Here is a 113,175-nt window from a genome sequence, read left to right as displayed (position 1 = left end):
CACGCCGGGGAATCGCATAGCGGCCTTTCGCCAGGACCATGCTCGACAGAAAATCCGCCGCGCACTTGTAGAGTATCATCTGGCCCTTGACCGGCTCGACCGGCAGCGCCAGCCCCAAGCTGCCCAAGAGTTCGCCGCTCCAGGCCCCCGCCGAGAGCACGACCTGATCGGCACGCAGCTCACCCGTGGCCGTGCGTACGCCGACCACGCGCTCGCCTTCACGGAGAAACCCGGCGACTTCGCACTGCTCGCGAATCGTCACATTGGGCAAGGCCTGCAAGGCTACCTTGAGGGATTTCACCAGGCGCGGGTTACGCACATTGGCAACATTGGCCATATAGATGGCTCGGGAATACCCCCCCCCCATCACCGGCACCGCGTCGTGAACCGTCGAGATATCCACCGCACTCAGGGGACGCTGCTCACGTTCGGCCCAGGCCAGGGCCTCGGTTTCGTCGTCCAGATCGAGCCAGTACAGGCCGGTGGTGTGAACCTCGGGATCGACACCGGTGGCGGCAAACAAGCGCTCGCCCAGTTGTGGATAGAAGTCCTGGGACCAATGGGCCAGGGCCGTGACCGCCGGGCTGTAGCGCCAAGGGTACAGCGGAGAAACGATACCACCGCCGGCCCAGGAGGATTCTTGGCCCAACCCGGAACGGTCGAGCAATGTCACCTGCCCGACCTCGGCGGCCAGATTGAAGGCAGTCAACAGGCCAATCACGCCGCCGCCGATGATTACCACGTGTTGTTGCGTTGTCATCACGTCATCCAACAGAAAAAGAAACCGGTGCGGGCCGGACCCAGAAACCCAGCGATCACCGCCCCCAGCAGACCTGGAGGGTCGCACCCGCAGCAGCACCAGGATTGCTGCGCTGACCGGTGTTGGTGATGGTGAAGCCACCGCACTTGTCACCGACCATCATCGACCCGGCCACCGCCGTCGCTGCCAGGGTGAAATCCTGGGCATTCAAGGTCGCGGCAATTGTGTAATAGGCATTGCCGGCACTGACCGTCGGCACAGTCGGCGCCGTCCCCGAGTAGGTACCGTTCTTCGAGTAGAACCGTTCGAGATTCTGGGTCTGCTCGGACAACAGCCCGGCAATCTCCGAACGGTGCGTGCGCTTCACATATTCGCTGTAACTGGGATAAGCCACCGCCGCCAGGATAGCGACAATGGCGACGACGATCATGAGCTCGATCAAGGTGAAGCCCTTGGAGATTTTTTGCATACACCGCCTTCCCTATTGAATTTGTCGCCACATGATCCGCCGACTGCCACCGCCACCCTTTTCCGCCATGGAGGTCGTGCCGCCACTGGAGTCGCTGAAAATCTTGGCGGTGGATTGGTTGAGGATACTCGTCAGATTCGGAATACCGACAGAAAAGATAAAGCCGCTGGATTGCAGATCGTTGGCATCAACCACACCACTGCCGTTGGTATCGAGCACTGGATAGCTGAGCATCTTGCCGGTAAACGCATCCAATTCCACCACCTTGCCGGTACCGAAACTGACGCAAGGGTCGGTGGTATCCACCGCTGCGGTGGTGAAAATGATCCGACCGAGGGTGATCTGTGCCGGGTAGATCACCCGCTCGCCGGCCGCGACGTTGTTGTAGATCAGCGGCAGGTACCAACCCTTTTGCGTCGGATAGGTCACGGCGTTGGTGCTGGTGGTGAAGAACTGGATGCCGTTGGAGGTGAACAGCCCGGTAATCGACTGGGCTTGCAGGTTACTGACAGTCCATTGCCCGGTGCTGCCGCCGGCATCCCAGACGGCATAGAAGCCTTGTACGGCCTTGCTCAGCTTGTCCGCGGTCTCGTTGAACTTGCCGGTACCAAAAAACACCATGGTGCCACCAGCCGGGTTGGCCGCCAGCAGCGGCTGTGCGGTGATCGGCTGGGTGGTGGTGCCCGGCGCCGTGAACAGCGGACTGCCGGCAAAGGCCAGGCCCCAGCCGGAGGGCGATGTGGCACTCAAGTCGAATTTCCACATGTTTCCCTTGAGATCCCCGCCGTAGGCGGCCTGCACCACGTTTTGCGCGTTCACTGTCAACTTCACCGAGGACAGGCCATTGGTGGTGTCGCTGGTGTTGACCACTATTTTGCTGATCAGCGAACCGTCGCGAATATCCACGACATACAAGGCCGCCACCCCGGAGTTGCTGCCATAGCCATTGGCGATGAACGCCGCCCAGCGGCCATCGGAGAGCTTCGCCACTTCGGGTTTGGCATAGGCGTACCCCAGGTCATTGAAGGCGTTGCCAGTGTTAGGTGTATCCGGGGCACGCATCTCCCAAAGGGCGTTGTACACGTTGCCGGCCGACGCATCGTACAGCTGGACCGCGTAGAAGGCCTTGCCGCCGGCCCCGACGCCGCCCAGGGCCACGGTCTTCCAGGCACTGTTGCTGAACTGGGCATCGTAGACCCCTACCTGACCGTCGTTGAGAAATTTGTGCCCGGTGCCGCCGGCATAAGCCGGGTCCGAAATGAAGTGCAGTGAAGGCAACACGCTGGAAGGCATATAGGCATAGAGCCGGGTACCCTTGGTCGCGTCGATGACACTGAAGAAGCCGTCGTTGGCATTGACCACCAGACTGCTGTTCATCCCCGTGGCCTTGGTGGCCAGGTAGCTGGTATAGCTGCTGTCGCCCACCAGATCGGAGGCCGTCTGCGCGGTTGGCAACGCCACCACCACCGGCGAATTGATGATATCGCCGAGCAAAACGGTACGCACCTTCAAACCCGTCTTGTTGGTGCCTTTGCTCCACTCCACCAGATCGGTGCCGAGGATACCCGTGGGCAGGTTCTGGTTGAGGGTGGTCTGCTGCGTTAAGGAAAAACCCGTGAAGGCCAGGCTGATCGCAGCGTTGCTGGTGGTATTCCAGGATTGATACAGCGGTGGGGTAGCCCCCGGAAGGATAGTGCTGTCGGTCGTCCAGTTGACCGCCGCGAGATTGACCGTGCCGTTGGTATTGAGGCCATAGGACTTGATCGTGCCGCGCCAGTCCTTGGGGTCGTAGGCGCTCTGGAAATAACTCGTCGCGGTCCCCGCGCTCGCCGAATTGGACGCCCCGCCGCCACCGGAACCGGCCTTGGAGGTGATATCGCTGAAGGCGGACGACAGCGCCGTGCTCAAGCCGGCCTGGTCGATGGCCAGGTAGTATTTGCCGTGACCGTAGTTGGCCGAGTTGGCGAGCATCTGGTTGCTGGCCGTCAGCCCCACGGTGTAGGTAAACATGTTCTGCTTGGGAAAGTCGGGGCTGTCCCAGCTCTTCCCGGCTGCGTCGTTACCCGCGGAACGCATATCGATGTCGTAGGCGAACTTGGCGAGATCGTCGAGGTACAGGGTATCCCCTTCATTGTCGCCGTTGGGGTTATTGCCATCGACGACGCCATCCCAGTTTGGCAGTGAGGGGGGGCCGCCCTGGGCCTGGGGATCGTTCGTCGGGAAGGTACGGTCGTAGGTTGGCAAACCATCGGTGACCACCACGCCGTAGTTTTTCTGGCAACGATACTGAATCGGGCTGGTATAGGTGCTGGGCGATGAGTTGTAGTACGGCGTCATGCCGCGAAAATAGCGGGTGATCTCATAGTAGGTCTCGGCCAGCGGGGTGTTGGCGATCGAACGCAGCGTGCCGATCGAGGACAGCAGGTTGTTGTAGTTCGTATCGGCCTGGGCCTGCGTCACCGTGCCACTGACCGGAGACAGGTCGCTGATCGAGCGAACGATATAACCGCCGGGCCCCGGGTCGTAGTAACTCGGCGGGTTGAAGGTTGCCAGGCCGATACGCAGGTTGCGGTTGTTGGTTACCAGCGACGAGGCCACGTTACGCGCGACGTTGATCCGGTAATCGGTGGGAATCGTTCCGTCGGTGTAGTCCTTTTGCAGGGACGTCATCTGGGTGATCAGATAGTAAAGATACTTGTTGGAGATCCGCGTGTTGCCGCCCCCCAACGGGTCCGGCAACTTCAGGCAGTAAACGCTCGCGTTTTTGCTGGTCGACAAGGTGAAACCGCTGTAACCGGACGGGCAACTACCCGGATACAGATTGCCGATGAACTGGTTGTCACTGGTCATGTCCAGTGTCTGCAGGCTGCCGCAATTGGAATAGGAATAGCAGTTGTAGACCTGCAGGGGGACCTTCGTCTGATCGAAACCCGTGGCCCAGATCAGGTTGTCCATGCTGCCGGAGTCGTCCACCAGCAGCATCACGTTCGGCGCCACCGCCGCCGCGCTCAACAGCGGTGAGTCCGAAGGCGTGAACGCATACACCGGCGCCGCCAGATAAAGCCCCAGCAAGGCGCCGACAAGCCGCCGCGACCAAGCTGAAAAACGGCTTTCGCGGGCCTTAATACTTGGCATAGACACTCTCCACAATTGACCGCGAATTGCCGTTGATGGCCACTGCCGTCACGCGGTACAGGGTCGCCGAGGTATTGCTTGGCACATTGACCGCCGCCATCGTGGTACCTAGGTTCTGTACCCCGTAGAAGCCGCTGCCGGCGGCGATCCAGGTCACCCCCGAGGTGCCATTGGTCCCGGCGGCCGATACCGTGGCGGACTCCGCCGGCGGCGCACAGGTGACGTTGGTGGTGCACACCGCCAGGACGTAGGTACTTTGCTGAACCGCGCTTTCACCGGTGCGCAGCGCCGCCTCGGCAGTCTGGAACGAGGTATTGCGGAAGGTCACGCTCCCGGCCATCTTTTCCTGCAACGTCGCGTTGCGCATGGAGGAAATGCCGATCAGGGTCAACAGCAACAGGAATATCAGGCTGATCAACAGCGCCATGCCACGCTGCGGACCAGACCTCAAGCCTGGGTGCTTTCGGGGCGAGCACATCATACGAAGTCCACCTACTGGAGCCGGTTGCGCAGAGCCGCAACCACGCTGTACTGCTGATCGGCGACCTGGCCAAGCGGATCGTACAGGGTCATTTGCAGGCGCACGCTGCGGATGGTTGCCGGGTCTGCGGGATTGCTGCTGTAAGAGCTGACAGCAATATCGGTCGCGGATATCGCGACACCAAAGGAGACGGTGAAGCTCCTGACATTGCTCACCAGCCCGGCCGCCTGGCCGGCTCCGGTGGCGACGGTAATCTGGTTGTTGCTGAAGGCATAGATCTGCTTGCGCAAGGGGAAGGCCATTTGCCCGGCGGCCGGAGTAGCTGCCCCCTGGGTGGCCGTCGCCGTATTGCGACAATCGGAAACGATCGTCCAGGTCGGCGCCCCGCCATTGCCGCCGATATCGGCGGTCACCAGCGTCAGGGTATTGCTGGCGCTGTTCCAAGTGATCGGCGTGGGGGCAATCGCCAGGAAATCCGCCGCCGCCGTGGTATTGATGGCGCTGGTGGCCAGGCAGCCGAACATGCCGACCATACGAATTTCCTGCACCATCTTGCTGAGGATAAAGCGCGCATCCTCCTGCATGCCGGCGGCCTTGTTCTGGCTGATATAGGTACTCTTGGCCGCGACGAATATCTGGGTAATCCCCAAGACGACGATCAGTCCCAGGGTGATGGCGATCATCAACTCGATCAGGCCGAAGCCTCTGCTATGACGGATCATGGCCCGGCTACCGGATCGACTGCAACGCGGCTATTGAGCGTGAAACTGGTACCCGGCGTTTTGTCGCTGGTCATGTTGGCGGCCCGCAGGTCACTCCAGTTGATGCTGATAGTGACCGCCCTGCCATTCACGACAATGCTCCCGTCCCACCCGGTAGCCCCGGCAAAATTATTGATGTTGGTCTTGAAATCATAGAAATCGGCATCCCGGGCCACCGTCGAACCCGCCGTAGCGGTGACAGCATTAGCATGGGCCAGGGTATAGTCCGCATCCGGATTGGCACGGATACGATCCATCATGTCATAGGCAATGAAACTGGCCTGACTTCTCATCTTCGAGCTGTCCGTGTAGATCAGCGCATCAAGCTGAATCGCCGCCGCCCCCAGCAGGCCGACAGCAAGGATCAACACCGAAATCAGCACCTCCACTAGGGTCATCCCTGATTGCCTCGCGCTCCTCGTCCGTCGCATCAACAACCTCCGCCCAATGAAACCCGGCCATTGAGGCACACATTGATCACGCGGCTTTGTGTGCCCAGCGTATAGGTGAAAACCACCGCGGAACCGGGGACGGACAAGCCACCCAGGTTATTGAAATCGAGGGTGGTTACTCCGGAGGTCACCACCAGGGTCGCGCCGCTGGTCATGGCCGGTACGATCCTAATGTATTGGGGGTTGGCGCCATCGCTCGACACCTGCAAAACCCCCAGGTCTGTAGTCCAGGCCGCGTTGGCCGTGGTCGGCCGGACACGTACGGAAACACCTCGGTTCATGGCCTCGAGCCGCGCGAAATTCAGACCACGGACCAGGTCGCTGGCCTCGGTATCAGCCTCGGAACCCTGGATCGAACTGGTGAACGACGGCAAGGCAATCGCCACCAGGATCGCGAAGACCGCAAGGGTGACCATCAACTCGACCAAGGTAAAGCCGTGAGTACTGCGGCGCATGAGAAATCCCTCGATGCCATCGACTATAACTAGCGGTACAACCTAAAACATTCTTCATCAGGACGTACGGTTGTTTTCCCAGGATCAGCGCCCGGATCGCGCCGAAACACTCAGTCTCCAGGAGGGAGCCCAGATGGATCAGAAAGGATTCAGCCTTGTTCAGTTACTGATTGGTCTTGCCGTCATCGGCATTCTTGCCCAACTCGCCAGCCCGGCATTCAGCGAACTGATCGCCTCACAGCGGCGCCAGATAAGCGCCGACGAACTGGCCAATGGCCTGCAAATGGCGAGAACCGAGGCGATTCTACGCCAGCAGGCGGTCGTCATGTATGCCCTGGAAGAAGATTGGAGTCGAGGCTGGCGGATCATTGTCGACCGCAGTGGGCAAGGCCACCTGGATCCGGACAACCCGGTGCTGGTTGAACGACATGGCGACGGACTGACACCGATCAGAGGCAACCGGTGGCTCACGCAGTTTGTCCGCTTCACCTCTGTCGGATGGCTCAACCCGAACAACAGCACCTCAATGGGCGGCACACTGCATATCTGCGCCAGGGACCAGCCGGTCAGCCACCATCAGGTGATCCTGGCAGCAACCGGTCGGATCAGGCTCGAAAAAAGAGCAATACCCGAGGCACTCTGCGCCTCCCCGGGCTTACAGCAAGGAGCGAACGCGTAGTTCCTTGGGCATGGAGAAGGTCACATTCTCCTCACGCCCGGCCAACTCGTCGGCACCGGTCGCGCCCCAGGCCTGGAGCTGCTGGATCACGCCACGCACCAGCACTTCCGGTGCCGAAGCCCCGGCGGTGATGCCGATCCGCTCGACACCGTCGAACCAGCTGCGCTGCAGGTCTTCGGCACCGTCGATCAGGTAGGCAGGCGTCGACATGCGCTCGGCCAGCTCGCGCAGGCGATTGGAGTTGGAGCTGTTCGGGCTGCCCACCACCAACACCACATCGCATTCGTCCGCCAGTTGCTTGACCGCGTCCTGGCGGTTCTGCGTGGCGTAGCAAATATCGTCCTTGCGCGGCCCGCCAATGGCCGGGAAGCGCGCCCGCAGGGCATCGATCACACGGCTGGTGTCGTCCATGGACAAGGTGGTCTGGGTCACGAACGCCAGTTTTTCCGGGTTGCGCACCTGCAAGGCGGCGACGTCTTTCTCGTCCTCCACCAGGTAGATCGAACCGCCATTGGCGTCGTCGTACTGGCCCATGGTGCCTTCGACTTCCGGGTGGCCGGCGTGGCCGATCAGGATGCATTCACGACCGTCGCGGCTGTAGCGCGCCACTTCGATATGCACCTTGGTCACCAACGGACAGGTTGCGTCGAACACCTTCAGGCCACGACCCGAGGCTTCCGTGCGCACGGCCTGGGAAACGCCGTGGGCACTGAAGATCACGATCACGTCATCCGGGACCTGCTCCAACTCTTCGACGAAGATGGCGCCACGGGCGCGCAGGTCTTCGACGACAAATTTGTTGTGGACCACTTCATGGCGCACGTAGATCGGCGGGCCGAAGACTTCCAGGGCCCGGTTGACGATTTCGATCGCCCGGTCCACGCCGGCGCAGAAGCCACGGGGGTTGGCGAGTTTGATATGCATGCTGTGCCTCGTGTCTTGCGCGCAAGGGGAAATATTAAAGCGCCTTGACCTCGATGATCTCGACATCGAAGGTCAGGGTCTTGCCCGCCAGCGGGTGGTTGAAGTCGACGGTCACCTGGGCGTCGTCGAACGCCTTCACCACACCCGGCAGCTCGGTATTGGCCGCATCGTTGAAGATCACCAGCAAACCTTCCGACAGTTCCATGTCCTGGAACTGCGAACGCGGGATGACCTGCACATTCTGCGGGTTCGGCTGGCCGAAGGCATTTTCCGGGGCCACGGTCAGGTTACGCTTGTCACCGGCCTTGAAGCCGAACAACGCCACCTCGAAGCCCGGCAGCAGGTTGCCGTCGCCGACCTTGAAGGTCGCCGGGGCCTTGTCGAACGTGCTGTCGACAGTGTCGCCGTTTTCCAGGCGCAAGGCGAAATGCAAGGTGACCTGGGTGTTCTGACCGATGCGTTGCTCAGCCACTGCGTGTTCAGTCATGAACGGGTTCTCCGGACTTTTTACTCTTGAACATATCCAGCGCCAGCATCACCGCGCCGACGCTGATGGCGCTGTCGGCAAAGTTGAACGCCGGGAAGTACCAGCGGTTCTGCCAGTGCACCAGGACGAAATCGATCACGTGACCCAGGGCCATGCGGTCATACAGGTTGCCCAGGGCACCGCCGAGCACCAGCGCCAGCGCAATCGCCAGCCAGGTTTCGTTGCGTCCCAGGCGCTTGAGCCAGACCACCAGTACCGCGCTGACCACCAGCGCGATCAGCGCGAACAACCAGCGCTGCCAACCGGAGCTTTCAGCCAGGAAGCTGAAGGCCGCGCCGGTGTTGTAGGCCAGGGTCCAGCTGAAGTAATCGGGGATGATCACGATCTGCTGGTACAGGGACAGCGAGCTTGCGAAGTGAAGCTTGCTGACCTGGTCGATGACCAGGACCAGCACGCTCAACCACAGCCAGCCCAGGCGGCCGAAACGGCCGGCACTGGTATTAGGCATAGTGGCGCACCTCGCCTTCGCCGCTGATATTGTCCACGCAACGACCGCAGATTTCCGGATGCTCCGGGTTGACCCCGACATCCTCGCGGTGATGCCAGCAACGGGCGCACTTGGCATGGGCGGACTTGACCACCTTGAGCTTGAGCCCGGCGACTTCAGTGACCACCGCATCCGCCGGAGCCAGCGCCAATGGCGCAACGGTCGCGGTGGAAGTGATCAGGACAAAACGCAGTTCGTTGCTCAGCTTGCCCAGGTCGGCCACCAGGGCCTCTTCTGCGAACAGGGTCACTTCGGCCTGCAGGTTGCCGCCGATGGCCTTGGCCGCCCGCAGGTTTTCCATCTCCTTGTTGACCGCGACCTTGACCGCCATGATCCGCTCCCAGTAGGCGCGGTCCAGCTCGAAGCCTTCCGGCAGCTCGCTGAGGCCTTCATACCAGGTATTCAGCATGACCGACTCGTTGCGCTCGCCCGGCAGGTACTGCCACAGCTCGTCGGCGGTGAAAGCCAGGATCGGCGCGATCCAGCGCACCAGCGCCTCGCTGATGTGGTACAGCGCGGTCTGGCAGGAACGCCGGGCCTTGCTGTTGGCGCCGGTGGTGTACTGGCGATCCTTGATGATGTCGAGGTAGAAACCGCCCAGCTCCTGCACGCAGAAGTTGTGTACCTTGGAGTAGACGTTCCAGAAACGGTATTCGCCGTAGTGCAGTTCCAGCTCCCGTTGCAGCAACAACGCGCGGTCCACGGCCCAACGGTCCAGGGCGAGCATCTCGTCGGCCGGCAACAGGTCGGTGGCCGGGTTGAAGCCGCTCAGGTTGGAGAGCAGGAAACGGGCGGTGTTGCGGATACGCCGGTAGGCGTCGGCGCTGCGTTGCAGGATCTGGTCGGAGACCGCCATCTCGCCCGAGTAATCGGTCGAGGCAACCCACAGACGCATGATGTCGGCACCCAGGGTGTCGTTGACTTTCTGCGGCGCGATCACATTGCCCAACGACTTGGACATCTTGCGACCCGCCTCGTCGACGGTGAAACCGTGGGTCAGCAGTTCGCGGTAAGGCGCGTGGTTGTCGATGGCGCAACCGGTCAGCAAGGACGAGTGGAACCAGCCGCGATGCTGGTCCGATCCTTCCAGGTAGAGGTCGGCCCGTGGACCGCTCTCATGGCCCATCGGGTGCGAACCGCGCAGCACGTGCCAGTGGGTGGTGCCGGAATCGAACCAGACGTCGAGGGTGTCGCTGATCTTGTCGTACAGCGGCGCTTCGTCGCCCAGCAACTCGGCGGCGTCCATCTTGAACCAGGCTTCGATGCCTTCGACTTCGACACGCTGGGCCACCTGCTCCATCAGCTCGGCGGTACGCGGGTGCAGCTCGCCGCTTTCCTTGTTGAGGAAGAACGGGATCGGCACACCCCAGTTGCGCTGGCGGGAGATGCACCAGTCCGGACGGTTGGCGATCATCGAGTGCAGGCGCGCCTGGCCCCAGGCCGGGACGAACTGGGTCTCTTCGATGGCCTTGAGCGCGCGCTCACGCAGGGTATCGCCGGCCACCGGGGCCTTGTCCATGCCGATAAACCACTGTGCGGTGGCGCGGTAGATCAGCGGGGTCTTGTGGCGCCAGCAATGCATGTAGCTGTGGCTGATGGTTTCGGTATGCAACAGCGAGCCGACTTCGCTCAGCTTGTCGACGATGCCCGCGTTGGCCTTGAAGATAAACTGGCCGCCGAAGAACTCCAGGGACTCGGCATACACGCCGTTGCTCTGCACCGGGTTGAGGATCTCATCGTTGACCATGCCGTACTGCTTGCAGATCTTGAAGTCGTCCTCGCCGTAGGCCGGGGAGCAGTGAACGATACCGGTACCGGCACTCAGTTCGACGTAGTCGGCCAGGTACACCGGCGACAGACGGTCATAGAACGGGTGACGGAAGTTGATCAGTTCCAGGGCTTCGCCCTTGGCAATGGCCAGTACCGAGCCTTCGAGTTTGTAGCGCGCCAGGCACGATTCGACCAGCTCTTCAGCCAGTACCAGCAGGCGGTCACCGACATCCACCAGGGCGTAGTTGAATTCCGGGTGGACGTTCAGCGCCTGGTTGGCCGGGATGGTCCACGGGGTGGTGGTCCAGATCACGATCGCCGCCGGCTTGGCCAGGGACGGCAGGCCGAATGCGGCGGCCAGCTTGTCCTGGTCGGCAATCGGGAAGGCCACGTCGATGGTCGAGGACTTCTTGTCCTGGTATTCGACTTCGGCTTCGGCCAGGGCCGAACCGCAATCGAAGCACCAGTTCACCGGCTTCAGGCCCTTGAACACGAAACCGCCCTTGACGATTTCGGCGAGTGCGCGGATTTCACCGGCCTCGTTCTTGAAGTCCATGGTCTTGTAGGGGTTGGCGAAGTCGCCGAGCACACCCAGGCGGATAAATTCGGACTTCTGCCCTTCGATCTGCTCGGTGGCGTAGGCACGGCACAGTTCGCGGGTCTTGTCCGCGCCCAGGTTCTTGCCATGGGTCACTTCGACCTTGTGCTCGATCGGCAGGCCATGACAGTCCCAACCCGGCACATAAGGGGCATCGAAGCCGGCCAGGGTCTTGGACCGGATGATCATGTCCTTGAGAATCTTGTTCAGCGCATGACCGATGTGGATCGTGCCGTTGGCATACGGAGGACCGTCGTGAAGAACGAACTTCGGACGATCCTTGCCAATCTCGCGCAACTTCCCGTACAGGCCAATGCTGTCCCAGCGCTGCAGAATCTGCGGTTCGCGCTGTGGCAGGCCGGCCTTCATTGGGAAGGCGGTGTCCGGAAGGTTAAGCGTGGCTTTGTAGTCGGTCATTTCAGGCTCTTTTTAAGCGGTGAACCCTGCCAGTGGGCACGGGCGGCGGCGACGTCCGCATTGATCGCCGTCTTGAGCGCCTCCAGGGAGGCGAATCGCTGCTCATCGCGCAGCTTGTGGTGGAAAACCACGGTCAAACGCCGGTCATACAGATCACCGGTAAAATCCAGCAGGTGCACTTCCAGGTGAGCGCTGCCATCCCCTGAAACCGTGGGCCGCACGCCGATATTGGCGACGCCCGGCCACGGCTGGCCGTCGATCTCGACGCTGACCAGGTAAACCCCGGTCAACGGCACGCGACGGCGCTTGAGCTGCACGTTGGCGGTCGGCGTGCCCAGTTGGCGCGCCAGCTTCTGGCCATGCAGCACCCGTCCGGCAATCCGGAACGGGCGACCGAGCAAGCGCTCGGCCAAGGCGAAGTCAGCCGCCGCCAGGGCATTACGTACCTGGGTGCTGCTGACCCGCAGGCCATCGAGCTCGACGGTCTGCGCCGCCTCGACGGTGAAACCCCGGGCGCTGCCCGCCTGTTGCAGGAACTCGAAATCGCCGACGCGATCACAGCCGAAGCGGAAATCGTCGCCGACCTCCAGATGCTGCACGCCGAGACCGCCCACCAGGATGGTATCGACGAACTCGGCGGCGCTGAGTTTGCTCAGGCGCTGGTTGAAGGCCAGGCACAGAACCCGGTCGACGCCCTCGGCGGCCAGCAGTTTCAGCTTGTCGCGCAAGCGCGCCAGACGTGCCGGCGCGGTGTCCGGAGCAAAGAATTCACGGGGCTGCGGCTCGAAAATCACCACGCAGCTGGGTACACCCAACTCCAGCGCACGCTCACGCAGTCGGGCCAGGATAGCCTGGTGACCACGGTGAACACCGTCAAAGTTGCCAATGGTGGCGACGCAGCCCCGATGCCGGGGGCGCAGGTTGTGAAGGCCTCGAACCAGCTGCATAACGCGCTTCTTGCTCATAAAGTGGTCGATTATAACCACACCCGACGGCCGACGACAGGCAACAGCAGCACCCAAATCGATCGAACCGACAAAACTCTCTTGCGTGACACCCTCTCGGGGGTACCCCGAGCTACGTCAATGATTTGCGATTGAAATGCCGCAGGCGCAGCCCCATCGCCGCCAACATGCCGAAATAGGCCAGCACACCGGCCACCACCAACCCACCCAAACGCAGGAAACGCTCGAACATGTGCCCCTGGTCCCAGGCCGGCATGATGTGCATCAACCCCAGCAATACCGCCGACATCACCGCCACCGCCAGCACCAGCTTCAGCAGATAGACGCCCCAGCCCGGCTGCGGCACAAAGAGTTGTTGCTTGCGCAATTGCCAGAACAGCAGCCCGGCATTGATACAAGCCCCGGCGCTGATCGCCAGCGCCAGCCCGGCATGGGCCAATGGCCCGATAAAGACCAGGTTGAGCAGTTGCGTGACCGTCAGGGTGAAAATCGCGATTTTCACCGGCGTGCGAATGTTCTGCTGCGCGTAGAAGCCCGGCGCCAGCACCTTGATCATGATGATGCCCAGCAAGCCCAGGGAGTAGGCCACCAGCGCACGCTGGGTCATGGAGGCATCAAAGGCACTGAACTGGCCGTACTGGAACAGCGCCACCGTCAGCGGCTCGGAGAGAATCGCCAGCGCCAGGGAGCACGGCAACACCAGCACGAAGCACAGGCGCAGGCCCCAGTCGAGAATCCGCGAATACTCGTGGCGGTCCTTGCTGGCATAGGTTTTCGACAGGATCGGCAACAGGATGGTGCCCAGGGCCACACCGAGCACCCCGGACGGCAACTCCATCAAGCGGTCGGCGTAGTACATCCAGGACACCGAGCCCGCCACCAGGAAAGAGGCGAAGATGGTGTTGATGATCAGTGAGATCTGGCTCACCGAGACCCCGAGAATCGCCGGCAGCATCTGCTTCATTACCCGCCAGACGCCGGCGTCACGCAGACTCAGCCGTGGCAGCACCAGCATGCCGACCTTTTTCAGGCTCGGCAGTTGGTAGAGCAGTTGGGCCAGGCCACCGGCCAGCACCGCCCAACCCAGGGCCATGACCGGCGGGTCAAAGTACGGCGTCAGGAACAGGGCAAAAATGATCATGCTCACGTTCAGCAGCGTCGGCACGAAGGCCGGCACTGAAAAACGGTTCCAGGTATTGAGGATCGCCCCCGCCAGGGAGGACAGCGAGATCAGCAATATATAAGGGAACGTCACCCGCAGCAGGTCGGAGGTCAGCTTGAACTTCTCCGGCGTGTCGGTGAACCCCGGGGCCGTGGCCCAGATCACCCAGGGCGCGGCGACCATGCCCAGCACAGTCACCAACGCCAGCACCAGGGTCAGCAGGCCGCTGACATAGGCGATAAAGGTTCGGGTCGCCTCCTCACCCTGCTGACTCTTGTATTCCGCCAGGATCGGCACGAAAGCTTGGGAAAACGCGCCCTCGGCAAAGATCCGCCGCAGCAGGTTGGGCAGCTTGAAGGCAATAAAGAAGGCATCGGTGGCCATTCCGGCCCCGAAGATACGCGCGATAATCGTATCGCGAACGAAGCCCAGAACCCGGGAAATCATCGTGATAGAGCTGACGGCAGCCAACGATTTGAGCAGATTCATTAAAAGAGTGTGCGCCTTTGGAGAAAGAGCAGGCGAACAAAGCGCCCAGTTGTGCGATACTCCGCGCCGCAACAGCACAGAGCCAAAGCTCGCGAGTTTACAGGTCAGGCGCCGGAAATAAATCACCCGTCACTTCAAGATCGACCACTCAGCGGAACGTATCACCCGCCCTTGACAAGACCTCAACTCATCGGCATGATTCGCGGCCTATTTTGTTTGCTATTTCCTAAAAAGTCTTTCGAGGAGCTCGACGGTGGCCAACACACCTTCCGCCAAAAAACGTGCAAAACAGGCTGAGAAGCGTCGCAGCCACAACGCCAGCCTGCGTTCCATGGTTCGTACCTACATCAAGAATGTAGTTAAAGCCATCGACGCAAAAGACGCTGCCAAAGCTCAAGCCGCTTATGTTCTGGCTGTTCCTGTTATCGACCGTATGGCCGATAAAGGCATCATCCACAAGAACAAGGCCGCTCGTCACAAGGGTCGTTTGAACGGCCACATCAAGGCCCTGAACCTTGCTGTTGCAGCCTAAGCGACACGCTTGTTAAAAAACCGACCCCAGGGTCGGTTTTTTATTGCCTGCAATTCCGACACTCCTTACAGAAAATCACACCAATCTGTAGGAGCAGGGCTTGCCCGCGAAGAGGCCCTCAAGATCGCCAAAAGCTTCGCGGCGGTGCGGCGTCCCGACAAGCCCTGCTCCTACAGGTTCGCGTTCGACGCCAGAACCAGACAACACAACTACCGCCCCAATACCTTACTGATGCGGCCAAGGCAGGATCGGAATCGCCGTCACCGCATTCTGCGGACTACCTTCGATCAAGCGGTCGCTATAGACCAGATACACCAGGGTATTGCGCTTCTTGTCGAGGAACCGCACCACCTGCATGGTCTTGAACACCAGCGAGGTGCGCTCCTTGAACACCTCCTCGCCATCCTTCAACTCACCACTGAAACGAATCGGCCCGACCTGACGACAGGCCAGCGATGCCTCGGCACGATCCTCGGCCAACCCCAGACCACCTTTCAAGCCGCCGGTCTTGGCCCGGGACAGGTAGCAGGTCACGCCCTCGACCTTGGGATCATCAAACGCCTCGACCACGATACGATCGTTCGGCCCGACAAACTTGAAGACCGTCGACACCTGACCAATCTCTTCCGCCGACGCCAGCAATGGCATCGCCAGCAGCAATCCCAAGAATCCCTTTGCGATACCCATAGCCCTCTCCCTCAATCCATCACACCAGAATCAGGTTATCGCGGTGAACCAGTTCAGGCTCCGCCATATACCCCAGCACACCGACAATCGCATCCGACGGCTGCCCGATAATCTTCTGCGCCTCAAGCGCACTGTAGTTCGCCAGCCCACGGGCGATCTCACGACCGTCCGACGCCACGCACACCACCATCTCACCACGCCGGAAGCTGCCCTGGACCAGCTTCACGCCCACCGGCAGCAAACTCTTGTGATCCCGCGCCAGCGCATTCACCGCGCCGTCATCGAGCACCAGCGTGCCACGGGTCTGCAGATGCCCGGCCAGCCACTGCTTGCGCGCCGCCAGCATGCCACGCTCAGGCGACAGCAAGGTGCCAATACGCTCGCCCGCCTTCAGGCGATCCAGCACCCGCTCCAGGCGCCCGCCGACAATGATCGTGTGCGCCCCGGAGCGCGCCGCCAGCCGCGCCGCGCGCAACTTGGTCTGCATACCGCCACGCCCCAGCGCACCACCGGTACCGCCCGCCACCGCATCCAAGGCCGGATCATCGGCTCGGGCCTCATAAATCAGCTGGGCATCGGGGTTGTTGCGCGGATCGGCGTCGAACATGCCATCGCGATCCGTGAGAATCACCAGTAGGTCCGCCTCCACCAGGTTGGCCACCAGCGCCGCCAGGGTGTCGTTGTCGCCGAAACGGATTTCATCGGTGACCACGGTGTCGTTCTCGTTGATCACCGGGATGACCTTGAGCTCCACCAGCGCCCGCAAGGTGCTGCGCGCATTAAGGTAGCGCTTGCGGTCGGACAGATCGTCATGGGTCAGCAGGATCTGCGCGGTATGCCGGCCATGCTCGGCAAAGCTCGATTCCCAGGCCTGCACCAAACCCATCTGACCAATGGCCGCGGCGGCCTGCAACTCGTGCATGGCCGTCGGTCGCACCGTCCAACCCAGACGACTCATACCCGCCGCCACCGCACCAGAAGACACCAGCACCAGCTCGACGCCCGCCTCATGCAACGCCACCATCTGCTCGACCCAGACCCCCATTGCGGCGCGATCCAGACCCTTGCCGTCCGCCGTCAGCAGTGCGCTGCCGATCTTCACGACCCAACGCTGCGCACCTGTCACCTTGCTCCGCATCATCTTTCAACCTTGGCTTGCGGGCAGCACGACCGAGCACTGCCCATGCGATTGTTCAGGGTAGCCGGTTCCCAGAAACCAGAACGCCGCTCGAATGAGCGGCGCCAGGTGGAACAGGCTGATGACGATGATAACACCGCCACCCGTCAGATAGACCGCCCGCTCACCCTCGAGCAGCGGCCAATCCGCACAACATGCGGCAACATCAGTCGCGCACGTAGATGATTTCCGGGCCATCTTCGTCATCGACATCTTCTTCATCCCAGTCATCGTCGCCGATGTCGTGGACGCTCTTGACGCCGCTGCGGCGCAGGGCACGCTGGTCATCCAGGGCCTGCAACTGGGCACGCGCCTCATCTTCGATGCGCTGATCGAGATCACGCAGCTCGTCGGCATAGGCAGGGTCATTGGCCAGACGATCGAGACGATCTTCCAGGTAGCGCATGATGTCGCGGGTCAGGCGCTCGGTCCCTTCCTTGGCAATCGCCGAGATCACATAGACCGGACCGGTCCACTGCAGGCGCTCGACCACTTCCTTGACCCGCTCCTCGTGCTCTTCCTCGAGGATCTGGTCGCACTTGTTCAGCACCAGCCAGCGATCACGCTCAGCCAGGGACGGGCTGAACTTGGTCAGCTCATTGACGATCACTTCGGCGGCATCCGGCGCACTGCTGTCATCCAGCGGCGCCATGTCGACGAGGTGCAGCAGCAAACGCGTGCGCGCCAAGTGCTTGAGGAAGCGAATCCCCAGACCGGCACCACCGGAAGCACCCTCGATCAAACCCGGGATGTCGGCGATGACAAAGCTCTTCCAGCGGTCGACGCTGACCACGCCCAGGTTCGGCACCAGGGTGGTGAACGGATAATCCGCCACCTTCGGCTTGGCGGCCGAGACCGAACGGATAAAGGTACTTTTACCGGCGTTCGGCAAGCCCAGCAGGCCGACGTCCGCCAACACCTTCATTTCCAGCTTGAGGTCGCGCTGCTCGCCCGGCTTGCCCGGCGTAGTCTGGCGCGGCGCACGGTTGGTGCTGGATTTGAAACGGCTGTTGCCCAGGCCGTGCCAGCCGCCATGGACCACCAGCAGGCGCTGACCAGCCTTGACCAGGTCACCGATGACTTCCTGGGTGGCGGAATCGATCACCGTGGTGCCGACCGGCACGCGCAGCTCCAGATCCTCACCCTTCTTGCCGGTGCAGTCGGTGCTGCCGCCATTGGAACCGCGCTCGGCATCGAAGTGCCGGGTATAGCGATAATCCACCAGGGTATTGAGGTTTTCGTCGGCGACCATATAGATCGAGCCGCCGTCACCACCGTCACCGCCGTTGGGACCGCCGTTTTCGATGAATTTTTCCCGACGGAAACTCATGCAACCGTTGCCGCCGTCGCCAGCTTTTACGCGAATCGATACTTCATCAACGAACTTCATAACACACGCCTCTCGCCACCAGGACGAGCTGAAAAATCACAAGTATAAGACTCTTGCAAAGATGAGCGCGGCGACCTCAATCAACGACCGAAAAATCCAGCGCCGACAGCCCATACAAACAGCTTTGCAAGAGACTCACCCCACAAACGAAAAAGCCCCGTCGCAAGACGGGGCTTCTCCAGCATCCTCGCGATTAAGCCGCGATGATGCTCACGTAACGGCGGTTGAACGCGCCTTTTACTTCAAACTTGATCACGCCTTCGACTTTAGCGAAGAGAGTGTGATCTTTACCCATGCCAACGCCGTAACCGGCGTGGAATTGGGTGCCGCGCTGACGCACGATGATGTTGCCCGCTTTGATAGCCTGGCCGCCATACATCTTCACGCCAAGGCGTTTGGCTTCTGAGTCGCGACCGTTACGGGTACTACCACCAGCTTTTTTGTGTGCCATGAGTTCAATTCTCCAAAAAGGGGATTAGGCTGAAATTAAGCCTGAATACCGGTGATTTTGATCTCGGTGTACCACTGACGGTGGCCCATACGCTTCATGTGGTGCTTACGACGACGGAACTTGATGATGCGGACTTTATCGTGACGACCTTGGGAGATCACTTCAGCCACAACGGTAGCGCCCGCAACAACTGGAGCGCCGATGTTCACGTCATCGCCATTGGCGACCAACAGAACGCGATCAAAGGTAACGGATTCGCCGGTGGCGATTTCCAGTTTCTCGATCTTCAGGTATTCACCTGGAGCGACTTTGTACTGCTTGCCGCCGGTAACGATTACTGCGTAAGACATGGTATTTCTCCGATAATCCTGCTCACCCAGCGCTTTATAGGTAAAGGTATTGGCTGGCATGGCTGCATGGGGCTGGAACGGCCCAGATGCAATTGCGTAAGGCAGGTGCTGCCCAGGAAGTTCAGGGTGCGCGATTGTACGCAAGCCATCTGGCCATTGCAAGCCCGTAGACCGCGTACCTTGACAGCACAGACCCCCCGCCCTAGCATGCCGCGCAACCCTTCTGGAGCGACTCCCGCTGATGCAACCCCAAGCTTTCTACCGCGCGGTGGCGGACGATTTTAGCGCCGTCGACGGCATCATCAAGAAGCAGTTGACTTCCCGGGTGCCGCTGGTCTCGAAAATCGGCGATTACATCACCTCGGCCGGGGGCAAACGCCTGCGTCCTTTATTGGTGTTGCTGTGTGGCAAGGCCCTGGGCCGCGAAGGCGACGACCTGCGCCTGCTCGCCGCGACCATCGAGTTCCTGCACACCGCCACCCTGCTGCACGACGACGTGGTCGACATGTCCGGCATGCGCCGTGGTCGCTCCACCGCCAACGCCATGTGGGGCAACGCCCCGAGTGTGCTGGTGGGCGACTTCCTGTACTCGCGCTCCTTCGAAATGATGGTCGAGCTGGGCTCGATGCCGGTGATGAAGATTCTTTCACAGGCCACCCGCATCATCGCCGAAGGCGAAGTGTTGCAGTTGTCCAAGGTCCGCGACGCCAGCACCACTGAAGAAACCTATATGGAAGTCATCCGCGGCAAGACCGCGATGCTCTTCGAAGCCTCGACCCACAGCGCCGCGGCCCTGTGCCAGGCCACGCCGGAGCAGACCGAAGCGCTGCGCACCTTTGGCGACCACCTGGGTGTTGCGTTCCAGTTGGTGGACGACCTGCTGGACTACAAAGGCGATGCCGAGACCCTGGGCAAGAACGTCGGCGACGACCTGGCCGAAGGCAAGCCGACCCTGCCGCTGATCTACACCATGCGCGAAGGCACGCCGGAACAGGCGGCCCTGGTGCGCCAGGCGATCCAGAAAGGCGGTATCGAAGACCTGGAAAGCATTCGCGAAGCCGTACAGGCCTCCGGGTCCCTGGACTACACCGCGCAACTGGCCCGCGACTACGTGGCACGGGCGATTGCCTGCCTGGAAGCGCTGCCGGCGAGCGAATACCGCGATGCCCTGGTGGAACTGAGCGAGTTTGCGGTCGCCCGTACTCACTGATTGCCTACTTTCCTGAAAACAACCCGAACCTGTAGGAGCAGGGCTTGCCCGCGAAAGGGCCCTTGAGGCCGCCAAAAGCTTCGCGGGCAAGCCCTGCTCCTACAAGGTTCTGCGTCAACCTGCCCTCCCCCTCCCGCGGCTAAAACCCTATATAATGTGCGCTTTTCGCCTTCCCGAAACCGAGGAGCCTTAGTGAGCACGTTGCCACCCTGCCCGAAATGCAATTCCGAATTCACCTACGAAGACGGCACCCAACTGGTCTGCCCCGAATGCGCCCATGAGTGGTCTGCCGGCGGCGAAGCCGAAGCCACCAGCGACGACACCGTGAAAAAGGACTCCGTGGGCAACGTCCTGCAAGACGGCGACACCATCACCGTGATCAAGGACCTGAAGGTCAAGGGCACCTCCCTGGTGGTCAAGGTCGGCACCAAGGTCAAGAACATCCGTCTGTGCGATGGCGACCACGACATCGACTGCAAGATCGACGGCATCGGCCCGATGAAACTCAAGTCCGAGTTCGTCCGGAAGGTCTGAAGCCCCCCCTCCCCTGTAGGAGCCGGCTTGCCGGCGATAGCGGCCGACCAGGCGATGCAAGGCTTGCGGCCCCATCGCCGGCAAGCCGGCTCCTATAAAGGTCCGCGCCAGCCCTGGTTGCAGGGACCAGGATTACGTCAGCTTTCATCCCCCGCCTTCCTTGACCTCAGACAAATCCCCCTACAGAAAACTCCCCTATCGGCCAATAGGCACTTGCTATTCTTTGAATAAGAATTATTCTCATTGAAACCCATCAAGGAGATGAGACCATGACTTATTTGATCGATGCCTGGCTGGACCGCCCACACCCTTACCTGCGCATCCTGCATCGGGAAACGGGAGAGGTCTGTGCGGTACTGGAGGAAGAAGCCTTGAACGAGCTGCAGGACCAGGGCGACCTGGACGTCAGCGGCTTGAGTTCCAGCGAACCGCTGGTGCTCAAGGAACTGGTGCGTAACCTGTTTCTGTTCTGCTATGCGCGGGCGTTGCGCCCGAGTGGGGAGCCGGATGCCAAGATCCAGTTATGACGCGCCTATTCCTGCCGACACCGTACTGTAGGAGCGTGGCTTGCCTGCGAAGCTTTTGGCAATATTGACGGCCTCTTCGCGGGCAAGCCCTGCTCCTACAGTACAGCGGTGACAGCAGTCGCGCGGTACTTACAGAACGTCGAGCAGCTCGACGTCGAACACCAGTACGCTGTGCGGCGGAATGCCACCGACGCCCTGGGCGCCATAAGCCAGCTCGCTCGGCACGTACAGACGCCATTTGCTACCGGCATTCATCAGTTGCAGTGCCTCGGTCCAGCCGGCGATCACGCCACCGACCGGGAATTCGGCTGGCTGGCCGCGCTCGTAGGAGCTGTCGAACACGGTGCCGTCGATCAGGGTGCCGTGGTAGTGAGTACGCACGGTGTCCTCACGGGATGGCTTGGCGCCCTCGCCCTGGGTCAGCACTTCGAACTGCAGGCCGGAAGCCAGGGTGGTGATGCCTTCGCGCTTGGCGTTTTCCGCCAGGAATTCCAGACCGGCGCCCGCCGCGGCTTCAGCCTTGGCAGCGGCTTCGGCCTGCATGACTTCACGGATCACCTTGAAGCTGGCGGACAGCTCTTCCTGGCCCACGCGGCTTGGCTGGCCGTGGAAAGCGTCGGTCAGGCCGGTCAGGATCGCATCGAGACTTACGCCCGGCGGCGGATTATCACGCAGTTGGTCACCCAACTGACGGCCGATACCGTAGCTGACGCGGGTTTCGTCGGTGGACAGATTTACTTCGGACATAACACTGCTCCGCTGTGGGCTGCGGCGGGAAACACCTGTCGAACAAGGTATTGCCCCACGCACCCGGAACCAAAAAGGGCCAGCAGACTAGCACACAAGCACAGCGGGGTCAGTGCTTGGTCAGCTTGTCTAGATAGCCCATGGCAAAGGCCGACACGACAAAGGTCATGTGGATGATCACATACCATTGCAGGTGCACCGGATCGACGTTCTTGGCATCCATGAACACCCGCAGCAGGTGAATCGAGGAAATCGCCACGATCGACGCCGCCACCTTCATCTTCAACGACGTGGAGTCCATCTTGCCCAACCAACTGAGCTTTTCCTTGCCCTCATCGATGTCCATCTGCGACACGAAGTTCTCGTAGCCGGAAATCATCACCATCACCAGCAGGCCACCCACCAGCGCCATGTCGATCAGCGACAGCAGCACCAGGATCAGGTCGGCCTCGGCCATGGCAAAGACGTTGGGGATGACGTGAAACACTTCCTGGAAGAACTTCAGCGCCAAGGCCAGCAGGCCCAGGGACAGTCCGAGGTAAATCGGTGCCAGCAGCCAGCGCGAGGCATACATCGTATTTTCGATAAAACGTTCCATGGATCTCATACCAACTGAAAATGGCCGCGAGTATACCAGCGCCAAAACCCGAGGGAAAAAGCCCTCCACAGGCGCTCGTTCAACATAGGGACAGCTGCGCCAGGGCGATTTTCTGCTAGTGTCGGCATCAACGACATCGCGTGTGCACTGTGTACAGGAAAACTGAACAATGGATTTGCGACTTCCCCTGGGTTGCCTCGGGCTATCGGTGGCTCTGCTGATGAGCGGCTGCTCCCCCAAAGACAAGCCACACCAAGCCAGCCTCGAGGAAAGGACCGCACAGTTCGAAAAAACCCTCGACACCCTGCAAGACCCCAAGCTCAAGGATGCCGTGGCCGACCTCGGCGGCTCCCTGCTGTTGCTCGAACGGGCCCGCCTGCGCCTGCGGGACAAGCCCATCGAAACCGAATACAGCGACGATGCCCTGGCGTTGCTCAAGCACTACCCCAGCCCGCAGGCCCTGGCCGACACCTATATCAACGGCCTTTTCGTGCTGCGCAAAACCGCCAGTTCCGACTACCTGACCGACCTGCAGCCGATCTTTCCGTTCAGCTTCAACTACCCCACCGAATTCCCGTTTCCCCATGCACTGGAATGGCAGTCGGTGACCCTGAGCAACAAACAGGTGATCCCCTTCCAGCCTGAATGGTCGGAAACCGATCCCGGGATACAGCTGAGCCCCTCCAGCTCGAACATGACCAACCCCGACGACCTGACGATCACCTATCCGTATGTCGAAGGCCAGGAAGTCGATCCGAAAAAACAGCCGCAACCCCTGACCCTGCACGGCAAGGTCGAAGTGATCGCCCCAAGCAAGGTAGTGACCTTCAACCTGACCCGCCAGGACGTCGGCAAACTGCAAAGCCGCGACAACGTCAGCCTCACCCTGGTATCGCTGGACAAGAACAATGCCGAAATCGAACTGAGCGGTAACGCCGTACAGGCGCCCCAGGTCAGCGACACCCCGCTCAACCCACTGATCGTCCAGGCCATGGACAGCACCGGGCAATTTCTCTCCCGTGCCGGCGCCATCAACGAAAACACCGCGCAGATTGCCTTCTACCAGCAGCAACTGGACGAAATGCTCAAACAGAAGAGCTGGAGCGACACCTTCGAGAAAAAACTCGACAGCGAGCAAAAGGCCTTCGAGGCGAAGCAGACCAGCCACTACACCCGGGTCTACTTCAACGGCATGATCGACAAGCTGGAAATCAGCGTGATGGACTTTTCCGGGGCCACGGTCGACCGCAAGGAGCTGGACCTGCCGGTACGCCAGTTCGACAACACCACCAGCAAGGATATCCAGCCGTTGCCCATGCCGGTGGTGGTCTACGACGACAAGGCGTCGAGCTATCTCAAGGACGCCAACCTGGACGCCGAGAAGCTGAAAAAAAGCGTGATCATCAGTCAGTCGGTGGACGATGCCAGCGCGGCAAACATCGAGTTCGACCACCCCAAGACCTTCAACGACGAGTTGCTTGGCACGCCCACCGCCCCCGGCGGCAGTCCGGTGACCTTCTTCACCGAAGACGAACAAGGTAAGCGCGGCGAGCCTCTGGAGTTGCCTAACGAGGCCTTCGAGGTCAATCCGCTGGACGGTACCATCACCTACGACCTGAACCTGTTCCCGGAAACGCCGGCCTATGCCGTCGGCTCGATGCCGCTGTTCCTGGCCGATATCCAGAAAAACACCCTCGACGCCCACCAGTTGCCCGCCGGCCTGGAGCTCAAGGGCAACGCCCTGATCGTCGACCAGAAGCGCTTCCCTGCCGAGTCCTGGCGCTTCTACGCCAAGGACGACAGCGGCAACTACCTCAAGGAAATCCTCGCCACCAGCCATAGCGACAAGGCTGATTCGCCGCCGGTCTATGACGTCCACTACTTCTACGGGCAGCCGACCCAGCTGGAAAGCTACCAGCGCACGGCCTTGAACACCGTCGAGTACGGTTTCGAGGTCAAGCTCGACAAGGCCCAGGTTTCAGGCCCCGCCGAATGATCGTGGGCTGGCGCCTAGTGTTCCAGGCCCCGGCCTCGCGTGCCGTTGATCTCCCGTAGCTGGGCCTGCAAATGCAGGCTCCAGATCTGCGGATCCTCGGCCAGCTGATAGCCATGCAAGGTCAGGCTTTCGACAATCGACTCAAGGATGGATTCGGCCACGACCGGGCCATGGAACGGACCCTGGGCCTTGATGGCCGAGGGTTGTTCGCCGGCCATTCCGGCGGCGAACAGGAGGGTCCACATTCCGTTATCGCCGGCAATCGGGCGAATACTGCATTCGATACGGGTCACGAGACCCAGGCATTGGCGGGTGAGACAAAGGTTGCGCGGCATGGCGGCGACCCTCGGTAGATCCTGTCTTCAGCCTCCGGGGGGAGGTTGCATCGGTCCAGTGACTACAGTGGAGGTCCTTGCCCAGAGAATAGAATAAAACTACAGGCAGCAAGGATTTGCAGGACCAACGGGCGTCAGGTTGGCATGCGCCAAAGCCTTGACTCCTTTCCCGCACACACTTAATTGCACGCTGCTTAATTCTTGAGAACACAACGGAACCTGTGGGAGCAGAGCTTGCTCGCGAAGCTTTTGGCGGCCTCAAGGACGCCTTCGCCGGCAAGCCCTGCTCCTGCAGGGCCGTAATCAGGACGCCTTGACCTCCGCCAATGCCTGCTCGGCGGCTTCCTTCTCGGCCTCCTTGAGGTCCTCTTCGCTGATCATCTCGGCGATCACCCGCAGACGCTCCACCACCCGCGCATTGACGCTGCCTTCCGGGAACTGGCCATCGGCATCCGGCTCACCGGCCGGCTCGCCCACCAGCAGGCTCAGGGCCTCATCGGCCTGGCGCACGGCATACACGTGGAACTGCCCGGCCCGCACCGCCTGCAATACGCGCTCATCGAGCATCAAGGTGGCAACGTTCGCATGGGGAATGATTGCCCCCTGCTCACCGGTCAGGCCACGGGCCTCGCAGAGCCGGAAGAAGCCTTCGATCTTCTCGTTGACCCCGCCCACCGCCTGCACTTCACCGAACTGGTTGATCGACCCAGTGATAGCAAAACACTGTTTGAGTGGGGTTTTCGACAAGGCCGAAATCAACGTGCAGGCTTCGCCCAGGGACGCGCTGTCGCCATCGACATAACCGTAGGACTGCTCCAGGGCAATACTCGCGGAAATCGCCAGCGGGAATTCCTGGGCATAACGGCTGCCCAGGTAACCGGTGAGGATCATCACGCCCTTGGAGTGGATCGGCTGGCCGAGGTTGACCTCACGCTCGATGTCGACGATTCCGCTACCGCCCGGATACACCGTGGCGGAAATCCGCGCCGGCACGCCGAAGGCCGAGTCACCGACTTCCAGCACCGTCAGCCCGTTGCACTTGCCCACGGCCGCGCCCGCGGTGTCGATCAGGATGATCCCCGCCAGCATATCGTCGAGGATCCGCGCCGAGACCCGCCCGGTGCGGGTGGCCTTGGCCTTGAGCGCCCGCTCGATGTGGCCGGCGTCGGTCATCTCGTCATTGGCCAGGTGGCGAATGAAATCCGCCTCGCTGACCAGTTGGAACAGATCGCCGATCCGCGCCGACAAACGCCCCTGGTGCTCGGCCAGACGCGCGCTGTAGGTCGCCAGGCGCGCCACCGCGTCAGCGGTCAGCGGGGCCATGCCCTCTTCCGAAGTGCGGGTCTTGAGCAACTGGGCGAACTGCTCCAGGCTCTCGTCGACCATGGGAATGTCTTCGTCGAAGTCCACCAGCACGCGGAACATCTCCTGGAAATCCGGATCCAGGTCCTGCAGCGTGTAGTACAACTGGCGGGCACCGATGATGATGACCTTGACCTGCAACGGAATCACCTGTGGCGTCAGCGTCACGGTGGCCAGGCGCCCCAGTTCACCGAGCGGCGACTCCATCTTCAACTTGCGCGACTGCAGGGCGCGCTTGAGCGCGTCCCAGACAAAGGGCTCGCTGAGCATCTTCTCGGCTTCGAGAATCAGGAAGCCGCCGTTGGCCCGATGCAAGGCACCCGGACGCAACTGCCGATAGGTGGTGTAGAGCGCGCCCTGATCGGTGCTGTATTCGATACGACCGAACAGGTTGTCGTAGGTCGGGTGCGGTTCGAACACCACCGGCGCACCGCCATTGAAGGGTTGCCCCACCACCAGGCTCGGCGCGTACTGTTCCTCAAGCAGCTTGCGGGCCACGGCATCGGTCTTGCTGTCGTCGACCAACTGCTCGACCACGGTTTTCAACAGGTAAACCTGCATGGCTTGCAGGTAACCGCAAACCGCCGCGTTCTCCGCGTATTTTTCCGACAACGGCGCCAGCAAAGGCTGCAGGGCCAGGGTGATGGTTTCTTCGTTCAACTGGCGCAGCTGATTGCTCGATTCGCGCTTCCATTGCGGCAGGCTGGCGAGCTCCTCGTTGAGGCGCTCCTCAAGATCCGCGATATCAGTATGGAAACGTTCACGCTCGGCTTCCGGCAACTGGGCGAATTCCGCCTCGTCCAGGGCCTTGCCTTCGCTCATGGGGGTAAAGGCGATATTGGTGCTGTCGCGATACAGCGCAACTTCCTTCTCCAGCGCCAGGCGCTCGATCACATCCAGGGCGCGGTCGTAACGCTGGTTGAAGGCGCGGTCGATGGCGCTCTTCTTCTGCTGGTAGGACGGGTGCTCGAACACCGCAGGAAAGGTCGCCAGCAGGTTGTCGATCAGGCCGTTGATATCGGCGATGAACGCGCCCGCCTCGCCCGCTGGCAGCTCCAGCGCCCGTGGCTCGCGAGGTTCGTCGAAATTATTGACATAGACCCAGTCGGACGGGGTCTGTAGGCGTTTTCCTTCAGCTTTCAGATAGCGTTTGACGAACGAAAAACGCCCGGTACCGGGTTCGCCCATGACAAACACGTTGTAACCGGGGCGTGGCATCGCCACGCCGAACTGCAAGGCTTCAACGGCACGTTCCTGGCCAAGCACACCGCGAAAAGGCTCCAGATCATTGGTGGTAGAGAAGCTGAACTGTTCAGCGGAAAAAGGACGGGTCAGCGCTTCAGGCGCTAGTCGCAAGCTGGCAGCAACAGAATCAGGCATCGGGCTTCCTTACATCAGGCGGGGCAGATGAAAGCATTCTGGCGCTCGCCATGCCTGACTGGCAAGGCGAGCGATGGCTGAATCGCTACGGCGTGGCAAAAGTCCTCAGACAGGGACTACAAACTCTTTCCCGCATTCACATCAGGAAAAAACAATGGAACCCTTGGAACCTGCCTAAACTCCAACGTGCGAGGCTGGATTGATAACCAGCCTACTGGCCCTGAACCAGGCCAGATCCCCTCGTCATTGGCACGCACATAAAGAGAACAAAGCTATGAAACGGATTCTTCTGGGTACTCTCTTCACGGTTGTCTCCCTCAATGCCATGGCCCAGGCGCCAGGTGGGCCGGATTGCGGCTGGGGTAACATGCTGTTCAAGGGCCAGCGCGGCACTCCCGCCCACATTCTGGCGTCCACCACCAACGGCACCTCCGGCAACGCCACCTTCGGCATGACCTCCGGCACCAATGGCTGCTCCACCCGTGACTCACTGACCTATGGCGGCCGCTCCTGGATCGCCATGAACGGCATGATGAACGAACTTTCCGAAGACATGGCCAAGGGCCAGGGCGAAGCCCTGACCACCTACGCCGTGGTCCTTGGCGTGGCCCCGGAAGACCGTGAGCATTTCGCGGCCGTCACCCACGAGCACTTCCAGCAGATCTTCAGCAAGGCTGACGTGACCGCCGACGATGTGCACACCAACACCCTCGCGGTCCTCAAAGGCGATCCGCGCCTGGCCAAGTACGCGACCCAGGCTTAAGCTCGACCCGCCCGCTCCTTTCGGAGCGGGTTTTTGTGTGCGTTGCCTCTTTTCGTCTGACAACAGTTGCCCACCATGCTCAAACGCCTTGCCTACCTGGCGCTCTGTGCCTGCGCCCCGCTGTACGCCGCACCGCACCTCGACACCCAGCGTTTGCAGCAGTTGGCCCATGACCCGTTCTGGATTTCCCTCGGCCATTACGAGACGGCCAAGCTCGGCGGCTGGCGCAGTTATGTCAGCGACAAAAAATATTTCCTCGCGGCCGACGGTGCTCATCACCCGGACGCGGAACTGCAAGCCACCCTCGACGCCCTCTATGCCCCGGCCAGCCTCGGCAACCAGCATCCCCAGTGTGTCTATCCGGCCCGCACGCGCTGGCTCAAGGCGCAACTGCAGCTGACCGACCTGCCCGCCCCCGATTGCACGGAATTCAACCAGTGGTTCAAGGATGTCGCGCCCCACAGTACGGTGATGATCTTCCCGGCGGCCTACCTGAACAGCCCTTCGTCGATGTTCGGCCACACTTTGCTGCGCATCGACCCGGCCGGTGTGCAGCGCGACCAGACCGCCCTGCTCAGCTACGCGATCAACTTCGGCGCCTATATCGAAGGTTCCGACAACAGCATCCTCTATGCCTGGAAAGGCCTGGCGGGGGGTTATCCGGGCCTGTTCGCCATGGTGCCCTACCAGGAAAAGCTCTCCGAATACCGCAGCCTGGAGAACCGCGACCTGTGGGAATACCGGCTGAACCTGACGCCCGAAGAGACCCAGCGCATGGTCGAGCATGTCTGGGAGTTGAAGCAGATCCAGTTCGACTACTTCTTCTTCGATGAAAACTGCTCTTACCGCCTGCTGGAACTATTGCAGGTGGCGCGTCCGAGCCTGCACCTGACCGAACAGTTTCCGCTGACCGCGATTCCCACCGACACCGTCAAGGCGGTCAAGGACGCGGGACTGGTGGACAGGATCGACTACCGGCCATCCCGCGAGCGCGAACTGCTGGAGCGGGCCAAACCGCTGGATCCCGAGGAACAGCAGTGGGTGCTGAAAGTCAGTGCCGACGCGCAGCAAGTGCAATCGGCCGGCTTCAAGCAATTGGCCAAGGCTCGTCAGGCGCTGATCATCGACGCCGCCTATAGACTCGAACGCTACCGGGCCAATGGCCAGGAACGTGATCCGGTACAAGCCCAGCGCAGCTTCGAGCTGCTGCGGGCGATCAACCAGAACCCGCCGCCGGAGCTGCAGATCGAGCGTCCGGGCCTGCCGGAAAACGGCCATGAGTCCCGCACCTGGCAGGCCGGGGTCGGCACCCGGGGCAGCCGGACATTCGGCGAATATGGCTTGCGCATGGCCTATCACGACCTCAACGACAATGCCGAGAGTTTTCCCCTCGGCGCACAGATAGAAATCCTGCAGATGAAACTGCGCCAGTACGAAGGCAATCACTGGCAGTTGCAGCAACTGGACCTGGCGACCATTCGCTCGCTGACGCCGCGCAATGCGCTGTTGCAACCGTGGTCGTGGCAAGTCACCGGCGGCCTGGAACGGGTGCCGGGGCGGCACGACGACCAGACCCTGGTCAGCCATGTGAACGGCGGCGCGGGCGGCACCTGGCAATTGGGCGACGATGTGCTGGGGTTTGCCCTGGGCACTGTGAGGGTCGAACACAACGCGGACTTCGCGGCGGTTGTTTCGCCGGCGGCGGGGTTCGACACCGGCCTGTTGTGGAAAAACCCGCTGGGCAACCTGAGCCTGGAGGCCAAGGGCGACTACTTCATCAATGGCGAAGTGCGTCGCAGCCTGAGCCTCAACCAACAATGGGCGCTGTCGCGCAACCTGGGCCTGCGCTTAAGCGCCCAGCGCGAGTTCAGCAAGCTGGCCACGCCGGAGAACGAGGTGATGCTGGAGGTGAAGTGGTATCACTATTGAGCGGCGCCTGCCACTGTACGTTCGGCAACCCGGACTTACGACGATCCAGCAACTCTCCCTGCAAACGCAGACAACGCTCATAATCGCGCCTGGCCATATTGTCGATCGTGATATTACCCACCTCCTCCGGCGCCGTTCGCTCGCCGAAGCGGATATCCACCACCGGTGCCTCGGGCTTCAACTGAAACAGGCTGGGTGACTTCTCGTCAGGCTTCTCCACCTGAGTGGCCGCAGGCAACTGGTCCGGCGTCACGCCGTAGCGGTCCAACAGGGAGCTCTCGGGCAATGGCTCACCCATGGCGACACAGGCGGACAAGGTCAGGCCGACACCCACGCCATGGGTTTTGAAACAACTCATACACAACACTCACGTTCTTTGGCTGCAATCGCCCCACGCCTCCACGCGGGGCCGAAACACCTGACGCAGAGCGCCCGGCACCGTATTACCCTACAATCAAAAAGAACGACCGGCGTCGTAAAAATTTACCACCCAGCCTCACAAACCGCTCATTGCGCCTGTTTCAGGCCTGAATCTGCGGACGTCGAGCTCTGCTCGGAAAGCCGACACGGTGCAGATCCAACCACCACAGGTCGCTTACGGATATACCGGCAAACCCAAACCCTGCGAGCATGGTCGGATACCCATGAACGGGAGATTGCCATGAGCCGCGCCTTCGTCAACGAAGACAACGCCGCCGCCCAGGCCGAGCAGCCGGTGGAGCGCCAGGTCAGTACCCAGCCCAATTACGTCACCCCACAGGGCCTGGCGCAATTGCACGCCCGCGTGGCGGCGCTGCAAGCCGAATACAGCCAGCAAAGCGCCCTGGACGAGGCCGCCGACAAACAGCGCCAGGCCGATATCGAGCGCGACCTGCGTTACTTCAACCAACGCCTCTCCAGTGCCCAGCTCGCCACGCCGGCGACCTCCACCGAGGTGGTGCAGATCGGCAGTCGCGTGACCTTCGCCAATGAACAGGACGAAGAGCAGCAGGTGCAACTGGTCGGCGAGGACGAGGCGGATGCCGCTCGCGGTTTGATCAATTGGGGCTCGCCCCTGGGTCGGGCGTTGCTGGGTGCGCGCCTGGGGGATGAAGTGCTATGGAAACGACCGGCGGGGGATCAGTCGATCGAGATCGTGAGGATCGAACCGGCTTAGCGGCGCGCAATAAAAAAAAACGGAGCCCCGAGGGGCTCCGCTTTTCAACCACCGACCCGATCAGGCCAGTTTCTTGTGCCGTACACGGTGCGGCTGGGCCGCCGCATCGCCGAGGCGCTTCTTGCGATCGGCTTCGTACTCGGTGTAGTTGCCTTCGAAGAACACCGCCTGCGAATCGTCTTCATAGGCCAGGATGTGCGTCGCCACCCGGTCCAGGAACCACCGATCGTGGGAGATCACAATCGCCGCGCCCGGGAAGTCCAGCAGGGCTTCTTCCAGGGAACGCAGGGTTTCCACGTCGAGGTCGTTGGACGGTTCGTCGAGCAGCAGGACGTTGCCGCCCTCTTTCAAGGTCAGCGCCAGGTGCAGGCGACCCCGCTCACCACCGGACAGGTCCTTGACGAACTTCTGCTGGTCGCCACCCTTGAAGTTGAAGCGCCCCACATAAGTGCGCGATGGAATCTCGTAGTTGCCGATACGGATCTGGTCGGAACCGTCGGAAATCTGCTGGAACACCGTCTTGCTGCCGTCGAGGTCGTCGCGGCTCTGGTCCACACAAGCAAGCTGCACGGTTTCACCGATCTCGATGCTGCCCGAGTCCGGGGTTTCCTTGCCCATCAGCATGCGGAACAAGGTCGACTTACCGGCACCGTTACCACCGATCACGCCGACAATCGCGCCCTTGGGCATGCTGAACGACAGGTTGTCGATCAGTACGCGGTCGCCATAACCCTTGCTGACGTTCTTGAATTCGATGACCTTGTCGCCCAGGCGCGGACCGGCCGGGATATAGATCTCGTTGGTCTCGCTGCGCTTCTGGAATTCCTGCGACTGCATTTCTTCGAAACGCTGCAGACGGGCCTTGGATTTCGACTGGCGAGCCTTGGCGCCTTTGCGCACCCACTCCAGTTCTTCCTTCATGGCCTTTTCATGGGCCGACTGCTGCTTGGATTCAGCGGCCAGACGATCGGACTTGGCTTCCAGCCAGCCCGAGTAGTTGCCTTCGTACGGGATACCGGCGCCGCGGTCGAGTTCGAGAATCCAGCCGGCGACGTTGTCCAGGAAGTAACGGTCGTGGGTGATCGCAACCACGGTGCCCGGGAAGTCGTGCAGGAAGTGCTCCAGCCAGGCCACGGAATCGGCATCCAGGTGGTTGGTCGGTTCGTCGAGCAGCAGCATGTCCGGGGCCGAGAGCAGCAGGCGGCACAAGGCCACACGGCGCTTTTCACCGCCGGACAGGTGTTCGACCTTGGCGTCCCAGGCCGGCAGGCGCAGCGCATCGGCGGCGACTTCCAACTGGCGTTCCAGGTTGTGGCCGTCGCTGGCCTGCAGGATCGCCTCGAGCTTGGCCTGTTCGGCGGCCAGCTTGTCGAAATCGGCATCAGGATCGGCGTAGGCGGCGTAGACTTCATCCAGGCGGGCCTGGGCGTCCTTGATCACGCTGACCGCTTCCTCGACCACCTCACGGACCGTCTTGCTCGGATCGAGTTGCGGCTCCTGGGGCAGATAGCCGATATTCAGCTCGGGCATCGGCCGGGCTTCACCGTCGAATTCGGTGTCGACACCCGCCATGATTTTCAGCAGAGTGGATTTACCCGAACCGTTCAAGCCGAGCACACCGATCTTGGCGCCCGGGAAAAACGACAGGGAGATGTTTTTCAGGATTTCCCGCTTCGGCGGAACAACTTTGCTCAGCCGATGCATGGTGAAGACGTATTGAGCCATGGAGAACCTAGCGTCAGTGACAGATGAATAAGGGCGCGAGCGGTACCCGCAGTGAACAGGCCCCGTGTGCCAGCCAAGAGTTCAATCCATGGCCGCACCGGTCGATACCCTTGCATAGGGAGCGTGAATTGCTGGCGCGTAACCGGTAAAACTACCTGAATGCGGCAGACAGGGCAAACCGCTCGGTCGAACAGGACTGGCACTTTGCCACAACTCAAGGCATGCTAGCCGCCCTTCGGGCGTCCGGCTTATAGTGCATGTCGCGCCAATCCAGCCCAACCGCAGGATCACAGTTTGACCAACGCCAATCCGCCATCGTCCGCGCGCGCAGCCAACCCGGCCTCGACTCCACCCCTGCGCGGGACACTCAAAGGCATACTGGCCACGCTGGTGCTGTTCCTGCTCGTCCTGCTGTTTTGGCAACTGATCGATCAATTCCAGCAAACCCGCCAACTGCAACGCCAGAACAGCATCGACTCGAGCGCCGACCTGGCCGAGCGCGTCAGCCTGAACATGGCGCTCAATGCGCAGATCGCCCTCAATCTACTACCGATCGTCGACAAACCCAACAACCGCGAAGAACTCCTGGCCTTGCTCGACCGGGTACGGGTGTCGATGCCGGACCTGCAAAGCATCGCCCTGCTCGACGCCAAGGGCGCCCTGATCAGCGACAGCGCTACCGACAGCCATGACGCCGCCTTCCTCGTCGAACAGGTCAAGCACAGCAACCGCAAGCAGACCTACTACTTCACCAATGACGATCACGGCTCGGCCGTTCACCTGTTGTTGCAGCAGGCCAGCGGCGAGAGCAACGGCTATTGGGTCCTGCGCCTGTCGCCCCGGCTGTTCCAGGACCTCACCCGCCCGGGCAATCAGGAATCGGGGGCCAGTTGGCTGATCGAAAACCGCAACAATCACCTGGTGATCAGCCGGGACGACGATATCGCCCCCACGCCGGTGCCGCTGAGCGCCGACGAAGAGGCCAACAGCGTGCTGGTCACGCCGCTGTCCAACAGCGACTGGCAACTGCGCGGCCTGTTCGACCCGCGCAAGGTGATCGAGGACCTGCTGCCGGCCCTGATCGGCAAATGCCTGCTGGGGCTGGGGTTGTCGCTGCTGCCGGTGCTGGCGTTGCTCAACATGCGGCGGCGCCAGTTGCAGGTCACTGAAGGACGCCGGCGCTACCAGGATATTTTCGAGGGTACCGGCGTTGCCTTGTGCGTCCTCGACCTTTCCGGGCTGCCGGTTTTCCTCGAACAGCATCGCCTGCTGGACAGCGAGTCGCTCAAGCACTGGATCGCCCACGACCCCGAGCACCGCCGGCTGTTGATGCAGGAACTGCGGATCACCGAGGTCAACCTGGTGGCCCTGCGCCTGCTCAATGTCGATTCCCGTGAAAGCGCCTGGCAATGCCTGATCGACGGCTGCCCGAGCAATGCCGCCGGTATCGGCTACTCGCTGGTCGAAGCGCTGCTCAACCGCCAGAACCAGCTGGAACTGGAGATCAAGCTGAGCGCCGGCCAAGGCCAGGACCAGCACCTGTGGCTGGTCATGCGCCTGCCGGAGGACGCCAGCGACTATTCCTCGGTGATCCTCAGCATCACCGATATCACCAGCCGCAAGCTGATCGAACTGTCGTTGCTGGAACGCGAGGGCTTCTGGTCGGATGTGGTGCGTACCGTGCCGGATCACCTGTATGTGCAGGATGTGATCAGCCAGCGGATGATCTTCAGCAACCATCACCTGGGCCAGACCCTCGGCTACAACAAGACCGAGCTGCACCAGATGGGCGAATACTTCTGGGAAATCCTGCTGCACCCCGAAGACGCCGAGCACTATCATCGCCTGCGCCAGCAGCAGCGCCATGCCGGTTACAGCCAGTTGCTCCAGTGCCAGCTGCGTTTCCGCCATCGCAACGAGCATTGGCGGCACTTCGAGGTCCGCGAGCAGGCCCTGGCCCGGGACAAGTATGACCAGGTCACGCGCATCATCGGCGTGGCCAAGGACGTCACCGACCAGATCGAGGCCAGCGAGTCCCTGCGCGACAGCGAGAAACGCTACCGGATGCTCGCCGAAAGCATCAGCGACGTGATTTTCTCCACCGACAGCCGACTGAGCCTGAACTACGTCAGCCCGTCGGTCCATGCGGTGCTCGGCTATGAAGTCGACTGGGTGTTCCAGCATGGCTGGCAGTCGACCATTGCCAACCCACAGCAACTCAATGGCATCTACCTGTTGATGGAGCGGGTCAGCAAGGCCCTGGACAAACCCGAGGAACTGACCGAACTGCGCGAACAAGTGCAGACCCAGTTGTTCCTGTTCGACTGCCTGAAAGCCGACGGCCGCAAGATTCCCATCGAATTGCGCCTGGTGCTGGTGTGGGACGAACACGGCGCCTTCGAGGGCATCCTCGGCGTCGGCCGCGACATCAGCCAGCAACGCCGGGCGGAAAAAGACCTGCGCATGGCCGCGACGGTTTTCGAGCACTCGACCTCGGCGATCCTGATCACCGACCCGGCCGGCTACATTGTCCAGGCCAACGAAGCGTTCAGCCGGGTCAGCGGTTACGCCGTGGCCGACGTGCTGGACCAGTTGCCGAACCTGCTCACCGTCGACGACCAGCAGGAAGCCCACCTGCGTTATGTGCTCAAGCAACTGGAGCAGCACAACACCTGGGAAGGCGAAGTCTGGCTCAAACGCCGTAACGGCGAGCACTACCCGGCCTGGGTCGGCATCACCGCGGTGCTCGACGATGAAGGCGACCTGGCCAGCTACGTGTGTTTCTTCACCGATATCAGCGAGCGCAAGGCCAGCGAACAACGGATTCACCGCCTGGCCTACTACGACGCCCTGACCCACCTGCCCAACCGCACGCTGTTCCAGGACCGCCTGCACACCGCCCTGCAACAGGCCGAGCGGCAGAAGTCCTGGGTAGTGCTGATGTTCCTCGACCTGGACCGTTTCAAGCCGATCAACGACTCCCTGGGCCACGCCGCCGGCGACCGCATGCTCAAGGAAATGGCCACCCGCCTGCTGGCCTGCGTGGCCGACGACGACACCGTGGCGCGCATGGGCGGCGACGAGTTCACCCTCCTGCTGCAACCGCGGGCCACTCGGGAAATGGCCTTGAACCGGGCCATCAATGTCGCCGAGCAGATTCTCACCAGCCTGGTGACGCCGTTCGTGCTCGAAGGCCGCGAGTTCTTCGTCACCGCCAGTATCGGCATCGCCCTGAGCCCGCAGGATGGCAGCGAACTCAGCCAGTTGATGAAAAACGCCGACACCGCGATGTACCACGCCAAGGAACGCGGCAAGAACAACTTCCAGTTCTACCAGGCCGATATGAACGCCAGCGCCCTGGAACGCCTGGAGCTGGAAAGCGACCTGCGCCACGCCCTGGAGCAGAACGAATTCGTGCTGTATTACCAGCCGCAGTTCAGCGGCGACGGCAAGCGCCTGACCGGTGCCGAAGCCCTGCTGCGCTGGCGCCACCCACGGCGTGGCCTGGTGCCACCAGGGGATTTCATTCCGGTACTGGAAGAGCTGGGGCTGGTGGTGGATGTCGGTGACTGGGTCCTGACCGAAGCCTGCCGCCAGCTCAAGGCCTGGCACCTGGCCAAGGTGCGGGTGCCCAAGGTCTCGGTGAACATCTCGGCGCGGCAGTTCTCCGACGGCCAGTTGGGCAAGCGGATCGCCAATATTCTCAAGGAGACCGGTGTCTCGCCGGCCTGTCTGGAGCTGGAACTGACGGAAAGTATCCTGATGCGCGAAGTCAGCGAGGCCATGCTGATTCTCGCAGGGCTCAAGAACCTCGGGCTGAGCATCGCGGTGGACGACTTCGGCACCGGCTACTCGTCGCTGAACTACCTCAAGCAGTTCCCGATCGACGTGCTGAAGATCGACCGCACCTTCGTCGACGGCCTGCCGTCGGGCGAACAGGATGCGCAGATCGCCCGGGCGATCATCGCCATGGCCCACAGCCTGAACCTGGCGGTGATCGCCGAAGGCGTGGAAACCCACGAGCAGCTCGACTTCCTGCGCGAGCACGGTTGCGACGAAGTACAGGGTTATCTGTTCGGCCGGCCGATGGCGCCCAATCGCTTTGAAGCGCAGTTCAGCAATGATGCGCTGTTCATGTTCGATTGAGCGCCGCTTATCTGCGACATGATGCCCTTTCATATGCCAGATAAAAGCCATTGGGTTAGAATGCCTTCTTTTCTGCCCCCGATCCTTGAGGACCGCCATGTTCAGCCGTGATTTGACTATTGCCAAGTACGACGCCGATCTCTTTGCCGCCATGGAGCAAGAAGCTCAGCGCCAGGAAGAGCACATCGAGCTGATCGCCTCGGAAAACTACACCAGCCCCGCGGTGATGGAAGCCCAGGGCTCGGTCCTGACCAACAAGTACGCCGAAGGCTATCCGGGCAAGCGTTACTACGGCGGCTGCGAATACGTCGACGTGGTTGAGCAGTTGGCCATCGACCGTGCCAAGGAACTGTTCGGCGCCGATTACGCCAACGTCCAGCCACACGCCGGCTCCCAGGCCAACTCGGCCGTTTACCTGGCCCTGCTGCAAGGCGGCGACACCATCCTGGGCATGAGCCTGGCCCACGGCGGTCACCTGACCCACGGCGCCAGCGTTTCTTCCTCCGGCAAGCTGTACAACGCCGTTCAATACGGTATCGATGCCAATGGCCTGATCGACTACGACGAAGTCGAGCGCCTGGCGGTCGAGCACAAGCCGAAAATGATCGTGGCCGGTTTCTCCGCCTACTCGCAGATCCTCGACTTCCCACGTTTCCGCGCCATCGCCGACAAAGTCGGTGCCTACCTGTTCGTCGACATGGCCCACGTGGCCGGTCTGGTCGCCGCTGGCGTCTACCCGAACCCGGTGCCGTTCGCCGACGTGGTCACCACCACCACCCACAAGACCCTGCGCGGTCCACGTGGCGGCCTGATCCTCGCTCGCGCCAACGCCGAGATCGAGAAGAAGCTGAACTCCGCCGTATTCCCGGGCGCCCAGGGCGGCCCGCTGGAGCACGTGATCGCGGCCAAGGCGATCTGCTTCAAGGAAGCGCTGCAGCCTGAGTTCAAGGCCTATCAGCAACAAGTGGTGAAAAACGCCCAGGCCATGGCCGAAGTGTTTATCGAACGCGGTTTCGACGTGGTTTCCGGCGGTACCAAGAACCACCTGTTCCTGCTCTCGCTGATCAAGCAGGACATCTCCGGTAAAGACGCCGACGCCGCACTGGGCAAAGCCTTCATCACCGTGAACAAGAACTCGGTGCCGAACGACCCACGCTCCCCGTTCGTCACTTCCGGCCTGCGTTTCGGTACCCCGGCTGTCACCACCCGTGGCTTCAAGGAAACCGACTGCCGCGAACTGGCCGGCTGGATCTGCGACATCCTGGCCGACCTGAACAACGAAGCGGTGATCGACGCCGTTCGCGAGAAGGTCAAGGCCATCTGCAAGAAGCTGCCGGTTTACGGCGCTTGATAGCGGTTCGCTGAAAGCCCACCTGGCCGACAGGCCGGTGGACTGAAACCAATGCCCCGACTTGTCGGGGCATTGGTGTTTTTGTCGCCTGTAAAAGCAAAGCCTTTACACCTTGCCATCAGCTTTCACATTCACAGACGGAAACGCCTGTCGGTCAGTGACGACTTTCGCCAATACGTCTGGCGATGCGTAAAGGACATGCTGATACCTCATTCAAAACGAGGTTTCAGCCATGATAAAACCCATTATCCGAGGCGCCACACTGGCCGTATTCAGCATCGCGTTCACCACGGCCGTACACGCAGACACCACCACGGATAACGAGTACAACTGCTTTGCACTCACGCCTTCACCCCAAGCACCACAAGGCGTCGACGTCGCCCACGAAAGAATGCTCGCGACCACTGCGCAAGGTGCGGAAGTCAAAATGGCCCGCAAGTATCTCCAGGCTGAAACTGTTCGCTGCTTCTAGAACCGAAGACGTGCCGTCAACCCGCGGCCACTCGGTCCCCCTCCAAGAGCCCGGCCAGCGATGACCGGGCTTTTTTTCGCCTGGAGGAAACTCGCCGTCCGTCGCCCCTTCGCCGCAAAGCAGCACCTTGCGGCGGAGCACCATTTTGTGGGAGCCGGCTTACTGGCGATGGCGATCTTGAGGCTTGCATCGCATTTGCAGGCCTCATCGCCGGCAAACCAGCGCCTACAGGAGCGGCACTACTGGTCAGACCGGTCCAACCAATTTTGCGAAAAACCGCTTGTGATCCCGGAAAAACCGGGCGTAGACTGACCCCGCACTGGACATACCGGTAAGACCACAACAATTAAGTTCCGAAGCTGCGGCCACAGGCACAGATCACGGAACGCCGACCAGGATCCTCCCCATGCTCAGATGGTGCTCGCGTTCGATTTTCCTTCAGGTTGTCCTTGGACTGGTGCTCGGCATCATCTGCGGACTCGCCCTTCCCGAATTTTCCGTCCAACTCAAACCCCTCGGCGACGGCTTTATCAAGCTGATCAAGATGCTGATCGGACTGATCGTCTTCTGCGTGGTGGTCAGCGGCATCTCCGGTGCCGGCGACCTGAAGAAAGTCGGGCGGATCGGCCTAAAATCGGTGATCTACTTCGAAGTCCTGACTACCATCGCCCTGTTGATCGGGCTGATCCTGGCCTTCTCCACCGGCATCGGCAGTGGCGCCAATATTCACCTGGAGCAACTGTCCAAGGTGGCCCTGGGCGACCTCGCCGACCGTGGCCAGCATATGCGCGGGACCACCCAGTTCCTGATGGACCTGATCCCCAACTCGGTGATCGGCGCCTTTGCCGACAACAACATTCTCCAGGTGCTGCTGTTCTCCGTACTGTTCGGCAGCGCCCTGAACCTGGTGGGCGAGTCGGCGTCAGGCATCTCGCGCTTGATCAATGAACTCAGCCACGTGATCTTCCGCATCATGGGCATGATCGTGCGCCTGGCGCCGATTGGCGTCTTCGGCGCCATCGCTTTCACCACCAGCACCTACGGCCTGGACTCGCTGCGCCAGCTCGGCAGCCTGGTGGCGTTGTTCTACGTGACCTGCCTGTGCTTCGTGCTGGTGATCCTCGGCCTGGTGATGCGCCTGTCCGGCCTGCGGATCCTGCCCTTCCTCAAGTACCTGCGCGAAGACCTGCTGATCGTGATGGGTACAGCGTCCTCGGATGCCGTGCTGCCGCAGGTCATGCGCAAGCTCGAGCACCTGGGGATAGGCAGTTCGACGGTGGGCCTGGTGATCCCGACCGGGTACTCGTTCAACCTGGACGGTTTCTCGATCTACCTGACCCTGGCCATCGTCTTTATCGCCAATGCCACCGGCACCCCGCTGGCGCTGACCGACCTGCTGACCATCCTGCTGGTGTCGCTGATCACCTCCAAGGGCGCCCACGGTATTCCCGGCTCGGCCCTGGTGATCCTCGCCGCCACCCTGACGGCCATTCCGGCGATCCCGGTGGTCGGGCTGGTGTTGGTGCTGGCGGTCGACTGGTTCATGGGCATCGGTCGGGCCATGACCAACCTGGTCGGCAACTGCGTGGCGACCGTGGCCATCGCCCGCTGGGAAAAGGACATCGATGTGCAGCGGGCCCACAAGGTCCTCGATGGCCAGCAAGGTTATGCCTTTACGCCGAGAAAGCCGGCAACACCGGCTCATCAGCAGGAGTTTTGATGCCAGGCGCCCGGGGACGGGCGCCGGTACTGGCCCCAGGCCCGCGAAACAAGCGCCGGCCTCGGGTCGTGGCCTCACCGTTTTATCTGGAGTACACCGTGATTACCTCAACCGTTGTCAATTCAGTCGTAGAAAAACTCCGGGCGGCCCTGGCCCGGGGCCAGTGGCGTCGTGGTGAGATGCTGCCGGGCCAGCGTGAACTGGCCGAACAGTTGGGCATCAGCCGCCCGAGCCTGCGCGAAGCCGTGACCGTGCTGGAAACCCTTGGCCTGGTGCGCTCGATGCCGGGCAAAGGGGTGGTGGTGCTCGACGCCGCCCCCAGCGAAACCTCGACCGCCCACAGCGGCGTGGCCGACGCCAGCCTCGAAGATGTGCTGCAACTGCGCTACACCCTGGAGCCGTTTATCGTCGGGCTGGTGGCGCAGTCCATCAGCAGCAAGGAAGTCGGCCAACTGCGCCTGACCCTGATGGACATGCGCGAAGCCCTGGAGGCCGACGACAGCGAAGCCGGGATGAACGCCTACATCGCCTTCCATGAAGAGCTGTTCGCCCTGACCGCCAACCCGATCTTCCAGAACGTGGTGCAACAGACCAGCAACGCCCTCAAGCAGAGCGCCGAGGTCCTGCGCAATTCGCCGGAACACCTGGCCGAACGCCTGCTGGAAAACGAGGCCGTAGTGCGCGCCATCCGCAACAAGAACAGCGCCCTGGCCAGCGCGGAAATGCGTCGCCATATCCTCCAGGAAGGCCGACGCATGGGCATCGAACTCACCATCCCGGACGACCATCTGGGCAGTACCGAGCAATAACCCACCCGCCAAGGGGAGACCGGATATGAACAGCGTTGCGACATCCCTGCCCTTCACCACCCGGCGTACCGTGGTGCCGCCACAGGGCCCGGCTTTCTGCGCCGAGACGCTCTACGCCCAGGTGTTCGAAGACATCCTCGACCGCCAGTTTGCCGAGGGGTTGAGTGAAGAGGCCCTGATACGCGTCTACGGCGCGGGTCGCAGCCAGGTGCGCCGGGTCATGAGCCGTCTGGCGCGGCAACAGATCATTCTTACCCGCCCCAACCAACGCGCCCGGGTCGCCGAGCCGGACGCCGAACAGATCCGCCAGACCCTGCAAGCGCGGCGGCTGGCCGAGATCAGCGTTATCGAGCTGGTTTGCGCCAAGTCCGCTGGACTGACGTTTGCAGCGCTTCGCACGCTGGTCGCCCGTGAACGCCAGAATGCCGAAACTGGCCGGCAGAGCACGGCGACAAGGCTGGGGGGCGAGTTTCATCTGGAATTGGCGAGGATGGCCGGCAACGCCCCCCTGGCGCACTTTCTCAGCGGGCTGGTGCCGCTGACCGGGTTGGCCCTGGCGCAACATTCGGCGCGCAGCGAGGACTGGCGAGTACGTGAGGCCATCGTCAATGCCGTGGAGAACGGCAATGCCGGAGTCGGCGTCGAATGGCTGACGAAGTACCTGGATCAGCTTGGCGTCCTGCAGTGGTCCTGAGTCCGCCAAAATCTCTCCAGGAAGCCAGCCGTCCCAGTTAAACGCGGACCCAACCGTGGCGAGCGGGCTTGCCTTAATGCCGTTCATGTCGAGGGGAATGGAATATTGAAAACGCCACTTAACCTGTAGGAGCAGGGCTTGCCCGCGAAGCTTTTAGCGATCTTGAGGCCCCCTTCGCTGGCAAGCCCTGCTCCTACAAGGACGGTGTTCGGCCTTAACTGAACGGCATCAGGGTTTGCCCAGTCACCACAGTGCACACGTCAAGCCGTCGCGACCTTCGCAAAGCCTTCGCGAATCTTCTCTTCCGGCAGGTCATCGGCAATAAACACGATCACGCTCTCCCGCGCCGCGCCCTCTTCCCACTCGGTATCCCAGTCGAAACCGTACAGCTTGAGCACCCCCTGGAACACCATGCGCCGGGGCTCACCGGCGATATTCAACACGCCCTTGTAGCGCAGCAACTGTTTGCCGTGATCTTCCAGCAGTTCGTTCATGAACTCGCTGAGCTTGTCGATATCCAGCGGCTGGTCGGTACGCAGCACCAGGCTGGAAATACGGTCGATGGATGCGGCCTTGCTGACCGGACGCAAACTCAAGCCGCCACCCAGGTCGGCATTGAGATTGAAGCCGCGCACATCGAGCAGTTCGGCCAGATCAATGTTGCCGTGCTCGACGATACGGATCGGTGCCCGGCGATTGATCCGCGTCAGCCGTTCGCTCAAGGCCGTAAACGTCGCTTCATCCACCAGGTCACGCTTGCTCACCAGCAGCCGGTCGGCAAAACCGATCTGCGCCTGGGCGATGGCCTGGGTCAGATGATGTTCGGCATGGGCCGCGTCCACCAGGGTGATGATGCCGTCGAGCAGATAACGCTCGCGCAATTCCTCGTCGATAAAAAAGGTCTGCGCCACCGGGGCCGGGTCGGCCAGACCGGTGCACTCGATCACCAGTCGGTCGAAGGCGATTTCGCCGCTGTCCAGGCGCTCCAGCAGCAGATACAGGGCCTTGGTCAGGTCAGTGTGAATAGTGCAGCAGACGCAGCCGTTGGACAGCGTCATCACTTGCACCGGCTCGGCACCCAGCAGTTGGGTGTCGATGCCGGCGTCGCTGAATTCGTTCTCGATCACGGCGATTTTCAGGCCGTGCTCGGCTTTGAGCAGATGGCGCAGCAAGGTGGTCTTGCCGGCGCCGAGGAAACCGCTCAGGACGGTCACAGGAATAGGAACTGACAAACAGAAATCTCCCATACGCTAAAAAAACGATGGGAGCCCGGCTTGCCGGCGATGGCGTCCGCAAGATCGCCATCGCCGGCAAGCCGGGCTCCCACAGTGACAGTGTTCAGCCTTGAATAACCCGGTACGCCCTCAAGAGAGCGCCACCCGGGTCAACAGCACTTCGGCCCGCCCTTGCCCCCATAACGGGCTTCCTGGCGTTCCCGGAAGAACGCCTCGTAGGTCATGACCGGCTTGTCCGGGTGCTTGTTCTGCATATGCTCGACGTAGGTGTCGTAGTCGGGCATGCCGACCATCAGGCGCGCGGCCTGACCGAGGTATTTACCGAGGCGACTCAGGTCGTTGAACATGGCGGTATTCCTCTTTTACGCTTCAGGCACGGCCTGGAACGGGGTTTCTTTGTCCGTGCGTTCCTTGTTGCCCCAGGCCGAGACACCGACCTTGATGGCATAGAACAGCACACTGAATACCACAAACAGGAAGAGTGCCGTCAACGCCGCGTTGGTATAGGCATTGAAGATCACGTGCTGCATCTGGTTGATGTCCTTGGCCGGGGCGATCACCTGCCCTGCCTCCAACGCTACGCTGTATTTCTTCGCCAGGGAAAGGAAACCGATGGCCGGATTGGCATCGAACAGCTTGATAAAGCCGGCGGTGGTGGTACAGATCAACAGCCAGGCGGCAGGCAGCAAGGTCACCCAGATATAGCGCTGGCGTTTCATCTTGATCAGCACCACGGTGCCGAGCATCAGCGCGATACCGGCCAGCATCTGGTTGGAGATGCCGAACAGCGGCCACAAGGTGTTGATGCCGCCCAACGGGTCGATCACGCCCTGGTACAGCAGGTAACCCCACATGGCCACGCAACCGGCGGTGGCGATCAGGTTGGCGGTCCACGACTCGGTGCGCTTGAGCGCCGGGACGAAGGAGCCGAGCAGATCCTGCAACATGAAACGTCCGGCACGGGTACCGGCATCCACCGCCGTCAGGATAAACAGCGCCTCGAACAGGATCGCGAAGTGGTACCAGAACGCCATGCTGTTCTCACCGGGGAGGACATGGTGGAGGATCTGCGCGATACCGACCGCCAGGGTCGGCGCACCGCCGGCACGTGACAGCACGGTGGTTTCACCGATGTCCTTGGCCACGGCCAGCAGGGCGTCAGGGGTGATCGCAAAGCCCCAGCTGGTGACGGTCTGTGCCACCGTCACCACATCACTGCCGACCGCCGCCGCCGGGCTGTTCATGGCGAAGTACACGCCTGGCTCGATCACCGAAGCGGCGACCATCGCCATAATGGCCACAAAGGACTCCATCAGCATGCCGCCGTAACCGATGTAGCGGGCGTTGGTTTCCTTGTCCAGCAGCTTGGGCGTGGTCCCCGAGGCAATCAGCGCGTGGAAGCCCGAGACGGCACCACAGGCGATGGTGATGAACAGGAACGGGAACAGGCCGCCTTTCCAGACCGGACCTGTGCCGTCGACGAACTGGGTCAGCGCCGGCATTTTCAGCACGGGCATGGTGATCAGGATGCCGATCGCCAGGGCGATGATGGTGCCGATCTTGAGAAAGGTCGACAGGTAGTCGCGCGGCGCCAGGATCAGCCAGACCGGCAACACTGCTGCCACAAAACCGTAACCGACCAGCATCCAGGTGATCTGTACGCCAGTGAAGCTGAAGGCCTTGGCCCACACAGGGTCGGCGGCAATCTGCCCGCCCAGCCAGATCGAGCCGAGCAACAGGAGCACGCCGACAATGGAGATTTCACCGATGCGGCCCGGGCGGATGTAGCGCATGTAGATGCCCATGAACATCGCGATCGGGATGGTCGCCATCACCGTGAAGATGCCCCATGGGCTCTCGGCCAGTGCCTTGACCACGATCAGCGCCAGCACCGCGAGGATGATGATCATGATCAGGAAACAGCCGAACAGGGCGATGGTCCCCGGCACGCGGCCCATTTCCTCGCGGACCATATCGCCCAGGGAACGACCGTTGCGGCGGGTGGAGAGGAACAGGACGATAAAGTCCTGCACCGCACCGGCCAGGACCACACCGGCGATCAGCCAGAGCGTGCCAGGCAGATACCCCATCTGCGCCGCCAGCACCGGCCCGACCAACGGTCCCGCGCCGGCGATGGCCGCGAAGTGGTGACCGAAAAGAATGTGTTTGTTGGTCGGCACATAGTCCAGACCGTCATTGTTGAGCACCGCCGGCGTGGCCCGATTGGCATCGAGCTGCATGACATTGTTGGCGATGAACAAACTGTAGTAACGATAGGCAACCAGATAGATCGCCACAGCGGCGACCACGATCCACAAGGCGTTGATCGCCTCGCCGCGGCGCAAGGCCACTACGCCCAGGGCGCATGCTCCAACGATTGCCAGCAGCAGCCAGGGTAGGTGGCGTAGCGGGCTATTATTATTTTTCATTTTTATATTCCAGCCAGAGAGGACAAGAAAGACAGCTACCTTGAGTTTAGCGCCAACAGGGCCAAAGGCCATACCCGACATTGCTCGAGAACGGCTTTTTTGCCCCTGCGCGATGGCTTGCAATGGCCACCCACCCTAGCCCACGGCAGCACAAATCGTTTGGTATCCGGCTATACATTCGCTCCTGCTGGCTGTGGAGGCTATAGTCAATGAATACGCCAAGGAGCCACGTCATGAGCGACCCGCATTCCAATCGACGCCAATTCAAACGTATTGATTTCGACGCCGACACCACCCTCAGCCAGGGCTCCACCGTCTGGTCGGCGCATCTGATCGACCTGTCGCTCAAGGGGCTGCTACTTCAGCGACCCGGCACTTGGGATGACAGCAACGAGGGCATCTTCCGCGTCGACATTCGCCTGGCGGCAAACGCCCATGTCGAAATGGACGCCGAACTGGTGCACCGGGAAAAAGACCACCTGGGCTTCAAGTGCCTGCATATCGGCCTGGAATCGATCCAGCACCTGCGGCGCCTGATCGAGTTGAATCTGGCCGACGCGGAGGAACTCGAACGGGAACTGGGCGCCCTGATCGAGCTGTAAACAAAGCCCTAGAAAAATTGTGGGAGCCGGCTTGCCGGCGATGCGGCGGTGAGTACACCCTCGCAATCACTGGCAAACCCGCACCGGCACCATCAGGGAAACGCCGAGCGCTGCGGAAAATCGCTCTCGGTGTCCCAATACCCCGCCTCTTGCCGCGACGACAATTGCCAGGCGCCGTTCTTGAACCGATAAGTCCGGTAGGTGGTGACAAACTCTTCATCCTCGCTCGCCGGCGATGAGGACACCTGCTGGATCTGTGCCACGCCGTCCGCCGTCGGCGCGCCGACCTGCCAGGCCGCCTTGCCGGTCTGGGCCAGGAACAGCGCCTCGCTCTTGCCCTCCGCCGTCCGATAGACCGTGGCGTTGAGCTTGCCCGTCGACGGCATCAGTACCTGGGTGGCCGGACCGCTGTAGGTGCCCATCGGCGCCGTTTCATCGATGGTCAGGAAATAGGCCGGGGCCGGCAGGCCCACCAGGGGGGCTTTCTCAACCGTGGCCAGCGGGTAACCCAGGCTTTTGTTTTCCAGCGCCTCACCGGAGGCCGCCAGCAAGCGCACCTGGGCGTCGACGAACGGCTTGTTCTCGACATCCGCGGCGAGCACCTGGTCCTCGATACTTTCCGGTTCCGTACCGTTGCCCCACAGGGCGCGATGCAGGTCCGGAGTCATCCGCACGTCCTCCAGTATCTCCAACACCTGCCCGTTATCGATCGGCAATTGTTGGGCCACGCGATAACCGGCGGGCACCTCTGTCGCCCCTGCCAAGCCGCACCACACGGCCAATCCCAACCCCAGCACGGCCGAGTTGAAACCTTTCATCCTTTGACTCCCTTCCCAATAGGTCGATTGATAGATGAAGCGATCATTATTCAAACAACGCATCCAAAGCCTGCTCCAACCGCGTCACCGCGATGATCACCAGCCCCGGCGGCGCTTCTTTCGGCGCATTGCCCTTGGGCACGATGGCCCGCTTGAAACCATGCTTGGCCGCCTCTTTAAGACGCTCCTGGCCGCTGGGCACCGGCCGCACTTCGCCGGACAGGCCGACCTCGCCGAACACCAGCAGGTCGTGGGGCAATGGCCGGTTGCGCAGGCTGGACATGATCGCCGCCAGCAGCGCCAGGTCCGAGGCGGTCTCCAGGACCTTGACCCCGCCGACGACGTTGAGGAACACATCCTGGTCGTGGGTCGGAATCCCGCCATGGCGGTGCAGGACCGCCAGCAGCATCGCCAGGCGATTCGGGTCCAGCCCGAGGGTGACCCGGCGCGGGTTGGCCAGGTGACTGTCGTCCACCAGGGCCTGCACCTCCACCAGCATCGGCCGGGTGCCTTCCCAGGTGGCCATGACCACACTGCCCGGCACTTCTTCCTGGGCCCGTGTCAGGAAAATCGCCGAGGGGTTGGAGACTTCCTTCAGGCCACGGTCGGTCATGCCGAACACGCCCAGTTCGTTGACCGCACCAAAACGGTTCTTCACAGCGCGCAGCAGGCGCAGGCGGCCATCGGACTCACCCTCGAAATACAGCACGGTGTCGACCATGTGCTCAAGCACCCGCGGCCCGGCCAGGGCGCCTTCCTTGGTCACGTGACCGACCAGGAAAATCGCCGTGCCGCTCTGCTTCGCATAACGCACCAGCAGCGCCGCGCTCTCGCGGACCTGGGACACGCCGCCCGGTGCCGATTGCAGTTGCTCGGTGAAAATGGTCTGGATCGAGTCGATCACCATGACCTTGGGTTTTTCCACCCGGGCGGTGGCAATGATGGTTTCGATGCAGGTCTCGGTCATCACCCGCAGTTGGTCCTGGGGCAGGCCCAGGCGCCGGGCGCGCATGGCGACCTGTTGTTGCGATTCTTCGCCGGTGACATACAGCGCCGGCATGCGCGTGGCGAGATTACACAGGGTCTGCAGCAGAATGGTCGACTTGCCGATGCCCGGGTCGCCACCGATCAGCACCACCGAGCCGTCCACCAGGCCGCCGCCGAGCACTCGGTCGAGTTCCCCGGACGCCGTGGAAAAACGCGGGATTTCCTCGACGCTGACTTCGGCCAGGGTCTTGATCTGCGCCTGTTGCCCGGCCCAGCCGGTGCGACCGCTGGGCGGCGCGGCACCACCGCTTTCCACCATCGTCTCGGTCAGGGTGTTCCAGGCCCCGCATTCACCGCACTGGCCGGCCCACTTGGGAAAGGTCGCGCCGCACTCGGTGCAGCCGTACATGCGCTTGGCCTTGGCCATCTGAACCCCCACGCAAAACCGCGATGATAGCTCAGCTGGCGGCGATCAGCGCGGCGCCGGTGTGCGGATTTCGCCGTCCGCCAGACGCGCCGCGCTATTGCCCAGGGGATCTTCGGCGTCGAGGTTGGCACCTTTGGCCGCCAGGGCGTCGAGCAACCCGGTACGTTTGAACAACCCGGCGTACATGGCCGCCGTCTGGCCGGCGCCGTTGCGTTGGTCCGGGTTGCAGTCGGTGGCGAGCAGGCGCCGGGCGATGCTCACCTCGCCCTTGAAGATCGCGCCCATCAACGCGGTGTTGCCGCGTTTGTCCTGGGTGCAGGCATTGGCTCCGGCGGCCAGCAGGCGTTCGACCGCCGGGCCCTGGCCGTGATAGGCCGCCAGGATCAGCGCGGTGTAGCCCTGGTCGTCCTGGGTATCGAGGCTGTAGCCGGCGTCGATAAAGGTGTTGAGCATCTCGACGTCGCCACGGCGGGCGGCGTCGAAATAGTAATCCTTGAGCTGCGCCTGGAGGGCGGCAGGGTCGGTGGGAACCGGTGCCTCTTGGGCTGAAGCGCCGAAGGCACAGGTCAGTAAAAGCAGGAAAGCATAAATACGCATCGTTGGTGCTCCTACAGCGTTCGCGCCACCGCAATGACGGCTCAACACGGTGGGCTTACCCGCGAAGGCGCCCTCAAGGCCGCCAAAAGCTTCGCGGGCAAGCCCTGCTCCTACAGGTTCCGTGGTGTTTTCAAGATCGGGTCAGGCTTGAGTGACAGACCTCAATCCGCCAGCTTCGCCGCCAACGCCTTGACCCGTGCCAGGTCACCCTTGGCCACCTTGGTCACCCCCGCGCCATACTCCGGGTCGGCCTTGTAGAGAAACGACAGCATGATGTGCTTGCTCTCGTCGTCGGTGTCCGCCAGGGAACCGCCGAAGTTCTCGATCAGGTCCTGCTTTTCCTTCTTGCTGTAGGAGCGGTACAGGTCACCGGCCTGCTTGAAGTTCTGCTCGCGCTGGATCTTCGCCTGCTGGGTGCTGCCCGCCAGGGCCAACTGGCTGTAGCGGGCCGCCTGCGGCTCCTCGCGAGGCAACAGGCGGCTGGGCTGGTAATTCACCCCGGTGCTGCTGTGGCCGCTGTTCATCACCCCATCCTGATTGCCGTTGTTGACCGCGACTTTCGGCGCGTTGATCGGCAACTGCAGCGCGTTCGGCCCCAGGCGATACATCTGGGTATCGGCATAGGAAAAGACCCGGCCCTGCAACAGCCGGTCCTCGGACGGCTCGATACCCGGCACCAGGTTGGCCGGGGCCATGGCCACCTGCTCGGTTTCCTGGAAGACATTCGCCGGGTTACGATCCAGCACCATCTGCCCGACCCTGCGCTCAGGCACCCCCGGCCAGATCTTGGTGGCGTCCAGCGGATCGAAGTCGAACTTGCCCAGGTCCTCTGGCTTCAGGACCTGGACATAAAGATCCCACTTAGGAAACTCGCCCTTGTTGATATGCGCCACCAGATCGTGGGTCATATGGCTGTAATCCTTGCCCTGCACTTCGACCACCGATTTTGGATCCAAGTTTCGAATCCCTTGCAGACTCTTCCAATGGAACTTGACGTAATGCACGTCGCCCTTGGCATTGATCAACTTGTAGGCGTGCACACCGTTGCCATCCATCTCCCGGTAACTGGCCGGCGTGCCGGAGTCCGAGTACAGCTCGGTCAGCGTGCGAGTGGCTTCAGGGACATGGGAGAAAAAGTCGAAGCGCCGCGAGTCGTCATCGAGATTGGTCCGCGGATCGGGCTTGAAGGCATGCACCATGTCCGGGAACTTGATGGCATCGCGAATGAAGAAGGTCGGGAAGTTGTTGCCCACCAGGTCCCAGTTGCCTTCGCTGGTATAGAACTTGGTGGCAAAGCCGCGCGGGTCGCGCAGGGTTTCCGGCGAATGATTACCGTGCACCACTGCGGAGAAACGCACGAATACCGGCGTGGCACTGCCGGCGGCAAAGACCTTGGCCTTGCTCAGGTCGCTCAGGTCATCGGTGACGGTAAAGGTGCCATGGGCACCGGTGCCGCGCGCATGCACCACACGCTCCGGAATACGTTCACGGTCGAAGCGCTGGAGTTTCTGGATCAGTTGCACGTCCTGCAGCAGCACCGGCCCGGCGGCACCGGCGGTCTGCGAGTTCTGGTTATCGCCGACCGCGGCACCGTTATCACGGGTCAGGGTCGCGGCGTGGACGGACAGGGATAGCAGGCTGGCGCTCAAGACGCACAGCACGCGCCTTGAAGAAACGCTTCCAAGGGCAGGAATGATGTTCATGTCGGACTCCTCTGGTTTTTGTAGAGCGCATTCCAATGCGCTGACCAGAGGCTAGTGACTGAAGCCCGGTTCTCTAAATAGAAAAGCCTGAAGAGGTCGATTGAGAAAATAGACGGGCCATCCGCCGCCAGGGCGTGTATTTCGCGCGATTGCTGGCACTTTGCAAACTTTTCCCCGGGCAACCGGTCGATTAGAGCAAGCGCAGCCGGCTCCGCGCATCCTGCAAGATCCGCGCGGCTCCATTACACTGCGATCACTCCACTCATCTGTAACAAGGAATAACCTATGAGCGTGCTCAGTGAGTTCAAGGCCTTCGCGGTCAAGGGCAATGTGGTCGACATGGCCGTCGGTATCATCATCGGCGCGGCCTTCGGCAAGATCGTTTCGTCGTTTGTCGGCGACGTGGTGATGCCTCCGATCGGGCTGCTCATCGGCGGGGTCGACTTCAGTGCCCTGGCCATTACCTTGAAAGCCTCCGACGGCAATGTGCCAGCCGTGGTCCTGGCCTATGGCAAATTCATTCAGAGCTGCATCGACTTCATCATCGTCGCCTTCGCCATTTTCATGGGGGTCAAGGCCATCAACCGGCTCAAGCGCGAAGAGGCGGTAGCCCCGACCGTGCCGCCAATCCCGACCAAGGAAGAGGAACTGCTGGGTGAGATCCGCGACCTGCTCAAGGCCCAGGCCAACAAGCCCTGACTGCCACAACGCAGTGTCGCCCTACCAATAGTTCTCTACCGCCACCTGCCCGGGGCGCCGGCTCAGACTGAGCTGCAAGCCCCGTTGCTTGAGCAGTGCCCGGGTGTCATCGATCATCTGTGGGTTGCCGCACAGCATCACCCGTGAATGCTCGGGTGACAGCGCCACGCCCGCCACCCGTTCAAGCTCGCCGTTCTCGATCAAGTGAGTGATGCGTCCGTTCAACAGACCCGGACACTGCTCGCGGGTCACCGTGGCAATGAACTGCAGTTTGTGGCCGTGCTCGGCCAGGTAATCGCGCCCGGCCAGGCCGGCGATCAGTTCCCCATAGGCCAGCTCCGCCGCCTCGCGGGCACTGTAGACCAGGATGATCCGCTCGAAGCGCTCCCAGACCTCGAAATCCTGCAGGATCGACAGGAACGGTGCGATGCCGGTGCCGGTGGCCAGCAACCAGAGGTCACGCCCGTCGACGAAACGGTCCAGGGTCAGGTAGCCAAATGCCTGTTTGTCCACCAGCAAGGTGTCGCCCTCGCGCAGACGACTCAGCTCGCTGGTGAATTCGCCCTCGGGCACGACAATGGAAAAGAATTCGAGGAACTCGTCATGGGGTGAGGACACCATCGAATAAGCCCGCCACACGACACTACCGTCGGCCTTGCTCACCCCAAGGCGGGCGAACTGGCCGGCTCGAAAACGAAAGCCGGCATCACGACTGGCACGCAAGGTGAACAGGCTGGGGGTCAAGGGCTGGACATCGCGCAGGACCTGGCGGGTGAACTTCTCGGCGCTGGCAGTCATGGCGTTCTCCGTAAGGCAGTGAACGTCAGTGTCGCGCAAAGTCCATGGGAGAAACACCGGTACTTTGTGTTGGTATAGGATTATTGGAAAACTTATACGTATTGATCACCAACGTACACATACAACTAAAAACAACAGCTTATATAAAATATTTCGACCTGCATCTCGTAAGTGCTCACAAATAGAAACTCTTGCAAAGTCCGCAAAGGCACGGCTCACACCAACACCCTCAGCTAGGGTAGACTCCAAAATGATAGCAAACCGCCCCAATTACCGCACGACGCGCGATAACTGCATTTTTTTAAAGTCGATAAAAATATCATCGGAGAGCAAAAAACATCGGCCCGCAATACGGATCTTTCCTACACTATTCCCGTCACCTTCGACCGTTACACGCAATCACGGAAGGGCACCTCAATGGAGAACTGGCAGGACAATCAACTGCATCAGCTCATGAGTGAAAAAGAAGAACAAGCAATCTTCAACGCAGTTTTCAATCTGGCCATGCAAATAGGTTTCACCTACGTATCATTCAGAATGACCACCTTACTCGGAAGCCATCAAACAAACAGCACAAGCTTCAACAACTACCCAAGTGAATGGAACAGATGCTATCAGCGCAACAACTACCAAACGATCGATCCGTTGGTTTTCCACTGTCATCGTTCGGTGTTCCCGATCCTCTGGTCCCCGGAGGTCTTTCAATCCACCCCAACACTCTGGAGAGACATGCAAGAGCATGGGTTGAGACAAGGATGCTCACAGTCCGTCCATGACGTTCGCGGCATCGTCAGTACCTTGAGTCTGGCGCGCAATTCGGTCCCGATTACCACCGATGAGTTCTACAGCAAGGCAGGGCAAGTGCTCTGGCTGTGCAACTGGCTGCATTCAGCGCTGGCAGACAAGCTGCTGCCGACCCCACGGTCGGACAACAGCTACCCGTTGTCGCCGCGCGAAGCCGAGATCATGAAGTGGACCGCGGAAGGCAAGACCGCCTCCGAGATTGCCGACATTCTCCACCTGACCACGCGCACCGTGGGTTTTCACATGAGCACGATCATGAGGAAGTTCGGGGTCAACAACAAAGCTTCCGCCGTCTTGTGTGCCGCCAAATCAGGGCTGCTTTTCTGAACGAGCACGGAGCGACCAGGCAGAAGGACCTGCCCTCAGAAGAAACAGGCAATCCGCGCCAAACCCACGTAAAATCCTTCGAACTTCTCTTCCCGCTTGTCCTGTCCTGACCTGTGACGAGGCAACATCGACGCTCCAGAGCCCTCCATGCCCCTGCTAGAAAGCCCGTTTGCCCGACTCGACCTGATCCGCCAGCCCGAACAACAGAACGAGCCCCTGCAAGCCTTCGATGCTGCGGATGAGTACCTGCTCGCGCATCTGGCCGAGCAGGGCGTGTCGGCCGAGACCCGGGTGCTGGTGCTCAACGACAGCTTCGGCGCCCTGGCCAGCAGCCTGGCCGGACAGGTGCGGGTGACCAGCAGCGGCGACTCGTTCCTCGGTGCCCTGGCGCTGGAAAAGAACCTGGTGCGTAACGGCCAGGCCTTCGACGCGGTGCCGCATATCCCCGCCAGCGAGACCTGGGCCGGGCCCTTCGACCGGGTGTTGATCCGGGTGCCGAAGACCCTCGCGCTGCTGGAAGAACAGCTGATTCGCCTGCAAGGCCAGCTGGCACCGGGCGCCCAGGTGATCGCCGGCGCCATGATCAAGCACCTGCCCAGGGCCGCCGGCGATCTGCTGGAGCGTTATATCGGCCCGGTGCAGGCGTCCCTGGCGGTGAAGAAGGCCCGCTTGCTGATCGCCACGCCCGAGGCCCGGGAGCCGGCCGTATCGCCCTACCCGACGCGCTACCGGCTCGACGAACCGGCCATCGAGCTGCTCAACCACGCCAATGTGTTCTGCCGCGAAGGCCTGGACATCGGCACCCGGGCCTTCCTGCCCCATCTGCCGGGCAACCTGGGTAGCGCGCAGGTCGCGGACCTGGGCTGCGGCAACGGGGTATTGGCGATCGCCAGCGCCCTGCAAAACCCCCAGGCCCAGTACACCCTGGTGGATGAGTCGTTCATGGCCGTGCAGTCGGCGCGGGAAAACTGGCGGGCAACGTTGGGCGAGCGCGAGGCGCAAATCCACGCGGGCGACGGACTGGCCGGGCAAGCGCCGCAATCATTGGACGTGGTGTTGTGCAACCCGCCCTTCCACCAGCAGCAGGTGGTCGGCGACTTCCTCGCCTGGCGGATGTTCCAGCAGGCCCGTGAAGCCCTGGTGGTGGGTGGCGCGCTGTATATCGTCGGCAACCGCCACCTGGGTTATCACAGCAAGCTGGCGCGGTTGTTCCGGGGGGTCGAACAAGTGGCGGCGACGCCCAAGTTCGTGATTCTCAAGGCGCGCAAGTAACCGAACGTCAAAAGCTTCGCGGGCAAGCCCTGCTCCTACAATTTGATGTCGTACGCAGAGTCTGTGTTCGGCACCGTACTGTAGGAGCAGGGCTTGCCCGCGAAAGGGCCCTCAATACCACCACAAAGATCGGCTAGTGCGTGGTCAACCCCGCCGCATTCATGAACAGCCGCATCAGGCTCGCGACCACGAACAATGCCAGCACACTCCCAGTCCAGATAATCACCAGCCAGCCAATACGTTGCCAGAGCGGTTTCTTTTCCGCCGCCTCGATCTCGTGCAAAGAAGGTTTGCCTGTCATAAACCCAATCCTCGTCTCTCAAATCCGCTGACGTTCCACAGGACGCCATCGCGAACGAGCCCACTCCTGCACGGAGCGGGCACACTCCCCTAGTGATAACCATCCTCGTGGGTCACCTTGCCGCGGAACACGTAGTAGCTCCAGAAGGTGTAGCCCAGGATGAACGGGATGATGAACAGCGTCCCCACCAGCATGAAGCCCTGGCTTTGCGGCGGCGCGGCGGCGTCCCAGATCGAGATCGACGGCGGCACGATATTCGGCCACAGGCTGATGCCCAAGCCGCTATACCCCAGGAAAATCAGCGCCAGGGTCAGCAGGAACGGCGTGTAGTGGGCGTTACGCGCCACCGCCCGGAGCAAGCCGTACAGCGTCACCAGCACCAGGATCGGCACCGGCAGGAACCAGAACAGGTTCGGCAAGGTAAACCAGCGCGCGGCGATCTCGGCATGGGCCAGGGGCGTCCAGAGACTGACCACCCCGATCACCGCCAACACCACATAGGCCAGGGGCCGCGCCAGGTCATGCATCTGCTCCTGCAACTTGCCCTCGGTCTTCATGATCAGCCAGGTGCAGCCGAGCAAGGCATAGGCCACCACCAGCGCCACGCCACAGAACAGCGTGAAGGGCGTCAACCAATCCAGAGAGCCGCCGGCGAACTGGCGATTGACCACCGGAATACCATCGATGAAAGCCCCCAGCGCCACGCCCTGGAAAAAGGTCGCGGTCAGTGAACCACCGATAAACGCCTTGTCCCAGATATGCCGCTTGTGCTCCTTGGCCTTGAAGCGGAACTCAAAGGCCACGCCACGAAAGATCAGCCCGATCAGCATCAGGATCAATGGCAGGTAGAGCGCCGACAGCACCACCGAATAGGCCAGCGGAAACGCGCCGAACAAGGCCGCGCCACCGAGCACCAGCCAGGTTTCGTTGCCGTCCCAGACCGGCGCGACGGTGTTCATCATCACATCGCGGTCACGGTCGTCCTTGATGAAGGGGAAGAGAATGCCGATCCCCAGGTCGAACCCATCCATGACCACGTACATCATGATGCCGAAGATGATGATCACGGCCCAGATCAGCGGAAGATCAATACCCATGACTCAGTTCCCCTTGTTCAGGTGGTGAGCATCTTCGGCGCCATCATCGGCGGCGGAGAGCGGACGGGCCGGCGTACGTTGCTGGCCGGGACCACCGTGGCTCGACTCGGCCCCTTCGTTGGTTTTCGGCCCTTTGCGCACCAGGCGCATCATGTAGCCCAGGCCGGCACCGAACAGCGAGAAATAGACCACGACGAACAGCGCCAGGGTGATGCTCATTTGCACCAAGGTGTGCCCGGACGAAGCATCCGCCGTGCGCATCAGGCCGTAGACCACCCAGGGCTGACGACCGATCTCCGTGGTGAACCAGCCGGCCAGGATCGCGATCAGGCCCGAAGGTCCCATCCACAGCGCCAGGTACAAGAAGGTACGGTTGCTGTAGAGGCGATCACGCTTGCGCAGCCACAGGCTCCAGAGCCCGGTGAAGATCATCAGGAAACCCAGGCCGACCATGACCCGGAACGACCAGAACACAATGGTCGAATTCGGCCGGTCTTGCGGCGGGAACTCCTTGAGGGCCGGCACCTGTTTGTCCAGGCTGTGGGTCAGGATCAGGCTGCCCAGGTAGGGAATCTCCACGGCGAAGCGGGTCTTCTCGGCTTTCATGTCCGGCAGGCCGAAGAGGATCAGCGGGGTCGGTTCGTTGCCGACGTTCTCCCAGTGGCCTTCGATGGCGGCAATCTTCGCCGGCTGGTGCTTGAGGGTGTTGAGGCCGTGGAAGTCACCGATCACCGCCTGGATCGGCGCGACGATCAGTGCCATCCACATGGCCATCGAGAGCATGGTGCGGATCGCCGGATTATCGCGTCCGCGCAACAGGTGCCAGGCCGCCGACGAGCCGACGAAAAACGCTGTCGCGACAAAGGCCGCCGTGGCCATGTGCATCAGCCGATAAGGGAAGGATGGGTTGAACACCACCGCAAACCAGTCCACCGGGATCACCCGGCCGTCGATGATTTCGTAGCCCTGGGGCGTCTGCATCCAGCTGTTGGACGAGAGAATCCAGAAGGTCGAGACCAGCGTACCGATGGCCACCATTACCGTGGAGAAGAAATGCAGGCCCCGTCCGACGCGGTTCCAACCGAACAGCATCACGCCGAGGAAACCGGCTTCGAGGAAGAACGCCGTGAGCACTTCATAGGTCAGCAACGGCCCGGTGACCGCACCGGCGAAGTCGGAGAAGCGACTCCAGTTGGTCCCGAACTGATAGGCCATGACCAACCCGGAGACCACGCCCATGCCGAAGTTGACGGCAAAGATCTTCGACCAGAAATGGTACAGATCGCGGTAGGTATCGTTGTGCGTCTTCAGCCACAAGCCTTCGAGTACCGCCAGGTAACTCGCCAGGCCGATGGTGATCGCCGGGAACAGGATATGGAAGGAGATGGTAAACGCGAATTGGATTCGGGCGAGATCGAGCGCCTCCAAACCGAACATAATGTTTCCTCTGTCAGGTATTGATCCGGATCAATCAACGTTGAAAGAGTAGTCCCATTCCGACGAGCTGCCTGCGTGGTCTTTTGCCGCGTGACAGGTTGTCTCAGCTCAGATGCCCTTCTGATCCGCAAAAAACCCGTGCAATCTGGCAACTTCTTGTTACACCCAAATGATAACCTCTGCTTTCCCCACGCCCCGACCGAGCCCCCGATGCCCGACACCACGCCGTTGCTGTTGCGCCACCACCGTCCGTTCCTGGCTTTCTGGCTGGCGCGGATCTTTACCGCCAGCGGCTTCCAGATGCTCACCGTGGCCATCGGCTGGAACCTCTACCAACTGACCGGCAATGTCTTGGACCTGGGCCTGGCGGGTCTGGTGCAGTTTGCCCCGCGGCTGCTGTTCATGCTGCACACCGGCCATGTCGCCGACCGCTACGACCGGCGCTACGTCTCGGCGCTGTGCCAGTCGTTGCAGGCGCTGATCGCCCTGAGCCTGGCCATCGGCAGCGCGACCCACCACGTGACCCGGGAAATGATCTTTATCCTGGCGTTCCTGCTGGGGGCGGCGCGCTCTTTCGAAATGCCCACCACCCAGGCGCTGTTGCCGTCCATCGTCCCGGCGGCGCTGTTCCCGCGCGCCGTGGCCGCCGCGCAGTCGGCCCAGCAACTGGCGACCATCGTCGCCCCGGCCCTCGGTGGTTTGCTCTATGCCCTGGGCAGTGTCTGGGTCTATGGGCCCACCGTGGCCCTGTATGCGATCGCCTGCCTGCTGATGCTCAACCTGCCGGCGCGGCAGACCGCCCTGAACAAGGGCAAGGCCACCCTGCATTCGCTGTTGGCGGGGATTCGGTTTATCCGCAGTCGCCCGGACATTCTCGGGGCGATTTCCCTGGACCTGTTCGCCGTGCTGCTGGGCGGTGCCACGGCCCTGCTGCCGGTATTCGCCAAGGACATCCTGCTGACCGGCGCCTGGGGCCTGGGCCTGTTGCGCTCGGCCCCGGCGGTGGGCGCCCTGCTGATGTCGCTGTGGCTGGCGCGCTTCCCGGTGGAGCGCAAGGTCGGGCGGATCATGTTCACCGCCGTCGGCGTGTTCGGCGTGGCGACCATCGCCTTCGGCCTGTCGACCTCGTTCTGGTTCTCCCTGGCGGTGCTGGTGGTGCTGGGCGCGGCGGACATGATCAGCATGGTGATCCGTGCGTCCTTCGTGCAACTGGAAACCCCGGACGAGATGCGCGGCCGGGTCAGCGCCGTGAACGGGCTGTTTATCGGCGCCTCCAACCAGCTCGGCGAGTTCGAGTCAGGATTGACGGCCAACTGGTTCGGCACCGTGCCCGCCGTGGTGATGGGCGGTATCGGCACCCTGGTGATCACCGGGAGCTGGATGAAACTGTTTCCGACCCTGGCCCGACGCGACCGTATGCACGAAGCCCCGGGTCAACCGGCACAAGCGGCCGAGCCTGCGAAAGTCGCTTAGTAGGCGGCGATTTGAATTTCCGCCCCCAGGGTCCGCACCGGCGCCGTCAGCGAACGATCGGCGACGACGAAAGTGCCGACCTGCTGGCTGTCCAGCTCAAACACATAGGTGAATTTGTAACCCACCACCTTGCCACTGGTACAAGGTGCGAATGGCCGTTGGAATTCACAGAGTGAACTGCGCGTGGCGTATGTCAGGGGGACACCGTTGAGAAAGGCCAGCAGGCCGTGCCCATAACCCGACTCCACCACTGTCACGGTGATCGGCCCGCGATGGGCGCATTGGGTTTGCGTGCGACCGTCGGATACGTCCTCGACACAGCCCTTGGACACCACCGTATAGAGGCCGACGCCGATCAACGCCTGGGCCGGCGCGGCAGACGCCGTCAGCACTGTACTGGCCATCACCAGGCCCATACCCAGGACCAGACTCTTCACTCGACTGCTCATAAATCCCTCCGAAAGGAGCCAGCAGTATGCCTGATGGACTCGGCGACGACACCGATGCCCCGCGCCAGGACAAATTTTTTGCCCATGTCCTGGCATCTTGCTTGCAACGCGCAGCCAACCGGCACAAACCACTGGTATGATGCGCGGCTTTTTTCCACAGACAGAAGCTCATCAGGCCGCTAGAGTCTGTGCTTGGCTGTTTGGGGATCGATTCATTCACGGCGCCGAGTGCGCCACGGGGGAGCAGAGATGCTGGAAAGGCTGTTTCAACTCAAGGCACACAACACCAATGTACGCACCGAGATACTCGCGGGCGTCACCACCTTCCTGGCCATGGCCTACATTCTGTTCGTCAACCCGAGCATCCTCGGCGAAACGGGCATGGACAAGGGCGCGGTGTTTGTCGCCACCTGCCTGGCCGCGGCCTTCGGCTCGACGGTCATGGGCCTGATCGCCAACTACCCGATCGCCCTCGCACCGGGCATGGGCCTGAACGCCTTCTTCACCTACACCGTGGTCCTGCACATGGGCCATACCTGGCAAGTCGCGCTGGGAGCGGTCTTCATCTCGGCGGTGTGCTTCTTCGTGCTGTCGATCTTCCGCATCCGCGAATGGATCATCAACAGCATCCCGCTGCCGCTGCGTTCGGCGATTGCCGCCGGTATCGGCCTGTTCCTGGCGCTGATCGCCCTGCACAACGCCGGCATCGTGGTGAGCAACCCGGCGACCATGGTCGGCCTCGGTGACCTCAAGCAGCCGGCACCGATCCTCGCGACCCTGGGCTTCGCCGCCATCGTCGCCCTGGACGCCCTGAAAGTCCGTGGCGCGGTGCTGATCGGCATCCTCGGCGTGACCATCGTCTCGATCCTGATGGGCTTCAGCCCGTTCGGCGGGATCGTCTCGGCACCGCCATCGCTGGCCCCGACCTTCCTGCAGCTGGACATCAAGGGCGCCCTGGACATCGGCCTGGTCAGCGTGATCTTCGCCTTCCTGTTCGTCGACCTGTTCGACAACTCCGGCACCCTGATCGGCGTCGCCAAGCGCGCCGGGTTGATGGGCAAGGACGGCCACATGCCGAAAATGGGTCGCGCGCTGATCGCCGACAGCACCGCCGCCATGGCCGGCTCGCTGCTGGGCACCTCGACCACCACCAGCTACATTGAATCGGCGGCGGGCGTCAGTGCCGGCGGCCGTACCGGCCTGACCGCCGTGGTGGTGGCCGTGCTGTTCCTCCTGGCGTTGTTCTTCGCCCCGCTGGCCGGCAGCGTCCCGGCGTTCGCCACCGCACCGGCGCTGCTGTTCGTCGCCGTGCTGATGACTTCGGGCCTGGCGGAAATCAACTGGGAGGACATCACCGAAGCCGCCCCCGTGGTGGTCACCGCCCTGGCCATGCCGTTCACCTATTCCATCGCCAATGGCATCGCGTTCGGCTTCATTGCCTGGACCGCGATCAAGCTGCTGTCCGGTCGCGCCCGCGAACTGAACCCGGCGCTGGTGATTCTGTCGATACTGTTCGTGATCAAGCTGGGCTGGTTCAACGCATGACTTTTGACTCCAACACCTACACCGCTCAGCTCGAAGACAAGGTCGCGCGCTTGCGCGACCTGCTGGCGCCGTTCGACGCCCCCGAGCCGCGGGTGTTCGACTCGCCCTTGCAGCACTTCCGCCTGCGGGCGGAGTTCCGCCTCTGGCGCGAAGCGGGCGAACGCCACTACGCGATGTTTTCCCAGGACGACAAGCGCACGCCGATCCTGATCGAGGAATTCCCCATCGCCAGCCTGCGCATCAATGAACTGATGCCCAAGCTCAAGGCCGCCTGGCAAGCCAGCGCGCCCCTGAGCCACAAGCTGTTCCAGGTGGAGTTCCTGACCACCCTGGCGGGCGATGCGATGATCACCCTGTGCTATCACCGTCCGCTGGACGAGCACTGGCAGACCGCCGCCGAGCAGCTGGCCGCCGACCTTGGGGTCAGCATCATCGGCCGTTCCAAGGGCAAGCGCGTGGTGATCGGCCACGACTACGTGGTGGAGAAATTCGAGATTGCCGGGCGCACCTTCAGCTACCGGCAACCGGAGGGTGCCTTTACCCAGCCCAACGGCACGGTGAACCAGAAGATGCTCAACTGGGCCTATGAAGCCCTGGGCGAGCGTTCCGACGATCTGCTGGAGTTGTATTGCGGCAACGGCAACTTCACCCTGCCGCTGGCGACCCGGGTGCGCAAGGTACTGGCCACCGAGATCAGCAAGACCTCGGTGAATGCGGCCTTGAGCAACCTCGACGAAAACGGCGTGGACAGCGTCACCCTGGTGCGCCTGTCCGCCGAGGAGTTGACCGAAGCACTGAACGAGGTTCGCCCGTTCCGGCGCCTGCACGGCATCGACCTGAAAAGCTATGAGTTCGGCAGCGTATTCGTCGACCCACCGCGTGCCGGCATGGACCCGGACACCTGCGAGCTGACCCGGCGCTTCGACAATATCCTGTACATCTCCTGCAACCCGGAGACTCTGGCGGCGAATATCGCGCAGTTGCACGATACCCACCGCATCGAACGCTGCGCGCTGTTCGATCAATTCCCCTGGACCCATCATATGGAATCCGGGGTGTTGCTGACTCGTCGCTGACCGTCACATCACCTGTAGGAGCCGGCTTGCTGGCGATGCGATCTGATGGGCGACATCGTCGTCGCCTGGAAAATCGCTATCGCCAGCAAGCCGGCTCCTACAGATCGGGTTCCAACGCAAAGATATCGTCGTGTTCAGTCCTTCACGAAGCCGAACAACTCCGCCGCCGTATTGCACAGCAGATGCTGACGTAACGGCGCGGCGCAGGCCAGACGACGCAGACGATCAAGCTCCGAGCTGAAACCTACCTCCTGCTCATGCTGCGTATGCGGCCAATCGCTGCCCCACAACAAACGGTCCGGCCCCAGGGTTTGCAGCATCAACGACAAGGCCTTCTCGGCGAAATGCAGGTTTTCCATCGGCGTCCCGCCCAGCCGGTAAATACCCGAAACCTTGATCCACAAGCGCCCGCTTTCACCCAGTTCAAGCAGACGGGCAAAAGCCGGTTGCCCGGCCCCGAGCCGTGCATCGGGACGGCCGAAATGATCCACCACCACCTTGCAACCCAGCGCCAGCAACGGCTCGACCAAAGCCGGCAGATCCTCCAGTTGACGGTGTACTTCGACATGCCAGTCGAGGCGGCGTAAATGGCCGAAAAACACCTGCCACGACGCGCCGGAGAAGTCCGGCAATGGCTGCCCCATCAGGTTCAGGCGAACGCCCGCCACGCCGAGTCCGGCCATCCGCTCCAACTCGCTGAGGGCAATATCGCGCTCGACCACCACCACCCCGCGCAACCGTTCGGGCTCCTGCTGCAATGCTGCCAGCAGATAGCTGTTGTCGGTTCCGAGGAAACTCGGTTGCACCAGCACGCCGTGGCTCAGGCCGTTGCGCTGCAAGTGCTGCAGATACGTTTCCAGCGTGGCGTCGTAATCCGGTGCATAACGGCGCACGGTCGCAAGCCCCAGGCCGCGTTCGAAAACATGGGCATGGGCATCGATGCCGCGAATCGGCAGTGGGCAAGTCTCGGGCATGGAACTCATCTATGGCTGAAGCACCGCACAGGGCGGCGCGATATAAAGTTGAATCACGTCTGAACGCAGGTCTTGTGGCGATGAGGCCCTTGAGCCTGGCGTTGCCTGTCAAGACGCCTTCGCGGGCAAGCCCTGCTCCTACAAGTTACGTGGTGCTCTCAGGATAATTGGCGGGCATCTGCGCCCTTGGCCGACGCGACTTCCGGCACAGCCTCCTGCAGATTGCGGCCCTTGGTTTCCGGCAGCGCCAATGCGGCCAGCACCGCCACGCCGTAGGCGATCCCCGCATCGATACCGATGGCCGAACCCAGGGACATCGACTCGCTCATATGCCCGACCATGAACGGGAACACCGCCGACAGCACACGACCGAAGTTGTAGCAAAAGCCCACGCCGGCACCACGGACATCCGCCGGATACAGCTCATTGAAGAACGACCCCAGGCTGGCCGGGATCCCGGCGGCGAAAAAGCCCAGGGGGAAGCCGAGGAACAGCATCTGGGTATTGCTCAACGGCAGGAACAGATAGCACTGCACCGTGATCACGCAACAGAAGGCGAAGAGGATGATGTTCTTGCGCCGGCCGATACGGTCCAGCAACAGACCGCTGACCACACAGCCGAACCAGAACGCCACGATGATCACCGCCAGGTAGCCGCCAGAACTCAACACCGAAAGGTTGCGTTCGGTCTTGAGGAAGGTCGGCAGCCAGGTCATCACCGCGTGATAACCACCGTGCGCCCCCAGACCGAGGATGCCGCCGAGCAGCGTCACCCGCAGCAACTCGGGACGGAAGATCGCCGCCATCGAAGCCAACAAACCACGGCTCTGGGCCTTGGCCTGGCGTTGCGCGCTGTCGGGCTCGACCACGCTGCGCCGCACATAAATCACCAGCAGCGCCGGCAACAGGCCCACGAGGAACATCACGCGCCAGGCCATGGCCTCGGGCACGAAGGTATAGATCAGCGTAAACACCCCGACCGCCGCGCCCCAGCCGATCGCCCAGGCGCTCTGAACCGCGCCCATGACCTTGCCGCGGAACCGGGCCTGGATGGTCTCGGCCATCAGCACCGCGCCCGCCGCCCACTCGCCGCCGATGCCAAAGCCTTGCAGCGCCTTGACGATCAGCAACTGATTGAAGCTGGTGACAAAGGCCGAAAGAAAGGTGAACAACGAGAACCAGAGGATCATCCATTGCAGCGTTCGGACCCGGCCATAGCGGTCGGACAGCGTGCCGCCGAGCCAGCCACCGATGGCCGAACTGATCAGGGTCACGCCGCTGACCAACCCGGCATCGCCCTTGCTCAGGGCGAAGGCGGCGATCAGCGCGGGAATCGCCAGGCCGAACATTTGCACTTCCAGCGCATCCAGGGACCAGCCGCCAAAGCAGGCCCAGAATGTCTTGCGCTCCCTCGAGGTGATATCGCGATACCAACTGAACATGATTTCTTATCCTTATAGGTGAACGGGGAGCGGGTCAGGGCTCAGCGAATCTCGACGCTGTAGCGGAAGTGGCTGGCCTGGCCACGGGAGCGCCGCCACTCCAGCGGCTGGCCGGCGTAGTCGCGGGCCAGTCGCTCGATCACCACCACCGGGCTGTTGGCCTCGATCTGCAACAACCGCGCATGGACCTCGCCCACGGCTTCGGCGGTAAGGGTTTCCTCGGCACAGGCGACGACCTGGCCGCAGAGTTCCTCGTAGATCGGATAGAGCAGCGGCCCCTGCTGGTCCAGATCGGCGCTCAGCAGCGCCTGGAACGGCCCCTTGGGCAGCCAGATTTCCTCGGCCAGCACCGGCGCGCCTTCCAGCAGTCGCAGACGGACCATACGGATAACCTCGGCCTCGGGCGGCAGCCCCAGGGCCTGGCTGACGGCGGAGGGCGCGGGCAGGGAATCGATATTGAGGATTCGGCTTTCGGGGACCTGGCGTTCACCGGCCAGGGTCTGGAAGCGGAAGAAGCGGAACAGCGAAGACTGGAACTGCGGGCGACGGATAAAGGTGCCGCGGCCTTGATGGCGTTCGAGAATGCCCTCCTCCACCAGCTTGTCGATGGCCTTGCGCACGGTACCGATGGACAGCTGGTACTCGCCGGCCAGCACCGTTTCGGTGGGAATCGCCTCGCCCGGGCGCCAGCGGTTATTGGCTATTTGCCGGGCCAGTTCGTCACGCAGACGTTGATAAAGGGGCAGGCGTTCGTCGCTGGAAAGGGCATTCATTCTTGTAGTTATCCAGTCATCTATATGAATTTTTACCGAGTATTCTCCCTGGATGAAAAAGCGTCAAGTGGCTGGCCGAAACGGCCTGACGACCGGACTGGCGCTCACCTGCCCCAGCAGCAACACTCATTGCGACAGCAACAAGAGGATTCCCACATGCTCTGGAGAAAAGGACGGCGCAGCGACAACGTGGTGGATGCTCGCGATGACAGCAATGCCGGGAGTGGCGGTCTGCGTTTCGGCGGTGGCAAAGGCTTGAGCCTGGGCGCCGTCGTGTTGATCGTCGGCATCGGTCTGCTCACGGGCCAGGACCCCATGCAGATTCTCGGAGAACTCAACAACCACCTCAGCCAGCAACCTTTAGCCCCCGCCACTCAGCAAACCCGCCAGGCACCGCCGGCCAACGATGAGCAGGCGGACTTCGTCCGGGCCATTCTCGGGGACACCGAAGACACCTGGGGCCAGATCTTCCAGCAGGCCGGTCGTCAATACAAAGACCCGACACTGGTGCTGTTCCGCGGACGGGTCGCCTCCGCCTGCGGCCTGGCCTCCTCCGCCACAGGACCGTTCTATTGCCCGGCGGATCAACAGGTCTACCTGGACCTGGATTTTTTCCGCGAGATGTCCCAACGCTTCAAGGCCGCCGGGGATTTTGCCCAGGCCTATGTGATCGCCCACGAAGTCGGCCATCACGTGCAAAACCTGCTCGGCGTGTCCGCCAGGATGCAGGCGGCCCGCCAGCAAGGGCAAAAGATGGAAGGCGCCGACGGCTTGCTGGTCCGCCAGGAACTGCAAGCCGATTGCCTGGCCGGGGTCTGGGCCTATCACGCGCAGCAACGCTTGAAATGGCTGGAACCCGGCGATATCGAAGAAGCCTTGAATGCCGCCAACGCAATCGGTGATGATCGTCTCCAGCAGCAGGGTCAGGGACGCGTGGTGCCGGACTCCTTCACCCACGGCACCTCTGCGCAACGGGTGCGCTGGTTCAAGACCGGCTTCGCCCAAGGGCAACTCAACCAATGCGATACCTTCGCCGCCAAGAGTCTGTGAATGAAAAAAATACTGTGTGGGTCATTGTTGTTGGGCATGTGCGTGATCGGCGCCCAGGCCCAGGCCAAGGAACACGGGCTCGAAGTCAGCCCCAATCACTTGAAGTTGTCGGCCGGTGAATTGAGCGTCGGGCTCAATCGCGATTGGCAGGGGCCGATGCCGGATGTGGAACGGGTGCTGATCATCGTCCACGGTCGGCTGCGTAACGCCATGACCTATCTGCAGAGCGCGAAGACCGCCGCGGCCCAGGCGGGCCAGGACCGCAATACCCTGATCATCGCCCCGCAGTTCCTCAATGACAGCGATGCGCGGGGCAATCACCTGCCGGGCAACCTGCTGCGCTGGCACGGCGATGACTGGATGGCCGGTTCGGAATCGACCGGGCCTTCGGCGATAAGCTCCTATGCGGCCCTGGACGAAGTGCTCCAGCGCCTGGGCAACAGGAAGAAGTTTCCGGCCCTGCGTGAAGTGGTCGTAGCCGGGCACTCCGGGGGTGGCCAGGTGGTGCAACGCTATGCGCTGGTAGGGCATGGCGATGCGCAATTGGCGGGGAGCGGCGTCAAGCTGCGTTATGTGGTCGCCAACCCGTCGTCCTATGCCTATTTCAACGCCCAGCGGCCAGTGGTGGGGTTCAGCCCGGCGAGTTGCCCGGGGTTCAACGACTGGAAGTATGGCCTGCAGAACCTGCCGGACTACGCCAAGGGGCAATCGCCGTCGCAGTTGGAGCAGGGTTATGTGCAACGCGATATCACCTACCTGCTGGGGCAACAGGACACCGACCCGAACCATCCGGCCCTGGACAAGAGCTGTGGCGCGGAGGCCCAGGGGGCATATCGGTTGATTCGTGGGCATAACTATTTCGCCTACCTGCAACAGCGTCATCCGCAAGGCTTCGCGCAGACGCTGGTCGAGGTGCCCGGGGTTGGGCATAACGGCGATGGGATGCTGACTTCGCCGCAGGGGCAGAAGGCGTTGTTTCAGCGCTAGCGGTTTACGGTACAGGCAGCGAGGGATGTGTTGCCTGGACTGACGTCTTCGCGGCGATGCGGCGTCCCGACAAGCCCTGCTCCTACAAATTTCTGTCGTGCATAGATTTTGCGGACGACAAATAACTGTAGGAGCAGGGCTTGCCCGCGAAGAGGCCCTCAAGCCAAAAGCATCTGCCGAAGCGCCACGCAATCCTCGGCATGCCAGTCGGTCAACTCCGGCCATGGGTTGTCCGGCAGGTTGACCAAGATGGTCCGAGCCCCCGCCGCTCGCCCGCAATCCAGGTCGAAACGATAGTCACCGACCATCACCATCTCGCTCGGCGCCACGTCCCAGGCTTCGGCCAATTTCAACAAACCGCCCGGATGCGGCTTGGGCGGTGCTTCATCGCGACCCAGCACATCGGCCTCGGCAAAACAGTCCGCCAAACCAATGGCCTCCAGTGTCACATGGGCCAACTCGCGGGCATTGCGCGTCAGGATACCCAGGCGATAACCGCGCCCGGCCAACTCACGCACCAGCTCCACCGCCCCCACCGCCGGCTTCGAGCCCAGCGCCAGGTCCCGCTCGTGCTCCAGCAACCAGGCATGTTTGGTCGCGGCTTCATCCGCCGGCAATGCCGCCAGATGGGTGAGAATGTCGTGTTCCGGCGGAATCGACAGGGCCACGCGGATCGCGGCGAAATCGTGCACGGCCACCGTCAGGGTGCCGTCCATATCGAACACCCAATGACGTACCTCGGACAGACTCATGCCCAATCCTTGCGATGACGGATCAAGCCTTCCTGGGTCACCGATGCCACCAGCACACCGGCGCGGTTGTACACGCTCCCCCTGGAAAATCCGCGGGAATTGCCGGCCCACGGGCTGTCCATGGCATAGAGCAACCAGTCGTCAGCGCGCAGATCGGCATGGAACCACAAGGCATGATCAAGACTGGCGACCTGCATATCCTTCTGCCACACCGACTTGCCATGGGGCAGCAAGGACGTGGTCAGCAGACCGAAGTCCGAAGCATAGGCCAGCAGATATTTATGCAGTGCCGGCGAGTCGGCCAGTGCCCCATCGGCACGAAACCAGACGTACTTCACCGGGTCCGACGGCTGCGGGTTGTAAGGGTCCTTCTCGGTGACCGGGCGCACTTCGATGGGCTTGGGGCACAGGAGTTTTTCACGCATATGTTCGGGAATCAGGTGCGCACGTTGCTGGGTGAGCTCCAGCTCCGTGGCCAGGTTCTCCGGCCCGACGACCTGGGGCATGCTGCTCTGGTGCTCGAAACCTTCCTCGTCGTACTGGAACGAGGCGCTGCAGGTGAAGATCGGCTGGCCCTTCTGGATCGCCGTGACGCGCCGCGTGCTGAAGCTGCCGCCGTCGCGCACCCGATCGACCGAGTAGACCACCGGCAAACCGGCATCGCCCGGGCGCAGGAAATAACCGTGCATCGAATGCACATGCCGCGCTTGCTCGACCGTCTGGCTGGCCGCCGACAACGACTGGCCCAGCACCTGGCCGCCGAACAACTGGCGAAAGCCCAGGTCCTGGCTGCGGCCGCGAAACAGGTTTTCTTCAATCGGTTCCAGGGTCAGCAAGTCGACCAGGTCTTCCAGCACTTGGCTCATTCAAACGCTCCTCACACAGGGCAATACTGTTCACTTAACGACGATATCAAGCCATCCGTGCTTGTGTGGCCGGCACGCTGGCCACAGGCCTCGAATGATACAGCCTTTGTCGCTCCCGGCGGTGCAGCGGATCGGCCAACCCCGGGGTTATCCTTGCAGGGTGCGCAGCCATTGCGCGTGGTTGATGCGGTAGAGCACGTGGCGGCGCAACGGATGATCGTCGGCCAGCTTCGGATGCTCGAAGTCCGATTGCGGGTCGTAATGCATGCCGATAGCCTGCATGACCTTCTGCGATGCCGTATTGCTCTCGCTGGTAAAGGCCACGACCTCGTCCAGGGACAGGCGCTCGAAACCGCAGCGCAAGGCCGTCCAGGCCGCCTCGCTGGCATAGCCCAGGCCCCAGTGCTCGCTGGACAGGCGCCAAGCGATCTCCACCGCCGGGGTGAAGGTGGCCTCGAAGTTCACCTGCATCAGCCCGGTCAGGCCGATAAAGGCCCCGGTGTCCTTGCGTTCCAGCGCCCAGAGGCCAAAGCCGTATTCGGCGAAGTGCCCGCGAATCCGACCGATCAGCGCGGCACTTTCCAGACGGTTGAGGACTGTCGGAAAATAGCGCATCACCTGAGGATCGGCACACATCCGGGCAAACTCCGGCAAGTCCTCGTCGCGCCACTGGCGCAACAGCAAGCGTGCACTCTCAAGTTCCAGTATCGGCCCCATCAACTCTCTCTCCGGATTCTTTCAACACGGACTCCCTGCTCGTCAGTGTATCGCGCTGATAAGATCCTTCACTCCTTCCTACATGAATTCGCCATGCCGTTGCCTTTGATCTACCACGATGATTACAGCCCGGACTTCCCCGCGGACCATCGCTTTCCCATGGACAAATTCCGCCTGCTGCGTGATCACCTGGTGGACAGCGGCCTGACCCGGGACGCCGATCTGCTGCGCCCGGCCATCTGCCCTGTGGATATCCTCGCCCTGGCCCACGACCGTGGCTACATCGAGCGCTATATGGCCGGCGAACTGTCCCGCGAAGACCAGCGCCGCCTTGGCCTGCCCTGGAACGAGGCCCTGGCGCGGCGCACCGTGCGCGCGGTCGGCGGCTCGCTGCTGGCCGCCGAACAGGCGCTGGAACACGGTCTGGCCTGCCACCTGGCGGGCGGCACCCACCATGCCCATTACGATCACCCGGCGGGTTTCTGCATTTTCAACGACCTGGCAGTCATCAGCCGCTATCTACTGGAAAGCGGCCGCGTGGGTCGGGTGCTGATCTTCGACTGCGACGTGCACCAGGGCGACGGCACCGCGCGCATCCTCGAAGACACCCCGGACGCCATCACGGTGTCCCTGCACTGCGAGAAAAACTTCCCGGCGCGCAAGGCCCACAGCGATTGGGACATTCCCTTGCCGATGGGCATGGGTGACGGTGACTACCTCAAGGTGGTGGATGACGCGTTGAACTACCTGCTGCCGCTCTACCAGCCGGACCTGGTGCTGTATGACGCCGGCGTGGATGTGCACAAGGACGATGCCCTGGGTTACCTGAAACTGACCGATGAAGGGGTGGCCGCCCGGGATGAAAGTGTCCTGCGCCATTGCCTGGGCCGGGATATCCCGGTGGTCGGGGTGATCGGCGGTGGCTACAGCAAGGATCGCCAGGCCCTGGCCCGGCGCCACGGGATCCTGCACCACAGCGCGCGGAAGGTCTGGGCGTCATCAGGTTGTCACTGAAGCCTGGGCTTACCCACAATGGCTGTGGAACCGCCTGTGGATAACCTGAGTGAAATGCGCTGCAGGCCTTATGGGCAAAGGGCTGTACAGGACTGTATATTTTTTGTACAGGGATTCTGAATCTACCATCACTCCTAAGGCCCCCACCGTCCTGTAGGAGCAGGGCTTGCCCGCGAAGCTTTTAGCGATTTGGGGGCCTTTCGAGGCCAATCGAGCGTCGACCGGCCGCTCCTACAAGGCCCGCGTACACCACATCCTCGGTGGAAAAACGTAGAATGCCCGGCTCGTTCAGCCAATTCGCCGCCCGCCATGACCCAGCCAACCCCTGACACCACCCCTCACGTTGCCATTATCGGTGGCGGCCCCGCCGGCCTGATGGCCGCCGAGGTCCTGAGCCAGGCGGGTATCCAGGTCGACCTCTACGACGGCATGCCTTCGGTCGGACGCAAGTTCCTGCTGGCCGGCGTCGGCGGCATGAACATCACCCATTCCGAAGCCTACCCGGCGTTTCTCTCCCGCTACGCCGAACGTGCGCCCCACATCGCTCCGTTGCTCCGAGCTTTTGGTGCCGATGCACTGTGCGAATGGATTCACGGCCTGGGGATAACTACGTTCGTCGGCAGCTCCGGCCGGGTTTTCCCCAGCGATATGAAAGCCGCCCCGCTGCTGCGCGCCTGGCTCAAGCGCCTGCGCGAAGCCGGGGTAGTTATCCACACCCGCCATCGCTGGCTGGGCTGGCGCGACGGCAGCCTGGTTATCCACAGCCCGGAAGGCGAAAAAACCTTGCGCCCCGACGCCACGCTCCTCGCATTGGGCGGCGCCAGCTGGGCGCGACTGGGCTCCGACGGGGCCTGGTTACCGCTGCTTGAGCAACAGGGTGTGACGATCGCACCCTTGCAACCGAGCAACTGCGGCTTCGACGTCGCGGCCTGGAGCGAGGTTCTGCGCGGCAAGTTCGCCGGTGCGCCACTGAAGAACGTCGCCATCGCCCCGCCCCACGGCACGCCGCGCCTGGGGGAATGCGTGATCACCGCCAGCGGCATCGAAGGCAGCCTGATCTACGCGCTGTCCGCGCCGATTCGCGAGCAAATCAACCAGCAAAGCCAGACGACGATCGAGATCGACCTGCTGCCCGGCAAGCCTGTGGACAAGGTCCAGGCCGCGCTGGCCAAACCCCGCGGCTCACGTTCCATGGCCAAGCACCTGCACAGCCAGTTGGGGATCGACGGAATCAAGGCCGCGTTGCTGCGGGAGCTGACCGATGCCGAGACCTTTGCCGACCCGGCGCGTCTGGCCAGCGCCATCAAGGCCCTGCCGCTGACGTTGGTCAAGGCGCGGCCGCTGGACGAGGCCATCAGCAGCGCCGGTGGCGTACCGTTCGAGGTCATGGACGAACGATTGATGCTCAAGGCCTTGCCCGGGGTGTTCTGTGCGGGCGAAATGCTTGATTGGGAAGCGCCGACCGGCGGCTACCTGCTCACCGCCTGCTTTGCCAGCGGGCGGGTGGCGGGACAAGGGATATTGGAGTGGTTGCGGCAGCGGAGCCGAGACAAGGTCATCCCAGGATAACGCACACAACTGTTGTAGCCGGCTTGCTGGCGATGAGGCCCTTGAGCCTTGCATCAATTTCAAGGACGCCATCGCCAGCAAGCCAGCTCCTACAATGACCGTGTTGACCCTGGAGCCAACACGGCATCGATGCTCGCCTTACGGCTTGCGCTTGCGCGGCCCGGTATTGAACACCGGCACCTTGCGCACCGGCTTGATCGACTGCACCACATCTTCCGGCTTCTCGCCACTGTCGACCCACTTGCCCAGGTTGCGCTTGCCACCGGCGGCCTTCGGTTTTTTCGGCTTCTTCGGTTTCTTGATCACGCTGCCCGAGGCATCGGTGTCCGGCACCCGGTGATCCGGTTCGAAACCGGCTTCGTCCTGACGCTTCAGAGTCTGACGAGTCAGGGTCTCGATAGCTGACAGCAGATTCACCTCATCGGCGCAGACCAGGGAAATCGCCTCACCCGTAGCGCCGGCACGGCCGGTACGACCGATCCGGTGAATGTAGTCCTCGGCCACGATCGGCAGGTCGAAGTTGACCACCAGTGGCAAGTCCTCGATGTCCAGGCCACGGGCCGCCACATCGGTGGCCACCAGGATCTGGATCTCGCTCGCCTTGAAGCGGTCCAGGGCGCGCTGGCGGGTAGCTTGTGGTTTGTCGCCATGGATGCCGTCGGCATTGATGCCCAGGCCCTGGAGTTTTTCCACCAACTGGTCGACGCCATTGCGGGTCTTGGCAAACACCAGGACCTGCTTCCAGTGCTGCTTGCGCATCAGGTGCACAAACAACTCCGGCTTGCGCTTCTTGTCCACCGTCACCAGCCACTGCTTGACGGTGTTGGCCGCCACGTTGCGCGGGCTGACTTCGATGCTCAGCGGATCGTTGAGCATCTGCCCGGCCAGCAGGCGGATGGCATCGGAGAAGGTTGCGGAAAACAGCAGGGTCTGGCGCTTCTTCGGCAAGGCCTTGTAGATATTGCCCAGCTCCTCCTGGAAACCGAGGTCGAGCATGCGGTCGGCTTCGTCGAGCACCAGGGTCTGCAACTGGTTGAACTTGAGAGCGTTCTGGCGATAGAGATCGAGCAGGCGGCCCGGGGTCGCCACCAGCAGGTCGACGCCCTTGCGCAGCTTCATCATCTGCGGGTTGATGCTGACGCCGCCGTACACCGCATAGGTGCTCAGCGGCAGGTGCTCGGCGTACTGGCGCACGCTTTCATGCACCTGCTCGGCCAGCTCCCGGGTCGGCACCAGGATCAGCGAACGCACCGAGTTGGCGGTGACCTTCGGCCCTTCCAGGGTCAGCAGCTGCAACAGCGGCAAGGCGAAACCGGCGGTCTTGCCGGTGCCGGTCTGGGCCGCGGCCATCAGGTCGCGACCGGCCAATACGGCGGGAATGGCCTGGGCCTGGATCGGTGTGGGGGTCTGGTAACCCAGAGTGTCCAGGGCCCGCGTCAGGGGTTCGATCAGGCCGAGTGTGGCGAATGTCATGGAAATACCGTAGGAAAAGTGTCAGCGCCGTGAAGCAATGCGCGGCAGTTTACCCTGTCAGGCCTCTTTCGGCTTGCGCCACTGCGGTAAACCGATCAACACCACGGCGCTGATGATCACGCCCATGGCCATGCACTCCTGCCAGCCGATGTGCTCGCCGGCAAAGAGGATGCCCAGCAGCACCGCCACAGCCGGGTTGACGTAGGCATAGCTTGTGGCCGCCGCCGGGCGCACATGCTTCAACAGGTACATGTAGGCGTTGAAAGCGATGATCGAGCCGAAGACGGTCAAGTAAGCCATGGCGATCCAGCCGTCGGTCGAGGGCATCTGGATCAGGCGCTCGCCGCGGACAAAGCTGGCCATCAGCAACACCACGCCCCCCACCAGCATTTCCGCCGCACTGGCCATGCCGCCCTGGGGCAGCGGCAGGTGCTTGCTCCACACCGAACCGAAGGCCCAGGTCGCGGCGGCCAACAGCAGCAGGCCGGCACCGAGCGGGCTGGCTTGCAGGTTGGAGCCCATGTTCAGCAGGGCGATGCCGATCAGGCCGAGCACAATTCCGGCCCATTCAAGACCGGTATTGCGGTTGCCCCAGAAATAGCCGCAAAGCAAGGTGAACAGCGGCACCGTGGCCACCGTCAGCGCGGCGACGCCCGAGGCCACGCCCATGTGCTCGGCCAGGGTCACCGCGCCATTGCCGAAGCTGAGCAGCAGCACGCCGATGGCCGCCGCTGCTTTCCATTGCGGCCAGGTCGGTGCCGGTACGCCGCGAAGACGTTGATAGGCAAACAGCAGGCTGCCGGCGATCACAAAACGGATGCCGCCCATCATCAACGGTGGCCAGGATTCCACGCCGATACGAATGGCCAGGTAGGTCGAGCCCCAGATGAAATACAACGCAAAAAAAGCACCGATCAGCGGTAACGGGAAACGGCGTGGGGCAGACATGGGGGGGCAGATCCAGGCAGGGCAAGGGAGGCTTATTCTAGAAAGGCGCCCGGAAAATAATAAGTTACAAAACCGTGTTATAAGGCCAGTACACTTTGTAAAGCATGGATATCAGGGGTTTCGACCATTGTTTCGAAAGCCCGCACAATAGAGAGCCTGTGGATGGATAAATACGACCGTTTGATCCTGGGTGAGCTGCTGGACAATGGCCGTGCCTCGTTCGCCGAACTGGCGCGCAAGGTCAACCTGTCCGCGCCGGCGGTGGCGGAGCGGGTGGCGAAGCTGGAAAGCAGTGGGGTGATCACCGGGTATCAGGCCAAGGTGGACCTGGCGAAGATCGGTTTGCCGATCCAGTGCGTGATCGAGTTGCGGCTCAACCAGCATGGCAAGCAACAGGTCTATGACGACCTGGCGCAGATTCCGCAGATTACCGAATGCCATCGGGTGACCGGGGACCCGTGCGTGATTCTGCAGGCGGCGGTGGGGAGCATGGCGGAGCTGGAGCAGTTGATCAATCGGATTGCCCAGTTCGGCTTCAGCAAGACCTCGATTGTGCTGTCGAGCGCGATTGAGCGGCGGGTGCCGTTGGGGCATTTGGACATGAATGGGAAGGCGAAGGGCTGATAAACCGGCTGCGGTGTTCTGCCTGATAGTCCGTGTTTACCGGTTTTGGGGGCGCTTCGCACCCCATCGCGAGCAAGCTTGCTCCTACAGTTCTGTGTCGTACACGGGCCTTGTGCACGACACAAATCCTGTAGGAGCCTGGCTTGCCCGCGAAGAGGCCCTCAAAATCGCTAAAAGCTTCGCTGGCAAGCCAGGCTCCTACAGTTTTTTATCGTATGCAGCCCGTGTGTACGACACAGAACTGTAGGAGCAAGCTTGCTCGCGATAGCTCTCTACCAGACGCTGCCACACCCACTGACCGGCACCACCTGCGGCATATCACGCAGACGAATCCACGGCTCCTTGCGCCAGTGCAGCAGACTCAACGCACCGCCATCCCATTCCAGAATTCCAAGGCTCGGCGCCTGGGTCAACGCCGGCTGCGGCTGGCCGCGCAACATCGGCAGCACCTGATGCGTCAGCCATTGGCGCAGATGGCGATTCTCCGGCAGGTAGTGATAGACCAACATCGCGTAGACGCCGGATTCGCTGAGCATCAGATGATCTTCAGATCGGCCGCTACCCTTGAGTTTCAGCACTCGCCGCTGATCCGGATCGAGCTTGATGGCTTTGCGTTCATGCCACTCGATTCCCATCAGATGCCCGATATCACGGGCGCAGAACCAGGCTTCGTCATGCAGGAGCAAGGCCCGGAGCTTTAGATGATGGCGGGTAAAAATGTGTGGTTCGAAAGCAATGTTAACGGCAAGACCAAGCGGCTTTGACGCATCAGTAGCAGCGCCGTCATCAAGATGTTTTTGTATGGTTTCAGCGTGGCTTTCGAGAATGACTTTTTCCATTTTGGAATACTCCGAGAGATTCAAGGAGCTGCCATAAAAGCCTTCCTACGGACTTGGGTGGCAGCCGTACGCGGGGTAGGAACCGAGCTCTCTCGGACACTCGGCCACGAATCAACGTGCCCGCGCACGGCCACCATGAGGGGAACACTGGCGACAAAACCAGCGAGTATGGTGGCTGTTCAGTATCGAAAGAGTCAATTGCAAGGGTTCCTACGCCCTGTCACCGATTTGGCGATGACAGGAGAAAGGCTAACGTCACTGCACCGCTCGGAAAAGACAGCACAGATCGCCACCCGCAGTACGACATTTCCTAAAAACCACACGACAAATTGCAATATCACAGCAGCGTCCTCAGACGCCCCGATACCGCTTCAAATGCTCACCAATCTTCGCCGCCGGCACCTTCTGCAATTTGCACAACCAATCATGGGACAACGCCTGCACCCCATGTTTGTCGCGCAACTCGCCGGCCATATGCGCCAGCAGGTTCGCCGCCATCTCGGCATCGGCCATGGCCCGGTGCGCCTGCCCCGTATGCGGCAAGCGGGCAAACGCAGTCAGCGTACCCAGCTTGTGATTCGGCGCCGCCGGCATCAAGCGCCGCGCCAGCAGCAACGAACAGGCAAAGTTCTGCAACCGAGTGCGCTTGATCCGACCCAGTTCGTAATCCCAGAACTTCTGGTCGAACGCGGCGTTGTGCGCCAGTAACGGAGTCGTACCGACAAACTCGTTGACCTCGCTCATCACCCGCTCCGCCGACGGCGCGGTACGCAACATGGCGTTGCTGATGCCGGTCAGCTGTTCGATAAAGGCCGGCACTCGCACGCCAGCATTCATCAGGCTCTGGTAACGGTCGACGATGCGCCCTTGTTCCAGGATGACCACGGCGATTTCCGTGGCCCGGCACCCCGCGTTCGGTGTAATGCCCGTGGTTTCAAAGTCGATGACCGCAATACGTTCCAAAAGCCCAGCCCTTTGCAAAATCGGTTTCAGTTTTTCAACAACAACGCGCCTTCGATGGGCACGTAGCGGCTTGCGGCGCGGATCAACGAGTTGGCCGTCAGCCCCGGCACGCCATAGGCCACGGCTTCGACGCCGTGCTTGTCGATGATGCGCGTGAGCAGCAGGTCGAAATCGCCGTCGCCGGAGGCCAGTACCACTTCGTCGACATGGGGCGCCACGTCCATGATATCGATGGTGATGCCCACGTCCCAGTCGCCCTTGGCCGAGCCGTCGCTGCGCTGGATATAGGGTTTGAGTTTCACCGTAAAACCCAGGTTGCGCAGGATCTGCTGGAACTGCTGCTGCTTGCTGTCGCCGCGATCGATGGCGTAGGCGTAGGCCTCGACGATCTCTCCCCGCTGGCTGATATCAGCCCACAGAGCGGCATAGTTGAAGTGACAACCATAGGCCTGGCGAACGGTGTAGTAGAGGTTCTGCACATCGGCGAACACAGCGATTTTCTTCACCGCGAATCCTCATGGCGCAAAAGCGCACTGGCGGGTGATGACGAGCGCTCGGAAGCGATTAGGTGCGCAGTATGCCAGCCCGGGGAGAGGTTCAGCGAATAATCGGCGGGGTAAGTGTCAGCGCTTCAGGCCTCTGATGGGCTTGAGGCGGCGAACGCAGATTTGGCGAATCACGCAAAAACCTGTAGGGGCATGGCTTGCCAGCGAAGCTTTTGGCGACCTCAAGGGCCTCTTCGCGGGCAAGCCCTGCTCCTACAGGACGGTGTTCACCCAAACAGAGGGTCAGACGAAGGAATCGTCGTCGCCAGAAAAGGAAGAACTGTCATCATCGAAATCGGTGTCGGCAAAACCACCCTGGTTGTTATTGCTGCCCCAGGAATCGTTGTTGGCCATGCGCTGATCATCGCCCCAACCACCGCCACCACCGTTGTTGCTCATCGGGCTCGGCTCGATGATTTCCTCGATGATCTGCGGTTGCTGCTGGTTGTGATGGAACAGGCTGCTGATACCTTCCGCCAGCATCACGCCACCGGCCACGCCGGCCGCGGTTTTCAGCGCGCCACCAAGGAAACCGCTACCCATGGGCGCCGCCGGGGCCGCCTGCTGTGGCGCGGGCTGGGCGTAGGCAGGCTGCTGATAGTTGGGCTGGGTGTTGTAGTTCTGCTGCGGTGGCGGAGCATTGAACCCAGGACGCCCCGGCTCGCGCCAGCCGCCACCGGAATTGCTCGGTGCAGGCGCTGGAGCCGGATCGCGGCTGCCACCGAAAATGCTCGACAGGAAACCACCGCTGCTCGACGCCGGCGCGGCGCTCTGGGCGCGGGCCTGCTGCAATTCGTCCTGAAGCTGCTGCAACTGCGCCTGCAGTTGTTTGTTCTGTTCGTCGAGGCTCTTGATCGCGTGCTCTTGCACCAGGATCGACTGGGTCATGTAGTACGGTGCAGCCGGTTGGCGAGTCAGGTGTTCCTTGATCCGCGCCTCGGCCAGGGCGTCACGCGGGGCTGAGTCCGTTCCGGCTTGCTGCAACCGTGAAAACAGTCCATCGATCAGGGTTTGCTCTTCGCTGTTCATGGCGACCTCATTAGATTGCCGGGTAGAAATCGATCGCCTCGACCCAACCGGGTCAGGCGTCCCTCAGTTATGGGGTTGTTACTGGAAGTTTCAATAGTCCTTACCTAACGTTTACATTTGAGTGTCGGCCCGCGCCATCGGTTAAAGTGTGGCTCTGCCTCAGCCTGCGCGATAGACAACCGATGAACCCGTTCAATGTAATCCGCGATTCCCTGTATTTTTTCCAGCGCAACCTGCGCCAGATTGCCCTGCTCTGCCTGCCGCTGGTGATCTTCGAAACCTTGCTCCAGCAGGTGTTGGACAACGCGGTGGGCCCGGATGCTTCACCAGCCTATGGCTTGGTGGCCGGACTGCTGGTCTATCCGCTCTACACGGCAGCGCTGATCCTGTTTCTCGATGCCCGCAGCCGTGGCGAAGCGCCAGCCAATCGCGATCTGCTGGCCATGTCCCTGCGCCTGTGGCCACGCTTTGCGCTGCTCTCGGCGGTCAATACCATTGCCATCGTGCTGGGCCTGTCGCTGTATTTCATTCCCGGTATCTGGCTGACCGTGATCCTGGCCTTCTCCGAATACCTGCTGGTGCTGCGCGGGCGCGAGCCGTTGCGGGCGATGAAGGAGAGCTTCGCCTTGAGCCGTGGCCACTTCTGGCTAACCTTCACCTGCATCTTGTGTGTAATGGGTCCACTCTGGCTGCTCAAGGGGTTGAGCCTGAGTGTCTACCCGGCACCGCAGAACCCGGTGTTGATGCTGATCATCGACAGCGCCCACAGTTTCCTGCAACTGTTCAGCTGCGTCGTCTTGTTCCGAATCTACATGCTGATCGGTGAAAATTCCGCCAAAGACTGAACCGAGGCCCATGACCCATCTATTACGTTACCTGGTGGCAGGCCTGCTGATTGTCGCGGGCCTGGCCGCCCTGCTGGTCTACAGCCTGACCTGGCGCCCGGAAGAGCGCGAAACCCTGACCGTGCGCTGTAACGCCGAGGCGCCGGTGCTGGTTCCGGGCCAGGCCCTCAAGGTGATGACCTGGAACCTCCAGTACCTGGCGGGCAAACGTTATGTGTTCTGGTACGACCTGCCCGACGGCAGCGGCCCGGACGATCGCCCGACCCCGGAAGACATGGCTTTCAGCCTGGACGAGGTGACCCGGGTGATCCGCGACGAGCAGCCGGACATCGTGCTGTTGCAGGAAGTCGACGAGAATGCCAAGAGCAGTGCTTACCAGGACCAGTTGAAGTTGCTTCAGGAACGGCTCGCGGACCTGTATCCCTGCAGTTCCCAGGCGTTCGACTGGAAAGCCGACTTTGTCCCGAACCTGCATATTTTCGGCAGTGTCGGGCGCAAGCTGGCGACCTTGAGTCGCTATCAGGTCGAACACGCCGAACGCCAGCAACTGCCCCTGGCACCGGGCAATCTGCTCAAGCGCCAGTTCGAGCCCCGGCCGGCGCTGCTGGTGAACTACCTGCCGCTGAGCGACGGCGGACAGCTGGCGGTGGTCAATACGCAACTGGGGGCCTTTGCCCAGAACGACACCCAACTCAGGCAAGCAGCGGCAACCCTGCAATTGCTCGACAAGTTCGAGAGCCAGGGCACGCCGTGGCTGATCGGCGGTGATTTCAACCTGCTGCCGCTGGGGCAGTATCTGCGCCTGCCACCACGCTTGCGCGGTGGTTACTCGGCGGACAGTGAGTTGCATCTGCTGTGGGACAAATACCCGATGATCCCGAGCAACAACGAAGCCAGCGGCATCGACCGTGAGCGGTGGCTGACGTTTTACCCGAACGATCCCGACGTCAGTGGGCCGGATCGGACCCTGGACTACTTTTTCTACAGCGCCAAGCTCAAGCGGGTCGAGGCCCAGGTGCGGCAGGACGATACCTTGACGATTTCCGATCACTTGCCGGTGCTGGCGCGGTTTCTGTTGCCGGCGGCGCAGTGACCGCCCCATCAACGCGGCCAAGCCAGACACAGTTTGTATTCTTGATGCAGCCCCCATCGCCGCCCATTTTCTTGACTTTCCTGGGGTCACTATCAAAGATGATCAAAAGGAAATGATCATTCGGGCACCTCTGAAAACCCGAGCGACCACGGAGAAACTGGAGATTGTCATGCCCAACGTCTCGATCGCACTCGTCAAGGAAAGTAACAAACGACTCTCGTCGCCGGCCAGGAAGGATGTCATTGCCCGCTCCTCGAAGCTGTCCAAAGAAACCCTCAATGACATGATGAAGCGGGCGTACGAACGCCTGTCTCGTTGACTGCGGGACTGTTGTTCTTTGTCCGCGCGCCCATCAGTCGAGATGACACCTCAGGTGTCATCTCCTGCTGACCTCCCTCACGCTTCAGATCAATCCCCCAGCGCTAGCTCAATAACGTTCAACGTCTTCAACAAGATGGTTGAAGCCGATGAGGATTTCCTGGGCCTGCTCGCGTACGCACTGTACAAACGCCACAAAATCGAATGGATTCGTAGTCACGACAGCGATAACCATGAGGCATTCAAACAGGTTGCCTGTACCCCACAGCAAGTCAGGATGTATCGAGATAAAGCCGAGCAGTTGGCAAAAAACTTCATTGACGAGTCCCTTGATCAACTCGGTGCGGAGATGAAAGAGACTATCGCCAATGGCGTTATCGTTGCCAAGATCGAAAGCTTAAAGCCTGGGTTCTGGCGATCCCTTGGAAACCATACACTCAGTGGTATTGCTTCTGTCGCCGTGGCGCTAGCGCTGTTTGGCCTTTTCACCTTCTATTCGAGCTACCAGGAAAATGGCGGCCTGGAAGGACGCATCAAACAGATGGGCGCCCCCTTACAGTCCTACCCTGCCAACCAACCGCAAGGTTGAGACATTCCTGACCATATCCTGGTGATCTGACCCGCTCGACCCGTCGCGCCCTCAAGTCCCCCTGGGTTTTATACGAGCAGTAGCCTCGGCCACCAAGGGATCATCCGGCCAGTAATGCTTCGGATAACGTCCCTTGAGGTCCTTCTTCACTTCGGCGTAGGTGCTGCGCCAGAAGTTTGCCAAATCCTGGGTAACCTGCACCGGCCGCCGAGCCGGCGACAGCAGGTGCAGTTTCACCACTTGGCGGCCACCGGCAATCCGCGGAGTCTCGGCCAGGCCGAACAACTCCTGCAGACGCACCGCCAGAATCGGTGGCTGCTCACTGTAATCCAAACGGATCGACGAACCCGAAGGCACACTCAGATGATGCGGTGCCAGTTCCTCCAGGCGTTGTGGCAACGGCCAGGGCAACAGGCTGTGAAGAATCCCGGCCAGTTCCAGATTGGCGAAATGACTGAGCCGAGAAACCCGCCCCAGATAGGGCTTGAGCCACTGTTCCAGGGTCGCCAGCAAGGTCTTGTCGCCGACATCCGGCCATTCGCTCTCGCCCTTCCCGTCCAGGTCCAGCTGGCGTAACAAGGCCACCCGCGCCTGCCATTGGCGCAGCTCCGGGGTCCAGGGCAACAGTTCCAGGCCCTTGCGCCGCACCAGGTTGACCAGCGCCTGGCTACGCGCTGCCTCGTCCAGCCCGGTCAGGGGCTCACGACTGAGGATCAACTCACCGACCTTGCGCTGGCGCTCGGCACGCAGCACACCTTCGCGCTCATCCCAGTCCAGTTGGTCGACCGTGCTCACCTGCTCGGCCAGCACGCTGTCGAACAGGCCCGGATCGAACTCCGCCGCCAGGTAGATACGTTCTTCACGCTGGCCCTGGCGACTGCCCAGATCGGCCACCACCAACCAGGGCTGTTTCATCAGGCTGTCGGTTTCGCTGAACAAGGCCGCCCGGCCGTTGGCCAGCCGGTATTCCGCGCCACCGTCGCGGCGCTGTTGCGCCACCCGATCCGGATAGGCCAGGGCCAACAGCGCCCCGAGCCAGCGCGGATGATCCGGATCAGCCACCGGTTCGTTCGCCGAACCGCGCAAGTAGCCGCGATACTGCCGCGCCAGTTGCCGCGCACGCTGCACGCCCCCCTGAGCACCACGGGTTACCCGCTCTTCACCCGCCAGCAAGGCCAATCGCGTGTGCAGGTCAGCCCCGCCACCACGCTGGATATCCCGCTCGCCCAGGAGTGCCGCGACATCGCAGGCCATGGCCGCCAGCCCCAGCGCCTGCCCGCGCAACAGCAAATGGGCGATACGCGGATGGGCCGGCAACTCGGCCATGGCCTGGCCGTGATTCGTCAATGCGTACTCGGCGCCGGCCTTACCGGCCAACGCCCCAAGCCGCTGCAACAGATCCTGGGCCTGGGCATAAGCGGCAGCAGGCGGCGCGTCCATCCAGACCAGCTCGCCGGGCGCCACGCCCCAGCGCGCCAGCTGCAAGGCCAACCCGGCCAGGTCCGCCTGAAGGATTTCCGCGCTGCCATAGGCCGCCAACTGCTCATGCTGGGCCTCGGACCACAACCGATAACACACCCCCGGTTCCAGGCGCCCGGCGCGACCCGCCCGTTGGGTGGCGCTGGCCCGGGAAATGCGCTGGGTGTCGAGGCGGGTCATGCCGCTGCCGGGATCGAAACGCGGCACCCGCGCCAGCCCGGCATCGATCACTACCCGCACGCCATTGATGGTCAAGCTGGTTTCCGCAATGTTGGTCGCCAGCACCACCTTGCGCTTGCCGGCGGGTGCCGGCTCGATGGCGGCGCGCTGGGCCGCGAGGTCCAACTCGCCATGCAGCGGGCACAGCAGCACATCGGCCCGCCCGCCCAGGCTTTCCTCCAGTTGCTGGTGCACCCGGCGAATCTCCGCCTGACCCGGCAAAAATACCAGCAGGCTGCCGTGCTCGGCGTCCAGCGCCTCGTGCACGGTTTGCACCACTCGCGACTCGATAAATTCTCCGGGTTGAAAGGCCCGGCCCCAGCGCAAGGTCACCGGGAACATCCGCCCTTCGCTGCGTACCACCGGCGCGTCGTCCAGCAAACCAGCCAGGCGTTCGCCTTCAAGCGTGGCGGACATCAGCAGGATCTTCAGCGGCTGCTCGTCACGAAACATCTGCCGCCCGTTGAGGCTCAGGGCCAGGGCCAGGTCGGCATCCAGGCTGCGTTCGTGGAATTCGTCGAAGATCACCAGCCCGACCCCCTCAAGGGCCGGATCGTCATTCAAACGACGGGCAAGAATACCTTCGGTGACCACTTCGATACGCGTCTTGGGGCCGACCCGGCTTTCCAGGCGAATGCGATAGCCGACGGTTTCACCAACCTTTTCCCCCAGCTCACTGGCCAGTCGCTCGGCCGCCGCGCGGGCCGCGAGACGCCGCGGCTCAAGCATCAGGATGGTTTGCCCGGCCAGCCACGGCTCGTTCAGCAACGCCAGCGGCACCCGGGTGGTCTTACCGGCACCGGGCGGCGCTTCCAGCACTGCCTCATGGCGTTCGTTCAACGCCTGGCGCAAAGCCGGCAATACTTCATCAATCGGCAACGAATTCATGGTGGCTCCCAGGCTGACCGTGAATTATACGGTGAACCCCGCGGGCCTCCAAAGCCAAAGGCTTTGCAAGCGGTTGTCAGCTCATCACTCGCCTGGCCCGGCGCCGGGTACAAAGCCGGCAAGACTTCATCAATCAGCAACGCATTCAGGGTGGCTCCCGGACAAAGAGCCGGGTATAACGGCGAACTGCCCGGTCTTAATCGCGGTCTTAACAACTGATCCAGACGCGGCCCCAGCGGCTTCACGTTTCCTTCAGGAGATATCCATGCGCATTGTTTCCCGTGTTATCGGCACCGTTCTGGTTGCTACCCTGCTGACCCAACTGAGCGCTTGCGGCTCGATTTTCTACCCGGACCGGCGTGGCCAGATCGAAGGCCGGATCGACCCGCTGATCGCCGGTCTCGACGCCATCGGCATCCTGTTCTTCGTTATCCCCGGCCTGATCGCGTTCGGCATCGACTTCGCCACGGGCGCCATTTATCTGCCCCACGGCAAGACCGCACAGATCGCCCCGGAAAAACTCCAGGAAGCCATCACTGCCGATGGCCACGTCGACAACCTCAAGCTGCAGGCGATTCTCAAGACCGAACTGCACCAGACCCTACCGCTGAACGACCCGCGCCTGATCCAGCAAAAAGGCAACCTGCAGCAGTTGGCGATGTACAACCTGCGTCCTGCGGCCTGAGCCCGGGGACACTGAAAAAGGATCGCAGCCTTCATGACCAGCAGCCCGGAACACGCCCGCCTGTTACGTCTGGCTACCCGGGCCTCGGTCGGGGTGGCGAGCCTCCTGATCCTGACCAAGGCCGCCGCCTGGTGGCTGAGCGGTTCGGTGAGCATGCTCGCCGGGCTGACCGACTCGCTGCTCGACGGCGTCACCTCGTTTCTCAATCTGCTGGCGGTGCACTACGCGCTGCGCCCGGCGGATAACGATCACCGCTACGGGCACGGCAAGGCCGAATCCCTCTCGGGCATGGCCCAGGCGCTGTTCATTGCGGTGAGTGCGGTGCTGATTGCGATCCAGGCCTTCGAGCGCCTGAAAAACCCGGAACCCATCGGTGCCCCTTGGATCGGCATCGGGGTGATCGTGTTGTCGCTGATCCTGACCGCCGGGTTGCTGTTGTTGCAGCACAAGGTGGTCCGCGAGACCGGCTCCACCGCCGTGCGCGCCGACTCCCTGCACTACCGCTCGGACATGCTGCTCAACGCCAGTATCCTGCTGGCGCTGGTGCTCGCCGGCTTCGGCTGGCCGCAGGTGGACGCCTGGTTCGGCCTGGGGATCTCGGTCTATATCCTCTGGAGCGCGATCCAGATCGGCCGGGAAAGCTTCGCCGTGCTGATGGATGAGGAGCTGTCGCCGGATATCAGCCAGCACATGCTGGAACTGGCGTGCAGTGTGCCTGGGGTGCTGGGCGCCCACGATCTGCGGACACGGATCTCCGGCAACCGCTGGTTTGTGCAGTTGCACCTGGAGTTGCCGGGAGAATTGACGCTATCGGTGGCCCACGACCTGAGTGACCAGGCCGCCGATGCCATCCAGGCCGCCTACCCGCAGGCCGAGGTGCTGGTGCACGCCGACCCGCGGGAAGTGGTAACGCCGCGCCACTGATCCGTCAGTAGTTGACCTGATAGCCGCGACTGCTCAGACAGTTACCCTGGGCCTGGCGGTAAGCCTGGACCACCGCCGGTGCCGGCGCGTAGGTCACGTTGGCCGGGTCGAAGCCGCTTTGCTGCACCGCCCAGCGATAGCAATCCTCGCCATCCTGCTGGACCTGCTGCGGGCTCTGGCCGTTGGCCGGATAAGCCACCACATCGTAGCCGTTGCCTTGCGGCTCGGGCGCCACCTGTGGCGCGGCGGCCGGTGGATCGACCACCACGTAGTCCTGGGTATCTTCCTGGTAGAGGTAATAGGCACCGGCCGCGAGGAAAAACAGCGAGCCACCGATCCAGACTTCCCGCGCATAGTCAGGCAGGTAGGTGGTGCGAATCCCACGTGGCGGAGCGACGACTATGTAACGTGCGCCCTGCGGGCGATACCAGTAGCCACCGGAGAAGAAATAGTCCTGGCCACGGTAAGGCACCCGCCAGTTGCGATCCGGAAAGCGATCGACCACATAGCCGGGGCGATATTGCGGGCCCGGGCCCCAGCCATTGCCATGACCGTCGGGACGACCCGGCCAGCGACGATCATCGTGATGCTCGAAATTACCGCCGGGACGGTTGTTATTGTTGCCACCCTGCCAGTTCGGGTTGTTGCCGTTGCGCCGGGGAATGTCGGAATAGTTGCCACGCAACGGTTCCTGGGTCTGGCGTACGCTGTCGGGATGAGGCTGGATCGGCAGGTTGTTCTGCGGTGCCGGACGCGGCGCCTGATTGGGCTCGTTCTGCGGCGGCCGGCCTTGCCATTGGCCGCCTGGGTTCTGGTCGTGCCGCTCGAAATGCTGATTGTTCTCCGGACGAACCTGGGGCGCAGGAGCAGGAGCCGGTGGACGCGGCGCCTGGATGTGGACTTCGGGTGCTGGTGGCCGCGGAGCGGGTGCCGGGGGACGGACTTCCGGCGCGGCTGGCCGTGGGGCCGGGGCCTGGGGACGCGGTTGATTGTTTTGCGGATGCGCCTCGTTACCTCCCGGGCGCCCTTCAGGGCGATGTTCGCCCTCATGTTTCTGATTTTCATCACCCTGGTTTTCAGCCAGTGCTTGCGCACCAACACTCATACAGAGCAAGCCAACACCTGCCAGACGCCAGATGCGCGATTTCATTCCATTCCTCACTGCGGTTCAGGGCTTAACCATAAGACTGGGAAAGCGGATTCCGGTTCTGTGACACTCTACCAGTCGCACAACTTATTTTTCGCCCATTAAAAAAGGGAGACCCGTCGGCCTCCCCTTGAGAACTTCGTCCGTGCTCGGCGCTTTTGACGCCGGCTCACCTCACACCGTCTTCTGGACAGCGTGTAGCCCGGTGGCCGGCGCAACCCTGTGGGATTGTCGGCCGCGGCTGGCCTGATTCGGCGGGCCGCAGTGGACTGGGGTGTCTGTCTCGAATGTGAACAGGCTTGCGAGACAGGACACTTGTCCGGGCAGTGATTCTGGTAATAAGCATAGGCCCGGGGCGACGGCAGAGGATTGCGAACACTGCTCAAATAAACATCTCTTGCGCAATTTTTAACTTCAGATAGATAATTTACCGCAATAGTTCTTGGAAAGGCCCTGACGATGAGCAAACTCGACCGATACGACCTGAGCATTCTGGCGGAATTGCAGCGTGATGCCCGCATCTCCAACCAGGAACTGGCCGAGCGTATCGGCCTGTCGCCCTCGCCCTGTTCGCGGCGGGTCAAGCAATTGGAGGACGACGGTTATATTTCCCGCCAGGTGGCCTTGCTTGATCGCAAGATGCTCGGCCTGAGCCTGACCGCCTATGTGCTGATCGGCATGGACCGGCATACGCCGGAGCGCTTCGAAAACTTCGAGGCGGCGATCCGCACCCTGCCGCAGGTGCTGGAGTGCAGCCTGGTGACGGGGATGGACGCCGACTATCAGCTGAAAGTGGTGGTGCCGGACATGGATCACTACCAGAAACTGCTGCTGGGGCACCTGACGCGTATCGAGGGGGTGACCAGCGTACGCTCCAGCTTTGTGCTGAACCAGGTGCTCAACAGCACGGAACTGCCGTTGACCCATTTGCGCAGTTGATGGCCGTACCGCTTTATTGCCCGAGATCAGATCAGTTCTCGCCCATGGCGTATAATCGGACGGTTTTCCACCCCGCTCGTGCTGGAGAGGTCTGATGGATCCTGCCGTTTTCGAAGAGTGGATGATGACCGGCCTGGTCAGCATCCTGGTCATTTTCATGGGCTTTATCGTCTGGGACCTGGCGAAGAAATCCAAGGCCGGGCGCTTCGGCACCTTTATCCTGTTTTTCGTACTGGGCCTGGGCATCGTCGCGTTTGTGATCAAGAGCGTGGTGATCGGGCTGATCGAGTCAGGCTCGCTTTAACGCCGCCACAAGCTACAGACGCGCCGGCACTTCTCGCCACTGGCCTTGATCCAGGCCGTCCAGGGTCCAGTCGCCGATACGCACCCGCACCAGGCGCAAGGTCGGCAAGCCCACCGCCGCCGTCATGCGTCGAACCTGACGGTTACGTCCCTCGCGAATGATCAACTCCAACCAAGCCGTGGGAATGCTCTGACGAAACCGCACCGGCGGGTTGCGCGGCCAGAGAGTGGGCTCGTCGATCTGCCGCGCCTGGGCCGGCAAGGTCATGCCATCGTTCAATTCCACGCCCTTGTGCAACTGCTCGATCTGCTCGGCGCTCGGCACACCCTCGACCTGTACCCAATAGGTTTTCGCCAGTTTGTGCCTGGGGTCGGCAATGCGTGCCTGGAGCTGACCGTCGTTGGTCAGCAACAGCAGGCCCTCGCTGTCGCGGTCGAGCCGGCCGGCGGGATAGACGCCCGCCACGTCGATAAAATCCTTGAGGGTCGCGCGCCCTTCGCCATCGCTGAACTGCGTCAACACATCGAAGGGTTTGTTGAACAGGATCAGCTTGGGTTCGGCCGGCGGGGCCTTGGCGACCCGACGCGGCGCGACAGGCGTTTTCGCGGCCGAATGGCGCACGACGGGACGGGGTGGACGAGACATGGCAAAGAGGACATCTGAGGATCAGGAGCCGCCATGCTAGGGCGTGCCGATCATTATTTCCAGACGTGCGTCCATTGACCCGTTGATGATGACATTCTCAAGGCCGCCAAAAGCTTCGCGGGCAAGCCCTGCTCCTACAGTTCTATGGCGATCACAGGTTTTGTGTACGACCCGGAACTGTAGGAGCAGGGCTTGCCCGCGAATAGGCCCTCAAGACCGCTGAAAATCAGCGACCTTAACGAAACGGCGGCTCATCAAAGCTGCGCAGCTTGCGCGAATGCAGCGAATGCAGCTCGGTGCGCAGCAGGTCCACCGCCGCAATACCGATCTTCAAATGCTGGCTGACCGCACGTTCATAGAAGGCGTTCGCCGAACCCGGCAGCTTGATCTCACTGTGCAGCGGTTTGTCCGACACACAAAGCAAGGTGCCATACGGTACCCGCAGACGATAACCCTGGGCGGCGATGGTGCCGCTTTCCATGTCCACGGCCACGGCTCGGGACAGGTTGATCAACGGCCGCTCCTGGGCCCAGCGCAGCTCCCAGTTACGGTCGTCGTAGGTCAGTACGGTGCCGGTGCGCAGACGCTTCTTCAAATCGTCGCCACGTTCGCCGGTGACGTTCGCCGCCGCCTGTTGCAAAGCCATCTGCACTTCAGCCAGGGCCGGGATCGGGATATTCGGCGGCACTACCCGGTCGAGAATCCCATCGCGGCGCATATAAGCGTGGGCCAGCACATAGTCGCCAATGGTCTGGGATTGGCGCAGGCCGCCGCAGTGACCGATCATCAGCCAGCAGTGCGGACGCAGCACCGCCAGGTGGTCGGTGATGTTCTTCGCGTTGGAGGGGCCGACGCCGATATTCACCAGGGTCACGCCATGGCCATCGGCGGCCTGCAGGTGGTAAGCCGGCATCTGGTAGCGGTGCCAGACCACCCCGGCGGCCACGGCCTGGGCCTCGCCGTATTCCATGCTCTGGTCGATGATCACGTTGCCCGGCAACACCATGCGCACGAAACGCGGATCATCACGCAGCTGTTGCAGGCCATGGAGGATGAACTGGTCGACATAGCGGTGGTAGTTGGTCAGCAGGATCCACGGCTGCACATGGCGCCAGTCACTGCCGGTGTAATGCACCAGGCGGCGCAGGGAGAAGTCCACCCGGGCGGCGTCGAACAGGGCCAAGGGCAAGGGCGAAGTGTTTTCCCAGTCGTGCAGGCCATCGGCGATGTCATCGGTGGCGGCCGACAGGTCGGTGCTCGGGAATACCCGCGCCAGGGCCGAGGCGGTGACGCCGGAGCCGGCCAGTTCATCGCCCTGCTCGACCACGTAGGGATAAGGGATGTTCTGTTCGCTGACGCCCACTTCCACCGTGACGGTGAAATCGCGCATCAGCGGTACCAGTTGTTCCAGCAGGTATTTGCGGAATGCCGCCGGGTGAGTGACGGTAACGCTGTAGGTGCCCGGCAACTGGACCTTGGCGTAGGCCCGGGTGGTGGCGGGGACTTCACCCTGGTAGGTGTAGGTCAGGCGCAATTCGGGGTAGCGGAATACGGCACGCTGTTCGGCGTCGGGTTCGACGCGGTCCTTGAGGTAACGCTTGAGGGCCTGGCTCAGGGCGCTGGTGGCACGCTCGTGGAGTTCGGCCAGACGGTCCACGGCTTCTTCGGGGGATTGCACGACAATAAAAGCTTCGGTCACGGAGAGCATCCTGTCTTCTGATGTTGCAGACCTTCATCTTGCCTGCAACATCGTCGGACGGGAACAGTGGCTTATCGTTCAATGCCAAGCCATCAAAAACCCTGCGGCGTCGAACGAGCGACAATAGCCTCGACATTCACTCCACGGGGCAAGGTGCCGTAGACCCGTCCCCTACCCTCTAGCCGACTGGCGATAAAGCCGTCGCTGACCTCCGCATTGCCCGCCTCCAGCAGCAACTTGGCCTGCAACGCCAGGGCGATGTCTTCGGTCAGTTGCCGGGCGCGGTACTGGATATCGTGGGTGTCGGTAAACGCCAGCTTCAAATGTTCGATATGCCGGGCCAGGCGCTTGTCGCCATGGCCGTCGCCCAATTCGCTGAACAGCACTTCCAGCACGCCCGGCTCCTTGGACAACGAACGCAACACATCCAGGCACTGTACGTTCCCCGAACCTTCCCAGGTCGAGTTGACCGGTGCTTCGCGGTACAGCCGCGGCAGGATGCTGTCTTCCACATACCCGGCGCCGCCCATGCATTCGGCGGCCTCGTTGATCATCGCCGGGGCACGCTTGCAGATCCAGTATTTGCCCACCGCCGTCACCAGCCGGGCGAACTTCGCCTCATGCTCATCCCCCAGATGATCCAGCGCCCGGCCCATGCGCAGGCTCAAGGCCAGCGCCGCCTCGCTCTCCAGCGCCAGGTCGGCGAGCACGTTCTGCATCAGCGGCTGCTCGCTGAGCACGCGACCACCGACCAACCGATGGGCACAATGATGGCTGGCCTGGGTCAGCGCCTGGCGCATCAAGGCACTGGAGCCGACCATGCAATCGAAACGGGTCATCGCCACCATCTCGATAATGGTCGGTACGCCGCGCCCTTCCTCGCCGATCATCCAGGCTAAAGCACCACGGAACTCCACTTCGCTCGACGCGTTGGAACAATTGCCCAGCTTGTTTTTCAAGCGCTGGATATAGAACTGGTTGCGGCTGTCATCCGGGCGATGGCGCGGCAGCAGGAAACAGGTCAGGCCCTTATCGGTCTGGGCCAGGGTCAGGAAAGCGTCGCACATCGGCGCCGAGCAGAACCATTTGTGCCCGACCAGTTCGTAAGGCTGCCCCGGGCCGCCCGCGCCGACGGGATAGGCCCGGGTGGTGTTGGCCCGCACATCGGTACCGCCCTGCTTCTCGGTCATGGCCATGCCGATGGTTGCCCCGGTCTTGTGGGCGATGCCGATATTGCGTGGGTCGTATTGGGTACTGAGAATGCTCGGCAGCCATTGCCCGGCGATATCCGCTTGCAGACGCAAGGCCGGCACGCAGGCGAAGGTCATGGTCAACGGGCAACCGGTGCCGGCCTCGGCCTGGCTGTGCAGGTAGGTCATGGCGGCGCGGGCGACATGGGCGCCGTCCTGCGGATCGGTCCAGGGCAACGACGGCAGGCCGTGTTCGACGGCGGTGCGCATCAGCTCGTGATAAGCCGGATGGAACTCCACCAGGTCCTGGCGATGGCCGTAACGGTCATGGCTGACGAACACCGGTTTGTTCTGGTTGGCGAGAAACCCCGCCTCCATCAGCGGCCCGCCGGCCAGGGCGCCATAAACGTCGATCCGCGATTCGGCCCAACCGGCGCCGAAACGCCGCGCCCACTCTTGCAGCGGCAGGTCGATGCGATAGAGGTTGGTCCCGTCCAGCGACGGCGGCTGGTTGGTGACCTCGTGGGTTTCGGCGTATTGATGGAGGTTCATGTCGGGCTCCTTTGAGAAATGGCTTCGCAGAGAAAGGCCAGGGAACCCAGTGAATCACGCGTACCGTCGCGAAAAAAGTGACATAAGCGCCTAAGTACCGGCGCTTTCACCCTGTACAGGCGTCAATAGACGACGGGCCAGCAGGCTCTTCAACTCCTCGAAACGCACCGGCTTGGACAAGGTGTCCGTGACGCCCGCCGCCAGGCACCGCTCGCGTTCGCTGGCCTCGGTCGAGCTGACCAGGGCCAGGATCAGCAGGTCGGCGCCGCCGGGCATCGCCCGCAACTGTCGACAGAGCAATACCTCGTCCGCCGGCTGCGCCGGGCAATCGAGCAACAGCCCATCCACGGCCTGCCCATGCAGGACATCGAGCGCGGCCCGGGCGTCGACCGCGGTGAACACCCGATACCCCAGCTTGAGCAACATGCCGCGCACCACCAGTTGGCTGACGGTGTTGTCATCCACCAGCAACAGGGTGCAGTCGTAGGGATAACGCGCCACCGACAGCGCCGAGGGCCGCAGCGCCCGCGGGATCAGCGCCTCGACCTCGACATCAAGCTGGAAACGGCTGCCCATCCCCGGCTCCGACTGATGGGTGAGATGACCGCCGAGCAGATCTATCAATTGCCGACAGATCGCCAGGCCAATCCCCAGGCCGCCATATTCACGGGTCATCGAGCCATCCAGCTGGAAGAACCGTTGATAGAGCGTGGCTTCATCCAGGTCGATAAAACCGATACCGCTGTCGATGACCGCAAACGACAGGGCCCATTGCTGCTCCGCGACCTGCCGACCGCGCACCCGCAACACCAACCCGCCTTCACGGGTGAACTTGATGGCGTTGTCCACCAGGCATTCCAGGCACTGCAGGATTTTCTGCGCGTCGCCATGGAGACTGTCCGGCACGTTGTCGTCCACCTCAATGGCGAAATGCAGCCCCTTGCCCTGGACGCGACCGGCAAACTGCTCCTGCAAACCATCCAGCAGGCGCCGCAGGCCGAACGACTGCGTCGTGACCTTGAGCCGGCCGGCCTGCAACTCGGTCAGGGTCAGGATGCCATTGACCATGCGCATCATGTCCCGTGCGGAACCGGCCGCCGTCTGCTGGTATTGCGCCAGTTCCGAGTCCAGTTCCAGGGTCTGCATCAGTTCCAGGGAGCCGATCACACCATTCATCGGCGTGCGTAGTTCATGGGTGACGGTGGCGAGGAATTCATCCTTGAGCCGGTTACTGTTGGCCAGTTCACGGTTCAGCACTTCCAGCTTCTGCCCGGACTCGAGCAAGGTCTGCGCCTGCTGCTCGCGCATGGTATTGATCCGGTCGGCCAGGGCCAGGGACAACAGCCCGACCTCCAGGGCCGAGCCGATCTGGCTGGCGTACATGGTCAGGAACACGTTCGGCAGGTAGCCCAGCACCATCAGGGTATTGACCAGGCCGCCGAGCAGGAACGCCGACCAGGCGATAATGAAGTAGCGCGCCACCCGCAAGCCGCAATACCAGGCACTGATCCCGGCAACGAAAATAGTCACGGTGAACGCCAGGGCGAGGACGGTCGCCAGGCGCAGGGCCAGGGCATAACCGGTCAACAGCGACATCGCCGTGACCACCGCGCTATAGGCCATCAACAGCAGCAACAGCCGGTCCAGCCAGCGACTGTGGGCACCCGTGTGCAGGAAGCTGCGGGTGAACTGACAACCGAAGAAACCCGCCAGGCCGATAAAGAAAGGCGTCGATGCGTTGGCCCACCAGGGGTTGTTCGGCCAGAAATACTGCGCCGCGGCACCATTGACCGACAGTTGGTAGAAGCCGAACGAGGCGATGTAGAAAATGTAGTAGAGGTAGCTGGTGTCGCGCACGCTGAGGTAGATGAACAGGTTGTAGACCAGCATCCCCAGCAGCACACCATAGATCAGCCCCAGGACATACAAACGCACCGGTTCGTCTTCGAGGTAGGCCTGCATCGACCAGAGGGTCAGTGGCGCCTGCATCGAGCCTTCGGTTTGCAGCCGCAGGTAGACGGTCTTGCTTTCGTTGGGAGCGAACGCCAGCTCGAACAGGTAGTTGTTCTGCTTGATCGGCCGGCTGGCGAACGGTAATTCATTACCGGTGCGCTGGGCCAGGCGATAGCTGCCCTTGGCGTCAGGCACATAGAGTTCGATGTGTTTCATCGGCGGATAGGCCAACTCCAGCAACCAGATGCGCCGGGCGCTGGGATCCTTGGGGAGGTAGGTCAGGTCGACCTTGAGCCAGAACGCCGAGAGCGTATAGCCGGCATTCAGCGAGGCCTTGTTGTGCGCATGAAACTGTGGGGCCATGGCGGGCGAGGCGATCTGCGCGATATCGGCCTGGCCGCTCGCGTCTTCGAACACCTGCATGACCCGGCCCAGAGGCAGGCTCTGGGTGGACTCATCAAACTCGACCGCGCTCGCCGACAGCGGCAGCCAGCTCAACAAAATCAGCAGCAAATAGCGCATACAGCCCCAGCATGGCCAATCAAGTCGCGTCAGGAGCCCCCCTTCCCTTTGAGACGACGTGAAACTTCATGACCTGTTATTCGTTTGGATCCACTCTAGCATAGCCACTAATGGCTAAAACACACCATTGAAACATTTTATCCAAAGGCTCTAGAACGGGCGTCCCAGCACAAAACCTGGCTGTATGACGAAGGGTTATCGGCCGCCCTGAAAAAACCTTCAGGGGACAAATTCAACGCCGGGCGGACGATCCCGAAAAAAGCGTTTGGTGGTAAGCTCGCGCTCCATGAATACCTACAGCTCCCGTCCCGTTGTCCTCTGTCTCTCCGGCCACGATCCCAGTGGCGGTGCCGGCCTCCAGGCAGATATAGAAGCCCTGCTCGCCCAGGGTTGCCATGCCGCTCCCGCGGTCACCGCGCTGACCGTGCAAGACACGGTCAATGTCAGTGACTTCCGCGTGCTCGATCGTGAGTGGGTGTTGGCCCAGGCCAATGCCGTACTCAACGACTCGACCGTGGCGGCCGTCAAGCTGGGCATGCTCGGCTCCCTGGAAATGGTCGACACCGTGGTCGAACTGCTCCTGGCGCACCCGCACCTGCCGCTGGTCTGCGACCCGGTGCTGCGCGCCGGCGGCGGCGGCCGCCTGGGCAAGGACGAAGTCGGCTATGCCATGCGCGAACGCCTGCTGCCCTTGGCGACCATTGCCACCCCCAACCTCCCGGAAGCCCGCATCCTCGCCGAATTGCCCGAGGGCAGCGCCGACGAATGCGCGGAAAAACTCCTGCCGTTCTGCCAACACCTGCTGATCACCGGCGGACATGGCGATGAAGACGAAATCCACAACCGCCTGTATAGCCGCGACGGCACCCGCCAGACCTTCAAGTGCCAACGCCTGCCCGGCAGCTACCATGGCTCCGGCTGCACCCTGGCGAGCACCCTGGCCGGACGCCTGGCCCTGGGCGAAGGCCTGGTCAGCGCCGTACAGACCGCGCTGAACTACACCTGGCGGACCTTGCGTGATGCCGAGCAACTGGGCAAAGGCCAGTTCGTGCCCCGACGCCTGCCCCTGGATTTCTGCTCGTAACTTTCAGCGCTACCCAACACCCCGAGGCTGACCCGATGAAACTACGCGGCCTGTATGCCATCACCGATAGCCAGTTGCTGGCCGGCAAGTTCCTGTCTTACGTCGAGGCGGCGCTGGAGGGCGGCGTGACCTTGCTGCAATACCGCGACAAAAGCACCGATGAGGCCCGCCGCCTGCGGGAGGCCGAGGCCCTGCGGGTGCTCTGCGAACGCTACAAGACCCGCCTGATCATCAACGACGACGCCGAACTGGCGGCGCGGCTGGGGGTCGGCGTGCACCTGGGGCAGACCGACGGCCCGCTGACGCCGGCCCGCGCGCTGCTCGGCAGCCGGGCCATTATCGGCTCCACCTGCCACGCGCAGCTTGAGCTCGCCGAACAGGCGGCCCGGGAAGGCGCCAGCTATGTCGCTTTCGGGCGCTTCTTCAATTCCACGACCAAGCCCGGTGCACCGGCCGCCGACGTCGCGCTGCTGGAGCGCGCCCGCCCGCGGCTGCAACTGCCGATCGCGGTGATCGGCGGCATCACCCTGGACAACGCCGCCCCGCTGGTGGCCCACGGCGCCGACCTGCTGGCGGTGATCCATGGCCTGTTCGGTGCCGACAGCACCCGGGAAGTGACCCGCCGCGCCCAAGCCTTCAATGCCCTCTTCACTTCATGACTCCTGAGAGCCTGCCCATGTCTCGTTCCGAAACCCTGTTTGCCAGTGCCCAGAAACACATCCCCGGCGGCGTCAACTCGCCGGTTCGCGCGTTCAAGAGCGTTGGCGGCACCCCGCTGTTCTTCAAGCACGCCGAAGGCGCTTATGTCACCGACGAAGACGACAAGCGTTATGTCGACTACGTCGGTTCCTGGGGCCCGATGATCCTCGGCCACAGCCACCCGGACGTGCTCGATGCCGTGCGCAAGCAGCTGGAACACGGCTTGTCCTACGGCGCGCCGACCGCCATGGAAACCGAGATGGCCGACCTGGTCTGCGCGATCGTGCCGTCGATGGAAATGGTCCGCATGGTCAGCTCCGGCACCGAGGCGACCATGAGCGCCATCCGCCTGGCCCGTGGTTTCACCGGCCGTGACAGCATCATCAAGTTCGAAGGCTGCTACCACGGCCACTCCGACAGCCTGCTGGTCAAGGCCGGCTCCGGCGCCCTGACCCAGGGCGTGCCGAGCTCGGCCGGTGTACCAGCGGACTTCGCCAAACACACCCTGACCCTGCCATTCAACGACATCAATGCCGTCGAGAAGATGCTCGGCGAAGTCGGCCAGCAAGTCGCCTGCATCATCGTCGAGCCCGTGGCCGGCAACATGAACTGCGTGCCGCCGGCGCCAGGTTTCCTCGAAGGCCTGCGGACCCTGTGCGACCAGCACGGCGTGGTGCTGATTTTCGACGAAGTGATGACCGGTTTCCGCGTTGCCCTCGGCGGCGCCCAGGCCCATTACGGCGTCAAGCCGGACCTGAGCACCTTCGGCAAGATCATCGGCGGCGGCATGCCGGTGGGCTGCTTCGGCGGCAAGCGCGAAATCATGTCCTGCATCGCCCCGCTGGGCCCGGTCTACCAGGCCGGGACCTTGTCGGGTAACCCGCTGGCCATGGCCGCCGGCCTGACCACCCTGCGCCTGATCAGCCGCCCGGGCTTCCACGCCGAACTGAGCGACTACACCAGCCGCCTGCTCCAGGGCCTGCAGGAACGCGCCGACGCGGCCGGCATCCCGTTCGTGACCACCCAGGCCGGCGGCATGTTCGGCTTGTACTTCAGCGGTGCCGACGACATCGTCACCTTCGACGACGTGATGTCCAGCGACGCCGAGCGCTTCAAGCGTTTCTTCCACCTGATGCTCGACGGCGGCGTGTACCTGGCGCCCAGTGCCTTCGAAGCCGGCTTCACCTCCATCGCCCATGGCGAAACCGAATTGAAGCTGACGTTGGATGCGGCCGAAAAGGCTTTTGCCGCACTGAAGTAACCGATGTCCCCGACGTCGGTTTCAGCCGACGTCGGTTTTCCCGCCTAAACTTCCCCTGCTTCCTACCGTCCTCTGTGCAGATACTTGCAAAACAAGGCCATATAGCGCCCGTGCAGCAGAAAAACGAGTAAAGACTTTGTAAGGTGGCCCCCGCTTATTTCATAATGCGCGCCATAGTCATCCCCTGGCCGGGTCCGCCCGCCCTTCAGAGGTACGTCGATTCCCATGAACCGCACCGGCCGCGCCCTTGCCTTGGGCTGCCTGTTGCTCCTTCAGCCGCTGCTGGCCTATGCAGGCGGTAACTCGTTGTTGATCCCGGCGATGGGCCGTTGCACCCTCAACTCCCAGCCACAGGACCTCGCCGAGGCCCTGGCCGCCTGCGAAGAAGCGGCAAAGGGCGGCGATGCCCAGGCACAATACGAGTTGGGCGCGTTCTATCACGACGAGAAAAACCCGCAACACGACCTCAACAAGGCCCTGAGTCATTTCGAACAGGCGTCCCTGCAAGGTCACGCCCAGGCGCAATACCAGCTCGGCATCATGTTCTACAAGGGTGAGGGTGTGCCGGCCAACAACGTCCAGGCCTATATCGTGCTGAAGATGGCGGCGGTCAACGGCGCAGAGGATGCGCTGGACACGGCGGATGAGGTCGCGGCGCAGATGCCCCGTGACCAGTTGGAGATGGCAACCCAGGTGCTGGGGCAGATTTTCCGCAAGTACCTGCTGGAATTGCAGACGGCTGACGGCCGTACACCGTTCTCGCCGCTGCCCTGAGCCTTATTTGTCGGGCATCGGCATCGGGAATGGCATCACGTTGCTCATTCCCCTCGCCTCGCTGATCTTCGGCGTACCCAGGCGCTCGACCTCGTCGATGCGCACGATCGAATGCATCGGCACGAAACTGCGCACCACGCCTTCGAACTGGGCCTTGAGCTTTTCCTCGCCGGGATCGACCACCAGTTGCGTGCGCTCGCCAAAGACAAACTCTTCGACTTCCAGGAAGCCCCACAGATCGCTCTGATAGATCTGCTTGGCGTACATTTCGAACACCTGGCCCTGGTTGAGGAAAATCACCTTGTAGATGGGGGCTTCACGTTTGGTCATGGTGGGCGGGCAACACATCGGGGGATAAAAAAGAGGGCGCGAACTATAGCATAGCCGCCGAACGCACAGCGCTAGGAAGCAAGCGCGATGACCACTATAATGCGCGGTTCTTTGAACCACCTGATGAAACTCCATGGCCAAGAAGCTTTACATCGAAACCCACGGTTGCCAGATGAACGAGTACGACAGCTCGCGCATGGTCGATCTGCTGGGCGAACACCAGGCCCTGGAAGTCACCGCCCGCGCCGAAGACGCGGACGTCATCCTGCTCAACACCTGCTCGATCCGCGAGCGCGCCCAGGACCGGGTCTATTCACAGCTGGGCCGCTGGCGCGAACTGAAACTGGCGAACCCGGAGATGGTGATCGCCGTCGGTGGTTGCGTCGCCAGCCAGGAAGGCGCCGCCATTCGCGACCGCGCGCCCTATGTCGATGTGGTCTTCGGCCCCCAGACCCTGCACCGTCTGCCGGAAATGATCGACGCCGCGCGCCTGACCAGGCTGCCGCAGGTGGACGTGTCGTTCCCGGAAATCGAAAAGTTCGACCACCTGCCCGAACCGCGCATCGACGGCCCGAGCGCCTATGTCTCGGTGATGGAAGGCTGCAGCAAGTACTGCACCTTCTGCGTGGTGCCCTACACCCGTGGCGAAGAAGTCAGCCGGCCGTTCGACGACGTGATCGCCGAGATCATCCACCTGGCCGAGCACGGCGTGCGCGAAGTGACCCTGCTGGGACAGAACGTCAACGGCTATCGCGGCACCACCCATGACGGCCGCCTGGCGGACCTGGCGGAGCTGATCCGCGTGGTCGCCGCCGTCGACGGTATCGAGCGGATCCGCTACACCACCTCGCACCCGCTGGAGTTCTCCGACAGCCTGATCCAGGCCCACGCCGAGGTTCCGCAGTTGGTCAAGCACCTGCACCTGCCGGTGCAGTCGGGCTCGGACCGGATTCTTTCGGCGATGAAACGCAACCACACGGCGCTGGAATACAAGTCCAAGCTGCGCAAATTGCGCGCCGCCGTGCCGGGCATCTGCATCAGCTCGGACTTTATCGTCGGCTTCCCCGGCGAAACCGAGAAAGACTTCCAGCAAACCATGAAACTGATCGAAGACGTCGGTTTCGACTTCTCCTATTCGTTCGTCTACAGCCAGCGCCCCGGTACGCCTGCGGCGGATTTGCCGGACGAAACCTCGGAAGCGGTGAAGAAAGAGCGCCTCAACGCCCTGCAACATCGCCTGAACCAGCAGGGATTCGAGATCAGCCGACAAATGGTCGGTACGATCCAGCGCATCCTGGTGACCGATTATTCGAAGAAAGACCCCGGAGAATTGCAGGGCCGCACCGAGAATAACCGTATCGTCAACTTCCGCTGCGACAATCCCCAGCAGATCGGGCAGTTTATCGACGTGCACATCGATGCGGCACAACCCCATTCACTGCGCGGCTCGATGCTGCAATGAGAGCTTTCACCCCCGGGCTGCTAGCGTTATCCTTGATTTCATCTCAATTGCCGTCGGGCGGCTAAAAACGACCTTGAACGCACCCATCGAACCTCATCGTTTCATCCTCGAGCCTTTCGAGGCTCGCCGCTTCGCCAATCTGTGCGGGCAGTTCGACGAGCATTTGCGCTTGATCGAACAACGCCTGGCCATCGAGATCCGCAATCGCGGCAATCAGTTCGAACTGATCGGCGAACCCAAGCTCACCTCCTCCGCGGAAAACCTGCTGCGCCGCCTGTACCGGGAAACCAAGGGTACCGAGCTGTCGCCGGACATGGTCCACCTGTTCCTGCAGGAATCGGGCGACGAAGACCTGCGCAACAACCCGGTGGCCGAAGCCAGCGTGGCCCTGCGCACCAAGAAAGGCATGATTCGCCCCCGCGGCCTGAATCAGCAGCTCTACGTGAAGGAAATCCTCGGCAACGACATCAACTTCGGCATAGGCCCGGCCGGTACCGGCAAGACCTACCTGGCCGTGGCCTGCGCCGTGGATGCCCTGGAGCGCGAGCAGATACGCCGCATCCTGCTGGTGCGCCCGGCGGTCGAAGCCGGTGAAAAACTCGGCTTCCTGCCCGGCGACCTGGCCCAGAAGATCGACCCGTACCTGCGCCCGCTCTACGACGCCCTGTATGAAATGCTCGGCTTCGAATACGTGGCCAAGCTGATCGAACGCCAGGTCATCGAGGTCGCGCCGCTGGCCTACATGCGCGGCCGGACCCTGAACAACAGCTTTATCATCCTCGACGAAAGCCAGAACACCACCGTCGAACAGATGAAAATGTTCCTGACCCGTATCGGCTTCGGCTCCACGGCGGTGATCACCGGCGACATCACCCAGGTCGACCTGCCCAAGGGCACGAAATCCGGACTGGCCCACGTGATCAAGGTCCTCAAGGACGTACCGGGCATCAGCTTCACCCATTTCATGCCCAAGGACGTGGTCCGCCACCCGTTGGTGCAGCGGATTGTCGAAGCCTACGAGCGCTTTGAAAACAGTGCCGAAGCAGACACCCCGGGTGCCCGCCGCGATGCTTGAGCTTGATCTGCAACGGGCCTCTGACGCCCCCGCTCCGACCGACGCCGAGTTTCGCCGCTGGTGCGAACTGGCCCTGCGCCAGCGCACGGCCGACTCCGAGCTGACCATCCGCCTGGTGGATGAAGCCGAAGGCCGCGAGCTCAACCACACCTGGCGGCACAAGGACTACGCGACCAACGTGCTGTCCTTCCCCGCCGACGTGCCGGACGAATTGCTGGATATCCCGCTGCTGGGCGACCTGGTGATCTGCATTCCGGTGGTCGCGCGTGAAGCCGGCGAACAAGGCAAGGCACTGGAGGCCCATTGGGCCCATCTGGTCATTCACGGCTGCCTGCATCTATTGGGCTACGACCACATAGATGACGAGGAAGCCGAGGAAATGGAAGCACTGGAACGAACGTTGCTTGCCGAATTGGGTCATCCCGACCCCTATATCGATGATGAACACTGATCACTCCACCACCAAGGGATACGAGTAAATCGCTATGAGCGAAGATCGATCGAGCAACGGGCAGAAGTCCTGGCTGGGTAAACTGACCCAGGCTTTTGCCCATGAGCCGAAAAACCGCCAGGAGCTGCTGGAGCTCCTGCGCGAAGCCCACCAGAACAAATTGCTGGACAGCGAAGCGCTGGCCATCGTCGAAGGCGCCATCCAGGTCGCAGACCTGCAGGTCCGGGACATCATGGTCCCGCGCTCGCAGATGATCAGCATCAAGGCGACCCAGACACCCCGCGAATTCCTCCCGTCGGTCATCAACGCCGCGCACTCACGCTACCCGGTGATCGGCGAAAGCCATGACGATGTCATGGGTGTGTTGCTGGCCAAGGACCTGTTGCCGCTGGTGCTGCAGGAAAACGGCGACGCCTTCAACATCAGGGACCTGCTGCGCCCGGCGACCTTCGTCCCCGAGTCCAAGCGCCTGAACGTGCTGTTGCGCGAGTTCCGCGCCAACCATAATCACATGGCCATCGTCATCGACGAGTACGGTGGTGTGGCGGGCCTGGTGACCATCGAGGACGTGCTGGAACAGATCGTCGGCGATATCGAGGACGAGCACGATGTCGAGGAAGACAGCTACATCAAGCCCCTGCCCAGTGGCGACTTCCTGATCAAGGCGCTGACGCCGATCGAGAACTTCAACGAGTTCTTCGACAGCGAATTCTCCGATGATGAGTTCGACACCGTTGGCGGCCTGGTGATGAGTGCGTTCGGGCACCTGCCCAAGCGTAATGAAATCACCGAAATCGGGGCGTATCGTTTCCGCATCCTGAATGCCGACAGCCGTCGCATCCACCTGATCCGCCTGACCCCCATTAGTCGCTAAGGATTCACATGCTGCGCTTAACCCGCCCCGGCTGGCCCGGTAATCTGCTGGCCGTGGTGGCCGGCGCACTGACCACCCTGGCCCTGGCGCCGTACGATATCTGGCCCTTGGCGTTGCTGGCGGTGGGTGTGTTCTACGCCGGCCTGCGCGAGCTGTCGCCGCGCCAGGCGCTGGGGCGCGGCTGGTGCTTCGGGTTCGGCCTGTTCGGCGCCGGTACCAGCTGGATCTACGTGAGTATCCATACCTACGGCGATGCTTCGGTGTTGCTGGCGGGTTTCCTGATGCTCGCGTTCACAGCGGCCATCGCCTGGTTCTTTGCCCTGCCTGCCTGGCTCTGGGCACGCTGGATACGCCGCAACGAAGCGCCGCTGGCCGATGCCCTGGCCTTCGCCGCCTTGTGGGTGGGCCAGGAAGCCTTTCGCGGCTGGTTCCTGACCGGTTTCCCCTGGCTTTATTCCGGCTACAGCCAGCTCGACGGCCCGCTGGCGGGGCTCGCGCCGCTGGGTGGCATCTGGTTGATCTCCTTTGCCCTGGCCCTGACCGCGGCGCTGCTGTACAACGCCCGCCGACTGCTCCAGGCCGGACGCATGGGCTTTATCGCCGTGGGTGTGGTGCTGCTGCTCGGTCCCTGGGTGGCGGGGATCGCGCTCAAGCATCACGCCTGGACCAGCCCGGCGGGCGAACCGCTGACGGTGGCGGCGGTGCAGGGCAATATCGAGCAGAGCATGAAGTGGGATCCTGCACAGGTCGATGCCCAGTTGGCGCTATACCGCGACCTGAGCTTTCGCTCCAAGCGCGTGGACCTGCTGGTCTGGCCGGAAACCGCCGTGCCGATACTGAAGGAGTCGGCCGAGGGTTACCTGGCGATGATGGGCCGCTTTGCCGCGGACCGGCATTCGGCGCTGATCACCGGCGTACCGATCCGCCAGGTGGTGGACAACGAGAAGCGCTACTACAACGGTATCACCGTGACCGGCGAAGGTGATGGCACCTATCTGAAGCAGAAGCTGGTGCCGTTTGGTGAATATGTGCCGCTGCAGGAGCTGCTGCGTGGGTTGATCGACTTCTTCAACCTGCCGATGTCCGACTTCGCCCGTGGCCCGGCTGACCAGCCGCTGTTGCAGGCCAAGGGTTACCAGATCGCCCCGTTCATCTGCTACGAAGTGGTCTACCCGGAGTTCGCCGCCAGCCTGTCGGCGCGCAGCGACCTGCTGCTGACCATCAGCAACGACACCTGGTTCGGCACCTCGATCGGCCCCTTGCAACATCTGCAAATGGCCCAGATGCGTGCGCTGGAAGCCGGACGCTGGATGATCCGGGCGACCAACAACGGCGTCACCGGCTTGATCAACCCATTTGGCGAGATCACCACGCGCATCCCGCAGTTCGAACAGGGCATCCTGTATGGCGAAGTGGTGCCGATGCACGAGCTGACGCCTTACCTGCAGTGGCGTTCGTGGCCGCTGATCATCCTGTGTGGCTTGCTGTTCGGCTGGGCCTTGCTGGCCAGCCGCATTGCCAAGACGGTCTGAACCCGACCAAACACCGCATAACCTTGTAGGAGCAGGGCTTGCCCGCGAAGGCGGCCTCAAGACCACTGAAAGCTTCGCGGGCAAGCCCTGCTCCTACAGGTTCGGTGTTTTCTTCAATACTGCGATCTAACGGTAGAACAGTCTGTATCCCACCTGCCCCACCGCTTCATTGATCAACTGCCCACTGCGCCAGATCGCCTTGAACTCCGGCATCCAGCCTCCTGCCGGCCTCGCATTGTCCTGCCCGAAAAAGCCCACCGGCGCCGGCACCACGGTAAAGCCGGCCTTTTCAAAGCTCCACATCGCCCGCGACATATGCGCGGCATGGGTCACCACCACCACGCGTTTGATCCCCAGCGGTGCCAGCAGCTCATAACTGAACTGGGCATTTTCCCAGGTCGTGGTGCTGCGCCCTTCCTGCCAGCGCACCGCCACGTCGAAGTCACTCTGCATCGACGCTGCCATCAATGCCGCCTCACTCGGCGGCGTGCCGTAGTGCAAACCGCCACTGGTCAACACCGGCAGCCCCGAAGCCTTGGCCAGGCGTGCCGCATAACGCTGGCGTTCCAGGCCGATGCCAGTCGGCTGATCGTCGCCCCACGCCGGATCACCGCGCTCACGCCCCGACCCCAACACCACAATGGCATCGGCCCGCTGCGCCAGCCCCACCCACTCACTGCGCTCAAGCGGCGGCACCGTCTCCAGCGCCCGCGCGCCCCACTCCACCACCACCGGCAGGCTCATCAACCAGAACCCGCCGAGGCCAAGTGCAAAACACACACCCGCCAGGCGCGGCAGAGCGCGTCGAAACCACCAGGCGCACAACAGCAACAGCAACAGAAGGCCGGGAGGCATGAACAATTGTTTGAGGATGTAACGAACAGGCATCGGGCACCTCCAGAAGATGCCCGAAGCCTAAGTGCATCGGGGTCAATCAACAACCTCTGGAACAATGACTTCAAACCGAAGCCAGGTTAGCGACAGACAACAGCACGCCGCCGGGCGAACCTTACTTGACCCCCGCGGACTTGAACTTCGCCGAACCGGGATTGGGCATTTTGTCTTTCAACCAGATGATCTCGGCCGAACGGGGTGGCTCCTTGCACTCCAAAACGGAAGACAGCACAGGCACATCCTGCCCACTGAGATCCAGGTAGGCCCTGATCAATTCAAACTCGGCATGGCTCAAGCCACGCAACTCCAACTCGGCGGGCCGCTCATCACGCAAGCGCGCTGCCGTGCTGGCTGCGTCCAGGGCATGCCCCAGACGGACGATCAAACGTTCGTACAACTCGGGTTTCATGACATATCGCTGCGACTCCACCATCCGCTCACCTCATTGAAGATAAGAATCACTCCCCCTCTTCCAAGCTTAGCGGTGTCCGGCAAACCAGCCGACCGCCGCGACCAACGGCTTGGGCGGTGCAATCAGGGTTTCCCTCGATAGAGCGGCGTCATGTATGCTACGGCGCTTCCTGTAACTCCACTTCCAGCACCGCCTGACGGATGCGTTGAAGAGGATTAGGCCACCCTTTCCAGTACAAGTAGCCATGCACGAACACTATCAGCCCCGTGAAATCGAAAACGCCGCCCAATCGTTCTGGGATGCGCAAAAGTCCTTTGAAGTCAGTGAACAGCCAGGCAAGGAGACGTACTACTGCCTGTCGATGTTCCCTTACCCCAGCGGCAAGCTACACATGGGGCACGTGCGCAACTACACCATTGGTGACGTGATCGCGCGTTATCAGCGCATGCAAGGCAAGAACGTCCTGCAACCCATGGGTTGGGACGCCTTCGGCATGCCGGCGGAAAACGCCGCGATGAAGAACAATGTCGCACCGGCCAAGTGGACCTACGAAAACATCGCCTACATGAAGACCCAGCTGCGCAGCCTGGGCCTGGCGGTGGACTGGTCCCGCGAAGTGACCACCTGCAAGCCGGATTACTACCGTTGGGAACAATGGCTGTTCACCCGCTTGTTCGAAAAAGGCGTGATCTACCGCAAGAACGGTACCGTCAACTGGGACCCGGTGGACCAGACCGTACTGGCCAACGAGCAAGTGATCGACGGCCGCGGCTGGCGTTCCGGCGCGCTGATCGAAAAGCGCGAAATCCCGATGTACTACTTCAAGATCACCGCCTACGCCGATGAGCTGCTGGAAGGCCTCGACGAACTGCCGGGCTGGCCTGAACAGGTCAAGACCATGCAGCGCAACTGGATCGGCAAGTCCCGTGGCATGGAAGTCCAGTTCCCGTACCACGTCGACTCCATCGGCGAAGCCGGCAGCCTGAAAGTCTTCACCACCCGTCCGGACACCCTGATGGGCGCGACCTACGTCGCCGTGGCCGCCGAGCATCCGCTGGCGAGCCTGGCCGCGCGCAACAACCCCGAGCTGCAGGCGTTCATCGCCGAATGCAAGGGCGGCAGCGTCGCCGAAGCCGACGTCGCCACCCAGGAAAAGAAAGGCCTGCCGACCGGCCTGTTCGTCGAGCACCCGCTGACCGGCGAGCAACTGCCGGTGTGGGTCGCCAACTACGTGCTGATGCACTACGGCGACGGTGCGGTCATGGCCGTACCGGCCCACGACGAGCGTGATTTCGAGTTCGCCCACAAGTACAACCTGCCGATCAAGTCGGTGGTGCGCACCAGCTCGGGCGATACCACCCCGGCACCGTGGCAGGACGCCTACGCCGAACATGGTAGCCTGATCAATTCCGGCACGTTCGACGGCCTGGACTTCGCCGGCGCGTTCGACGCCATGGAAGTCGCGCTGATCAAGAAAAACCTCGGTGCCTCGCGCACCCAGTTCCGCCTGCGCGACTGGGGCATCAGCCGCCAGCGCTACTGGGGCTGCCCGATCCCGATCATCCACTGCGACACCTGCGGTGACGTGCCGGTCCCGGAAGACCAGCTGCCGGTCGTACTGCCGGAAGACGTGGTGCCGGACGGCGCCGGTTCGCCACTGGCGCGCATGCCCGAGTTCTACGAGTGCAGCTGCCCGAAATGCGGCGCACCGGCCAAGCGTGAAACCGACACCATGGACACTTTCGTCGAGTCGTCCTGGTACTACGCCCGCTACGCCTCGCCGCACTACGAGGGTGGCCTGGTCGATCCGAAAGCCGCCGACCACTGGCTGCCGGTGGATCAGTACATCGGCGGTATCGAACACGCGATCCTGCACCTGCTCTACGCGCGCTTCTTCCACAAGTTGATGCGCGACGAAGGCCTGGTCAGTTCCAACGAGCCGTTCAAGAACCTGTTGACCCAGGGCATGGTGGTCGCCGAGACCTACTACCGCCGCGAAGCCAACGGCGGCTACACCTGGTTCAACCCGGCGGACGTCGAACTCGAGCGCGACAGCAAGGCCAAGATCATTGGCGCCAAGCTGATCAGCGATGGCCTGCCGGTGGAAATCGGCGGCACCGAGAAGATGGCCAAGTCGAAAAACAACGGCGTCGATCCACAGTCGATGATCGAGCAGTATGGCGCCGACACCTGCCGCCTGTTCATGATGTTCGCCTCGCCGCCCGACATGAGCCTGGAATGGTCCGACTCAGGCGTGGAAGGCTCGCACCGCTTCCTCAAGCGCGTCTGGCGCCTGGCCCAGGCCCATGTGACCCAGGGCCTGCCGGGCAAGCTGGAACTGGCGACACTGAGCGATGAGCAGAAAGTCATTCGTCGTTCGATCCACCTGGCGATCAAGCAAGCCAGCCAGGATGTCGGCCAGCACCACAAATTCAACACCGCCATCGCCCAGGTGATGACACTGATGAACGTGCTGGAAAAAGCCCCGCAAGGCACCGCGCAGGATCGAGCCCTGGTCCAGGAAGGTCTGGAAACCGTGGCCCTGTTGCTGGCACCGATCACCCCGCACATCAGCCACGAGCTGTGGAACCGCCTGGGGCACGATGGCGCCATCATCGATGCCAGCTGGCCGGTGCTGGATGACAGCGCGCTGGTCCAGGACAGCCTGCAACTGGTGATCCAGGTCAACGGCAAGCTGCGTGGCCAGATCGACATGCCGGCCAGCGCCAGCCGTGAAGAAATCGAAGCAGCGGCGCGGGTCAACGAAAACGTACTGCGCTTCACCGATGGCCTGACGATTCGTAAAGTGATCGTCGTGCCCGGCAAACTGGTCAATATTGTCGCCAGCTGAACAGGATCGGGCGCCTGCTGTTGCGGGCGCCTTGCAAGACTTCCGCGGTCGCACCGTCGACCCACAGGGTTTCAAGGGGAGCAACAAGATGATCAAACGCAATTTGCTGGTAATGGGCCTCGCCGTGTTGCTGAGCGCCTGCGGCTTCCAGCTGCGCGGCACCGGCACCAACCAACTGAGCATCAAGGAACTGTCGGTCAGTGCCCGTAACGCCTATGGCGACACGGTCAAGCAGTTGACCCAGGTCCTCGAGCACAGCGGCGTCAAGGTCTACAGCGGCGCGCCTTACAAGCTGGTCCTGACCGACGAGCAGGAAACCCAGCGTGACGCGACCTACTCGGGCTCCGGCCGCAACGCCGAGTACGAGCTCAATACCGCGCTGTACTATGAAATCCGCGGCGACCACGACCTGCAACTGCTGACCGGCAAGCTGCAAATACAGAAGTACTACGTGCACGACGGCAACAACATCACTGCCGGAGACGCCGAAGCGGGTCAACTGCGCAGGGAAATGCGTCGCGACCTGATTCAACGGATGGTCCTGCGCCTGCAATTGCTGACGCCAGCCCAACTGGACGCCCTGCAACAGACCGCCGACAACAAGGCCAAGGCCGATGCCGACGCCCTGGAAGCCGCGCGCAAGTACGAAGCGTCGCAGCCGCAGCAATCGCCGCTGCAACTGCCTAAGCAATAAGCCTGTCGGGGCGCCCTGGGCGCCCCGCCGTTGCCCGCCTATGAAACTCGCCCCCGCCCAACTCGCCAAACACCTGCAAGGCAGCCTTGCGCCGGTCTACGTCATCAGCGGCGACGATCCGCTGCTGTGCCAGGAAGCCGCCGACGCCATTCGTAGTGCCGCTCGCCAACAGGGTTTCGACGAACGCCAGGTGTTCAGCGCCGACGCCAACTTCGACTGGGGCACGCTGCTGCAAGCCGGTGCCAGCATGTCGCTGTTCGCCGAAAAACGCCTGCTGGAACTGCGCCTGCCTTCGGGCAAGCCCGGGGACAAGGGCGCCGCGGCACTGATCGAATACTGCTCGCGTCCGGCCGAAGACACCCTGCTGCTGATCAGCCTGCCCAAGCTCGATGGCAGCGCCCAGAAGACCAAGTGGGGCAAGGCCCTGGTCGAAGGCCAGGACACCCAGTTCATTCAGATCTGGCCGGTGGACGCCGCGCAGCTGCCGCAGTGGATTCGCCAGCGCCTGTCCCAGGCCGGCCTTTCGGCCCAGCAGGACGCGGTGGAACTGATTGCCGCGCGGGTCGAAGGCAACCTGCTGGCCGCTGCCCAGGAAATCGAAAAGCTCAAGCTGATGGCCGAGGGTGGACAGATCACTGTGGAAACGGTGCAGGCGGCTGTGGCCGACAGTGCTCGTTTCGATGTGTTTGGCCTGGTGGATGCGGTGCTTAACGGCGAAGCGGCCCATGCCTTGCGGATGCTCGAAGGGTTGCGTGGCGAAGGGGTCGAGCCACCGGTGATTCTCTGGGCCCTGGCCCGGGAACTGCGGCTGCTGGCCAACCTGTCGCTGCAATACAGCCAGGGCACACCGCTGGACAAGGCCTTCAGCCAGGCCCGCCCCCCGGTCTGGGACAAACGCAAGCCGCTGATGAGCAAGGCCCTGCAACGGCACTCGGCGCAACGCTGGAGCCAGCTGTTGCTGGACGCGCAACGCATCGACGCGCAGATCAAGGGTCAGGCGGCGGGCTCCCCATGGAGCAGCCTGAGTCGGCTGAGCCTGTTGATGTGTGGACAACGCCTGGCATTGCCAGCGGAATAACCGCCAGCATAGCCAAATGCCCCCACTGGACAGACACCCGCATCTGCCCGATGATTCGCACTCTTCAACACACCTCAAGAGTGCACGTCCATGAGCAAGCCGTCCCGGCAGCGTCCCAATAAAGCCAAATCCATCATCGCCCAGCCACTGTTCCGCAGCCGTCAGGAACAACCGGCGAAGGGCAAAGGCAGCTACCGCCGCGAAGCCTTCCAGTCTAAAAGCTGGGAGGCTTCTTACTTTCTGGCGGCCTGAAAGCATAGAGCGCCATCACGACTCCACCCCCTCAAGCATGGTAAGGTCAGCACCTGATTCGCATTATCCGGACCCGCGCATGCCCTTTTGCCTTACCCTTCGTCGTCCCCTACGTCGACTGTTCGCCGCCACCAGCTTCATCCTGTTAGTTGCCTGCGCGGAAAAGCCGACCGCCGCCGACGCCGAGCCGCTGCAAACCCTCCCCGCAGCCCCGGTCACCACCCAGCCACAGGTCAATGACGACCTGACGATCCAGCCTGCGCAAAGCTTCGATGAATGGATGTCCGCCTTCCGTATCGAAGCCCTGAGAGCCGGCATCACGCCCGCCATCTTCGATACCGCCTTTGCCGGTGTCACCCCGGACATGAGCGTAATCAAGGCCGACCGCAGCCAGCCGGAGTTCACCCGTCCGGTCTGGGAATACCTCGACGGCGCCCTGTCCCCCGTGCGTGTGCGCAAGGGCCAGGCCCTGCTGGTACAGAACAGCGCGCTGCTGGCGAGCATTGAACAACGTTATGGTGTCGACCGTGAGGCCCTGGTGGCGGTATGGGGCATGGAAAGCAATTTCGGCCAGTTCCAGGGCGACAAGTCGGTGATCCGTTCACTGGCGACCCTGGCCTATGAAGGCCGCCGCCCGGGATTCGCCCAGGCCCAGTTGCTGGCGGCGCTGCAGATTATCCAGCATGGCGATATCCAGCCTGAGCAGATGCTCGGTTCCTGGGCCGGAGCCATGGGCCAGACCCAGTTCATCCCCACCACCTACAACAGCTACGCGGTGGACTTCGACGGTGACGGTCGCCGCGATATCTGGAACGACTCGGCCGATGCGCTGGCCTCCACCGCCAACTACCTGCAAAGCTCCGGCTGGCAGCGTGGGCAGCCGTGGGGACTGGAAGTGGTGCTGCCACAGGCCTTCGACTACGCCCAGGCCGACGGCACGATCCGCAAGACGGTGAACGAGTGGCTGCAAATGGGTATTCGCTTGCCAGCGGGCGCCGTATTGCCAAATGGCTCGGCCTCACTGTCCGCTGCCCTGCTGCTGCCGGCCGGTTATCGCGGCCCGGCGTTCCTGGTGCTGGATAACTTCCGCGCCATCCTCAAGTACAACAATTCGTCGTCCTATGGGCTGGCGGTGGGCTTGTTGTCCCAACGCTTCGGTGGTGCGGGTCTGATTCGTGGCGACTGGCCGAAGGATGACCTGCCGTTGAGCCGTTCCGAGCGGATCGAGTTGCAGACCCTGCTCAGCACCAAGGGTTATGACGCAGGCAATCCCGATGGGATTATCGGGGCGAATACCCGCAAGGCGATTCGTGGGGCCCAGCAAGTGTTGGGCTGGCCGGCGGATGGCTATCCGAATCACAAGCTGCTGGAGAGCTTGCGTAGCCGGTAGAAGCGCACTGCCCCCTGTAGGAGCTGGCTTGCCGGCTCCTACAAGGAATCTGATCAGCCGTGAGATTGTGGATAAAACCAGGTTATTCGGCGCGCACCACATCCTGCTCCAACACCAGCTGCCGCGCATCGGCATCCAACCTCACCTGCGCCCCCAGCGGCAACGTCAGGTTCGGGTCGCAATGCCCGCTGCGCCAACCCGCCAGCACCGGAATGCCCAAGGGCCCCAGCTCTTGCTTGAGCAAGCGCGCCAGCGCATCCGGGTCGACCCCGGCAAAATCCCCCACCAACACGCCCCTCAGGCCTTCCAGTTTGCCCGCCAGGCGCAGGTGTGTGAGTAACCGGTCAACCCGGTACAGCGGCTCATTGACGTCCTCGATCAGCAGGATCAAGCCATTGGTGTCGATTTCATAGGGCGTGCCCAGCGTGGAGCAGATCAACGACAGGTTGCCGCCTTGCAAGCGCCCCGAGGCGGCGCCCGGAACCACGGTGGTCAGTGGAAACGCCGCGGGATGCTCGAACACGCTACCCGCGCGCACCTGCCCGGTCAGCAGGTTGAACAACGAGGACTCGGTCGGCGGCAGCTTGTCCCCGAGCAGATCCGCATTGAACAACGGTCCATGAAAGGTCATAAACCCCGCATAACGGGCAATCGCCAGGTGCAGCGCAGTGATATCGCTGTAACCGACCAAGGCTTTTGGATGTTTTTTAAGTAATTCGAAATCAATGTCGTCCAACAGACGCGGACAACCATAACCCCCGCGCAGGCAGAGAATCACATCGATTTCAGGATCGGCAAAGGCGTCGTGCAAGTCGCGCAGGCGGACTTCATCACTGCC

At 62.1% G+C, this 113,175-nt stretch carries 108 protein-coding genes (2 of these 108 running past the window's edge); 49 read left to right on the top strand and 59 right to left on the bottom strand.

Going from position 1 to position 113,175, the window contains the following annotated elements:
• The 7 genes from thiO to M5C56_RS13130 all read right to left on the bottom strand — a co-directional run.
• On the bottom strand, positions 1–760 hold the 5' portion of the coding sequence (gene thiO, locus M5C56_RS13160) for a glycine oxidase ThiO (protein WP_103498796.1). The gene continues 341 nt to the left of window position 1, outside the view; the window shows 760 of its 1,101 coding nt (coding positions 1–760); it begins with the start codon at positions 758–760; its stop codon lies off the left edge, out of view.
• Positions 761–815: 55 nt separating this feature from the next.
• Positions 816–1,229, bottom strand: a complete 414-nt coding sequence (locus tag M5C56_RS13155; protein ID WP_103498797.1) for a type IV pilin protein — start codon at positions 1,227–1,229, stop codon at positions 816–818.
• A gap of 12 nt (positions 1,230–1,241) precedes the next feature.
• Entirely contained in the window at positions 1,242–4,364 is a 3,123-nt protein-coding gene (locus tag M5C56_RS13150; RefSeq protein WP_103498798.1) for a PilC/PilY family type IV pilus protein, read from the bottom strand.
• Positions 4,351–4,791 (bottom strand): PilX N-terminal domain-containing pilus assembly protein, encoded by a 441-nt coding sequence (locus M5C56_RS13145; protein WP_247263167.1) that lies wholly within the window; start codon positions 4,789–4,791, stop codon positions 4,351–4,353. The genes M5C56_RS13150 and M5C56_RS13145 overlap by 14 nt, the downstream gene beginning before the upstream one ends.
• 65 nt (positions 4,792–4,856) lie before the next feature.
• Positions 4,857–5,567: a prepilin-type N-terminal cleavage/methylation domain-containing protein gene (locus M5C56_RS13140; protein WP_103498800.1), complete on the bottom strand. Its 711-nt coding sequence runs from the start codon at positions 5,565–5,567 to the stop codon at positions 4,857–4,859.
• The gene (gene pilV / locus M5C56_RS13135; RefSeq protein ID WP_283094346.1) at positions 5,564–6,037 is read right to left on the bottom strand and encodes a type IV pilus modification protein PilV; all 474 of its coding nucleotides are present in this window, start codon (positions 6,035–6,037) and stop codon (positions 5,564–5,566) included. Before pilV ends, M5C56_RS13140 begins: the two co-directional genes overlap by 4 nt.
• Positions 6,037–6,513 carry a GspH/FimT family pseudopilin gene (locus tag M5C56_RS13130; protein WP_103498802.1) on the bottom strand — a complete coding sequence of 159 codons (477 nt, stop codon included), beginning with the start codon at positions 6,511–6,513 and terminating at the stop codon, positions 6,037–6,039. Before M5C56_RS13130 ends, pilV begins: the two co-directional genes overlap by 1 nt.
• 133 nt (positions 6,514–6,646) lie before the next feature.
• Here M5C56_RS13130 and M5C56_RS13125 point away from each other — a divergent pair, with 133 nt between their 5' ends.
• On the top strand, positions 6,647–7,192 hold the full coding sequence (locus M5C56_RS13125; protein WP_103498811.1) for a GspH/FimT family pseudopilin: 546 nt from the start codon (positions 6,647–6,649) through the stop codon (positions 7,190–7,192).
• Here M5C56_RS13125 and ispH read toward each other — a convergent pair.
• The 6 genes from ispH to murJ form a co-directional block, all read right to left on the bottom strand.
• A complete protein-coding gene (gene ispH, locus M5C56_RS13120) occupies positions 7,169–8,116 on the bottom strand; it encodes a 4-hydroxy-3-methylbut-2-enyl diphosphate reductase (RefSeq protein WP_103498803.1) in 948 nt (315 codons plus the stop codon). The genes M5C56_RS13125 and ispH overlap by 24 nt on opposite strands.
• Positions 8,117–8,150: 34 nt before the next feature.
• On the bottom strand, positions 8,151–8,588 hold the full coding sequence (gene fkpB / locus M5C56_RS13115; protein ID WP_177145078.1) for an FKBP-type peptidyl-prolyl cis-trans isomerase: 438 nt from the start codon (positions 8,586–8,588) through the stop codon (positions 8,151–8,153).
• 7 nt (positions 8,589–8,595) lie between these two features.
• Positions 8,596–9,111, bottom strand: a complete 516-nt coding sequence (gene lspA / locus M5C56_RS13110) for a signal peptidase II (protein WP_103498804.1) — start codon at positions 9,109–9,111, stop codon at positions 8,596–8,598.
• Positions 9,104–11,935: an isoleucine--tRNA ligase gene (ileS, locus tag M5C56_RS13105; protein ID WP_103498805.1), complete on the bottom strand. Its 2,832-nt coding sequence runs from the start codon at positions 11,933–11,935 to the stop codon at positions 9,104–9,106. Before ileS ends, lspA begins: the two co-directional genes overlap by 8 nt.
• Positions 11,932–12,882, bottom strand: coding sequence for a bifunctional riboflavin kinase/FAD synthetase (gene ribF / locus M5C56_RS13100; protein WP_103498806.1), 951 nt, complete (start codon positions 12,880–12,882; stop codon positions 11,932–11,934). The genes ileS and ribF overlap by 4 nt, the downstream gene beginning before the upstream one ends.
• Positions 12,883–13,012: 130 nt before the next feature.
• Entirely contained in the window at positions 13,013–14,551 is a 1,539-nt protein-coding gene (murJ, locus tag M5C56_RS13095) for a murein biosynthesis integral membrane protein MurJ (RefSeq protein ID WP_103498807.1), read from the bottom strand.
• Between the two features lie 253 nt (positions 14,552–14,804).
• Here murJ and rpsT point away from each other — a divergent pair, with 253 nt between their 5' ends.
• On the top strand, positions 14,805–15,083 hold the full coding sequence (rpsT, locus tag M5C56_RS13090) for a 30S ribosomal protein S20 (protein ID WP_032861879.1): 279 nt from the start codon (positions 14,805–14,807) through the stop codon (positions 15,081–15,083).
• A gap of 225 nt (positions 15,084–15,308) precedes the next feature.
• On the opposite strand, the gene M5C56_RS13085 is transcribed toward rpsT, so the two are convergent.
• The 6 genes from M5C56_RS13085 to rplU form a co-directional block, all read right to left on the bottom strand.
• Positions 15,309–15,770, bottom strand: coding sequence for a CreA family protein (locus tag M5C56_RS13085; protein WP_103498808.1), 462 nt, complete (start codon positions 15,768–15,770; stop codon positions 15,309–15,311).
• A gap of 19 nt (positions 15,771–15,789) precedes the next feature.
• Positions 15,790–16,908, bottom strand: a complete 1,119-nt coding sequence (proB, locus tag M5C56_RS13080; RefSeq protein ID WP_103498812.1) for a glutamate 5-kinase — start codon at positions 16,906–16,908, stop codon at positions 15,790–15,792.
• Between the two features lie 6 nt (positions 16,909–16,914).
• Positions 16,915–17,169: a hypothetical protein gene (locus M5C56_RS13075; protein ID WP_177099339.1), complete on the bottom strand. Its 255-nt coding sequence runs from the start codon at positions 17,167–17,169 to the stop codon at positions 16,915–16,917.
• Positions 17,114–18,337, bottom strand: a complete 1,224-nt coding sequence (gene cgtA, locus M5C56_RS13070; protein ID WP_103498809.1) for an Obg family GTPase CgtA — start codon at positions 18,335–18,337, stop codon at positions 17,114–17,116. The genes M5C56_RS13075 and cgtA overlap by 56 nt, the downstream gene beginning before the upstream one ends.
• A 193-nt stretch (positions 18,338–18,530) precedes the next feature.
• Positions 18,531–18,788 carry a 50S ribosomal protein L27 gene (gene rpmA / locus M5C56_RS13065; protein WP_100941438.1) on the bottom strand — a complete coding sequence of 86 codons (258 nt, stop codon included), beginning with the start codon at positions 18,786–18,788 and terminating at the stop codon, positions 18,531–18,533.
• A gap of 35 nt (positions 18,789–18,823) precedes the next feature.
• Complete coding sequence (gene rplU / locus M5C56_RS13060) at positions 18,824–19,138, bottom strand: 50S ribosomal protein L21 (protein WP_003176051.1); 315 nt, start codon at positions 19,136–19,138, stop codon at positions 18,824–18,826.
• A gap of 241 nt (positions 19,139–19,379) precedes the next feature.
• Between rplU and M5C56_RS13055 the strand changes: the two genes are divergently transcribed.
• The 3 genes from M5C56_RS13055 (at position 19,380) to M5C56_RS13045 (ending at position 21,409) form a co-directional block, all read left to right on the top strand.
• The gene (locus M5C56_RS13055) at positions 19,380–20,348 is read left to right on the top strand and encodes a polyprenyl synthetase family protein (RefSeq protein ID WP_100941439.1); all 969 of its coding nucleotides are present in this window, start codon (positions 19,380–19,382) and stop codon (positions 20,346–20,348) included.
• Between the two features lie 192 nt (positions 20,349–20,540).
• The gene (locus tag M5C56_RS13050) at positions 20,541–20,882 is read left to right on the top strand and encodes a zinc ribbon domain-containing protein YjdM (protein ID WP_103497047.1); all 342 of its coding nucleotides are present in this window, start codon (positions 20,541–20,543) and stop codon (positions 20,880–20,882) included.
• Positions 20,883–21,151: 269 nt separating this feature from the next.
• Positions 21,152–21,409, top strand: coding sequence for a hypothetical protein (locus tag M5C56_RS13045; protein ID WP_103497048.1), 258 nt, complete (start codon positions 21,152–21,154; stop codon positions 21,407–21,409).
• Between the two features lie 129 nt (positions 21,410–21,538).
• On the opposite strand, the gene M5C56_RS13040 is transcribed toward M5C56_RS13045, so the two are convergent.
• Together M5C56_RS13040 and M5C56_RS13035 are read right to left on the bottom strand one after the other, a co-directional pair.
• A complete protein-coding gene (locus tag M5C56_RS13040) occupies positions 21,539–22,156 on the bottom strand; it encodes an FKBP-type peptidyl-prolyl cis-trans isomerase (RefSeq protein ID WP_103497049.1) in 618 nt (205 codons plus the stop codon).
• 109 nt (positions 22,157–22,265) lie between these two features.
• Positions 22,266–22,754: a TIGR00645 family protein gene (locus M5C56_RS13035; protein ID WP_103497050.1), complete on the bottom strand. Its 489-nt coding sequence runs from the start codon at positions 22,752–22,754 to the stop codon at positions 22,266–22,268.
• A 169-nt stretch (positions 22,755–22,923) separates the two neighbouring features.
• Between M5C56_RS13035 and M5C56_RS13030 the strand changes: the two genes are divergently transcribed.
• Positions 22,924–24,750 carry a hypothetical protein gene (locus M5C56_RS13030; protein ID WP_103497051.1) on the top strand — a complete coding sequence of 609 codons (1,827 nt, stop codon included), beginning with the start codon at positions 22,924–22,926 and terminating at the stop codon, positions 24,748–24,750.
• A 14-nt stretch (positions 24,751–24,764) separates the two neighbouring features.
• Here the strand turns inward: M5C56_RS13030 and M5C56_RS13025 are convergent, their stop codons facing one another.
• Together M5C56_RS13025 and M5C56_RS13020 are read right to left on the bottom strand one after the other, a co-directional pair.
• On the bottom strand, positions 24,765–25,085 hold the full coding sequence (locus M5C56_RS13025; RefSeq protein WP_103497052.1) for a hypothetical protein: 321 nt from the start codon (positions 25,083–25,085) through the stop codon (positions 24,765–24,767).
• A gap of 303 nt (positions 25,086–25,388) precedes the next feature.
• Entirely contained in the window at positions 25,389–27,827 is a 2,439-nt protein-coding gene (locus tag M5C56_RS13020) for an ATP-binding protein (RefSeq protein WP_103497053.1), read from the bottom strand.
• Positions 27,828–28,101: 274 nt separating this feature from the next.
• Here M5C56_RS13020 and M5C56_RS13015 point away from each other — a divergent pair, with 274 nt between their 5' ends.
• Positions 28,102–28,590: a DUF3015 domain-containing protein gene (locus M5C56_RS13015; RefSeq protein ID WP_100941447.1), complete on the top strand. Its 489-nt coding sequence runs from the start codon at positions 28,102–28,104 to the stop codon at positions 28,588–28,590.
• A gap of 75 nt (positions 28,591–28,665) precedes the next feature.
• Positions 28,666–30,519 carry a DUF4105 domain-containing protein gene (locus tag M5C56_RS13010; protein WP_103497054.1) on the top strand — a complete coding sequence of 618 codons (1,854 nt, stop codon included), beginning with the start codon at positions 28,666–28,668 and terminating at the stop codon, positions 30,517–30,519.
• Here M5C56_RS13010 and M5C56_RS13005 read toward each other — a convergent pair.
• A complete protein-coding gene (locus M5C56_RS13005) occupies positions 30,458–30,877 on the bottom strand; it encodes a hypothetical protein (protein ID WP_247263168.1) in 420 nt (139 codons plus the stop codon). The two genes, M5C56_RS13010 and M5C56_RS13005, sit on opposite strands and share 62 nt — an antisense overlap.
• A 303-nt stretch (positions 30,878–31,180) precedes the next feature.
• On the opposite strand from M5C56_RS13005, the gene M5C56_RS13000 reads away from it, so the two are divergent.
• Positions 31,181–31,675 (top strand): GreA/GreB family elongation factor, encoded by a 495-nt coding sequence (locus M5C56_RS13000; RefSeq protein WP_103497055.1) that lies wholly within the window; start codon positions 31,181–31,183, stop codon positions 31,673–31,675.
• A gap of 60 nt (positions 31,676–31,735) precedes the next feature.
• Here the strand turns inward: M5C56_RS13000 and ettA are convergent, their stop codons facing one another.
• Complete coding sequence (ettA, locus tag M5C56_RS12995) at positions 31,736–33,400, bottom strand: energy-dependent translational throttle protein EttA (RefSeq protein ID WP_100941451.1); 1,665 nt, start codon at positions 33,398–33,400, stop codon at positions 31,736–31,738.
• A 294-nt stretch (positions 33,401–33,694) separates the two neighbouring features.
• Here ettA and M5C56_RS12990 point away from each other — a divergent pair, with 294 nt between their 5' ends.
• The 6 genes from M5C56_RS12990 to M5C56_RS12965 all read left to right on the top strand — a co-directional run bounded on the left by M5C56_RS12990 (position 33,695) and on the right by M5C56_RS12965 (position 42,592).
• Complete coding sequence (locus M5C56_RS12990; RefSeq protein WP_103497056.1) at positions 33,695–37,546, top strand: bifunctional diguanylate cyclase/phosphodiesterase; 3,852 nt, start codon at positions 33,695–33,697, stop codon at positions 37,544–37,546.
• Between the two features lie 97 nt (positions 37,547–37,643).
• Complete coding sequence (glyA, locus tag M5C56_RS12985) at positions 37,644–38,897, top strand: serine hydroxymethyltransferase (RefSeq protein WP_103497057.1); 1,254 nt, start codon at positions 37,644–37,646, stop codon at positions 38,895–38,897.
• Between the two features lie 232 nt (positions 38,898–39,129).
• The gene (locus M5C56_RS12980; protein ID WP_103497058.1) at positions 39,130–39,369 is read left to right on the top strand and encodes a hypothetical protein; all 240 of its coding nucleotides are present in this window, start codon (positions 39,130–39,132) and stop codon (positions 39,367–39,369) included.
• A 406-nt stretch (positions 39,370–39,775) separates the two neighbouring features.
• Positions 39,776–41,089, top strand: a complete 1,314-nt coding sequence (locus M5C56_RS12975) for a C4-dicarboxylate transporter DctA (protein WP_103497059.1) — start codon at positions 39,776–39,778, stop codon at positions 41,087–41,089.
• A 98-nt stretch (positions 41,090–41,187) separates the two neighbouring features.
• On the top strand, positions 41,188–41,898 hold the full coding sequence (locus M5C56_RS12970) for an FCD domain-containing protein (protein WP_103497061.1): 711 nt from the start codon (positions 41,188–41,190) through the stop codon (positions 41,896–41,898).
• Positions 41,899–41,923: 25 nt separating this feature from the next.
• Positions 41,924–42,592 carry a GntR family transcriptional regulator gene (locus M5C56_RS12965; RefSeq protein WP_103497060.1) on the top strand — a complete coding sequence of 223 codons (669 nt, stop codon included), beginning with the start codon at positions 41,924–41,926 and terminating at the stop codon, positions 42,590–42,592.
• 260 nt (positions 42,593–42,852) lie between these two features.
• Here the strand turns inward: M5C56_RS12965 and yjiA are convergent, their stop codons facing one another.
• The 3 genes from yjiA to M5C56_RS12950 form a co-directional block, all read right to left on the bottom strand.
• Positions 42,853–43,839 (bottom strand): GTPase, encoded by a 987-nt coding sequence (gene yjiA, locus M5C56_RS12960; RefSeq protein WP_177099323.1) that lies wholly within the window; start codon positions 43,837–43,839, stop codon positions 42,853–42,855.
• A gap of 137 nt (positions 43,840–43,976) precedes the next feature.
• The gene (locus tag M5C56_RS12955) at positions 43,977–44,174 is read right to left on the bottom strand and encodes a YbdD/YjiX family protein (RefSeq protein WP_017123431.1); all 198 of its coding nucleotides are present in this window, start codon (positions 44,172–44,174) and stop codon (positions 43,977–43,979) included.
• Between the two features lie 15 nt (positions 44,175–44,189).
• Complete coding sequence (locus tag M5C56_RS12950; protein ID WP_177099320.1) at positions 44,190–46,256, bottom strand: carbon starvation CstA family protein; 2,067 nt, start codon at positions 46,254–46,256, stop codon at positions 44,190–44,192.
• Between the two features lie 233 nt (positions 46,257–46,489).
• Here M5C56_RS12950 and M5C56_RS12945 point away from each other — a divergent pair, with 233 nt between their 5' ends.
• The gene (locus M5C56_RS12945) at positions 46,490–46,858 is read left to right on the top strand and encodes a PilZ domain-containing protein (protein ID WP_103499712.1); all 369 of its coding nucleotides are present in this window, start codon (positions 46,490–46,492) and stop codon (positions 46,856–46,858) included.
• Positions 46,859–46,950: 92 nt separating this feature from the next.
• Here M5C56_RS12945 and M5C56_RS12940 read toward each other — a convergent pair whose 3' ends face one another.
• The 4 genes from M5C56_RS12940 to katB form a co-directional block, all read right to left on the bottom strand.
• Complete coding sequence (locus tag M5C56_RS12940) at positions 46,951–47,676, bottom strand: hypothetical protein (protein ID WP_103499711.1); 726 nt, start codon at positions 47,674–47,676, stop codon at positions 46,951–46,953.
• Between the two features lie 46 nt (positions 47,677–47,722).
• The gene (gene radA / locus M5C56_RS12935) at positions 47,723–49,090 is read right to left on the bottom strand and encodes a DNA repair protein RadA (protein ID WP_100941462.1); all 1,368 of its coding nucleotides are present in this window, start codon (positions 49,088–49,090) and stop codon (positions 47,723–47,725) included.
• 45 nt (positions 49,091–49,135) lie between these two features.
• Positions 49,136–49,687: an ankyrin repeat domain-containing protein gene (locus M5C56_RS12930; protein WP_103499710.1), complete on the bottom strand. Its 552-nt coding sequence runs from the start codon at positions 49,685–49,687 to the stop codon at positions 49,136–49,138.
• A gap of 161 nt (positions 49,688–49,848) precedes the next feature.
• On the bottom strand, positions 49,849–51,390 hold the full coding sequence (gene katB / locus M5C56_RS12925) for a catalase KatB (RefSeq protein ID WP_103494396.1): 1,542 nt from the start codon (positions 51,388–51,390) through the stop codon (positions 49,849–49,851).
• Between the two features lie 285 nt (positions 51,391–51,675).
• On the opposite strand from katB, the gene mscL reads away from it, so the two are divergent.
• Positions 51,676–52,089 carry a large-conductance mechanosensitive channel protein MscL gene (gene mscL / locus M5C56_RS12920; protein ID WP_247263169.1) on the top strand — a complete coding sequence of 138 codons (414 nt, stop codon included), beginning with the start codon at positions 51,676–51,678 and terminating at the stop codon, positions 52,087–52,089.
• 21 nt (positions 52,090–52,110) lie between these two features.
• On the opposite strand, the gene M5C56_RS12915 is transcribed toward mscL, so the two are convergent.
• Entirely contained in the window at positions 52,111–52,887 is a 777-nt protein-coding gene (locus tag M5C56_RS12915; RefSeq protein ID WP_103498101.1) for a ferredoxin--NADP reductase, read from the bottom strand.
• Positions 52,888–53,304: 417 nt separating this feature from the next.
• Here M5C56_RS12915 and M5C56_RS12910 point away from each other — a divergent pair, with 417 nt between their 5' ends.
• Entirely contained in the window at positions 53,305–54,018 is a 714-nt protein-coding gene (locus M5C56_RS12910) for a LuxR family transcriptional regulator (protein WP_103498102.1), read from the top strand.
• Between the two features lie 147 nt (positions 54,019–54,165).
• Positions 54,166–55,290 carry a methyltransferase gene (locus M5C56_RS12905; RefSeq protein WP_103498103.1) on the top strand — a complete coding sequence of 375 codons (1,125 nt, stop codon included), beginning with the start codon at positions 54,166–54,168 and terminating at the stop codon, positions 55,288–55,290.
• A 133-nt stretch (positions 55,291–55,423) separates the two neighbouring features.
• Here the strand turns inward: M5C56_RS12905 and M5C56_RS12900 are convergent, their stop codons facing one another.
• From M5C56_RS12900 to M5C56_RS12890, 3 genes are all read right to left on the bottom strand, one after another.
• Positions 55,424–55,591 (bottom strand): DUF2474 domain-containing protein, encoded by a 168-nt coding sequence (locus M5C56_RS12900; protein WP_103498104.1) that lies wholly within the window; start codon positions 55,589–55,591, stop codon positions 55,424–55,426.
• An 89-nt stretch (positions 55,592–55,680) separates the two neighbouring features.
• Positions 55,681–56,688 (bottom strand): cytochrome d ubiquinol oxidase subunit II, encoded by a 1,008-nt coding sequence (gene cydB / locus M5C56_RS12895; protein ID WP_100941470.1) that lies wholly within the window; start codon positions 56,686–56,688, stop codon positions 55,681–55,683.
• A gap of 3 nt (positions 56,689–56,691) precedes the next feature.
• Positions 56,692–58,125, bottom strand: coding sequence for a cytochrome ubiquinol oxidase subunit I (locus tag M5C56_RS12890; RefSeq protein WP_247263170.1), 1,434 nt, complete (start codon positions 58,123–58,125; stop codon positions 56,692–56,694).
• Between the two features lie 210 nt (positions 58,126–58,335).
• Between M5C56_RS12890 and M5C56_RS12885 the strand changes: the two genes are divergently transcribed.
• A complete protein-coding gene (locus M5C56_RS12885; RefSeq protein WP_103495863.1) occupies positions 58,336–59,598 on the top strand; it encodes an MFS transporter in 1,263 nt (420 codons plus the stop codon).
• On the opposite strand, the gene M5C56_RS12880 is transcribed toward M5C56_RS12885, so the two are convergent.
• Entirely contained in the window at positions 59,595–60,047 is a 453-nt protein-coding gene (locus M5C56_RS12880; RefSeq protein WP_103495862.1) for a DUF4879 domain-containing protein, read from the bottom strand. The two genes, M5C56_RS12885 and M5C56_RS12880, sit on opposite strands and share 4 nt — an antisense overlap.
• 249 nt (positions 60,048–60,296) lie before the next feature.
• Here M5C56_RS12880 and M5C56_RS12875 point away from each other — a divergent pair, with 249 nt between their 5' ends.
• Both M5C56_RS12875 and trmA read left to right on the top strand, forming a co-directional pair.
• Complete coding sequence (locus tag M5C56_RS12875; RefSeq protein WP_103495861.1) at positions 60,297–61,592, top strand: NCS2 family permease; 1,296 nt, start codon at positions 60,297–60,299, stop codon at positions 61,590–61,592.
• Positions 61,589–62,668: a tRNA (uridine(54)-C5)-methyltransferase TrmA gene (trmA, locus tag M5C56_RS12870; RefSeq protein ID WP_103495860.1), complete on the top strand. Its 1,080-nt coding sequence runs from the start codon at positions 61,589–61,591 to the stop codon at positions 62,666–62,668. Before M5C56_RS12875 ends, trmA begins: the two co-directional genes overlap by 4 nt.
• Positions 62,669–62,802: 134 nt before the next feature.
• Here trmA and M5C56_RS12865 read toward each other — a convergent pair whose 3' ends face one another.
• The 3 genes from M5C56_RS12865 to M5C56_RS12855 form a co-directional block, all read right to left on the bottom strand.
• On the bottom strand, positions 62,803–63,642 hold the full coding sequence (locus tag M5C56_RS12865; protein WP_247263171.1) for an amidohydrolase family protein: 840 nt from the start codon (positions 63,640–63,642) through the stop codon (positions 62,803–62,805).
• 158 nt (positions 63,643–63,800) lie between these two features.
• Entirely contained in the window at positions 63,801–65,084 is a 1,284-nt protein-coding gene (locus M5C56_RS12860) for an MFS transporter (protein WP_103495858.1), read from the bottom strand.
• A gap of 41 nt (positions 65,085–65,125) precedes the next feature.
• A complete protein-coding gene (locus M5C56_RS12855) occupies positions 65,126–65,857 on the bottom strand; it encodes a GntR family transcriptional regulator (protein WP_103495857.1) in 732 nt (243 codons plus the stop codon).
• Positions 65,858–66,013: 156 nt separating this feature from the next.
• Between M5C56_RS12855 and M5C56_RS12850 the strand changes: the two genes are divergently transcribed.
• Together M5C56_RS12850 and M5C56_RS12845 are read left to right on the top strand one after the other, a co-directional pair.
• Positions 66,014–66,907: a neutral zinc metallopeptidase gene (locus M5C56_RS12850; protein ID WP_103495856.1), complete on the top strand. Its 894-nt coding sequence runs from the start codon at positions 66,014–66,016 to the stop codon at positions 66,905–66,907.
• On the top strand, positions 66,908–67,894 hold the full coding sequence (locus M5C56_RS12845) for an alpha/beta hydrolase (RefSeq protein WP_247263172.1): 987 nt from the start codon (positions 66,908–66,910) through the stop codon (positions 67,892–67,894).
• Positions 67,895–68,052: 158 nt separating this feature from the next.
• Here M5C56_RS12845 and M5C56_RS12840 read toward each other — a convergent pair whose 3' ends face one another.
• From M5C56_RS12840 to M5C56_RS12830, 3 genes are all read right to left on the bottom strand, one after another.
• Entirely contained in the window at positions 68,053–68,646 is a 594-nt protein-coding gene (locus tag M5C56_RS12840) for an HAD family hydrolase (RefSeq protein ID WP_103495854.1), read from the bottom strand.
• The gene (tesB, locus tag M5C56_RS12835; RefSeq protein ID WP_103495853.1) at positions 68,643–69,512 is read right to left on the bottom strand and encodes an acyl-CoA thioesterase II; all 870 of its coding nucleotides are present in this window, start codon (positions 69,510–69,512) and stop codon (positions 68,643–68,645) included. Before tesB ends, M5C56_RS12840 begins: the two co-directional genes overlap by 4 nt.
• A gap of 147 nt (positions 69,513–69,659) precedes the next feature.
• Positions 69,660–70,229: a GNAT family N-acetyltransferase gene (locus M5C56_RS12830; protein WP_103495852.1), complete on the bottom strand. Its 570-nt coding sequence runs from the start codon at positions 70,227–70,229 to the stop codon at positions 69,660–69,662.
• Positions 70,230–70,322: 93 nt separating this feature from the next.
• Between M5C56_RS12830 and M5C56_RS12825 the strand changes: the two genes are divergently transcribed.
• Complete coding sequence (locus M5C56_RS12825; protein WP_103495851.1) at positions 70,323–71,243, top strand: histone deacetylase; 921 nt, start codon at positions 70,323–70,325, stop codon at positions 71,241–71,243.
• 309 nt (positions 71,244–71,552) lie between these two features.
• Positions 71,553–72,812, top strand: a complete 1,260-nt coding sequence (locus M5C56_RS12820) for a TIGR03862 family flavoprotein (RefSeq protein WP_103495850.1) — start codon at positions 71,553–71,555, stop codon at positions 72,810–72,812.
• 138 nt (positions 72,813–72,950) lie between these two features.
• On the opposite strand, the gene M5C56_RS12815 is transcribed toward M5C56_RS12820, so the two are convergent.
• Together M5C56_RS12815 and yedA are read right to left on the bottom strand one after the other, a co-directional pair.
• The gene (locus M5C56_RS12815) at positions 72,951–74,285 is read right to left on the bottom strand and encodes a DEAD/DEAH box helicase (protein ID WP_100941488.1); all 1,335 of its coding nucleotides are present in this window, start codon (positions 74,283–74,285) and stop codon (positions 72,951–72,953) included.
• A gap of 57 nt (positions 74,286–74,342) precedes the next feature.
• Positions 74,343–75,233 carry a drug/metabolite exporter YedA gene (yedA, locus tag M5C56_RS12810; RefSeq protein ID WP_103495849.1) on the bottom strand — a complete coding sequence of 297 codons (891 nt, stop codon included), beginning with the start codon at positions 75,231–75,233 and terminating at the stop codon, positions 74,343–74,345.
• Positions 75,234–75,395: 162 nt separating this feature from the next.
• Here yedA and M5C56_RS12805 point away from each other — a divergent pair, with 162 nt between their 5' ends.
• The gene (locus M5C56_RS12805) at positions 75,396–75,857 is read left to right on the top strand and encodes an Lrp/AsnC family transcriptional regulator (protein ID WP_103495848.1); all 462 of its coding nucleotides are present in this window, start codon (positions 75,396–75,398) and stop codon (positions 75,855–75,857) included.
• Between the two features lie 272 nt (positions 75,858–76,129).
• Here the strand turns inward: M5C56_RS12805 and M5C56_RS12800 are convergent, their stop codons facing one another.
• From M5C56_RS12800 to M5C56_RS12785, 4 genes are all read right to left on the bottom strand, one after another.
• On the bottom strand, positions 76,130–76,696 hold the full coding sequence (locus M5C56_RS12800; RefSeq protein WP_103495846.1) for a Bro-N domain-containing protein: 567 nt from the start codon (positions 76,694–76,696) through the stop codon (positions 76,130–76,132).
• A gap of 351 nt (positions 76,697–77,047) precedes the next feature.
• Positions 77,048–77,659, bottom strand: a complete 612-nt coding sequence (locus M5C56_RS12795; RefSeq protein WP_103495845.1) for a 3'-5' exonuclease — start codon at positions 77,657–77,659, stop codon at positions 77,048–77,050.
• A 26-nt stretch (positions 77,660–77,685) separates the two neighbouring features.
• Positions 77,686–78,165 carry an NYN domain-containing protein gene (locus M5C56_RS12790; protein WP_100941494.1) on the bottom strand — a complete coding sequence of 160 codons (480 nt, stop codon included), beginning with the start codon at positions 78,163–78,165 and terminating at the stop codon, positions 77,686–77,688.
• A 282-nt stretch (positions 78,166–78,447) separates the two neighbouring features.
• Positions 78,448–79,233, bottom strand: coding sequence for a DUF2076 domain-containing protein (locus tag M5C56_RS12785; protein ID WP_103495844.1), 786 nt, complete (start codon positions 79,231–79,233; stop codon positions 78,448–78,450).
• Positions 79,234–79,415: 182 nt separating this feature from the next.
• On the opposite strand from M5C56_RS12785, the gene M5C56_RS12780 reads away from it, so the two are divergent.
• The 4 genes from M5C56_RS12780 to M5C56_RS12765 all read left to right on the top strand — a co-directional run bounded on the left by M5C56_RS12780 (position 79,416) and on the right by M5C56_RS12765 (position 82,078).
• Complete coding sequence (locus M5C56_RS12780; RefSeq protein ID WP_103495843.1) at positions 79,416–80,078, top strand: YciC family protein; 663 nt, start codon at positions 79,416–79,418, stop codon at positions 80,076–80,078.
• A 10-nt stretch (positions 80,079–80,088) separates the two neighbouring features.
• Positions 80,089–81,171: an endonuclease/exonuclease/phosphatase family protein gene (locus M5C56_RS12775; RefSeq protein WP_103495842.1), complete on the top strand. Its 1,083-nt coding sequence runs from the start codon at positions 80,089–80,091 to the stop codon at positions 81,169–81,171.
• A gap of 169 nt (positions 81,172–81,340) precedes the next feature.
• On the top strand, positions 81,341–81,490 hold the full coding sequence (locus tag M5C56_RS12770) for a hypothetical protein (protein WP_178129990.1): 150 nt from the start codon (positions 81,341–81,343) through the stop codon (positions 81,488–81,490).
• 135 nt (positions 81,491–81,625) lie between these two features.
• On the top strand, positions 81,626–82,078 hold the full coding sequence (locus M5C56_RS12765; RefSeq protein WP_152741754.1) for a hypothetical protein: 453 nt from the start codon (positions 81,626–81,628) through the stop codon (positions 82,076–82,078).
• 51 nt (positions 82,079–82,129) lie between these two features.
• Here M5C56_RS12765 and hrpB read toward each other — a convergent pair whose 3' ends face one another.
• Positions 82,130–84,664: an ATP-dependent helicase HrpB gene (gene hrpB, locus M5C56_RS12760; protein ID WP_103495839.1), complete on the bottom strand. Its 2,535-nt coding sequence runs from the start codon at positions 84,662–84,664 to the stop codon at positions 82,130–82,132.
• A gap of 265 nt (positions 84,665–84,929) precedes the next feature.
• On the opposite strand from hrpB, the gene M5C56_RS12755 reads away from it, so the two are divergent.
• Both M5C56_RS12755 and M5C56_RS12750 read left to right on the top strand, forming a co-directional pair.
• Complete coding sequence (locus M5C56_RS12755) at positions 84,930–85,349, top strand: polyribonucleotide nucleotidyltransferase (protein WP_103495838.1); 420 nt, start codon at positions 84,930–84,932, stop codon at positions 85,347–85,349.
• Positions 85,350–85,382: 33 nt separating this feature from the next.
• Positions 85,383–86,273 (top strand): cation diffusion facilitator family transporter, encoded by an 891-nt coding sequence (locus M5C56_RS12750; RefSeq protein WP_103495837.1) that lies wholly within the window; start codon positions 85,383–85,385, stop codon positions 86,271–86,273.
• 4 nt (positions 86,274–86,277) lie between these two features.
• Here the strand turns inward: M5C56_RS12750 and M5C56_RS12745 are convergent, their stop codons facing one another.
• Positions 86,278–87,423 carry a DUF6515 family protein gene (locus M5C56_RS12745; RefSeq protein ID WP_103495836.1) on the bottom strand — a complete coding sequence of 382 codons (1,146 nt, stop codon included), beginning with the start codon at positions 87,421–87,423 and terminating at the stop codon, positions 86,278–86,280.
• Between the two features lie 456 nt (positions 87,424–87,879).
• On the opposite strand from M5C56_RS12745, the gene M5C56_RS12740 reads away from it, so the two are divergent.
• Both M5C56_RS12740 and M5C56_RS12735 read left to right on the top strand, forming a co-directional pair.
• Positions 87,880–88,359, top strand: coding sequence for an Lrp/AsnC family transcriptional regulator (locus M5C56_RS12740; RefSeq protein ID WP_007937367.1), 480 nt, complete (start codon positions 87,880–87,882; stop codon positions 88,357–88,359).
• Positions 88,360–88,453: 94 nt separating this feature from the next.
• Complete coding sequence (locus M5C56_RS12735) at positions 88,454–88,663, top strand: DUF2788 domain-containing protein (RefSeq protein ID WP_100941503.1); 210 nt, start codon at positions 88,454–88,456, stop codon at positions 88,661–88,663.
• Positions 88,664–88,675: 12 nt separating this feature from the next.
• Here the strand turns inward: M5C56_RS12735 and M5C56_RS12730 are convergent, their stop codons facing one another.
• The 4 genes from M5C56_RS12730 to M5C56_RS12715 all read right to left on the bottom strand — a co-directional run bounded on the left by M5C56_RS12730 (position 88,676) and on the right by M5C56_RS12715 (position 95,224).
• The gene (locus M5C56_RS12730) at positions 88,676–89,308 is read right to left on the bottom strand and encodes a pseudouridine synthase (protein WP_103495835.1); all 633 of its coding nucleotides are present in this window, start codon (positions 89,306–89,308) and stop codon (positions 88,676–88,678) included.
• Positions 89,309–89,543: 235 nt separating this feature from the next.
• Positions 89,544–91,016, bottom strand: coding sequence for an AMP nucleosidase (gene amn / locus M5C56_RS12725; RefSeq protein WP_152741749.1), 1,473 nt, complete (start codon positions 91,014–91,016; stop codon positions 89,544–89,546).
• 83 nt (positions 91,017–91,099) lie between these two features.
• Entirely contained in the window at positions 91,100–92,749 is a 1,650-nt protein-coding gene (locus M5C56_RS12720; protein ID WP_103495834.1) for an acyl-CoA dehydrogenase family protein, read from the bottom strand.
• A gap of 90 nt (positions 92,750–92,839) precedes the next feature.
• Positions 92,840–95,224 (bottom strand): hybrid sensor histidine kinase/response regulator, encoded by a 2,385-nt coding sequence (locus M5C56_RS12715; protein ID WP_103495833.1) that lies wholly within the window; start codon positions 95,222–95,224, stop codon positions 92,840–92,842.
• A 286-nt stretch (positions 95,225–95,510) separates the two neighbouring features.
• Here M5C56_RS12715 and M5C56_RS12710 point away from each other — a divergent pair, with 286 nt between their 5' ends.
• The 4 genes from M5C56_RS12710 to M5C56_RS12695 all read left to right on the top strand — a co-directional run bounded on the left by M5C56_RS12710 (position 95,511) and on the right by M5C56_RS12695 (position 99,042).
• Positions 95,511–96,308: a hydroxymethylpyrimidine/phosphomethylpyrimidine kinase gene (locus M5C56_RS12710; RefSeq protein ID WP_103495832.1), complete on the top strand. Its 798-nt coding sequence runs from the start codon at positions 95,511–95,513 to the stop codon at positions 96,306–96,308.
• 35 nt (positions 96,309–96,343) lie between these two features.
• Positions 96,344–96,967, top strand: a complete 624-nt coding sequence (gene thiE / locus M5C56_RS12705; protein WP_103495831.1) for a thiamine phosphate synthase — start codon at positions 96,344–96,346, stop codon at positions 96,965–96,967.
• A gap of 17 nt (positions 96,968–96,984) precedes the next feature.
• On the top strand, positions 96,985–98,268 hold the full coding sequence (gene hemL / locus M5C56_RS12700) for a glutamate-1-semialdehyde 2,1-aminomutase (protein WP_103495830.1): 1,284 nt from the start codon (positions 96,985–96,987) through the stop codon (positions 98,266–98,268).
• A 225-nt stretch (positions 98,269–98,493) separates the two neighbouring features.
• A complete protein-coding gene (locus tag M5C56_RS12695; RefSeq protein ID WP_103495829.1) occupies positions 98,494–99,042 on the top strand; it encodes an SEL1-like repeat protein in 549 nt (182 codons plus the stop codon).
• Between the two features lie 3 nt (positions 99,043–99,045).
• On the opposite strand, the gene M5C56_RS12690 is transcribed toward M5C56_RS12695, so the two are convergent.
• On the bottom strand, positions 99,046–99,372 hold the full coding sequence (locus tag M5C56_RS12690) for a DUF1820 family protein (protein WP_103495828.1): 327 nt from the start codon (positions 99,370–99,372) through the stop codon (positions 99,046–99,048).
• Between the two features lie 133 nt (positions 99,373–99,505).
• On the opposite strand from M5C56_RS12690, the gene miaB reads away from it, so the two are divergent.
• From miaB to lnt, 5 genes are all read left to right on the top strand, one after another.
• Entirely contained in the window at positions 99,506–100,834 is a 1,329-nt protein-coding gene (miaB, locus tag M5C56_RS12685) for a tRNA (N6-isopentenyl adenosine(37)-C2)-methylthiotransferase MiaB (RefSeq protein WP_103495827.1), read from the top strand.
• A gap of 73 nt (positions 100,835–100,907) precedes the next feature.
• Positions 100,908–101,909, top strand: a complete 1,002-nt coding sequence (locus M5C56_RS12680) for a PhoH family protein (RefSeq protein WP_103495826.1) — start codon at positions 100,908–100,910, stop codon at positions 101,907–101,909.
• On the top strand, positions 101,902–102,360 hold the full coding sequence (gene ybeY / locus M5C56_RS12675; protein WP_103495825.1) for an rRNA maturation RNase YbeY: 459 nt from the start codon (positions 101,902–101,904) through the stop codon (positions 102,358–102,360). The genes M5C56_RS12680 and ybeY overlap by 8 nt, the downstream gene beginning before the upstream one ends.
• 34 nt (positions 102,361–102,394) lie before the next feature.
• Positions 102,395–103,234 (top strand): HlyC/CorC family transporter, encoded by an 840-nt coding sequence (locus M5C56_RS12670; protein ID WP_103495824.1) that lies wholly within the window; start codon positions 102,395–102,397, stop codon positions 103,232–103,234.
• Positions 103,235–103,242: 8 nt separating this feature from the next.
• Positions 103,243–104,766, top strand: a complete 1,524-nt coding sequence (gene lnt / locus M5C56_RS12665; RefSeq protein ID WP_103495823.1) for an apolipoprotein N-acyltransferase — start codon at positions 103,243–103,245, stop codon at positions 104,764–104,766.
• 126 nt (positions 104,767–104,892) lie between these two features.
• Here the strand turns inward: lnt and M5C56_RS12660 are convergent, their stop codons facing one another.
• The gene (locus M5C56_RS12660) at positions 104,893–105,654 is read right to left on the bottom strand and encodes a YdcF family protein (RefSeq protein ID WP_103495822.1); all 762 of its coding nucleotides are present in this window, start codon (positions 105,652–105,654) and stop codon (positions 104,893–104,895) included.
• A gap of 121 nt (positions 105,655–105,775) precedes the next feature.
• Positions 105,776–106,093: a hypothetical protein gene (locus tag M5C56_RS12655; RefSeq protein WP_103495821.1), complete on the bottom strand. Its 318-nt coding sequence runs from the start codon at positions 106,091–106,093 to the stop codon at positions 105,776–105,778.
• A gap of 223 nt (positions 106,094–106,316) precedes the next feature.
• Here M5C56_RS12655 and leuS point away from each other — a divergent pair, with 223 nt between their 5' ends.
• From leuS to M5C56_RS12630, 5 genes are all read left to right on the top strand, one after another.
• Entirely contained in the window at positions 106,317–108,923 is a 2,607-nt protein-coding gene (gene leuS / locus M5C56_RS12650) for a leucine--tRNA ligase (RefSeq protein ID WP_103495820.1), read from the top strand.
• A gap of 88 nt (positions 108,924–109,011) precedes the next feature.
• Entirely contained in the window at positions 109,012–109,617 is a 606-nt protein-coding gene (gene lptE / locus M5C56_RS12645) for an LPS assembly lipoprotein LptE (protein WP_103495865.1), read from the top strand.
• Positions 109,618–109,657: 40 nt separating this feature from the next.
• On the top strand, positions 109,658–110,695 hold the full coding sequence (holA, locus tag M5C56_RS12640; protein WP_103495819.1) for a DNA polymerase III subunit delta: 1,038 nt from the start codon (positions 109,658–109,660) through the stop codon (positions 110,693–110,695).
• A gap of 90 nt (positions 110,696–110,785) precedes the next feature.
• On the top strand, positions 110,786–110,947 hold the full coding sequence (gene arfA / locus M5C56_RS12635) for an alternative ribosome rescue factor ArfA (protein ID WP_103495818.1): 162 nt from the start codon (positions 110,786–110,788) through the stop codon (positions 110,945–110,947).
• 79 nt (positions 110,948–111,026) lie between these two features.
• Positions 111,027–112,337, top strand: coding sequence for a lytic murein transglycosylase (locus M5C56_RS12630; RefSeq protein WP_103495817.1), 1,311 nt, complete (start codon positions 111,027–111,029; stop codon positions 112,335–112,337).
• 82 nt (positions 112,338–112,419) lie between these two features.
• Here M5C56_RS12630 and M5C56_RS12625 read toward each other — a convergent pair whose 3' ends face one another.
• Positions 112,420–113,175, bottom strand: partial view of an LD-carboxypeptidase gene (locus M5C56_RS12625; protein ID WP_103495816.1) — the 3' portion only. 201 nt of this gene lie beyond the right edge of the window; the window shows 756 of its 957 coding nt (coding positions 202–957); the start codon falls outside the window, past its right edge; its stop codon occupies positions 112,420–112,422.

Source organism: Pseudomonas sp. MWU13-2862, from assembly GCF_023242495.1.
GTDB lineage: Bacteria > Pseudomonadota > Gammaproteobacteria > Pseudomonadales > Pseudomonadaceae > Aquipseudomonas > Aquipseudomonas gingeri_D.
Note: the sequence above shows the minus strand (reverse complement) of the source record. Positions and strands in the feature narration are given on the sequence as shown.

What these genes read in the sequence shown, in the direction of transcription:
- hrpB (WP_103495839.1), bottom strand. Translation starts at nt 84,664, where the DNA reads ATGAATTCGTTGCCGATTGATGAAGTATTGCCGGCTTTGCGCCAGGCG.
- M5C56_RS13000 (WP_103497055.1), top strand. Translation starts at nt 31,181, where the DNA reads ATGAGCCGCGCCTTCGTCAACGAAGACAACGCCGCCGCCCAGGCCGAG.
- M5C56_RS13155 (WP_103498797.1), bottom strand. Translation starts at nt 1,229, where the DNA reads ATGCAAAAAATCTCCAAGGGCTTCACCTTGATCGAGCTCATGATCGTC.
- M5C56_RS12840 (WP_103495854.1), bottom strand. Translation starts at nt 68,646, where the DNA reads ATGAGTCTGTCCGAGGTACGTCATTGGGTGTTCGATATGGACGGCACC.
- M5C56_RS12965 (WP_103497060.1), top strand. Translation starts at nt 41,924, where the DNA reads ATGAACAGCGTTGCGACATCCCTGCCCTTCACCACCCGGCGTACCGTG.
- M5C56_RS12855 (WP_103495857.1), bottom strand. Translation starts at nt 65,857, where the DNA reads ATGAATGCCCTTTCCAGCGACGAACGCCTGCCCCTTTATCAACGTCTG.
- leuS (WP_103495820.1), top strand. Translation starts at nt 106,317, where the DNA reads ATGCACGAACACTATCAGCCCCGTGAAATCGAAAACGCCGCCCAATCG.
- M5C56_RS13075 (WP_177099339.1), bottom strand. Translation starts at nt 17,169, where the DNA reads ATGAAGAAGATGTCGATGACGAAGATGGCCCGGAAATCATCTACGTGC.
- M5C56_RS13085 (WP_103498808.1), bottom strand. Translation starts at nt 15,770, where the DNA reads ATGGGTATCGCAAAGGGATTCTTGGGATTGCTGCTGGCGATGCCATTG.
- M5C56_RS12890 (WP_247263170.1), bottom strand. Translation starts at nt 58,125, where the DNA reads ATGTTCGGTTTGGAGGCGCTCGATCTCGCCCGAATCCAATTCGCGTTT.
- M5C56_RS12945 (WP_103499712.1), top strand. Translation starts at nt 46,490, where the DNA reads ATGAGCGACCCGCATTCCAATCGACGCCAATTCAAACGTATTGATTTC.
- cgtA (WP_103498809.1), bottom strand. Translation starts at nt 18,337, where the DNA reads ATGAAGTTCGTTGATGAAGTATCGATTCGCGTAAAAGCTGGCGACGGC.
- M5C56_RS12660 (WP_103495822.1), bottom strand. Translation starts at nt 105,654, where the DNA reads ATGCCTGTTCGTTACATCCTCAAACAATTGTTCATGCCTCCCGGCCTT.
- M5C56_RS13150 (WP_103498798.1), bottom strand. Translation starts at nt 4,364, where the DNA reads ATGCCAAGTATTAAGGCCCGCGAAAGCCGTTTTTCAGCTTGGTCGCGG.
- M5C56_RS13145 (WP_247263167.1), bottom strand. Translation starts at nt 4,791, where the DNA reads ATGGCGCTGTTGATCAGCCTGATATTCCTGTTGCTGTTGACCCTGATC.
- M5C56_RS12655 (WP_103495821.1), bottom strand. Translation starts at nt 106,093, where the DNA reads ATGGTGGAGTCGCAGCGATATGTCATGAAACCCGAGTTGTACGAACGT.
- M5C56_RS12785 (WP_103495844.1), bottom strand. Translation starts at nt 79,233, where the DNA reads ATGAACAGCGAAGAGCAAACCCTGATCGATGGACTGTTTTCACGGTTG.
- proB (WP_103498812.1), bottom strand. Translation starts at nt 16,908, where the DNA reads ATGCGGAGCAAGGTGACAGGTGCGCAGCGTTGGGTCGTGAAGATCGGC.
- M5C56_RS12800 (WP_103495846.1), bottom strand. Translation starts at nt 76,696, where the DNA reads ATGGAAAAAGTCATTCTCGAAAGCCACGCTGAAACCATACAAAAACAT.
- yedA (WP_103495849.1), bottom strand. Translation starts at nt 75,233, where the DNA reads ATGTCTGCCCCACGCCGTTTCCCGTTACCGCTGATCGGTGCTTTTTTT.
- mscL (WP_247263169.1), top strand. Translation starts at nt 51,676, where the DNA reads ATGAGCGTGCTCAGTGAGTTCAAGGCCTTCGCGGTCAAGGGCAATGTG.
- M5C56_RS12750 (WP_103495837.1), top strand. Translation starts at nt 85,383, where the DNA reads ATGACCAGCAGCCCGGAACACGCCCGCCTGTTACGTCTGGCTACCCGG.
- arfA (WP_103495818.1), top strand. Translation starts at nt 110,786, where the DNA reads ATGAGCAAGCCGTCCCGGCAGCGTCCCAATAAAGCCAAATCCATCATC.
- M5C56_RS12875 (WP_103495861.1), top strand. Translation starts at nt 60,297, where the DNA reads ATGCTGGAAAGGCTGTTTCAACTCAAGGCACACAACACCAATGTACGC.
- M5C56_RS12825 (WP_103495851.1), top strand. Translation starts at nt 70,323, where the DNA reads ATGCCGTTGCCTTTGATCTACCACGATGATTACAGCCCGGACTTCCCC.
- M5C56_RS12715 (WP_103495833.1), bottom strand. Translation starts at nt 95,224, where the DNA reads ATGCGCTATTTGCTGCTGATTTTGTTGAGCTGGCTGCCGCTGTCGGCG.
- M5C56_RS12695 (WP_103495829.1), top strand. Translation starts at nt 98,494, where the DNA reads ATGAACCGCACCGGCCGCGCCCTTGCCTTGGGCTGCCTGTTGCTCCTT.
- cydB (WP_100941470.1), bottom strand. Translation starts at nt 56,688, where the DNA reads ATGGGTATTGATCTTCCGCTGATCTGGGCCGTGATCATCATCTTCGGC.
- M5C56_RS12955 (WP_017123431.1), bottom strand. Translation starts at nt 44,174, where the DNA reads ATGTTCAACGACCTGAGTCGCCTCGGTAAATACCTCGGTCAGGCCGCG.
- M5C56_RS12630 (WP_103495817.1), top strand. Translation starts at nt 111,027, where the DNA reads ATGCCCTTTTGCCTTACCCTTCGTCGTCCCCTACGTCGACTGTTCGCC.
- M5C56_RS12765 (WP_152741754.1), top strand. Translation starts at nt 81,626, where the DNA reads ATGGTTGAAGCCGATGAGGATTTCCTGGGCCTGCTCGCGTACGCACTG.
- M5C56_RS12775 (WP_103495842.1), top strand. Translation starts at nt 80,089, where the DNA reads ATGACCCATCTATTACGTTACCTGGTGGCAGGCCTGCTGATTGTCGCG.
- M5C56_RS12860 (WP_103495858.1), bottom strand. Translation starts at nt 65,084, where the DNA reads ATGTTCAGTTGGTATCGCGATATCACCTCGAGGGAGCGCAAGACATTC.
- M5C56_RS13025 (WP_103497052.1), bottom strand. Translation starts at nt 25,085, where the DNA reads ATGCCGCGCAACCTTTGTCTCACCCGCCAATGCCTGGGTCTCGTGACC.
- M5C56_RS12745 (WP_103495836.1), bottom strand. Translation starts at nt 87,423, where the DNA reads ATGAAATCGCGCATCTGGCGTCTGGCAGGTGTTGGCTTGCTCTGTATG.
- M5C56_RS12780 (WP_103495843.1), top strand. Translation starts at nt 79,416, where the DNA reads ATGAACCCGTTCAATGTAATCCGCGATTCCCTGTATTTTTTCCAGCGC.
- M5C56_RS13125 (WP_103498811.1), top strand. Translation starts at nt 6,647, where the DNA reads ATGGATCAGAAAGGATTCAGCCTTGTTCAGTTACTGATTGGTCTTGCC.
- M5C56_RS12820 (WP_103495850.1), top strand. Translation starts at nt 71,553, where the DNA reads ATGACCCAGCCAACCCCTGACACCACCCCTCACGTTGCCATTATCGGT.
- M5C56_RS12755 (WP_103495838.1), top strand. Translation starts at nt 84,930, where the DNA reads ATGCGCATTGTTTCCCGTGTTATCGGCACCGTTCTGGTTGCTACCCTG.
- M5C56_RS13010 (WP_103497054.1), top strand. Translation starts at nt 28,666, where the DNA reads ATGCTCAAACGCCTTGCCTACCTGGCGCTCTGTGCCTGCGCCCCGCTG.
- trmA (WP_103495860.1), top strand. Translation starts at nt 61,589, where the DNA reads ATGACTTTTGACTCCAACACCTACACCGCTCAGCTCGAAGACAAGGTC.
- M5C56_RS12950 (WP_177099320.1), bottom strand. Translation starts at nt 46,256, where the DNA reads ATGAAAAATAATAATAGCCCGCTACGCCACCTACCCTGGCTGCTGCTG.
- pilV (WP_283094346.1), bottom strand. Translation starts at nt 6,037, where the DNA reads ATGCGACGGACGAGGAGCGCGAGGCAATCAGGGATGACCCTAGTGGAG.
- rplU (WP_003176051.1), bottom strand. Translation starts at nt 19,138, where the DNA reads ATGTCTTACGCAGTAATCGTTACCGGCGGCAAGCAGTACAAAGTCGCT.
- lnt (WP_103495823.1), top strand. Translation starts at nt 103,243, where the DNA reads ATGCTGCGCTTAACCCGCCCCGGCTGGCCCGGTAATCTGCTGGCCGTG.
- yjiA (WP_177099323.1), bottom strand. Translation starts at nt 43,839, where the DNA reads ATGGGAGATTTCTGTTTGTCAGTTCCTATTCCTGTGACCGTCCTGAGC.
- M5C56_RS12885 (WP_103495863.1), top strand. Translation starts at nt 58,336, where the DNA reads ATGCCCGACACCACGCCGTTGCTGTTGCGCCACCACCGTCCGTTCCTG.
- M5C56_RS12730 (WP_103495835.1), bottom strand. Translation starts at nt 89,308, where the DNA reads ATGTCTCGTCCACCCCGTCCCGTCGTGCGCCATTCGGCCGCGAAAACG.
- M5C56_RS13005 (WP_247263168.1), bottom strand. Translation starts at nt 30,877, where the DNA reads ATGAGTTGTTTCAAAACCCATGGCGTGGGTGTCGGCCTGACCTTGTCC.
- M5C56_RS12880 (WP_103495862.1), bottom strand. Translation starts at nt 60,047, where the DNA reads ATGAGCAGTCGAGTGAAGAGTCTGGTCCTGGGTATGGGCCTGGTGATG.
- M5C56_RS13040 (WP_103497049.1), bottom strand. Translation starts at nt 22,156, where the DNA reads ATGTCCGAAGTAAATCTGTCCACCGACGAAACCCGCGTCAGCTACGGT.
- M5C56_RS12670 (WP_103495824.1), top strand. Translation starts at nt 102,395, where the DNA reads ATGAGCGAAGATCGATCGAGCAACGGGCAGAAGTCCTGGCTGGGTAAA.
- M5C56_RS13045 (WP_103497048.1), top strand. Translation starts at nt 21,152, where the DNA reads ATGACTTATTTGATCGATGCCTGGCTGGACCGCCCACACCCTTACCTG.
- rpmA (WP_100941438.1), bottom strand. Translation starts at nt 18,788, where the DNA reads ATGGCACACAAAAAAGCTGGTGGTAGTACCCGTAACGGTCGCGACTCA.
- M5C56_RS12940 (WP_103499711.1), bottom strand. Translation starts at nt 47,676, where the DNA reads ATGAAAGGTTTCAACTCGGCCGTGCTGGGGTTGGGATTGGCCGTGTGG.
- M5C56_RS12815 (WP_100941488.1), bottom strand. Translation starts at nt 74,285, where the DNA reads ATGACATTCGCCACACTCGGCCTGATCGAACCCCTGACGCGGGCCCTG.
- M5C56_RS12845 (WP_247263172.1), top strand. Translation starts at nt 66,908, where the DNA reads ATGAAAAAAATACTGTGTGGGTCATTGTTGTTGGGCATGTGCGTGATC.
- M5C56_RS12735 (WP_100941503.1), top strand. Translation starts at nt 88,454, where the DNA reads ATGGATCCTGCCGTTTTCGAAGAGTGGATGATGACCGGCCTGGTCAGC.
- amn (WP_152741749.1), bottom strand. Translation starts at nt 91,016, where the DNA reads ATGCTCTCCGTGACCGAAGCTTTTATTGTCGTGCAATCCCCCGAAGAA.
- ileS (WP_103498805.1), bottom strand. Translation starts at nt 11,935, where the DNA reads ATGACCGACTACAAAGCCACGCTTAACCTTCCGGACACCGCCTTCCCA.
- tesB (WP_103495853.1), bottom strand. Translation starts at nt 69,512, where the DNA reads ATGAGCCAAGTGCTGGAAGACCTGGTCGACTTGCTGACCCTGGAACCG.
- M5C56_RS12980 (WP_103497058.1), top strand. Translation starts at nt 39,130, where the DNA reads ATGATAAAACCCATTATCCGAGGCGCCACACTGGCCGTATTCAGCATC.
- M5C56_RS12830 (WP_103495852.1), bottom strand. Translation starts at nt 70,229, where the DNA reads ATGGGGCCGATACTGGAACTTGAGAGTGCACGCTTGCTGTTGCGCCAG.
- M5C56_RS12690 (WP_103495828.1), bottom strand. Translation starts at nt 99,372, where the DNA reads ATGACCAAACGTGAAGCCCCCATCTACAAGGTGATTTTCCTCAACCAG.
- M5C56_RS12865 (WP_247263171.1), bottom strand. Translation starts at nt 63,642, where the DNA reads ATGCCCGAGACTTGCCCACTGCCGATTCGCGGCATCGATGCCCATGCC.
- murJ (WP_103498807.1), bottom strand. Translation starts at nt 14,551, where the DNA reads ATGAATCTGCTCAAATCGTTGGCTGCCGTCAGCTCTATCACGATGATT.
- M5C56_RS13130 (WP_103498802.1), bottom strand. Translation starts at nt 6,513, where the DNA reads ATGCGCCGCAGTACTCACGGCTTTACCTTGGTCGAGTTGATGGTCACC.
- lptE (WP_103495865.1), top strand. Translation starts at nt 109,012, where the DNA reads ATGATCAAACGCAATTTGCTGGTAATGGGCCTCGCCGTGTTGCTGAGC.
- M5C56_RS13015 (WP_100941447.1), top strand. Translation starts at nt 28,102, where the DNA reads ATGAAACGGATTCTTCTGGGTACTCTCTTCACGGTTGTCTCCCTCAAT.
- holA (WP_103495819.1), top strand. Translation starts at nt 109,658, where the DNA reads ATGAAACTCGCCCCCGCCCAACTCGCCAAACACCTGCAAGGCAGCCTT.
- ispH (WP_103498803.1), bottom strand. Translation starts at nt 8,116, where the DNA reads ATGCATATCAAACTCGCCAACCCCCGTGGCTTCTGCGCCGGCGTGGAC.
- M5C56_RS12930 (WP_103499710.1), bottom strand. Translation starts at nt 49,687, where the DNA reads ATGCGTATTTATGCTTTCCTGCTTTTACTGACCTGTGCCTTCGGCGCT.
- ybeY (WP_103495825.1), top strand. Translation starts at nt 101,902, where the DNA reads ATGCTTGAGCTTGATCTGCAACGGGCCTCTGACGCCCCCGCTCCGACC.
- M5C56_RS12770 (WP_178129990.1), top strand. Translation starts at nt 81,341, where the DNA reads ATGCCCAACGTCTCGATCGCACTCGTCAAGGAAAGTAACAAACGACTC.
- M5C56_RS13140 (WP_103498800.1), bottom strand. Translation starts at nt 5,567, where the DNA reads ATGATCCGTCATAGCAGAGGCTTCGGCCTGATCGAGTTGATGATCGCC.
- M5C56_RS12905 (WP_103498103.1), top strand. Translation starts at nt 54,166, where the DNA reads ATGCCCCTGCTAGAAAGCCCGTTTGCCCGACTCGACCTGATCCGCCAG.
- thiE (WP_103495831.1), top strand. Translation starts at nt 96,344, where the DNA reads ATGAAACTACGCGGCCTGTATGCCATCACCGATAGCCAGTTGCTGGCC.
- M5C56_RS12910 (WP_103498102.1), top strand. Translation starts at nt 53,305, where the DNA reads ATGGAGAACTGGCAGGACAATCAACTGCATCAGCTCATGAGTGAAAAA.
- hemL (WP_103495830.1), top strand. Translation starts at nt 96,985, where the DNA reads ATGTCTCGTTCCGAAACCCTGTTTGCCAGTGCCCAGAAACACATCCCC.
- M5C56_RS12805 (WP_103495848.1), top strand. Translation starts at nt 75,396, where the DNA reads ATGGATAAATACGACCGTTTGATCCTGGGTGAGCTGCTGGACAATGGC.
- lspA (WP_103498804.1), bottom strand. Translation starts at nt 9,111, where the DNA reads ATGCCTAATACCAGTGCCGGCCGTTTCGGCCGCCTGGGCTGGCTGTGG.
- M5C56_RS12915 (WP_103498101.1), bottom strand. Translation starts at nt 52,887, where the DNA reads ATGACTGCCAGCGCCGAGAAGTTCACCCGCCAGGTCCTGCGCGATGTC.
- M5C56_RS13055 (WP_100941439.1), top strand. Translation starts at nt 19,380, where the DNA reads ATGCAACCCCAAGCTTTCTACCGCGCGGTGGCGGACGATTTTAGCGCC.
- miaB (WP_103495827.1), top strand. Translation starts at nt 99,506, where the DNA reads ATGGCCAAGAAGCTTTACATCGAAACCCACGGTTGCCAGATGAACGAG.
- M5C56_RS12900 (WP_103498104.1), bottom strand. Translation starts at nt 55,591, where the DNA reads ATGACAGGCAAACCTTCTTTGCACGAGATCGAGGCGGCGGAAAAGAAA.
- katB (WP_103494396.1), bottom strand. Translation starts at nt 51,390, where the DNA reads ATGAACATCATTCCTGCCCTTGGAAGCGTTTCTTCAAGGCGCGTGCTG.
- M5C56_RS13030 (WP_103497051.1), top strand. Translation starts at nt 22,924, where the DNA reads ATGGATTTGCGACTTCCCCTGGGTTGCCTCGGGCTATCGGTGGCTCTG.
- ribF (WP_103498806.1), bottom strand. Translation starts at nt 12,882, where the DNA reads ATGCAGCTGGTTCGAGGCCTTCACAACCTGCGCCCCCGGCATCGGGGC.
- glyA (WP_103497057.1), top strand. Translation starts at nt 37,644, where the DNA reads ATGTTCAGCCGTGATTTGACTATTGCCAAGTACGACGCCGATCTCTTT.
- M5C56_RS13020 (WP_103497053.1), bottom strand. Translation starts at nt 27,827, where the DNA reads ATGCCTGATTCTGTTGCTGCCAGCTTGCGACTAGCGCCTGAAGCGCTG.
- M5C56_RS12850 (WP_103495856.1), top strand. Translation starts at nt 66,014, where the DNA reads ATGCTCTGGAGAAAAGGACGGCGCAGCGACAACGTGGTGGATGCTCGC.
- M5C56_RS12740 (WP_007937367.1), top strand. Translation starts at nt 87,880, where the DNA reads ATGAGCAAACTCGACCGATACGACCTGAGCATTCTGGCGGAATTGCAG.
- ettA (WP_100941451.1), bottom strand. Translation starts at nt 33,400, where the DNA reads ATGGCTCAATACGTCTTCACCATGCATCGGCTGAGCAAAGTTGTTCCG.
- M5C56_RS12720 (WP_103495834.1), bottom strand. Translation starts at nt 92,749, where the DNA reads ATGAACCTCCATCAATACGCCGAAACCCACGAGGTCACCAACCAGCCG.
- radA (WP_100941462.1), bottom strand. Translation starts at nt 49,090, where the DNA reads ATGGCCAAGGCCAAGCGCATGTACGGCTGCACCGAGTGCGGCGCGACC.
- M5C56_RS13035 (WP_103497050.1), bottom strand. Translation starts at nt 22,754, where the DNA reads ATGGAACGTTTTATCGAAAATACGATGTATGCCTCGCGCTGGCTGCTG.
- M5C56_RS12710 (WP_103495832.1), top strand. Translation starts at nt 95,511, where the DNA reads ATGAATACCTACAGCTCCCGTCCCGTTGTCCTCTGTCTCTCCGGCCAC.
- M5C56_RS12975 (WP_103497059.1), top strand. Translation starts at nt 39,776, where the DNA reads ATGCTCAGATGGTGCTCGCGTTCGATTTTCCTTCAGGTTGTCCTTGGA.